This is a genomic window from Buchnera aphidicola (Melanaphis sacchari) (genome assembly GCF_003096055.1).
Classification (GTDB): Bacteria; Pseudomonadota; Gammaproteobacteria; order Enterobacterales; family Enterobacteriaceae; genus Buchnera; species Buchnera aphidicola_P.
Window position 1 is genome coordinate 1 of sequence record NZ_CP029161.1, and the last position, 115,343, is coordinate 115,343.

The 115,343-nt window shown below is 26.1% G+C and carries 119 protein-coding genes, 10 tRNA genes, 2 rRNA genes, 1 other RNA gene and 2 pseudogenes (1 of these 134 running past the window's edge); 91 read left to right on the top strand and 43 right to left on the bottom strand.

The features are described 5' to 3' along the window. The first annotated feature begins 355 nt into the window (after nt 1–355). Entirely contained in the window at nt 356–991 is a 636-nt protein-coding gene (locus tag DD681_RS00005; RefSeq protein WP_158340996.1) for a YfgM family protein, read from the top strand. A gap of 32 nt (nt 992–1,023) precedes the next feature. Continuing rightward, nucleotides 1,024–2,388: a ribosome biogenesis GTPase Der gene (gene der, locus DD681_RS00010; RefSeq protein WP_158340997.1), complete on the top strand. Its 1,365-nt coding sequence runs from the start codon at nt 1,024–1,026 to the stop codon at nt 2,386–2,388. Here der and fdx read toward each other — a convergent pair. The 5 genes from fdx to DD681_RS00035 all read right to left on the bottom strand — a co-directional run bounded on the left by fdx (nt 2,385) and on the right by DD681_RS00035 (nt 6,541). Continuing rightward, nucleotides 2,385–2,717 (bottom strand): ISC system 2Fe-2S type ferredoxin, encoded by a 333-nt coding sequence (fdx, locus tag DD681_RS00015; RefSeq protein ID WP_158341529.1) that lies wholly within the window; start codon nt 2,715–2,717, stop codon nt 2,385–2,387. The genes der and fdx overlap by 4 nt on opposite strands. 51 nt (nt 2,718–2,768) lie before the next feature. Further along, complete coding sequence (gene hscA / locus DD681_RS00020; RefSeq protein ID WP_158340998.1) at nt 2,769–4,262, bottom strand: Fe-S protein assembly chaperone HscA; 1,494 nt, start codon at nt 4,260–4,262, stop codon at nt 2,769–2,771. A gap of 15 nt (nt 4,263–4,277) precedes the next feature. Next, a complete protein-coding gene (hscB, locus tag DD681_RS00025; protein WP_158340999.1) occupies nt 4,278–4,793 on the bottom strand; it encodes a Fe-S protein assembly co-chaperone HscB in 516 nt (171 codons plus the stop codon). A 115-nt stretch (nt 4,794–4,908) separates the two neighbouring features. Further along, a complete protein-coding gene (gene iscU, locus DD681_RS00030) occupies nt 4,909–5,295 on the bottom strand; it encodes a Fe-S cluster assembly scaffold IscU (RefSeq protein WP_158341000.1) in 387 nt (128 codons plus the stop codon). A gap of 31 nt (nt 5,296–5,326) precedes the next feature. After that, the gene (locus DD681_RS00035; protein WP_158341001.1) at nt 5,327–6,541 is read right to left on the bottom strand and encodes an IscS subfamily cysteine desulfurase; all 1,215 of its coding nucleotides are present in this window, start codon (nt 6,539–6,541) and stop codon (nt 5,327–5,329) included. 149 nt (nt 6,542–6,690) lie between these two features. Here DD681_RS00035 and DD681_RS00040 point away from each other — a divergent pair. The 9 genes from DD681_RS00040 (at nt 6,691) to DD681_RS00080 (ending at nt 14,712) form a co-directional block, all read left to right on the top strand. Next, nucleotides 6,691–6,767: transfer RNA gene (locus DD681_RS00040), tRNA-Trp, on the top strand. A gap of 187 nt (nt 6,768–6,954) precedes the next feature. Next, nucleotides 6,955–8,805 carry a dihydroxy-acid dehydratase gene (gene ilvD / locus DD681_RS00045; protein ID WP_158341002.1) on the top strand — a complete coding sequence of 617 codons (1,851 nt, stop codon included), beginning with the start codon at nt 6,955–6,957 and terminating at the stop codon, nt 8,803–8,805. 44 nt (nt 8,806–8,849) lie between these two features. Beyond that, a complete protein-coding gene (gene ilvC, locus DD681_RS00050; RefSeq protein ID WP_158341003.1) occupies nt 8,850–10,322 on the top strand; it encodes a ketol-acid reductoisomerase in 1,473 nt (490 codons plus the stop codon). 11 nt (nt 10,323–10,333) lie between these two features. Further along, on the top strand, nt 10,334–12,364 hold the full coding sequence (locus tag DD681_RS00055) for a UvrD-helicase domain-containing protein (protein ID WP_261788354.1): 2,031 nt from the start codon (nt 10,334–10,336) through the stop codon (nt 12,362–12,364). 167 nt (nt 12,365–12,531) lie between these two features. After that, complete coding sequence (trxA, locus tag DD681_RS00060; protein WP_158341004.1) at nt 12,532–12,867, top strand: thioredoxin TrxA; 336 nt, start codon at nt 12,532–12,534, stop codon at nt 12,865–12,867. Between the two features lie 144 nt (nt 12,868–13,011). Beyond that, nucleotides 13,012–14,271: a transcription termination factor Rho gene (gene rho, locus DD681_RS00065; protein WP_158341005.1), complete on the top strand. Its 1,260-nt coding sequence runs from the start codon at nt 13,012–13,014 to the stop codon at nt 14,269–14,271. A gap of 160 nt (nt 14,272–14,431) precedes the next feature. Beyond that, nucleotides 14,432–14,505, top strand: a tRNA-Arg gene (locus DD681_RS00070). A 45-nt stretch (nt 14,506–14,550) separates the two neighbouring features. Continuing rightward, a tRNA-His gene (locus DD681_RS00075) sits at nt 14,551–14,626 on the top strand. Between the two features lie 9 nt (nt 14,627–14,635). Continuing rightward, a tRNA-Pro gene (locus DD681_RS00080) sits at nt 14,636–14,712 on the top strand. Between the two features lie 13 nt (nt 14,713–14,725). Here DD681_RS00080 and DD681_RS03195 read toward each other — a convergent pair. The 3 genes and pseudogenes from DD681_RS03195 to cyaY all read right to left on the bottom strand — a co-directional run bounded on the left by DD681_RS03195 (nt 14,726) and on the right by cyaY (nt 16,822). Next, nucleotides 14,726–15,474 (bottom strand): annotated as a pseudogene (locus DD681_RS03195) (uroporphyrinogen-III synthase). Next, nucleotides 15,471–16,415 carry a hydroxymethylbilane synthase gene (gene hemC / locus DD681_RS00095; RefSeq protein ID WP_158341008.1) on the bottom strand — a complete coding sequence of 315 codons (945 nt, stop codon included), beginning with the start codon at nt 16,413–16,415 and terminating at the stop codon, nt 15,471–15,473. The pseudogene DD681_RS03195 and the gene hemC overlap by 4 nt, the downstream one beginning before the upstream one ends. Nucleotides 16,416–16,471: 56 nt before the next feature. Next, nucleotides 16,472–16,822, bottom strand: a complete 351-nt coding sequence (gene cyaY / locus DD681_RS00100) for an iron donor protein CyaY (RefSeq protein WP_158341009.1) — start codon at nt 16,820–16,822, stop codon at nt 16,472–16,474. A gap of 127 nt (nt 16,823–16,949) precedes the next feature. On the opposite strand from cyaY, the gene dapF reads away from it, so the two are divergent. The 3 genes from dapF (at nt 16,950) to DD681_RS00115 (ending at nt 20,582) form a co-directional block, all read left to right on the top strand. Continuing rightward, on the top strand, nt 16,950–17,804 hold the full coding sequence (gene dapF, locus DD681_RS00105) for a diaminopimelate epimerase (protein ID WP_158341010.1): 855 nt from the start codon (nt 16,950–16,952) through the stop codon (nt 17,802–17,804). 90 nt (nt 17,805–17,894) lie between these two features. Continuing rightward, a complete protein-coding gene (locus DD681_RS00110) occupies nt 17,895–19,013 on the top strand; it encodes an MFS transporter (protein ID WP_261788355.1) in 1,119 nt (372 codons plus the stop codon). A 99-nt stretch (nt 19,014–19,112) separates the two neighbouring features. After that, nucleotides 19,113–20,582 carry an inorganic phosphate transporter gene (locus DD681_RS00115; protein ID WP_158341012.1) on the top strand — a complete coding sequence of 490 codons (1,470 nt, stop codon included), beginning with the start codon at nt 19,113–19,115 and terminating at the stop codon, nt 20,580–20,582. A gap of 62 nt (nt 20,583–20,644) precedes the next feature. Here DD681_RS00115 and DD681_RS00120 read toward each other — a convergent pair whose 3' ends face one another. Next, nucleotides 20,645–21,382 carry a class I SAM-dependent methyltransferase gene (locus DD681_RS00120; protein WP_158341013.1) on the bottom strand — a complete coding sequence of 246 codons (738 nt, stop codon included), beginning with the start codon at nt 21,380–21,382 and terminating at the stop codon, nt 20,645–20,647. A gap of 255 nt (nt 21,383–21,637) precedes the next feature. Between DD681_RS00120 and DD681_RS00125 the strand changes: the two genes are divergently transcribed. Together DD681_RS00125 and DD681_RS00130 are read left to right on the top strand one after the other, a co-directional pair. Then, nucleotides 21,638–21,940: a hypothetical protein gene (locus tag DD681_RS00125; protein WP_158341014.1), complete on the top strand. Its 303-nt coding sequence runs from the start codon at nt 21,638–21,640 to the stop codon at nt 21,938–21,940. Nucleotides 21,941–22,242: 302 nt separating this feature from the next. Then, the gene (locus DD681_RS00130; protein WP_158341015.1) at nt 22,243–23,037 is read left to right on the top strand and encodes a hypothetical protein; all 795 of its coding nucleotides are present in this window, start codon (nt 22,243–22,245) and stop codon (nt 23,035–23,037) included. Between the two features lie 69 nt (nt 23,038–23,106). Here DD681_RS00130 and coaD read toward each other — a convergent pair whose 3' ends face one another. After that, nucleotides 23,107–23,601 (bottom strand): pantetheine-phosphate adenylyltransferase, encoded by a 495-nt coding sequence (gene coaD / locus DD681_RS00135; protein WP_158341016.1) that lies wholly within the window; start codon nt 23,599–23,601, stop codon nt 23,107–23,109. Nucleotides 23,602–23,689: 88 nt separating this feature from the next. Between coaD and epmA the strand changes: the two genes are divergently transcribed. Beyond that, nucleotides 23,690–24,673: an elongation factor P--(R)-beta-lysine ligase gene (gene epmA / locus DD681_RS00140; protein ID WP_158341017.1), complete on the top strand. Its 984-nt coding sequence runs from the start codon at nt 23,690–23,692 to the stop codon at nt 24,671–24,673. A gap of 3 nt (nt 24,674–24,676) precedes the next feature. Here epmA and DD681_RS00145 read toward each other — a convergent pair whose 3' ends face one another. The 4 genes from DD681_RS00145 to hslV form a co-directional block, all read right to left on the bottom strand. Next, on the bottom strand, nt 24,677–25,429 hold the full coding sequence (locus DD681_RS00145) for an FAD-binding oxidoreductase (protein ID WP_158341531.1): 753 nt from the start codon (nt 25,427–25,429) through the stop codon (nt 24,677–24,679). A gap of 102 nt (nt 25,430–25,531) precedes the next feature. After that, nucleotides 25,532–26,014: an Hsp20 family protein gene (locus DD681_RS00150; RefSeq protein WP_158341018.1), complete on the bottom strand. Its 483-nt coding sequence runs from the start codon at nt 26,012–26,014 to the stop codon at nt 25,532–25,534. Between the two features lie 174 nt (nt 26,015–26,188). Beyond that, the gene (hslU, locus tag DD681_RS00155; RefSeq protein ID WP_158341019.1) at nt 26,189–27,520 is read right to left on the bottom strand and encodes an HslU--HslV peptidase ATPase subunit; all 1,332 of its coding nucleotides are present in this window, start codon (nt 27,518–27,520) and stop codon (nt 26,189–26,191) included. 14 nt (nt 27,521–27,534) lie between these two features. Continuing rightward, nucleotides 27,535–28,065 carry an ATP-dependent protease subunit HslV gene (hslV, locus tag DD681_RS00160; RefSeq protein WP_158341020.1) on the bottom strand — a complete coding sequence of 177 codons (531 nt, stop codon included), beginning with the start codon at nt 28,063–28,065 and terminating at the stop codon, nt 27,535–27,537. Between the two features lie 524 nt (nt 28,066–28,589). Here hslV and rpmE point away from each other — a divergent pair. After that, nucleotides 28,590–28,796: a 50S ribosomal protein L31 gene (gene rpmE / locus DD681_RS00165; RefSeq protein WP_158341021.1), complete on the top strand. Its 207-nt coding sequence runs from the start codon at nt 28,590–28,592 to the stop codon at nt 28,794–28,796. A gap of 47 nt (nt 28,797–28,843) precedes the next feature. Here rpmE and DD681_RS00170 read toward each other — a convergent pair whose 3' ends face one another. The 3 genes from DD681_RS00170 to orn all read right to left on the bottom strand — a co-directional run bounded on the left by DD681_RS00170 (nt 28,844) and on the right by orn (nt 30,580). Further along, a complete protein-coding gene (locus DD681_RS00170; RefSeq protein ID WP_158341022.1) occupies nt 28,844–29,569 on the bottom strand; it encodes an N-acetylmuramoyl-L-alanine amidase in 726 nt (241 codons plus the stop codon). Nucleotides 29,570–29,857: 288 nt separating this feature from the next. Further along, nucleotides 29,858–29,933: transfer RNA gene (locus DD681_RS00175), tRNA-Gly, on the bottom strand. Nucleotides 29,934–30,043: 110 nt separating this feature from the next. Next, nucleotides 30,044–30,580, bottom strand: a complete 537-nt coding sequence (gene orn, locus DD681_RS00180) for an oligoribonuclease (RefSeq protein ID WP_158341023.1) — start codon at nt 30,578–30,580, stop codon at nt 30,044–30,046. Between the two features lie 206 nt (nt 30,581–30,786). Between orn and pgi the strand changes: the two genes are divergently transcribed. The 13 genes from pgi (at nt 30,787) to dut (ending at nt 45,617) form a co-directional block, all read left to right on the top strand. After that, entirely contained in the window at nt 30,787–32,451 is a 1,665-nt protein-coding gene (pgi, locus tag DD681_RS00185) for a glucose-6-phosphate isomerase (protein WP_158341532.1), read from the top strand. 167 nt (nt 32,452–32,618) lie between these two features. Then, nucleotides 32,619–34,538 (top strand): PTS mannitol transporter subunit IICBA, encoded by a 1,920-nt coding sequence (locus DD681_RS00190; protein WP_158341024.1) that lies wholly within the window; start codon nt 32,619–32,621, stop codon nt 34,536–34,538. 18 nt (nt 34,539–34,556) lie between these two features. After that, nucleotides 34,557–35,735, top strand: a complete 1,179-nt coding sequence (locus tag DD681_RS00195; RefSeq protein WP_158341025.1) for a mannitol-1-phosphate 5-dehydrogenase — start codon at nt 34,557–34,559, stop codon at nt 35,733–35,735. A 400-nt stretch (nt 35,736–36,135) separates the two neighbouring features. Beyond that, on the top strand, nt 36,136–37,038 hold the full coding sequence (miaA, locus tag DD681_RS00200; protein WP_222702916.1) for a tRNA (adenosine(37)-N6)-dimethylallyltransferase MiaA: 903 nt from the start codon (nt 36,136–36,138) through the stop codon (nt 37,036–37,038). 211 nt (nt 37,039–37,249) lie between these two features. Beyond that, nucleotides 37,250–38,506, top strand: a complete 1,257-nt coding sequence (gene hflK / locus DD681_RS00205) for an FtsH protease activity modulator HflK (protein ID WP_158341027.1) — start codon at nt 37,250–37,252, stop codon at nt 38,504–38,506. A 4-nt stretch (nt 38,507–38,510) separates the two neighbouring features. After that, nucleotides 38,511–39,464, top strand: coding sequence for a protease modulator HflC (gene hflC / locus DD681_RS00210; protein WP_158341028.1), 954 nt, complete (start codon nt 38,511–38,513; stop codon nt 39,462–39,464). After that, nucleotides 39,461–40,759 (top strand): adenylosuccinate synthase, encoded by a 1,299-nt coding sequence (locus DD681_RS00215; RefSeq protein WP_158341029.1) that lies wholly within the window; start codon nt 39,461–39,463, stop codon nt 40,757–40,759. The genes hflC and DD681_RS00215 overlap by 4 nt, the downstream gene beginning before the upstream one ends. A gap of 99 nt (nt 40,760–40,858) precedes the next feature. After that, nucleotides 40,859–43,048: a ribonuclease R gene (gene rnr, locus DD681_RS00220; RefSeq protein ID WP_158341030.1), complete on the top strand. Its 2,190-nt coding sequence runs from the start codon at nt 40,859–40,861 to the stop codon at nt 43,046–43,048. A gap of 183 nt (nt 43,049–43,231) precedes the next feature. After that, nucleotides 43,232–43,573: a 30S ribosomal protein S6 gene (rpsF, locus tag DD681_RS00225; protein WP_158341031.1), complete on the top strand. Its 342-nt coding sequence runs from the start codon at nt 43,232–43,234 to the stop codon at nt 43,571–43,573. Nucleotides 43,574–43,643: 70 nt separating this feature from the next. Further along, nucleotides 43,644–43,871, top strand: coding sequence for a 30S ribosomal protein S18 (gene rpsR, locus DD681_RS00230; RefSeq protein WP_158341032.1), 228 nt, complete (start codon nt 43,644–43,646; stop codon nt 43,869–43,871). A gap of 37 nt (nt 43,872–43,908) precedes the next feature. Then, nucleotides 43,909–44,361 (top strand): 50S ribosomal protein L9, encoded by a 453-nt coding sequence (gene rplI, locus DD681_RS00235; RefSeq protein ID WP_158341033.1) that lies wholly within the window; start codon nt 43,909–43,911, stop codon nt 44,359–44,361. Nucleotides 44,362–44,401: 40 nt separating this feature from the next. Then, nucleotides 44,402–45,148, top strand: coding sequence for a 3'(2'),5'-bisphosphate nucleotidase CysQ (gene cysQ, locus DD681_RS00240; RefSeq protein ID WP_158341034.1), 747 nt, complete (start codon nt 44,402–44,404; stop codon nt 45,146–45,148). Between the two features lie 10 nt (nt 45,149–45,158). Beyond that, complete coding sequence (gene dut / locus DD681_RS00245) at nt 45,159–45,617, top strand: dUTP diphosphatase (protein ID WP_261788374.1); 459 nt, start codon at nt 45,159–45,161, stop codon at nt 45,615–45,617. A 16-nt stretch (nt 45,618–45,633) separates the two neighbouring features. Here the strand turns inward: dut and pyrE are convergent. Both pyrE and DD681_RS00255 read right to left on the bottom strand, forming a co-directional pair. Beyond that, a pseudogene (gene pyrE / locus DD681_RS00250) lies at nt 45,634–46,262 on the bottom strand (orotate phosphoribosyltransferase). Between the two features lie 72 nt (nt 46,263–46,334). Then, a tRNA-Ile gene (locus tag DD681_RS00255) sits at nt 46,335–46,407 on the bottom strand. Between the two features lie 134 nt (nt 46,408–46,541). Between DD681_RS00255 and DD681_RS00260 the strand changes: the two genes are divergently transcribed. Together DD681_RS00260 and sbcB are read left to right on the top strand one after the other, a co-directional pair. Then, a tRNA-Asn gene (locus tag DD681_RS00260) sits at nt 46,542–46,614 on the top strand. Between the two features lie 319 nt (nt 46,615–46,933). Beyond that, nucleotides 46,934–48,391: an exodeoxyribonuclease I gene (gene sbcB / locus DD681_RS00265; RefSeq protein ID WP_158341036.1), complete on the top strand. Its 1,458-nt coding sequence runs from the start codon at nt 46,934–46,936 to the stop codon at nt 48,389–48,391. On the opposite strand, the gene murI is transcribed toward sbcB, so the two are convergent. From murI to mutY, 3 genes are read right to left on the bottom strand one after another with little or no spacing between them, the layout of a single operon-like run. Beyond that, a complete protein-coding gene (gene murI / locus DD681_RS00270) occupies nt 48,383–49,168 on the bottom strand; it encodes a glutamate racemase (protein ID WP_158341037.1) in 786 nt (261 codons plus the stop codon). The two genes, sbcB and murI, sit on opposite strands and share 9 nt — an antisense overlap. 35 nt (nt 49,169–49,203) lie before the next feature. Continuing rightward, the gene (locus tag DD681_RS03110; protein ID WP_187151978.1) at nt 49,204–49,437 is read right to left on the bottom strand and encodes an oxidative damage protection protein; all 234 of its coding nucleotides are present in this window, start codon (nt 49,435–49,437) and stop codon (nt 49,204–49,206) included. A 21-nt stretch (nt 49,438–49,458) separates the two neighbouring features. Continuing rightward, entirely contained in the window at nt 49,459–50,499 is a 1,041-nt protein-coding gene (gene mutY, locus DD681_RS00275) for an A/G-specific adenine glycosylase (protein ID WP_187151979.1), read from the bottom strand. A 113-nt stretch (nt 50,500–50,612) separates the two neighbouring features. On the opposite strand from mutY, the gene trmB reads away from it, so the two are divergent. Beyond that, on the top strand, nt 50,613–51,332 hold the full coding sequence (gene trmB / locus DD681_RS00280) for a tRNA (guanosine(46)-N7)-methyltransferase TrmB (protein ID WP_158341038.1): 720 nt from the start codon (nt 50,613–50,615) through the stop codon (nt 51,330–51,332). A gap of 8 nt (nt 51,333–51,340) precedes the next feature. Here the strand turns inward: trmB and hemW are convergent, their stop codons facing one another. From hemW to dnaB, 5 genes are all read right to left on the bottom strand, one after another. Beyond that, the gene (hemW, locus tag DD681_RS00285; RefSeq protein ID WP_158341039.1) at nt 51,341–52,471 is read right to left on the bottom strand and encodes a radical SAM family heme chaperone HemW; all 1,131 of its coding nucleotides are present in this window, start codon (nt 52,469–52,471) and stop codon (nt 51,341–51,343) included. Nucleotides 52,472–52,483: 12 nt separating this feature from the next. Further along, the gene (locus DD681_RS00290; RefSeq protein ID WP_158341040.1) at nt 52,484–53,179 is read right to left on the bottom strand and encodes a YggS family pyridoxal phosphate-dependent enzyme; all 696 of its coding nucleotides are present in this window, start codon (nt 53,177–53,179) and stop codon (nt 52,484–52,486) included. Nucleotides 53,180–53,213: 34 nt separating this feature from the next. After that, nucleotides 53,214–53,624, bottom strand: coding sequence for a Holliday junction resolvase RuvX (gene ruvX / locus DD681_RS00295; protein WP_158341041.1), 411 nt, complete (start codon nt 53,622–53,624; stop codon nt 53,214–53,216). A 1-nt stretch (nt 53,625) separates the two neighbouring features. Next, nucleotides 53,626–54,600, bottom strand: coding sequence for a glutathione synthase (gene gshB / locus DD681_RS00300; RefSeq protein ID WP_158341042.1), 975 nt, complete (start codon nt 54,598–54,600; stop codon nt 53,626–53,628). Nucleotides 54,601–54,698: 98 nt separating this feature from the next. Then, nucleotides 54,699–56,096, bottom strand: a complete 1,398-nt coding sequence (dnaB, locus tag DD681_RS00305; RefSeq protein WP_158341043.1) for a replicative DNA helicase — start codon at nt 56,094–56,096, stop codon at nt 54,699–54,701. A gap of 724 nt (nt 56,097–56,820) precedes the next feature. Here dnaB and DD681_RS00310 point away from each other — a divergent pair. After that, nucleotides 56,821–57,327: a single-stranded DNA-binding protein gene (locus DD681_RS00310; protein ID WP_158341044.1), complete on the top strand. Its 507-nt coding sequence runs from the start codon at nt 56,821–56,823 to the stop codon at nt 57,325–57,327. A 61-nt stretch (nt 57,328–57,388) separates the two neighbouring features. Here the strand turns inward: DD681_RS00310 and bioH are convergent, their stop codons facing one another. Beyond that, nucleotides 57,389–58,165, bottom strand: a complete 777-nt coding sequence (gene bioH / locus DD681_RS00315) for a pimeloyl-ACP methyl ester esterase BioH (protein ID WP_158341045.1) — start codon at nt 58,163–58,165, stop codon at nt 57,389–57,391. Between the two features lie 109 nt (nt 58,166–58,274). On the opposite strand from bioH, the gene DD681_RS00320 reads away from it, so the two are divergent. The 4 genes from DD681_RS00320 to deoD all read left to right on the top strand — a co-directional run bounded on the left by DD681_RS00320 (nt 58,275) and on the right by deoD (nt 63,056). Then, the gene (locus DD681_RS00320; RefSeq protein WP_158341046.1) at nt 58,275–58,886 is read left to right on the top strand and encodes an NfuA family Fe-S biogenesis protein; all 612 of its coding nucleotides are present in this window, start codon (nt 58,275–58,277) and stop codon (nt 58,884–58,886) included. A gap of 547 nt (nt 58,887–59,433) precedes the next feature. After that, entirely contained in the window at nt 59,434–61,029 is a 1,596-nt protein-coding gene (locus tag DD681_RS00325; RefSeq protein ID WP_158341047.1) for a peptide chain release factor 3, read from the top strand. 57 nt (nt 61,030–61,086) lie between these two features. Further along, the gene (locus DD681_RS00330; RefSeq protein WP_158341048.1) at nt 61,087–62,319 is read left to right on the top strand and encodes a phosphopentomutase; all 1,233 of its coding nucleotides are present in this window, start codon (nt 61,087–61,089) and stop codon (nt 62,317–62,319) included. 80 nt (nt 62,320–62,399) lie between these two features. Continuing rightward, on the top strand, nt 62,400–63,056 hold the full coding sequence (gene deoD / locus DD681_RS00335) for a purine-nucleoside phosphorylase (protein ID WP_410002861.1): 657 nt from the start codon (nt 62,400–62,402) through the stop codon (nt 63,054–63,056). A gap of 52 nt (nt 63,057–63,108) precedes the next feature. Here the strand turns inward: deoD and DD681_RS00340 are convergent. Further along, a tRNA-Ser gene (locus tag DD681_RS00340) sits at nt 63,109–63,193 on the bottom strand. A gap of 453 nt (nt 63,194–63,646) precedes the next feature. Between DD681_RS00340 and aroK the strand changes: the two genes are divergently transcribed. From aroK to trpS, 4 genes are all read left to right on the top strand, one after another. Next, on the top strand, nt 63,647–64,168 hold the full coding sequence (aroK, locus tag DD681_RS00345; RefSeq protein ID WP_158341050.1) for a shikimate kinase AroK: 522 nt from the start codon (nt 63,647–63,649) through the stop codon (nt 64,166–64,168). 39 nt (nt 64,169–64,207) lie between these two features. Continuing rightward, a complete protein-coding gene (gene aroB / locus DD681_RS00350) occupies nt 64,208–65,290 on the top strand; it encodes a 3-dehydroquinate synthase (RefSeq protein ID WP_187151981.1) in 1,083 nt (360 codons plus the stop codon). A 406-nt stretch (nt 65,291–65,696) separates the two neighbouring features. After that, nucleotides 65,697–66,383 carry a ribulose-phosphate 3-epimerase gene (gene rpe / locus DD681_RS00355; RefSeq protein ID WP_158341052.1) on the top strand — a complete coding sequence of 229 codons (687 nt, stop codon included), beginning with the start codon at nt 65,697–65,699 and terminating at the stop codon, nt 66,381–66,383. A gap of 35 nt (nt 66,384–66,418) precedes the next feature. After that, complete coding sequence (trpS, locus tag DD681_RS00360; RefSeq protein ID WP_158341053.1) at nt 66,419–67,435, top strand: tryptophan--tRNA ligase; 1,017 nt, start codon at nt 66,419–66,421, stop codon at nt 67,433–67,435. Nucleotides 67,436–67,538: 103 nt separating this feature from the next. On the opposite strand, the gene tsgA is transcribed toward trpS, so the two are convergent. Further along, nucleotides 67,539–68,696 (bottom strand): MFS transporter TsgA, encoded by a 1,158-nt coding sequence (gene tsgA / locus DD681_RS00365; protein WP_158341054.1) that lies wholly within the window; start codon nt 68,694–68,696, stop codon nt 67,539–67,541. A 346-nt stretch (nt 68,697–69,042) separates the two neighbouring features. Here tsgA and DD681_RS00370 point away from each other — a divergent pair, with 346 nt between their 5' ends. The 37 genes from DD681_RS00370 (at nt 69,043) to rplQ (ending at nt 90,609) form a co-directional block, all read left to right on the top strand. Then, nucleotides 69,043–70,257 carry an aspartate aminotransferase family protein gene (locus DD681_RS00370; protein ID WP_158341055.1) on the top strand — a complete coding sequence of 405 codons (1,215 nt, stop codon included), beginning with the start codon at nt 69,043–69,045 and terminating at the stop codon, nt 70,255–70,257. A gap of 109 nt (nt 70,258–70,366) precedes the next feature. After that, entirely contained in the window at nt 70,367–71,116 is a 750-nt protein-coding gene (fkpA, locus tag DD681_RS00375) for an FKBP-type peptidyl-prolyl cis-trans isomerase (RefSeq protein ID WP_158341056.1), read from the top strand. A gap of 57 nt (nt 71,117–71,173) precedes the next feature. Beyond that, nucleotides 71,174–71,560 (top strand): sulfurtransferase complex subunit TusD, encoded by a 387-nt coding sequence (tusD, locus tag DD681_RS00380; protein WP_158341057.1) that lies wholly within the window; start codon nt 71,174–71,176, stop codon nt 71,558–71,560. A 20-nt stretch (nt 71,561–71,580) separates the two neighbouring features. Next, nucleotides 71,581–71,940: a sulfurtransferase complex subunit TusC gene (gene tusC / locus DD681_RS00385; protein WP_158341058.1), complete on the top strand. Its 360-nt coding sequence runs from the start codon at nt 71,581–71,583 to the stop codon at nt 71,938–71,940. Between the two features lie 117 nt (nt 71,941–72,057). Next, entirely contained in the window at nt 72,058–72,240 is a 183-nt protein-coding gene (gene tusB, locus DD681_RS03115; protein WP_261788375.1) for a sulfurtransferase complex subunit TusB, read from the top strand. Between the two features lie 103 nt (nt 72,241–72,343). Further along, nucleotides 72,344–72,718 (top strand): 30S ribosomal protein S12, encoded by a 375-nt coding sequence (gene rpsL, locus DD681_RS00395; RefSeq protein WP_158341059.1) that lies wholly within the window; start codon nt 72,344–72,346, stop codon nt 72,716–72,718. A gap of 54 nt (nt 72,719–72,772) precedes the next feature. Then, nucleotides 72,773–73,243, top strand: coding sequence for a 30S ribosomal protein S7 (rpsG, locus tag DD681_RS00400; protein ID WP_158341060.1), 471 nt, complete (start codon nt 72,773–72,775; stop codon nt 73,241–73,243). A 79-nt stretch (nt 73,244–73,322) separates the two neighbouring features. Further along, a complete protein-coding gene (fusA, locus tag DD681_RS00405) occupies nt 73,323–75,428 on the top strand; it encodes an elongation factor G (protein WP_158341061.1) in 2,106 nt (701 codons plus the stop codon). A gap of 60 nt (nt 75,429–75,488) precedes the next feature. Next, nucleotides 75,489–76,673 carry an elongation factor Tu gene (gene tuf / locus DD681_RS00410; RefSeq protein ID WP_158341062.1) on the top strand — a complete coding sequence of 395 codons (1,185 nt, stop codon included), beginning with the start codon at nt 75,489–75,491 and terminating at the stop codon, nt 76,671–76,673. Between the two features lie 313 nt (nt 76,674–76,986). Beyond that, nucleotides 76,987–77,304 (top strand): 30S ribosomal protein S10, encoded by a 318-nt coding sequence (gene rpsJ, locus DD681_RS00415; protein WP_158341063.1) that lies wholly within the window; start codon nt 76,987–76,989, stop codon nt 77,302–77,304. Between the two features lie 35 nt (nt 77,305–77,339). Then, nucleotides 77,340–77,969: a 50S ribosomal protein L3 gene (gene rplC, locus DD681_RS00420; RefSeq protein ID WP_158341064.1), complete on the top strand. Its 630-nt coding sequence runs from the start codon at nt 77,340–77,342 to the stop codon at nt 77,967–77,969. 17 nt (nt 77,970–77,986) lie between these two features. After that, a complete protein-coding gene (gene rplD / locus DD681_RS00425; protein WP_158341065.1) occupies nt 77,987–78,592 on the top strand; it encodes a 50S ribosomal protein L4 in 606 nt (201 codons plus the stop codon). Continuing rightward, the gene (rplW, locus tag DD681_RS00430) at nt 78,589–78,891 is read left to right on the top strand and encodes a 50S ribosomal protein L23 (protein ID WP_158341066.1); all 303 of its coding nucleotides are present in this window, start codon (nt 78,589–78,591) and stop codon (nt 78,889–78,891) included. The genes rplD and rplW overlap by 4 nt, the downstream gene beginning before the upstream one ends. 15 nt (nt 78,892–78,906) lie before the next feature. After that, nucleotides 78,907–79,728 carry a 50S ribosomal protein L2 gene (gene rplB / locus DD681_RS00435; protein WP_158341067.1) on the top strand — a complete coding sequence of 274 codons (822 nt, stop codon included), beginning with the start codon at nt 78,907–78,909 and terminating at the stop codon, nt 79,726–79,728. A 16-nt stretch (nt 79,729–79,744) separates the two neighbouring features. Beyond that, nucleotides 79,745–80,023, top strand: a complete 279-nt coding sequence (gene rpsS / locus DD681_RS00440) for a 30S ribosomal protein S19 (RefSeq protein WP_158341068.1) — start codon at nt 79,745–79,747, stop codon at nt 80,021–80,023. 15 nt (nt 80,024–80,038) lie between these two features. Beyond that, entirely contained in the window at nt 80,039–80,371 is a 333-nt protein-coding gene (rplV, locus tag DD681_RS00445) for a 50S ribosomal protein L22 (RefSeq protein ID WP_158341069.1), read from the top strand. Between the two features lie 16 nt (nt 80,372–80,387). Next, nucleotides 80,388–81,089 (top strand): 30S ribosomal protein S3, encoded by a 702-nt coding sequence (gene rpsC, locus DD681_RS00450; RefSeq protein WP_158341070.1) that lies wholly within the window; start codon nt 80,388–80,390, stop codon nt 81,087–81,089. A gap of 10 nt (nt 81,090–81,099) precedes the next feature. Beyond that, nucleotides 81,100–81,510, top strand: coding sequence for a 50S ribosomal protein L16 (rplP, locus tag DD681_RS00455; RefSeq protein ID WP_158341071.1), 411 nt, complete (start codon nt 81,100–81,102; stop codon nt 81,508–81,510). Then, nucleotides 81,510–81,701, top strand: coding sequence for a 50S ribosomal protein L29 (gene rpmC, locus DD681_RS00460; RefSeq protein WP_158341072.1), 192 nt, complete (start codon nt 81,510–81,512; stop codon nt 81,699–81,701). The genes rplP and rpmC overlap by 1 nt, the downstream gene beginning before the upstream one ends. Continuing rightward, nucleotides 81,702–81,956 (top strand): 30S ribosomal protein S17, encoded by a 255-nt coding sequence (gene rpsQ / locus DD681_RS00465; RefSeq protein WP_158341073.1) that lies wholly within the window; start codon nt 81,702–81,704, stop codon nt 81,954–81,956. It begins immediately after the preceding gene. A gap of 118 nt (nt 81,957–82,074) precedes the next feature. Continuing rightward, nucleotides 82,075–82,443 carry a 50S ribosomal protein L14 gene (gene rplN, locus DD681_RS00470; protein WP_158341074.1) on the top strand — a complete coding sequence of 123 codons (369 nt, stop codon included), beginning with the start codon at nt 82,075–82,077 and terminating at the stop codon, nt 82,441–82,443. A 24-nt stretch (nt 82,444–82,467) separates the two neighbouring features. Then, complete coding sequence (rplX, locus tag DD681_RS00475) at nt 82,468–82,782, top strand: 50S ribosomal protein L24 (protein WP_158341075.1); 315 nt, start codon at nt 82,468–82,470, stop codon at nt 82,780–82,782. A 14-nt stretch (nt 82,783–82,796) separates the two neighbouring features. Beyond that, a complete protein-coding gene (gene rplE / locus DD681_RS00480; protein WP_158341076.1) occupies nt 82,797–83,336 on the top strand; it encodes a 50S ribosomal protein L5 in 540 nt (179 codons plus the stop codon). Nucleotides 83,337–83,354: 18 nt separating this feature from the next. After that, nucleotides 83,355–83,660, top strand: coding sequence for a 30S ribosomal protein S14 (gene rpsN / locus DD681_RS00485; RefSeq protein ID WP_158341077.1), 306 nt, complete (start codon nt 83,355–83,357; stop codon nt 83,658–83,660). Between the two features lie 31 nt (nt 83,661–83,691). After that, nucleotides 83,692–84,084, top strand: a complete 393-nt coding sequence (gene rpsH / locus DD681_RS00490) for a 30S ribosomal protein S8 (RefSeq protein ID WP_158341078.1) — start codon at nt 83,692–83,694, stop codon at nt 84,082–84,084. A 10-nt stretch (nt 84,085–84,094) separates the two neighbouring features. Continuing rightward, a complete protein-coding gene (gene rplF, locus DD681_RS00495) occupies nt 84,095–84,631 on the top strand; it encodes a 50S ribosomal protein L6 (protein WP_158341079.1) in 537 nt (178 codons plus the stop codon). Nucleotides 84,632–84,635: 4 nt separating this feature from the next. Then, nucleotides 84,636–84,998, top strand: a complete 363-nt coding sequence (rplR, locus tag DD681_RS00500; RefSeq protein ID WP_158341534.1) for a 50S ribosomal protein L18 — start codon at nt 84,636–84,638, stop codon at nt 84,996–84,998. A 13-nt stretch (nt 84,999–85,011) separates the two neighbouring features. Next, nucleotides 85,012–85,515 carry a 30S ribosomal protein S5 gene (gene rpsE / locus DD681_RS00505; RefSeq protein WP_158341080.1) on the top strand — a complete coding sequence of 168 codons (504 nt, stop codon included), beginning with the start codon at nt 85,012–85,014 and terminating at the stop codon, nt 85,513–85,515. A gap of 10 nt (nt 85,516–85,525) precedes the next feature. Continuing rightward, a complete protein-coding gene (gene rpmD / locus DD681_RS00510; RefSeq protein WP_158341081.1) occupies nt 85,526–85,717 on the top strand; it encodes a 50S ribosomal protein L30 in 192 nt (63 codons plus the stop codon). Further along, complete coding sequence (gene rplO / locus DD681_RS00515) at nt 85,718–86,152, top strand: 50S ribosomal protein L15 (protein WP_158341082.1); 435 nt, start codon at nt 85,718–85,720, stop codon at nt 86,150–86,152. A 10-nt stretch (nt 86,153–86,162) separates the two neighbouring features. Further along, a complete protein-coding gene (secY, locus tag DD681_RS00520; protein WP_158341083.1) occupies nt 86,163–87,479 on the top strand; it encodes a preprotein translocase subunit SecY in 1,317 nt (438 codons plus the stop codon). A 39-nt stretch (nt 87,480–87,518) separates the two neighbouring features. Further along, nucleotides 87,519–87,635 (top strand): 50S ribosomal protein L36, encoded by a 117-nt coding sequence (gene rpmJ / locus DD681_RS00525; protein WP_158341084.1) that lies wholly within the window; start codon nt 87,519–87,521, stop codon nt 87,633–87,635. 103 nt (nt 87,636–87,738) lie between these two features. Beyond that, entirely contained in the window at nt 87,739–88,095 is a 357-nt protein-coding gene (gene rpsM / locus DD681_RS00530) for a 30S ribosomal protein S13 (protein ID WP_158341085.1), read from the top strand. A 16-nt stretch (nt 88,096–88,111) separates the two neighbouring features. Continuing rightward, nucleotides 88,112–88,504 carry a 30S ribosomal protein S11 gene (gene rpsK, locus DD681_RS00535; RefSeq protein WP_158341086.1) on the top strand — a complete coding sequence of 131 codons (393 nt, stop codon included), beginning with the start codon at nt 88,112–88,114 and terminating at the stop codon, nt 88,502–88,504. A gap of 27 nt (nt 88,505–88,531) precedes the next feature. Continuing rightward, complete coding sequence (rpsD, locus tag DD681_RS00540) at nt 88,532–89,152, top strand: 30S ribosomal protein S4 (protein WP_158341087.1); 621 nt, start codon at nt 88,532–88,534, stop codon at nt 89,150–89,152. Nucleotides 89,153–89,178: 26 nt separating this feature from the next. Continuing rightward, entirely contained in the window at nt 89,179–90,168 is a 990-nt protein-coding gene (locus tag DD681_RS00545; protein WP_158341088.1) for a DNA-directed RNA polymerase subunit alpha, read from the top strand. 54 nt (nt 90,169–90,222) lie between these two features. Continuing rightward, the gene (gene rplQ, locus DD681_RS00550; RefSeq protein ID WP_158341089.1) at nt 90,223–90,609 is read left to right on the top strand and encodes a 50S ribosomal protein L17; all 387 of its coding nucleotides are present in this window, start codon (nt 90,223–90,225) and stop codon (nt 90,607–90,609) included. Between the two features lie 92 nt (nt 90,610–90,701). Here the strand turns inward: rplQ and fmt are convergent, their stop codons facing one another. Both fmt and def read right to left on the bottom strand, forming a co-directional pair. Further along, complete coding sequence (gene fmt, locus DD681_RS00555) at nt 90,702–91,646, bottom strand: methionyl-tRNA formyltransferase (RefSeq protein ID WP_158341535.1); 945 nt, start codon at nt 91,644–91,646, stop codon at nt 90,702–90,704. Between the two features lie 14 nt (nt 91,647–91,660). Then, a complete protein-coding gene (gene def, locus DD681_RS00560; RefSeq protein ID WP_158341090.1) occupies nt 91,661–92,173 on the bottom strand; it encodes a peptide deformylase in 513 nt (170 codons plus the stop codon). A gap of 196 nt (nt 92,174–92,369) precedes the next feature. On the opposite strand from def, the gene DD681_RS00565 reads away from it, so the two are divergent. The 7 genes from DD681_RS00565 (at nt 92,370) to cspE (ending at nt 98,285) form a co-directional block, all read left to right on the top strand. Further along, complete coding sequence (locus DD681_RS00565; protein ID WP_158341091.1) at nt 92,370–92,843, top strand: DUF494 family protein; 474 nt, start codon at nt 92,370–92,372, stop codon at nt 92,841–92,843. A gap of 139 nt (nt 92,844–92,982) precedes the next feature. Beyond that, nucleotides 92,983–93,474, top strand: coding sequence for a Sua5/YciO/YrdC/YwlC family protein (locus DD681_RS00570; protein ID WP_261788376.1), 492 nt, complete (start codon nt 92,983–92,985; stop codon nt 93,472–93,474). Continuing rightward, complete coding sequence (gene aroE / locus DD681_RS00575; RefSeq protein WP_158341093.1) at nt 93,461–94,288, top strand: shikimate dehydrogenase; 828 nt, start codon at nt 93,461–93,463, stop codon at nt 94,286–94,288. The genes DD681_RS00570 and aroE overlap by 14 nt, the downstream gene beginning before the upstream one ends. A gap of 160 nt (nt 94,289–94,448) precedes the next feature. Continuing rightward, nucleotides 94,449–94,520 (top strand) — tRNA-Glu (locus tag DD681_RS00580). A gap of 179 nt (nt 94,521–94,699) precedes the next feature. Next, a 23S ribosomal RNA gene (locus tag DD681_RS00585) occupies nt 94,700–97,619 on the top strand. Between the two features lie 98 nt (nt 97,620–97,717). After that, nucleotides 97,718–97,832, top strand: a 5S ribosomal RNA gene (rrf, locus tag DD681_RS00590). Nucleotides 97,833–98,075: 243 nt separating this feature from the next. Further along, on the top strand, nt 98,076–98,285 hold the full coding sequence (gene cspE, locus DD681_RS00595) for a transcription antiterminator/RNA stability regulator CspE (protein WP_009874442.1): 210 nt from the start codon (nt 98,076–98,078) through the stop codon (nt 98,283–98,285). Nucleotides 98,286–98,417: 132 nt separating this feature from the next. On the opposite strand, the gene ybeD is transcribed toward cspE, so the two are convergent. Then, nucleotides 98,418–98,681, bottom strand: a complete 264-nt coding sequence (gene ybeD / locus DD681_RS00600) for a DUF493 family protein YbeD (RefSeq protein ID WP_158341094.1) — start codon at nt 98,679–98,681, stop codon at nt 98,418–98,420. 201 nt (nt 98,682–98,882) lie between these two features. Here ybeD and cysS point away from each other — a divergent pair, with 201 nt between their 5' ends. Next, nucleotides 98,883–100,274 (top strand): cysteine--tRNA ligase, encoded by a 1,392-nt coding sequence (cysS, locus tag DD681_RS00605; protein WP_158341095.1) that lies wholly within the window; start codon nt 98,883–98,885, stop codon nt 100,272–100,274. Between the two features lies 1 nt (nt 100,275). Here cysS and folD read toward each other — a convergent pair whose 3' ends face one another. Beyond that, nucleotides 100,276–101,133 (bottom strand): bifunctional methylenetetrahydrofolate dehydrogenase/methenyltetrahydrofolate cyclohydrolase FolD, encoded by an 858-nt coding sequence (folD, locus tag DD681_RS00610; RefSeq protein ID WP_158341096.1) that lies wholly within the window; start codon nt 101,131–101,133, stop codon nt 100,276–100,278. 110 nt (nt 101,134–101,243) lie between these two features. On the opposite strand from folD, the gene DD681_RS00615 reads away from it, so the two are divergent. Further along, a tRNA-Arg gene (locus DD681_RS00615) sits at nt 101,244–101,317 on the top strand. A 9-nt stretch (nt 101,318–101,326) separates the two neighbouring features. Here the strand turns inward: DD681_RS00615 and adk are convergent. The 4 genes from adk to dnaX all read right to left on the bottom strand — a co-directional run bounded on the left by adk (nt 101,327) and on the right by dnaX (nt 105,547). Then, complete coding sequence (gene adk, locus DD681_RS00620; protein ID WP_158341097.1) at nt 101,327–101,968, bottom strand: adenylate kinase; 642 nt, start codon at nt 101,966–101,968, stop codon at nt 101,327–101,329. Between the two features lie 74 nt (nt 101,969–102,042). After that, the gene (htpG, locus tag DD681_RS00625) at nt 102,043–103,917 is read right to left on the bottom strand and encodes a molecular chaperone HtpG (protein ID WP_158341098.1); all 1,875 of its coding nucleotides are present in this window, start codon (nt 103,915–103,917) and stop codon (nt 102,043–102,045) included. A 126-nt stretch (nt 103,918–104,043) separates the two neighbouring features. Next, nucleotides 104,044–104,373 (bottom strand): YbaB/EbfC family nucleoid-associated protein, encoded by a 330-nt coding sequence (locus DD681_RS00630; protein ID WP_158341099.1) that lies wholly within the window; start codon nt 104,371–104,373, stop codon nt 104,044–104,046. Nucleotides 104,374–104,437: 64 nt separating this feature from the next. Further along, on the bottom strand, nt 104,438–105,547 hold the full coding sequence (dnaX, locus tag DD681_RS00635) for a DNA polymerase III subunit gamma/tau (RefSeq protein ID WP_158341100.1): 1,110 nt from the start codon (nt 105,545–105,547) through the stop codon (nt 104,438–104,440). Nucleotides 105,548–105,696: 149 nt separating this feature from the next. Between dnaX and ffs the strand changes: the two genes are divergently transcribed. Next, nucleotides 105,697–105,794, top strand: an RNA gene (gene ffs / locus DD681_RS00640) — signal recognition particle sRNA small type. Nucleotides 105,795–105,798: 4 nt separating this feature from the next. Here the strand turns inward: ffs and DD681_RS00645 are convergent. Further along, nucleotides 105,799–107,550, bottom strand: coding sequence for a SmdB family multidrug efflux ABC transporter permease/ATP-binding protein (locus tag DD681_RS00645; protein ID WP_158341536.1), 1,752 nt, complete (start codon nt 107,548–107,550; stop codon nt 105,799–105,801). A 22-nt stretch (nt 107,551–107,572) separates the two neighbouring features. Further along, complete coding sequence (locus DD681_RS00650; RefSeq protein WP_158341101.1) at nt 107,573–109,324, bottom strand: SmdA family multidrug ABC transporter permease/ATP-binding protein; 1,752 nt, start codon at nt 109,322–109,324, stop codon at nt 107,573–107,575. A 171-nt stretch (nt 109,325–109,495) separates the two neighbouring features. On the opposite strand from DD681_RS00650, the gene queC reads away from it, so the two are divergent. Continuing rightward, nucleotides 109,496–110,194: a 7-cyano-7-deazaguanine synthase QueC gene (queC, locus tag DD681_RS00655; RefSeq protein ID WP_158341102.1), complete on the top strand. Its 699-nt coding sequence runs from the start codon at nt 109,496–109,498 to the stop codon at nt 110,192–110,194. A gap of 21 nt (nt 110,195–110,215) precedes the next feature. Here the strand turns inward: queC and ppiD are convergent, their stop codons facing one another. The 3 genes from ppiD to clpX all read right to left on the bottom strand — a co-directional run. Then, nucleotides 110,216–112,075, bottom strand: coding sequence for a peptidylprolyl isomerase (gene ppiD / locus DD681_RS00660; RefSeq protein WP_158341103.1), 1,860 nt, complete (start codon nt 112,073–112,075; stop codon nt 110,216–110,218). Nucleotides 112,076–112,185: 110 nt separating this feature from the next. After that, nucleotides 112,186–114,522 (bottom strand): endopeptidase La, encoded by a 2,337-nt coding sequence (gene lon / locus DD681_RS00665; protein ID WP_158341104.1) that lies wholly within the window; start codon nt 114,520–114,522, stop codon nt 112,186–112,188. A gap of 181 nt (nt 114,523–114,703) precedes the next feature. Continuing rightward, nucleotides 114,704–115,343: the 3' portion of an ATP-dependent Clp protease ATP-binding subunit ClpX gene (gene clpX / locus DD681_RS00670; protein ID WP_158341105.1), read on the bottom strand. Its footprint extends 632 nt past the window's final position; only the last 640 of its 1,272 coding nucleotides appear in the window; its start codon lies off the right edge, out of view; its stop codon occupies nt 114,704–114,706.

Sequence of the window (115,343 nt, forward strand, 5' to 3'; positions counted from 1 at the left end):
ATAAAAGATAAAAGATAAAAGATAAAAGATAAAAGATAAAAGATAAAAGATAAAAGATAAAAGATAAAAGATAAAAGATAAAAGATAATAATAATTATTATTATTATTAGGAAACATAAAATCTGTGGATAACTCACATTTAATGTTGATAATTCAAGTACTTATTAAATTAATTAACTGTGCACAATTCATGTTTTTTATATTAATAACTTTTATATATGTTATTATTTTTTTAAAATAAACAAAAAAAAATAAAAAATATTGCTTTCAATGCAACAAAAAATTAAATTTATAATAATATTTAAGTTAAATTTATACAATAAAACTAAAAATTTAAACAAAAGGACTATTTAAGATGCATTTAATTCAATCTAACCAAATAAAAAAAAATATTTCAATTAAAAAAATTATTTTCCTCATTATATTATTTTTAATAATATTTTGTTTCTTTTGGTTTAAAAACCATATTAATAAAAATAGTTTAAATATAGAAAAAAAAATTGATATGAAATATTTAAAATACGAAGAAATACAACAAAAAATAAATCAGAAAAATATTAAAAATTTTAATGAAGCAGAACAATTTATATTAGATAACAAAAATATTTATGGCACTTTAGCATCATTTTCTTTAGCTAAAAAATACATTTTAAATAATAACTTAGATAAAGCTTTAGACCAATTAAATAACAGTTTAAAATACACTAAAGAAGAAAACTTAAAAAACATTTTAAACTTAAGAATTGCTAAAATTCAGATTCAAAAAAAACAAAATAAAGATGCAATAAAAACTTTGGAAAAAATTAATAATAAAAATTGGATAAGTATAGTAGAAAATTTAAAAGGAGATATTTTTATAGAAAAAAAAGACATACAGAAAGCTATAAAATCATGGGAAAAAAGTAAAAAATTTGAAAAGTCTGATGCATTTAAAGAATTAGTTAAAATGAAAATTAATCATGCAAAGCAAATAAATGCAAATGCATCTTAATTAAAATAATACAATCAAAAGAGTTAAAATAAATGCTACCTATCATCGCTTTAATAGGACGTACTAATGTTGGAAAATCCACTTTATTTAACGTCTTAACGCAAAAAAGAAACGCATTAGTAAACAATCAACCTAATCTTACTAGAGATCGAAATTACAGTTCATTTTATCTAAAAAAAAATAAAATAACTATAATTGATACTGCAGGATTTGATTTTGAATTAGAAAAGATAAAAAAAGAAACATACAAACAAACATTAATTGCAATTAAAGAATGTGATTTAATTTTATTTCTTGTAAGTGCACGTGATGGGGTTATGGCGCAAGAATATGAAATATCAAAAGAAATTAGAAAATATGAAAAAAAAATTATCCTAATTATTAATAAAATAGACGGAGTAAAAGATATATCTAAAATAAATGAATTTTACTCCTTAGGATTTATAGAAAACGCAAAAATTTCTGCAAGTAATAACCAAGGAATTAATACTCTTATTAAAAAATACTTAACTCCTTGGATTCAATCAAAATTTGATCCTAAAAAATTAAAAAAAAATAGTCAAATACATCCAAAAATCCCAAAAAAAATAATAAAAATTTCATGTATAGGAAAACCGAATGTTGGCAAATCTACTTTAATTAATTCTATTTTAAAACAAGAAAGATTAATTACCTCTCATATTCCTGGTACAACATTGGATAGTATACCAATATCTATTGATCATAATAAAAAAAACTATACTTTTATAGATACTGCTGGAATTTCTAAAAAAAGACATTCTAAAAATAAAATAGAGAAAATTTCTATAATTAAAACACTAAAAAATATTGAAAAAACCAATATCTCTCTATTAATAATAGATGCAACATTAAAAATATCTAATCAAGATTTAACATTAGCAAATATAATAGAAAAATGTGGAAAACCTGTAATCATAGTAATAAACAAATGGGATTTAATAAATAAATTAGAAAAAAAAATATTAAAAAAATTAATAAGAAAACAGTTAGAAAATCATATTTTTTCTGAAATACATTTTATATCAGCATTGCATAAAATAGGATTATCAAAAATATTTAAATCTATAAATAAAATTTTCCAAAAATCTCAAAAAAAAATTGCTACTTCATTACTTGTAAAAACTATGTATTCAGCAATTCAAAGGCATCGACCTCCCATTATACATGGACGCCGAATAAAACTAAAATATGCCCATTTAGGAAGCTCTAATCCATTTAAGATTATTGTACATGGAAACCAAGTAAAATATTTATCATTATCTTATAAAAAATATTTAAAAAAATATTTTTATAACGCACTTAATATGAATGGAATACCTATACAAATAGAATTTAAAGAAACAAAAAATCCCTATATTTTTAAAAAAAATAATTAATTTCCAGTATAATTTGCATTATATAAAGGTATCTCTACTTCAATGTCATCATCGCCAATAATAGCTTGGCAACTTAATCGACTTGTAGATTCTAAGCCCCAAGCTTTATCTAAAACATCATCTTCTTTTTCAGACCAGCCTGAAAGAGAATGAAAACCTTTTCTAATAACGCAATGGCAAGTACTGCAAGCACAAGATTTTTCACATGCATGTTCTAATAAAATATTATTATTTAATGCAACATTTAAAATTGTTTCACCTTTTTTACATTCACAAATTGCACCTTTAGGCAAAATAAGTTTATGCGGTAAAAATAAAATTTTAGGCATCATTTAATCTCAGTTAATTTTATAAGTTTTAATATAAAGATATATAGTATTTTATATACTAAAAATATTGTTATCAATTTGAATTTTTTTTTCTTTTTGAGTATACTTTTCTGAAGCTGTTATATTAATTAATCCGTCTGTATCAATTTCAAATGTAACTAAAATACGAATTTTTCCAGCTTTTTGAGGTGGAATACCTTTTAATACAAAACGTGATAAAGAAATACAATCCTGAACAAGTTCTTGCTCTCCTTGCAATACATGAATTAAAATAGCAGTTTGATTATCTTTAAAAGTTGTAAATTCTTTTGTTTTCGAAATTGGTATAGATGTATTTTTAAAAATAATTTTTTCTACTACACCGCCCATAACTTCAATACCTAATGATAAAGGAACAACATCTAATAATAACGTTTTTTTATAATAACTATTTTGCATAAGCATATTAGCGTGAATAGCAGCGCCTATTGCAACTACTTGATCTGGATTAATAGTTGTTAATAAAGGTTTATTAAAAAATTTTTGAACTTCTTCGTAAACTATAGGAATACGCGTAGATCCTCCGACCATAATAACTTCTTGAATACTTTCTTTTTTTAAATCAATTTCTTTTAAAATATTAGAACAAATAAGCAATGTTTTTTGAACTAAATGTAGGGTAATTGCATTAAATTCATCACGATGAATTGTTTCATGATAATCAAAAAAATCTATTTTTACTTTCTCGCATTGACTTAGTTTTATTTTAATTTCTTTTGATTTTTGAAGTAATAACGATTGAAAAAATTTATCATTTTCATTAGACAAATTTAATTTCTTAGAAATGTATTTTAATAAACATAAATCAAAATCATCGCCTCCTAAATTTGCATCCCCACTCGTTGCTAAAACTTCAAAAACACCTTGATTTAATTTTAATATAGATACATCGAAAGTCCCTCCTCCTAAATCATATACAATTATTATCCCCTGTTTTTTCTCCTGTAGACCATATGCAATAGCAGCAGATGTAGGTTCGTTTAATAATCTAATCAATTTCATTTGCGCTAATATTGCGGCTTTTTTAATTGATTCTCTTTGGATATTATTAAAATATGCAGGTACTGTAATAACAGTTGATCGAATTTCTTGATCATATGCATAACATGCTCTCCTTCTTAAATATTCTAATATTTTACTCACAATATCAATAGGAGTGAAAATACCAGCATTAGTATGAAAAAAAATACCTCCATCTTCACTTCTATGTATAATATAAGGTAAATTAGGAAATTGTTTTTCAATAAAATTAATAGAACGTCCAATTAAACGTTTTACTGAAATAATTGTATTTGTTGGATCTTCAATAATTTTTTTTTCAGCTTCTGCTCCAATCAAAAATTTATCTTTATTAAAGTATATAACTGAAGGCAATAAATAACATTTATTTTCATCTTTTAATAAAGTTATACGTCTATTTCTTATTGAAGATACAAGGGAATATGTTGTTCCAAAATCAATACCTAAAACTAATTTATTATCAAATTTTTCTTTCAAAGAAATCATTTAGAAAATCCTAATTTATCTGTATAAAATAATATTGTTAGTTTTTAAACGAGTTTGCATATTTTTAAAAAAACGCAATTTAATAACTGCTTGAATAAATTTGTCCCAATTTTTTTTATTAAATTCTACCTCAATAATATCTTCGTAACTTTTTATTTTTTTTTGTATTTTTTTTAAATAAATTTTAATTTTTTCTTTATCTACGGTATTTTTAGTTAAAAAATCTAATTCTTCATAAAAAGAAAAATATTTTTTTAAAAAATCTTGATTATAAAATGATATTTTTTCTTGGCTAATCTTTAAACCATTTAAAGAAAGAAGATACAATGCTCTACTTAATGAATCTTTTAAAGTTGTATAACCTTGATTAATTTTTATAGATTTTTTAAGAACTATTTTTTTTTCGTGTTCAGATTTACTGATAAATAAATCAGGATGAAATTTTAATTGTAATTTGTAAAAGTTTTGAGTAAGCAATTCTTTATCAATTTTAAATTTTTTTTTTAAATTAAATAATGAAAAGTAATCCATAAATCACCTAAATCTTAAATCATATAAATCTAATTAAATTTAATCTTATAAAGTTTAAGTAAAAAAAGTATTAAATGTTGAAAGAAATTATTCTTTCAACATAATTTTAAAAAAATTAACTATTATTTTTTTTATTTTTATAATTCTCTACTGCTGCTTTAATTGCATCCTCTGCTAAGATGGAACAATGAATTTTTACTGGTGGTAATTCTAATTCCTCTGCTATGCTAGTATTTTTAATTTCTTGTGCTTCTGTAATAGATTTTCCTTTTATCCATTCTGTTACCAGTGAACTAGAAGCTATTGCAGAACCGCAACCATAAGTTTTAAAACACGCATCTTCAATAATTCCTTCATCATTAACTTTAATTTGTAATTTCATTACATCACCACACGCTGGCGCACCTACTAATCCACTACCTACATTTGTATCAGAATTAGAAAAAGAACCAACGTTCCGAGGATTTTCATAATGATCCATAACTTTTTTACTATATGCCATTTTAATTACCTATATAAAATTTTGTTACATTTTAATTATGATCCCACTCTATACTATTTAAATCAACTCCTGATTTAAACATTTCCCATAATGGTGAAAGTTCGCGCAATTTATGAATAGATTTATGAACTAAAGAAATAGTATGATTGATTTCTTCTTCAGTAGTAAATCTTCCAATAGAAAATCGAATGGAACTATGCGCTAGTTCGTCTTTGATACCAAGAGCTCTTAAAACATAAGAAGGTTCTAAACTAGAAGATGTACAAGCTGAACCAGAAGAAATTGCTAAATCCTTTAATGCCATAATTAAAGATTCGCCTTCGACGTAATTAAAGCTCACATTTAAAATATGAGGTGCACCTTGTTGTAAATCACTATTTAAATAAACTTCTTCAATATTTTTAATTCCATTCCAAAGAATATTTTTTAAATGATTTAAATAAATAAAATCATCCTTTATTTTTTTCTTAGCTATTTTACATGATTCTCCCATACCGACAATTTGATGAACAGGCAAAGTGCCCGAACGCATACCTCTTTCGTGTCCACCGCCGTGTAACAAGGCTGATAAACGAACGCGTGGTTTTCTACGAACATATAAACCACCAATACCTTTAGGTCCATATATTTTATGAGCTGAAAATGACATCAAATCTATGGAAGAATGTTTTAAATTAATAGGAATTTTTCCGACACTTTGCGTAGCGTCTACGTGAAAAAAAATATCATTAGATCGACAAATTTTAGATATATTGTTAATATCTTGTATAATTCCAGTCTCATTATTTACATGCATGATAGAAATTAAGATAGTATTTTTTTTTATATTTTTCTTTAAATCGCTTAAATCAATAATTCCATTATTTTTAGGTGTAAGATAAGTAATTGAAAAACCTACACTTTCTAAATATCTACAAGTATCTAATACAGATTTGTGTTCTGTTTTACTTGTGATGATATGATTACCCTTTTTTTTATGAAAATAAGCAATACCTTTAATTGCTAAATTATTCGCTTCAGTAGCACCAGATGTGAATACAATTTCACGAGAATCTGCACCAATTAATTCGGATATTTCATTTCGTGCAATATCAACCGCTTCTTCAGCTTCCCAACCAAATTTATGGGATCGAGAAGCTGAATTTCCAAAAATTCCATCTATTGTTAAATAATTCATCATTTTTTTTGCAACTTTTAATTCTACCGGAGTTGTTGCGGCATAATCTAAATAAATTGGAGTTTTCATACATTATTACCTTAAAAATTATAAAATTTTTTTTTGGCACAAATATTCTGATCTTTAGAAAAAATTTATTAAAAAATCAAAAAAAATATATAAAATACAAACTAGACTTTTTGTTTAATTAAGAATATAATTATTTTTAAAAATTCAATAGGGGTGTAGTTCAATTTGGTAGAGCATCGGTCTCCAAAACCGAAAGTTGTAGGTTCAAGTCCTTCCACCCCTGCCAATTAATTTCTTTCATTATATTTTTTTTAAAAATAATTATTTCAAAAAAATTGTTTTTTTAATAAACAATATCAATCGATTATTATATATTACACATTACACATATAAATCCTAGAATAAAAAATATAAAATTTCTATAAAATATTATAGCAATAAAGCTAATATTAATATTTTTTTGGAGCCAGAAAATGCCAAAGTATCGTTCTTTTACAACGACTCATGGAAGAAATATGTCAGGAGCTAGATCTTTATGGCGTGCTACAGGAATGAATGACGAAGATTTTAAAAAACCTATTATTGCCGTAGTTAATTCTTTTTCTCAGTTTGTACCAGGCCATATTCATTTGCAAGAAGTTGGAAAAATAATTTCAAAAACAATAAAAAAATCAGGTGGAGTTCCAAAAGAATTTAATACTATTGCAATAGATGATGGAATAGCAATGGGGCACTCAGGAATGCTTTATTCTTTGCCTTCGCGTGAATTAATTGCTGACTCAATAGAATATGTAGTCAATGCTCATTGCGCCGATGCGATGATTTGTATTTCTAATTGTGATAAAATAACTCCAGCTATGTTAATGGCATCATTGCGCTTAAATATACCATCGGTTTTCGTATCAGGAGGACCAATGGAAGCTGGAAAAATTCAAGGTCAAAAAAAATTAAAAAAATTAGATTTAGTAGATGCAATTATTTATTCAGGAAATCCAAATAAATCAGATGCTTTTGTAAAAGAAATTGAAATGTCTGCGTGTCCTACGTGTGGTTCTTGCTCTGGAATGTTCACTGCTAATTCTATGAATTGCTTAGTAGAAGCAATGGGATTGGCTCTACCAGGAAACGGTACATTGCTTGCTACACATATTGATCGTAAAAAATTATTTGAAAAATCCGGAAAAATTATAGTAAAAATTACAAAAAATTACTATGAAAAAAACAATAAACAAGTGTTACCTCGATCTATAGCTAATAAAAAATCTTTTGAAAATGCAATGTCTTTAGATATTTCTATGGGAGGTTCTACCAATACTATTTTGCATCTATTAGCAGCAGCGCAAGAAGGAAATGTTCACTTTACAATGTCTGATATTAATAGTCTTTCTAAAAAAATTCCTCATATCTGCAGTGTGGCGCCAAGTAGTACTGTGTATCACGTTGAGGATGTACATCGTGCAGGTGGTGTAATGAGAATATTAGGCGAGTTAAATCGTTTTAATCTGCTCCATAAAACAACAAAAAATGTACTAGAATTAACTTTAGAGGAAACATTAAATAAATATGACATTCTAAGTACAAATGATCAAAATATAATAAAAATGTTTCATGCAGGACCAGGAGGTATACGTACAACTAAACCGTATTCTCAAGATTTTAGATGGAAAGAATTGGATAAAGATCGCGTTAACGGATGTATCAGATCTTGTAACAATGCGTACAATAAAAATGGTGGTTTATCTGTGCTATATGGAAATTTAGCAAAAAACGGTTGTATAATTAAAACAGCAAGTGTAAATCAAGAAAATTATATTTTTTCTGGTACTGCTAAAGTATATGAAAGTCAAGAAGAAGCGGTAACAGCTATCTTATCAAAAAAAATAATACCTGGAGATGTTGTAGTAATTCGATATGAAGGCCCAAAAGGGGGGCCAGGAATGCAAGAAATGTTATATCCTACAACATATTTAAAATCTATGAATTTAGATAAAAAATGCGCATTAATTACAGACGGTCGATTTTCCGGTGGAACTTCAGGGTTATCTATCGGTCATATTTCACCGGAAGCAGCAAATAAAGGTGTAATAGCTTTAGTTAAAAACGGTGATAATATTAAAATTGATCTTTATCAAAAAACTATTCACCTAAACATTACTGAAGAAGAATTAAATAACCGCATTTTAAATGAAAATTCAAAAGGTTTAAAAGCATATAAACCTAAAAATCGAAAAAGATATATTTCTTCAGCATTAAAATTTTACGCACATTTTGCTACTAGTGCTGATACAGGCGCAATAAGAAACAAAAAAAAACTTAATGTTTAAGAAAATTATTTCTTAAAATAATTTCAAAAATTAAGGATATCTAAATGAATTACTTTAATAGATTGTGTTTTCGTAAAAAAATTAATGAAATTAGACAATGTCGTTTTATGAAAAGAGATGAATTTAAAGATAAAAATAAAATCCTAAAAAATAAAAAAATAGTTATTATAGGATGTGGATCACAAGGTCTAAATCAAGGATTAAATATGAGAGATTCTGGATTAGATATCTCTTATGCTTTAAAAAAAAGTAGTATTTTAAAAAAAAATAAATCCTGGTCGAATGCTGTTGAAAACAATTTTGAAGTAAATGATTACGAATCATTGATACCAAAAGCTGATTTAGTAATTAATTTAACTCCAGATAAACAGCATGAAAATGTTGTAAAAGAATTGCAAAAATTAATGAAAAAAAACTCGTGTTTAGGTTATTCACATGGTTTTAACATTGTAGAATCTGGTGAAATTATACGAAAAGATATAACAGTAATAATGGTAGCACCGAAATGTCCGGGTACAGAAGTAAGAGAAGAATTTAAAAGAGGTTTTGGCGTTCCTACATTAATCGCTGTACATTCTGAAAATAATCCAAATAAAATAGGTTTAGAAATAGCAAAAGCTTGGGCTTATTCAACAGGAGGACATCGTGCAGGTGTATTAGAGTCTTCATTTGTAGCAGAAGTAAAATCAGATTTAATGGGCGAACAAACTATTTTATGCGGTATGTTACAAACAGCATCATTAATATGTTATGAAAAATTAATTGATGATAAAAATAATCCTTCTTATTCTTCTAAGTTAATACAATATGGTTGGGAAACTATAACAGAATCTATGAAACACGGAGGTATCACTTTAATGATGGATAGGCTTTCTAATACATCGAAAATACGAGCCTTTAAAATTTGCAATGAGGTCAAAAAAATATTAAAACCATTATTTAAAAAACATATGGATGATATTATTTCGGGTTATTTTTCCGAACAAATGATGAAAGATTGGTCTAATAATGATAAAAATTTATTAAACTGGCGTGAAGAAATAAAAAATACGGCTTTTGAAAAATCTTCTCATCATTCTGAAAAAATATCTGAACAAGAATATTACGATCATGGAACACTTATGGTAGCCTTATTAAAAGCTGGTGTTGAATTAGCTTTTGAAACTATGATAGAAGCAGGCATTATGCATGAATCAGCTTATTATGAATCATTACATGAATTACCGTTAATCGCTAATACAATTGCAAGAAAAAAATTATACGAAATGAATATGGTTATTTCTGATACTGCTGAATATGGTAGCTATCTTTTTACAAAATCTGCGTATCCTATTTTAAAGAAATTTATTACAACTATTGAAAAAAATAGTTTAGGTTCTTCGTTGTCTAAAAAATCATTAAATAATCTCGAATTATATCAAATCAACGAAAGTATCCGTAATCATCCTGTTGAAATTATTGGTCGTAAATTAAGAAATTATATGAAAGAAATGAAAGAAATTGCAGTAGCAAAATAATATACATATATATGCATATATATGTATCATCTGAAAAAATTAATTATTTCACTCATATCAAATCATTAAATTTAATTATGATGTCTCTTAACTTTGTACAGAAAAATGCTGTAAAATTTACTAGTGGCCCCTGTTTAATATTAGCAGGGGCTGGATCTGGAAAAACAAAAGTTATTATTAAAAAAATTATTTATTTAATACAAAAATGTCATTACAAACCTAAGAATATTATTGCAGTTACATTCACTAATAAAGCTGCTCATGAAATAAGAATGCGTCTTTTAAAACATTTGAATTCCTTGCAGATTAGAGATATTATTATTTCAACATTTCATTCTTTAGGATTAGAAATCATAAAAAAAGAAATTATCTATTTAAATTTTAATTTAAATTTTTCTATTTTTGATGAACAAGATCAAATAAATTTAATTAAAAAACTAATTAAAAAAAATATAAAAAATGATATATTTTTTTTAAAAAAATTAATTTTTATGATTTCATATTGGAAAAATAAATTTCTTACCCCACTGAAAGCTAGATCGTTAGCAAATTCTCATGAAGAAAAAAATTTTGCGGATTTGTATAAAAAATATACTACATATTTAAATGAATCGAATATATTAGATTTTGATGATTTAATTTGTATACCAACTCAATTATTAAAAAAAAATAAAACAATAAGAAATCGTTGGCAAAATAAAATTTTATATTTATTAGTAGACGAATATCAGGATACAAATAATAGCCAATACGAATTAATTAAAATACTGACTAATATGAATTCTAATTTTACATTAGTAGGAGATGATGATCAGTCAATATACTCATGGCGAGGAGCAAAGCCTCAAAACATATTTTTTTTGAAAAAAGATTTTCCTGCTTTAACAGTTATAAAAATGGAGCAAAACTATCGTTCTTATGGAAGGATACTTAAGGCTGCAAATAAATTAATCTCTAATAATTCACATTATTTTAAAAAAAATTTATTTTCTACTTTAAAATACGGCAATAAAATAAAAATTATTATCGCAGAAAATGAAGAAATGGAAGCAGAAAAAATAGCAAAAAAAATAATATATCAAAATTTTTTTAAAAAAATACCATATGAAGATCATGCTATATTATATCGAGGAAAACATCAATCTCAAATTCTTGAAAAAATATTTTTAAAAAAAAATATTCCGTATGTAATTTCTAATTATACATCATTTTTTTCTCGTCCTGAAATTAGAATTTTATTAAATTACTTGCGCGTAATTACTAATCCAAATGATAATTATGCATTTTTAAAAATTATTAATACTCCACATCGCGGTATAGGATTAGTAACATTAAATAAATTAGAACAATGGTCCATTCAAAACAAAAAAAATCTTTTTGAAGCTAGTAAAAATATAAAAATAAAAGAAATATTTTCAATCAAAACTTTTAAAAAAATAGAAACTTTTATTTCTTGGATACAAAAAAAAATTGAAACTTCATATTTAAATCCATCTATTTTATTAAGTGAAATTATTACAGATACTAAGTACATATCATGGTTATCTAAAACGTTAAAAGAACCCAAAAGAATTCAATTAAGCGTTGATAATATTAAAATATTATCAAATTGGTTAAAAGAAATGTTGAAAGGAAACGATTGTGATAAACCTTTAACTTTATTGCAAATTATGAAAAAAATAAAATTACAAAATATTGCAGATCATAAAATAAAAAATAATAACTTAAATCAAGTTAAGCTAATGACTTTGCATGCATCTAAAGGATTAGAGTTTCCTTCAGTGTTTATCATTGGAATGAATGAAGGTATATTACCTAATATAAAAAGTATTAATAATAATGATATCGAAGAAGAAAGAAGATTAACTTACGTTGGAATGACAAGGGCAAAAAAACAATTGTTTTTTACACTATGTCAAAAAAGAATTCAATATGGACAAATAATTAATACAGTACCTAGCAGATTTTTATTTGAGTTACCTGAAGAAGATATTGAATGGGATCAAAAATACATTCAAGATAAAAATTCCTACTTTTTTTAAAAAAATATAAAAAATAAAATTTTTTTAAAAACATTAAATATTTAACCTATTAAAATTATTTAATTTTAGTTTAAATAAATTCTTAAAAATGATATTATAATGTTTTAATTTAAATAAATCTAAATTTTGTTTATTTCAATTTCTTTTCACGTGAGTAAAATAATAAAATGAATAAAATAATTGAACTAACTGATCAAAATTTTGAAGAGAAAGTCTTGAAATCAAAAGGTTTTATATTAGTTGATTTTTGGGCAGAATGGTGTAATCCATGTAAAATATTAGCTCCTATTTTAGAGGAAATAGCAGATGAATATTGCGATAAAATAGTTATTGGAAAAATAAATATTGAAAAATATCCGAAAACAGCTCCCAAATATTCTGTAAGAGGTATTCCTACGTTATTACTATTTCATGATAGTGAAGTTCTTGCTACTAAAGTTGGGGCTTTATCTAAATTACAGCTTAAAGAGTTTTTAGATGAAAGCATGCAATTTATTTCATAAATTTACAAAATACTTAATTAATTTTTAAAAATAAATTAAATTTAATTTTATGAAAATTTTTTTTAACAAACATAAAAATTTTATAAATTATGTTTAACTATATCATTTCAAGATTTACCCCGATTTTACTAAGAACCCACCATTATGAATCTTACCGCACTTAAAAATATGACAGTTTCTGAATTAATTACTCTTGGTGAAAAAATGGGGTTGGAAAATTTAGCGCGTATGCGTAAACAAGATATTATTTTTGCCATCCTTAAACAGCATTCAAAAAGTGGAGAAGATATATTTGGAGATGGTGTATTAGAAATATTACAAGATGGATTTGGTTTTTTACGTTCTGCTGATAGTTCTTATTTAGCTGGTCCTGATGATATATATGTTTCTCCAAGTCAAATTCGTAGATTTAATTTGCGCACTGGAGATACTATTTCTGGAAAAATAAGACCCCCTAAAGAAGGTGAAAGATATTTCGCTCTACTAAAAGTTAATAAAGTTAATTATGACAAACCTGAAAATGCAAGAAGTAAAATTTTATTTGAGAACTTAACACCTTTGCATGCAAATTCTAGATTAAGAATGGAACGTGGTAATGGTTCTACTGAGGATTTAACAGCAAGAGTATTAGATTTAGCATCACCTATTGGACGAGGGCAAAGAGGTTTAATTGTAGCACCCCCTAAAGCTGGAAAAACTATATTACTCCAAAATATTGCACAAAGTATAGCATATAACCATCCAGACTGTGTATTGATGGTACTATTAATTGATGAAAGACCTGAAGAAGTAACAGAAATGCAAAGATTAGTAAAAGGAGAAGTGGTTGCTTCTACTTTTGATGAGCCCGCATCAAGACATGTTCAAGTTGCTGAAATGGTTATTGAAAAAGCAAAACGATTAGTAGAGCATAAAAAAGACGTAATTATATTATTAGATTCTATCACTCGTTTGGCACGTGCTTATAACACTGTAGTTCCTGCTTCTGGAAAGGTTTTAACAGGAGGTGTAGATGCAAATGCATTACATAGGCCTAAAAGATTTTTCGGGGCAGCTCGCAATGTTGAAGAAGGAGGTAGTTTAACAATTATTGCTACCGCGTTAGTAGATACTGGCTCAAAAATGGATGAAGTAATTTATGAAGAATTTAAAGGAACAGGTAATATGGAGCTTCCTTTATCAAGAAAGATAGCAGAAAAACGTGTTTTTCCAGCTATCGATTATAATAGATCAGGAACGAGAAAAGAAGAATTATTAACTCTTCCAGATGAACTTCAAAAAATGTGGATTTTAAGAAAAATTATTCATCCTATGAGTGAAATAGATGCTATGGAATTTTTGTTAAATAAATTGTCTATGACTAAAACTAATGATGAATTTTTTGATATGATGAAACGTTCATAAAATATGAAAATTTTTATATTAAATAATGACTATTTTAATATTTAATTAAAAAAATATTGACTAAAATTTAATATAAATAAATTTTTACTCTTTAAAATATAAAAAAAGCTGGACAATACAAATTATTAATCATAAAATTTAAATTGTTTTTTATTATAAAGCGCTCGTAGCTCATTTGGATAGAGCACTACTTTCCGAAAGTAGAGGTATCAGGTTCAAATCCTGTCGAGCGCAATATTTGAAAACATAAAATTTTTTTAAATATAAAAAATAATTTTGGTGGCTATAGCTCAGTTGGTAGAGTGCTGGATTGTGATTCCAGTGGTCATGGGTTCAAATCCCATTAGCCACCCCAAATAAAAAACGGCGAATAGCGCAGCTTGGTAGCGCAACTGGTTTGGGACCAGTAGGTCAGAGGTTCAAATCCTCTTTCGCCGACCAAAAATTAATTTATTTATGTTTTTTGGCAAATTTTTTTTAAAATAGATTGATTATTAGCATAGTTACAAGTAACTATATCTTTCCATCCTATTTTTTCAGCGATGTTTCTTAATCTTTTTCCCACAACAAAAATTTTACATTTAAACAACCATACATTTTTATCAATGTCAGAAATATTGTTGCTTAATTTTTTTAAAATTTCCGCACTAGTTACTATCAATGTATTAATTTTATAAGAGCGCCATTTTTTAATCTCATTATTTTGATTAAAATCTTTAAAAATTTTTTTATAGCATTCAATTACAGATATATTAAAACCTTTTTTTTTAGGCTATTCCTTACTAGTTGCCTACCTTTTTCTCCTTGTAATAAAGTAATTTTAGAATTATTAAGATCAATGTTTTCTAAAAGTTTTAAAAGATTTTCACTATTCTCTATATTTAAAGGAGTAAAAATTTTTTTTTTAATGTATTTATATAAAAATAATGCTGTGCTATTTCCAATAGCATAATATTCTGGATAAGAAGGCCATTGCAAGTTATTCTTTTTAAGAAATAAATTAGTATAATAAATAGATTTTTTAGAAAATACTATAATTACATCCGATGTGTATAATTCGTAAAATTTTTTTGACAAACTTTTTTTACTGATACTTGGAAAAAATTCAAATAAAGAAAAATGCCATGCCGGTATACCTATATTATTGAGGCTATATGTTAACTTTTCTCCTTCAGGCGAAGGTCTTGTAATTAGTATTTTCATATATAAAATGATTTTTTTACATTAATGTTATTGAGAATTTTTTTTGCTCCATAACGAATTAATTCATTTGCAAGAGAATATCCCATTTGCTTGGCAGTACTATAACAACCAAATCTTTCTCCTCTTAATATTATTTTTCCGTCAGGTGATCCAATTAAACCTCTTAACCAAATTCTATTTTTTCTAAGAATAGCATAACTTCCTACAGGAATTTGACATCCTGATTCTATTTTTTTACAAAAAGCTCTTTCTGCATTGATTTCTATAAAAGTATTAATATCATTTAAATGTGATAAAAAAAATATTATTTTTTTATCATGCAGCCTCGACTGTATTCCAATAGCTCCTTGTCCAGATGAGGGTAATGATAATTCTGCAGGTATGATTTGAGAAATTCTATGTTTTAATCGCAATCTATTTAATCCTTCTGTTGCTAAAATAATTGCGTCATATTTTCCTTCATCTAGTTTGGCGATTCTTGTTTCTACATTACCTCTTAAAGGCAAAATTACTAAATCTGGTCGATGAGTAATTAATTGACATTGTCTTCTAAGGCTAGATGTACCAATTATTGCTCCTTTTGGTAAATGATTAATTGATTCGTAGTTATTAGAAACTAATGAATCTAAAGCATTGCCTCTTTTACATATACTAATTAAACGTAGTTCTTTCGTAATACGCACCGGGAGATCTTTCATCGAATGAACAGCAATATCTGCTTTATTATCAAGAAGAGCAAACTCTAATTCTTTTATAAATAATCCCTTCCCTCCTATTTTAGATAGCGATTTATTTAAAATATTATCACCGTGTGTCACAATAGGTACTAATATTATTTTTAAATTTGGATATAACGATAATATTTTTTTTTGTACATATTTAGTTTGAGCTAGAGCTAATGGACTTCTTCTTGTGGCAATTCTTAATGTATTATTTAACATATTATATTTGTTATTAATATAGAAATATTTTTATATAAAAATAATTATTGTATATTTTAAGCATTATAAAAAATTAAATTTTTTTCTAATTGCATAGAGCAAGAATTTTGAAATACTTTCCAAAAATTTTCGTTACTGCGATTGCAAATCCATTCATTATTTTTATAACTAAAATGATATGCGTTTATTTTAGTAGCTAACCAGACTTGTTGTAAAAATTCTTGTTTGTTAACTATAATTATACTTTTGTTAGGAAAAGTAATAGTTATAACATAATCTTGTATTTCATAATCAATATCAAACTTATCAAGATATAAATTTAAATTATTTTCTATTTTTAGAAATAGTTCATTTATTAAGTTATAAAAGTTATTATTTTTTTTGTTTAAATTTATTTTTTTTGTCATAATAATATTCCTTGAATAAAAAATTAAAGTATTCATAATCAATTTTGTAAAATACTAAAAATATCATAAAAAATTTCATTTTTTATTTAAAAAGGTTTTCTCAAATAAAAAAATAATAGGAAAAGCAATGTTTTTAAGAAATAAAAATAAAAAAAAAATAAAGTTTTCTAAAATGCATGGTTTAGGTAATGATTTTATGGTTGTTGAATTAATTAATCAAGATTTCATTTTTTCTCCAGATATAATTAAAAAATTATCGCATCGAAATACTGGTATAGGTTTTGATCAACTATTATTAGTTGAAAAATCGTATAATATTGAATTTGATTTTCATTATCGTATTTTTAATTCTAATGGTAGTGAAGTAGAACAGTGTGGTAATGGTGCACGTTGCATAGGTTTGTTTCTTTTATTAAAAGGATTAACAAATAAAAAAAAAGTTATTGTTTCCACTAAAAAAAATAATATAATCATTAATTTTTTATCTAATAATTTAATTCAAGTAAATATGGGTCAACCAAATTTTAAAATAGATCAAATATCTACTTTAAATAAAAAAACATGCAATGATTTTTCAACTAAACTTCTTAATAAAAGTTTATTATGTAATTTGGTATCTATAGGAAATCCGCATTGTATTATTCAAGTACAATCTATAAAATATGCTCCAGTAAAAAAGATAGCTCGAAAAATAGAAAAAAGTTTAATTTTTCCTAAAGGAATAAATGTAAGTTTTATGGAAATTATAAATAAAAATCATATAAAACTACGTGTTCATGAACGTGATGTTGGCGAAACGCAATCTTGTGGTAGCGGAGCATGTGCAGCAGTTGCAGTAGGTATTGCGAAAAATTTACTTTCTAATAACGTAAAAGTTAATTTATTAGGTGGAAGTTTGACTATTAATTGGAAAGGTTTTCAAAAACCGCTCTATATGACTGGATCAGCTAATCATGTTTTTGATGGTTATATATATATCTAATAAATAATTTTTTATTAAAACATATTTAGTATTGGAAAAAAAAATGTTATTAAAAAAAAAAATATAAACAAAATTATTTTATCTCTTTTTTTGGGCGGTTTTTCTAGTTTTTCTATTTTATACTGCGTTCAATCTATTTTGCCAATTTTTTCTAAAGAATTTTTATTGAGTGCTACAGAAAGTAGTTTATCTTTATCCGCTACAACAGCAACTATGGCGATCGGAGCATTATTTACTGGTTCATTATCAGACGTTATTGGTAGAAAATTAATTATGTCTCTATCTTTAATAGTTGCGGCTATTCTTACAATTATATGCTCTATGCTACATAGTTGGACAACTATTATTATAATTCGCTCTTTTATAGGACTGGCATTAAGTGGTGTAGTAGCAGTTGGTATGACTTATATTGTTGAGGAAGTAGAAAAAAAATATTTATCTTTTTGTATTGGGTTATACATCAGTGGAAATACTATAGGTGGCTTTGTTGGGAGATTATTAAGTAGTATTTTATCAGAATATTTTTCTTGGAATGTGTCTCTTGCAATAATTGGATTTTTTTCTTTGTTTTCATCTTTTTTATTTTGTTATTTTTTACCATCATCAAAAAATTTTTATCCTATATCAATAAATTATAAAAAATTTTTTAAAAGTTTTTATATCCATTTAAAAAATCCAATATTATACACTCTTTTTATAATAGGATTTTTATTGATGGGTAGTTTTATTACTGTATTTAATTATATTAGTTATCGATTAATATTAGATCCCTTTTTTTTATCACAGTCTACAATAGGATTATTATCTGCCATTTATTTAACTGGAGTATATAGTTCACCTAAGGCTGGTGCATTAGCAAATAAATTTAATCGTAGTAATATCTTAATAATATCATTATTAATAATGATTTTTGGAATATTATTAACTCAATACGATTATTTTTTAATAATTGTTTTAGGTTTAATGTTATTTTCTAGTAGTTTTTTTGCAGCACATTCAATTGCAAGCAGTTGGGTAAGTTCTTGTGTAAAAACTGATAAAGTACAAGCTACTTCATTGTATTTATTTTTTTATTATTTAGGATCTAGTATATTTGGTACACTTGGTGGTTTCTTTTGGTTTTATTCAAGATGGTTTGGAATTTCTATTTTTATTATAGTTGTTCTATGTTTTGGAATATTATTATCCTTAAAATTAAAAAGGTTTTAAATTGAATATTTATAAATAAATTTTATATTTTTCTTTCCTCAAACATAGTTTCTCACAGATAATAAGCTTAGTTCAATTCATCAAAATGGCTTAAAGATTATGCTATATTTACTTTTTTATTCTGATTTGAATCATAGTTTATTTATTTTATTAGCATTATTTTTTGTTATACTTTATGAAGCTATTAATGGTTTTCATGATACCGCAAATGCTGTTTCGACTTTAATTTATACTCGTGCAATGTCTGCAAATCATGCGGTTATAATGTCTGGTATATTTAATTTTTTAGGGGTTTTTTTAGGAGGATTAACAGTTGCGTATGCTATCGTTCACTTGCTGCCAAATGATTTACTATTAAATTCTAATTCAAAAAATGCATTAGCCATGGTTTTCTCGATGTTATTCGCAGCAATACTATGGAATTTATCTACTTGGTATTTTTGTTTACCTGCGTCAAGCTCACATTCTTTAATTGGTGCGATTATTGGTATCGGTCTAACTAATTCCATGATTACTGGTACTTCTTGGGTTAACGCATTAAATATACCTAAAATGACAAATGTTTTATTATCTCTTATTTGCTCTCCAATTGTTGGATTAATAACATCTGGAATTTTAATTTTTTTACTGCGATTTTTTTTAAAAAACTCCAATCGATTTTATCAAATTCATATGACTCCATTAGAAAGAGAAAAAAGGGATGAAAAAAAACGCCCCCCGCTTTTAATTAGAATTTCCTTAATTTTGTCATCTATTGGAGTGAGCTATGCACATGGTGCAAACGATGGTCAAAAAGGCATTGGTTTAATTATGCTTGTATTAATCGGAATTGCACCATCTAGTTTTTTAATCAATCTAAATGCTTCTAAAGAACAAATTGTTTGCACTAGAAATACAATAAACATATTGCATAAATATTTTTCTAAAAATTATATAACAATCAACCATAGTAGTTATCAAAATAAATTTAAAAAATTAACAGTTAATTATTATTTTGATAATACAATCAAAAATATTCAAAGTGCTAAATTTTTATTAAAAAATGTATATAATTATAATAATTTAAATATACAAAATAGAAATAGTTTACGTCACCTTTTACTGTTTATTTCAGATGATATTGATAAAATAATAACTTCTACAAATATCACTGATCAAGAAAGATTTTTTTTAGAAAAAAATAAAAAAAATTTACTTAAAACAGTTGAATACGCCCCTACATGGATAATATTAATTATTGCGCTGTCTTTATCTTTAGGTACTATGATTGGTTGGAAACGTATAGTTATAACTATTGGTGAAAAAATTGGAAAAAAAAGAATGACGTATGCTCAAGCTATGTCTGCTCAAATAACTGCTTCTTTTTCTATTGGAATCGCGAGTTACACAGGTATTCCTGTATCTACAACACATATTTTATCATCATCTGTAGCTGGAAGTATGTTAGCTGATGGTTCTGGAATTCAAATAAGTACTATAAAAAATATTATGTTGGCTTGGTTATTGACTCTTCCTGTTTCAATGTTATTATCTAGTTCTTTATATTGGATTTCTTTAAAATTAATATAAAATTTTTATAATATTAACCTAATTTTTTTATAGGAGTACTTTTAAAAACGTACTCCTATTTTTTATAATGGAAAATATATATCAAAGCGATAATTTTTATTTTTAATAATAAAATCAACTTTATCATTAGATAATGATTTTGCATAACGCGGTCTTTTAACAATTACTCTTTTTTTAGCTAATTTTCTAGAAATTTTTAATAAAAATTCAGGTTGATTATCAAACGTTACTATTTTTCTTAAAAATTGCATATTTTTTTTCGGAAGACATTTTTTTTGATTAACAGGATACATGGGATCTAAATAAATGACATCTGGTTGAGGAATAGAAAAATTTAACATATTTAAACTATTACCGAAAATTAAATTTAATCTTTTTTTAATCCAAAATCCATTTTTTTTATCTTGATAAGCTCTTTCTAGAGCATCTTCTAATAAAATAGACACAATAGGATTGCATTCTATCATAATTACTTTACATCCTAAAAAAGATAAAAAAAACGCGTCCTTACCCCATCCAGCTGTTGCATCTAAAATGAACGGAAAATAATTTTTTTTTATTCCTATAGCTTTATATAACAAATCACTTTTTTTTGAATGCATGCATCTATAATTATATTTTTTTGAAATAAAGTCAATTTTAATTGATTTTTCTTTAGGCATAGAACGATCATATAATTCTAAATAACGAGAATTAATTATTAATGCTATAGAAGTATTTTGATCATGCTCTAAATGATATTTATTAATTAATTTCCTTATTCTTTCATTTTTTTCTTTAAAAATTAAATATATTTTCATAATATTTTTATTTTTTTAATATTAATAATTGACTTTTTGAAAAATCTAATTAATATACAAATTAAGACAATGTAATTTATTTTTTTAAATATATTTATTTATATTAATTAATAAACAAATTATTGTTGAATAAATAAAATTTTTTTAAAGCAAAATAAACCAAAAAATTATTTTTTTATTTGTTTTTTAAAGTTTAATTTATATTTTTTAAAATTTTTTTACTAAAATAATAAATTAAAAAAAGGAAAAAAAATTATGTCATCTAATATTACTCTAGTTGATAAATTAAATCCAACACGTTTTTATGAAACACTAAATAAAAAAAATATCAATTCTAAAGTGTTAAAAGATACAAAAAATAAGACACAGAATGATCAAAATCCTATTTTTTATTTAAAGGAAAAAGATTTATATTTATTAAATGCAAGCGATGTAAACAAAAAAAATGATTATGAAGATGTTGAAATAAAATTAATAAATAAAATAAATGAAGATCTTAATAATTTAAATATTATTGAAGATATTATGAAAAAAAAACTTTTTCTGAATCCTCTCTAAATAAAGACTCCATTCGATCTTTTTATCAATCTTTTCTTAATTATTCACTCAATATATTTAAATCTATTTATAGTACAATTACAGATACGTTAAAAAAATTAGATTTAAAAAAACAAATTATCTCCCTCTTTAATAAAATAAAAAGTAACATTTTTAATGTTTTTGAGAAAATTAAAAATGAAGCCGTAAGTCTTTTTAATTCTAGTTGTGATTTTATTTCAAACATATTCTATTCGATAATAAAAAAATCAACACCACCTGCACCACCAAAAAAATCAGACAATGATATTATTAATGATTTAATGCAACGCGTTAAAGAACTTAAAGAAACTATTAAATCTTCAAAAATTTTTATACATACTATAATTGAAAAAATTAGAGATACAGGAAAAATTAAAATAGTTAATAAACTAAATAATAATCCGTTGCATCCTGAATATCAAAGTACTTTTCCTGATTTACATTTAGCCTCTAATAAAATAGATAATTCAAATCAATCGTATTTATCAAGTTTAAATGAACAATTTGATTTAGAAAATAAAAATAATATAATTAATAGATATTTAATAAATAAAATAGATAATAATTTTAAAAAATCTTCTATTCCTATTGACATACCTGAAAAGATTAAAGAAAAAATAAAACTTTTTTTTGAAAAAAGTAAACCAGTAAATGAAATAAATCAAGATTTTATGGAAGATTTTCACTCTTCTCTTTTTATTGTTGATGGAAATTTGATTTATTCTACGAACAAAGAAGATATGATAAGAGAATTTAAAAAAATAGTTCCAAATATTGAAGACCGAAAATTTATTTCTACATATGCTCGTCCGAAACTTTTAAATAAATCTTATTTTGAACTAATATCTGAACATCCCGAATTAAATGAATATAGAATTACTAACTCAAGAAATATTTATGAAATTAATCATTTAAAAGATGGAACGCTTCAGCTGATTGTTACTAATTTATCTGACATTTCTCCTACAGATGATAATTCTATTAAAAGATATTGTGCATTTGGAGTTCGTGCTAGTGCAATTCTTTCTCCGGAAAGTAATTCACCAATAATGGAATATTCACATTTCCTTAATTAAATTAATATAAGTATTCTTTTATAAACTAATAGGGTATGTTACATACCCTATTAGTTTAATATTAAATTTTTAATTATAAATATTATTAAATTTTTCTAATAAAGCAAAATGTATCTCTTTAGGTAAATAAGGTTTAACGTTTCCTTTATATTTAGCTATTTCTTTGACGAAAGAAGAAGATATGAAAGAAACTTCTTTTGAAGATAATAAAAAAATACTATCTAAATCTGGGTAGATTTGCTTATTAATTGCGGCTAATTTAATTTCATAATCAAAATCAAATATTGTACGTACTCCTCTAATTAAAACGTTAGTTTTTTCTTTTTTTGCTAAATTTGCAAGTAAATCATTAAAACCAATTATTTTTTTAATGTTTTTTAGGTTTAACGTAGCTAATTTTGTTAATTCTATTCTTTCTTTTAAACTAAAAATAGTTTTTTTATTTAAATTATTAGAAATAGCAATAATGATATTATCAAAAATTTTAGTTGCACGTATTATAATATCTAAATGGCCGTATGTAATTGGATCAAATGTACCTGGATATATTGCGATTTTTTTCATTTTTTTATAAGATTTAATGTATGTATAAAGTTTATTAAAATGTTAATAAATGCATAATAAATTAATTTTTTAAAAAATTTTAAGGTGTATTATGAAAAAAACATGGAAACCTAGTGCTTCTATTAAAGATTTAGTTCAACGCGCAAAAATTATTGAAAATATTCGATTATTTTTTAAAAAAAATAAAATTCTAGAAGTAGAAACACCAATTTTATCTCAATTTACTACAACAGATGCAAATTTAACTCCTTTTAGTACCAGTTATTATTCTCCATATAATGATAATAATTCTATTAAAAAAAAATTATGGCTTTCCACTAGCCCAGAATACCATATGAAACGTTTACTAGCAGCACAAAGTGGATCTATATATCAAATTTGTCATAGTTTTAGAAATAAAGAGTTTGGGCGCTATCATAATCCAGAATTTACCATGTTGGAATGGTATCAAATTGATTGCAAAATGAAGGTTTTTATGAAAGAAGTAGATCGTTTTTTTCAAAAAATATTAAATTTTAATAAATCAGATCAGATTTCTTATCAAGAAATATTTATAAAGTATTTGAATATAGATCCGTTATCTGCTAATTCTATTGATATTTTAAAAATTTTTAAATTATTAGATTTAGAGCATTTAATTTCTGATGAAATAGATAAAAATAAATTAATAGAAACTTTATTTACAGTAAAGATACAACCATTTTTAGGAGAAAAAAATCCATTATTCGTATATCATTTTCCTGCAGAACAAGCTTCTCTTGCTTTTGTTAACGAAAATGATTCCCGAGTAACAGAAAGATTTGAAATATTTTTTAAAGGAATTGAATTAGGAAATGGTTTTTATGAACTTACAGATTATTCTGAACATAAAAAAAGATTTAAAAAAGATAATAAAAATCGTTTTAAAGAAAATTTATCTCCAAGAAAAATAGATAATTATTTTTTAAACGCTATACGTTATGGTTTGCCTTCATGTTCAGGAATAGCAATAGGTTTAGATCGCATTATTATGATAGCATTAAAAAAAAAGAGTATTGATCAAGTTATTTCTTTTTCATTTAATCGATCTTAAATATTACCAATAATTTTCCATTGTGATTTGACCTTTTTGGCGTCTTAAATTTTTTTTCATAAATCTACTTTTCTGTAAATATAAGCATGTATCTTTAACCATTTCAGGATTTCCACATAGCATAACATGTGAGTTTTCAGCATCAATCTTTAAACCAATTTTTTTCTCTAAAATATTATTTTTCAGTAAAAATGGAATTCTACCGAATAAAGAATTATTGTCTTTTTCTCTACTAGTTATAGTTTGAATTTTTAATTTTCCATTATACTTTTTATGTATTTTTTTTAACAAAGAAAGATAAGTTAATTCATTTTTTTTTCTTACAGCATGTACTAAAATAATATTTTCATATTTTTCAGTATTTTTATGTTCTTCTAAAATAGAACAGTAGGGACCAATAGCTGTACCAGTTGCAAACATCCATAATTTTTTACAAGGCGGTATTTCATCTAATATAAAAAAACCAGATGCATTTTCTTTGATAAGAATTGTATCTCCAGAATTTAATTTATATAAAAGATTACTTAATTTTCCATTTTTAACGCGAACAATATAAATTTCTATTTTTTTATCGCTAGGTGCGTTAACAAAAGAATATGCTCTCTGTATTTTTTTTTCTTGTTGTTCATCATATAAAGCTAATTTTGTGAATTGACCTGCTTTAAAAGGAGATATAGATGCATTTAAGATGAGACTAAATAAATTGTTAGTCCATTTTCGATTTTCTAAAACAGTAGCATTAATCCATGGATTCATGGTATTTTTTAACTCCTTTATTAAAAATATAATCATTGTACTTAAATAAAAAAGTACAATGATTAGGAAAAATATTCATGTGTCTTTAAAAATTAGTTAAATTTATTTTTTAGAAATTTTAGCATCGTTATTAGGAATATTAATAAATATTTTTTTAGGTTTTTCTTTTTCTGGAATTTGATATTCAAAATTTATTTTCAATAATCCTAAACTCAGTTCTGCTTTTTTGACGTGAATTTTATGATCAAAGTTAAAACTTAAAGAAAAATTATTTAAAAAAATATTTCTATGCAGCCATTTTTTTATTTTTTTATGATTGTCATCGTTTTGTTTTTCTTTTTTTCCTCGTATTAAAAGCTGATTATCGTGAACCGATATATCTAATTCTTTTTCTTTATATCCAGGAATACTTAATATTAATTCGTATTGATTTTCATTAACTTCAGAAAGATTATATAACGGATTTTCTGATAATGGTTTTTCTCCTGTTAATGTACTAAACATTTTATCAATTTGATTAAATCTATCTGAAAAAACACTGTGATTATTAATGCTAGGTAAAAATGAAAAAGGATTATAAGACATAAAAAACTCCTATATATGTTATAAATATTTTTTTTAAATAATTTTGAACCTAAACAATGTTTTTATTTCATATAAGGTCTTGTTTTTTATTTTTCAAGAGTAATTAAATAAATTTTTTAAAAAATATTTATATATTTAAGTTATTTGTATTATAGATAAATATTTTAAATAAAATTATAAAATAAAACGGCTAAGATCTTCATTGCAAGTTAATTTTTCTAAATGTTTTTCAACGTATTCTGAATTAATTTCAATCGTTTTTCCTTGATTTTTATCAGCATAATAAGAAACATCTTCCATCAATTTTTCTAGTACTGTATGCAATCGACGCGCTCCAATATTTTCTACTGATTCATTAACTTTCCAAGCAGTTTCTGCAATATTTCGTATACCTTCTTTTGTAAAGTTTATACAAACTCCTTCTGTTTTCATTAACGCTTGATATTGCGCGGTAATTGATGCGGTTGGTTCGGTTAAAATTTTTTCAAAATCATCAATTGTTAAGGCTTGCAATTCTACCTTAATTGGTAGTCGTCCTTGAAGTTCGGGAATTAAATCAGAAGGTGTAGAAGTTTGAAATGCACCTGAAGCAATAAATAAAATATGGTCTGTTTTAACCATTCCATATTTTGTTGAAACAGTACAACCTTCAACTAATGGTAATAAATCTCTTTGGACACCTTCTCTAGAAATATCTGGACCAGAAGAATCACTTCGTTTACATATTTTGTCGATTTCGTCAATAAATACTATACCATTTTGTTCTACAGCATGAATTGCTTCTTTTTTAATTTCTTCATGATTAATTAGTTTAGCCGCTTCTTCTTCCTTTAATAATAAAATTGCATCTTTTATTTTTAATCGTCTGACATTTTTTTTATGCCCTCCTAAGTTTTGAAATAAAGATTGTAATTGACTTGTCAATTCTTCCATTCCAGGGGGAGCCATGATTTCTACACCCATAGTAGTGGCTAGTACATTAATTTCAATTTCTTTTTCGTCAAGATCACCTTCTCTTAATTTTTTTCGAAATATTTGCAAAGTTTTCATTAGACTTTGATTATTTTCATTTTCTGTCCAGTTATTTTTTGGTCTTGGAACAAGAACGTCTAATATTCTTTCTTCGACAATTTCTTTGACTTTGTTTTTATTATTTTCAATATTTTTCACGCGAATCATTTTAACGGCAGCGTCAGTTAAATCGCGAATAATTGAATCTACTTCTTTTCCAACATATCCCACTTCTGTGAATTTAGTTGCTTCTACTTTTATAAATGGAGAGTTTGCTAGTTTAGCTAATCTTCGGGCGATTTCTGTTTTTCCTACTCCTGTCGGACCAATCATTAAAATATTTTTTGGAGTAATTTCATTTCGTAGTTCGCTATTCAATTGCATTCTGCGCCAGCGATTTCTTAATGCAATAGAAACAGCTTTTTTTGCTTTTTTTTGACCAATAATAAATTTGTCAAGTTCAGAAACAATTTGGGGTGGAGTCATGTTAGACATAAAGATAATCCTCATTATTTTTCTGAAAGTAATTCTTTTATAATAAAAGAGTGATTTGTATATATACAAATATTAGCTGCGATATTTAATGATTTTTCTACAATTTCATTTGCACTAAAATCAGTGTTTTCTATTAATGCTCTTGCTGCAGATTGTGCGTAGCAACCACCTGATCCTATTGCTATTAAATCATCCTCTGGTTGTATTACATCTCCGTTTCCAGTTATAATTAATGAAACATTTTTATCAGCTACTGCTAGTAAAGCTTCTAGTTTACGTAGCATTCTGTCGGATCTCCAGTCTTTTGCTAACTCAATAGCAGAACGTTTTAATTGTCCTTGATACATAGCTAATTTTTTTTCAAACATTTCAAATAAAGTAAAAGCATCTGCAGTTCCACCGGCAAATCCAGCAATAACTTTATTATGATAAAGCGTTCTAATTTTTTTGACATTGCTTTTCATAATAGTATTACCTAAAGTTGCTTGTCCATCACCTCCAATTACTACTTTGTTTTTTAATCTTACACTTAATATTGTGGTCACAAGTAAACCTCTTGAAATAAATTTTATTTTTATGCATGTGAGATGTTTAAGAATATTATTATAAAAAATGAAATTTATTAAATCATTAATAATATAAACATTTTTTCACTGAATATTTATTGTAATTATAGATATTTTTATATTGTATTGATTTTTAATAATATTTAAAACTCTAATGATTATAAATTTTCTAATTTTTTAATATATTTCCACTTTTCTTTTGGCTCCGGAGGCAATGAGTTTTCACAATTTATTTTTTTTTCGATAATTGTTTTTTTTGTTATATTGGGTTTTTTAAAAAATATATTTAAAAAATAAAAAAAAAGAATAATTATGCTTATAATAAAAAAGAAGTTGTATTTGTTAAATTTTATACTTTTTTTTTATTTCTTTTTTTATTTATATTTTTAAAATAAATTGAATTAATTTTATTTTGATCGTTGTACATTTTTATATTTCAATGTTAAAAAATATTAATAAATAATCGTATAATAAACATTAACGATACGTTTAGGAAAAATATCATGAAAAAAAAAATACACCCTGATTATTTTCAAATAAAAGCTACTTGTTCATGCGGAAATGCACTTGAAATTTTTTCAACAATTAACTGTAATCTAAATTTAGATATATGTTCAAAATGCCATCCATTTTATACTGGGAAGCAAAGAATTATTGATACTGGAGGTCGTGTTGAAAGATTTAAAAAGCGTTTTAAGATAATTAAGTAAAAATTTTTTTAAGCATCTTAAATGGTATTTTGATGCTTAAATTTATTTTAATTAAAATGTTTTTTTAGTTTTTTTTCAAAATTAGATATACATCTTTTTTGAAAGAAATTTTTTAAACCAATATAAATAGCGTGAGCGATTTTATTTTGATATTGAATTGTTTTTAGTTTTTTTTCTTCTTTAATATTCGTAATAAATCCCGTTTCTATTAATATAGAAGGTCTATTTATAGAGCTTAATATTTCTAAACTAGCATAATTTGGTTGTGTTTTATTGATTTTTGTGATTTTTTTAAATTGTTGAAATATATAATTTGATAAACTAATTTCCATTTCTTGAAAATTATTTAATTGTAGATTAAGAGCAGTTTTCTTCAAAGAAATACTTTTTTTATATTTAAGTATGTATTGAATTTTTTTTGGAAAATACATTTTTTCTTTTTTATTTTTTATAAAATTATTAATTTCTCGATTTATTCTATTTTTTGAAATAATCCATATTGATGGACCTGATACATATTTTTTTTTAGATGAATCTGCATGGATGGAAATTAATAAGTTTGTATGATAATTTTTTAAAAAATTTTTTCTTTTTTTTAAAGAAACATAGGTATCATTATTACGAGTCAATATGCCGTAAAAAAATTTATCTGAATTTAATAATTTTTTTAATTTTTTTGCTATTTTTAATGTAATTTTTTTTTCTTGCAGACCTTGATTACTGATTGCTCCTGGATCTTGTCCGCCATGTCCTGGATCTATTACAATAATAATTTTTTTTAAATTTTTTCTTTTTTCTTTGTTAAAAAAAAATTATCTTTTTTTTGTCCTATAAAGTTTTTTTCTTTGTAATTCGTTTCAGAATGAATTTCTAAAGAAATAAGCAAAAAAAAATTGTTATTATCTTGTAATAAGACTTATTTTTTTTAATTTTTTGATGTATATTTTTTATACATTTTAACATTTATTTAATTTTTTTAATAGTTATCAAAATATGATTTTTAATTTAAGCTTTATTTTTTGTATTTAAAATATTTTAAATATAAATTTTTTATAAAAAATTGGAGCGGGAAACGAGATTTGAACTCGCGACCCCAACCTTGGCAAGGTTGTGCTCTACCAACTGAGCTATTCCCGCAAAGTATTGTAATTTTTAATTAGATATATATTTTATATATATAAAATATATTTATCAAGCTTTCTTTAAAAATATTTTTTGATTTATTCAAATAATTATATTTTAAAAATTTATTTCTTGAATTCAAAAAATTTTTTTTTATAAAATTTTAGTTCCATTATAGATTCATAAATGTCTTCTCTCGCTGTATGATTTTTTTTTTTTTTTTTTAAAGCAGGATGCCAGCGAGATACTAATTCTTTAATTGTGCTAACATCTATGCATCGATAATGAAAATAATCTTCTAAAATTGGCATGTATTTACGTAAAAATATTCGATCCTGATAAATACTATTACCACACATTGGAGATGAATGAATAGGAACTGTTTTTTTTAAAAAAGATACTATTTTAGATTCAGCTTTTATTTCATCATATTTACTTTTTTGAACTCTTTCTATTAATCCAGTTTGGGTGTGAATATTGTTATTCCATGTATCCATTGATGTAATATGTTTCTTTTTCTGGTGAATTGCAACGACAGGTCCTTCTAAGATAATGTTTAGCTGAGAATCTGTAATTAATATCGCAATTTCAATAATACGATGTATTTCTGGGTTTAATCCGGTCATTTCCAAATCAATCCAAATAAGATTTTTTTTATTCATTTTTTGATCTTTAAAAGTTTATTTTTTAAATTATATTTCATTTAATTAAAATTTTTTAATTTTTAACTAATTTTTATGAGTTTTTATAAAAATTCTATTTTTTATTGAATTACGAATATTAAAAATTAATGTTGTAATTATTAAAAAACAAATCATTATAGTATAATATGTTTAAAAATCTTGATACAAGAGAGATTGATTATTTCATGAAAAATATTAGTTGTGTTGAAACTAAATCCTGGAAAAAACTCAAAAAAAATTTCGAGAATATAAAAAATATTCATTTAAAACATTTTTTTTTAGAAGATCCTAACCGATTTAAAAATTTTTCTATTTTATTTAAAAATGATATTTTAATTGATTTTTCTAAGAATAGAATTAATAAAGAAACTTTAAAAAACTTATTAAACTTAGCGAAAGAAACTGATCTAAAATCTGCAATTCACAACATGTTTATCGGAGCAAAAATTAATAAAACAGAAAATCGTTCTGTCTTACATATTGCATTACGTAATAGAAAAAATTTCCCAATATTTGTTAATAATCATAATGTTATGTTAGATGTAAACGATACTTTGAAGAAAATGAAAGAATTTTCAAATTTAGTTATTAGTGGTCAATGGAAAGGTTATACTGGAAAATCTATTTCTGATGTTGTTAACATAGGAATAGGAGGATCTGATTTAGGTCCATATATGGTTACTGAAGCGTTACGTCCATATAAAAATCATTTAAACATACACTATGTTTCTAATATAGATGGTAATCATCTTTTGGAAGTATTAAAAAAAATTAATCCTGAAACTACAATATTCTTAGTAGCTTCAAAAACATTTACTACAGAAGAAACAATAATTAATGCTCATAGTGCTAAATTATGGTTTTTAAAAAAATCAAAAAATGTAAATTTTTTAAATAAACATTTTTTTGCTTTATCTGCTAATGTTAATAATGTATTAAATTTTGGAATTAGAATTGAGAATATTTTTAAATTTTGGGATTGGGTAGGAGGTCGTTTTTCACTATGGTCTTCGGTAGGTTTATCTATTATTTTATCAATTGGTTTTGATAATTTCGAAAAATTTTTGAGCGGTGCGTATGATATGGATAATCATTTTTATTATTCTGAACATGATAAAAATATTCCTATATTATTAGCTCTTATTAGTATTTGGTACACTAATTTTTTTGGTGTTGAAACTGAAGCAGTATTACCGTACGACCAATATATGCATAGATTTGCTGCATATCTTCAACAATCTAATATGGAATCTAATGGAAAATCTATTGATAGAAATGGAAAAAAAATATCTTATCATACTGGTCCTATTATTTGGGGAGAGCCAGGAACTAATGGTCAGCATGCTTTTTTTCAATTAATACACCAGGGTACTAAATTAATCCCTTGTGATTTTATTGCTCCTGTTATTTCTCATAATGATTTAAAACATCATCATATTAAATTAATATCTAATTTTTTTGCTCAAACTCAAGCTTTGGCATTTGGAAAATCGAAAGAGGATTTATTAAAAAACATAATAAATTCTAATAATAAAAATATAAAATTAAAAGAAATTTTACCATATAAAGTTTGTGACGGAAACCAACCAAGTAATTCTATTTTACTGCGCAAAATTACACCTTATACTTTAGGAGCTTTAATTGCTTTATATGAGCATAAAATATTTGTTCAAGGTCATATATTAAATATTTTTAGTTTTGATCAATGGGGTGTAGAAATAGGAAAAGAACTGACTAAAAACATTTATACTTGTCTTTCTAAAAAAAATAAAAATAATGTTAATTTTGATACTTCTACGGAGGGTCTTATAAATTTTTATAAATCTTTTAAAAAAAATATTAAAAAGTAAATTTTATTTAGAATTTTTCTATTAGAAATTATTTTTTCAAAAAAAACACTTCATTATTATTTAATATGCAAATCATTTTCAGGCTCATTTTTAAAACAGATTTTTTATTTTACTAAGAATTTAAAAATTATCTTATCAAAGCTATTCTTCGGGAATGAGTGGTCTTTATGTTAACTAAATCAAAAATACAGAATTTTGGTAGTTTTTTAAGTAGTATGATTATTCCCAATATAAGCATCTTTATTACATGGGGTATTATGACTTCTTTATTTATACCTTTAGGTTGGCAACCTAATGAGATGTTAGCTCAATTAATACCGCCTATAATTTTTTATCTTTTACCAATTCTTATTGGATATACAGGAGGTCGGTTAATTGCAGGCGAGAGAGGAGGGGTAATTGGAAGTATAACTACTATAGGAATGATAGTTAGTACTCATACACCAATGTTATTGGGAGCGATGGTAGCAGGTCCATTTGGTGCATGGGTAATTAAAAAATTTGATGAAATAGTGAAAAATAAAATAAAAAATGGTTTTGAAATGCTAGTGAATAATTTTTCAATTGCCATTATTGGAATTTTTTTGATTATCATTTCTTTTTTTTTAATCGGCCCATCAATTGAATGGAGTTCCAACGTTTTAAAATCTTTAGTAAAAATAATTATAGAACATAATTTACTTCCTTTAATCGCAATTATTGTTGAACCAGCTAAAGTATTTTTTCTGAATAATATAATTAATCATGGAATATTCTCTCCATTAGGAATTCAAGAAATATCAGAAAATAAAAGTTCTTTATTTTTTTTAATAGAATCAAATCCCGGACCAGGACTAGGTATATTGATGGCGTGTTTTTATTTTGGCAAGGGAAAATTATATCAGTCATCGGGAGCTGCAGCTATCATTCAATTTTTAGGTGGAGTACATGAAATTTATTTTCCTTATGTCCTGATTAAACCAGAGTTAATGATATCTCTAATTTTAGGTAGTATGACAAACATTTTTATGCTTGTTTTTTTTAAGGGTGGTTTAATTTCTGCTATATCTCCAGGATCTATTTTATCTATTTTAGCCATGACTCAAAAAAATTTATATTTCGCTAATATTTTTTCCATCTTATCTTCTTTTATAGTTTCATTCATCAGTGCTTTTTTATTTTTCCGATTTCCCTTAAATAAAATAAAGGAAACAAATGGTTTAGTTAATAAATTATCTAAGGATATATTTAACGGATTAGATAAAAATCAAAAAAATAAAATAGATAATCAAGAAAAACATATTTTTTTAAAAAATGTTAAAAAAATTATAGTAGCTTGTGATGCTGGTATGGGATCTAGTGCAATAGGAGCTAGTATTTTACAAAAAAAAATAAAAGATGCAAATTTAGAAAATATTTGTGTATCTAATTGTTCTATTCATTCTTTACCTAAGGATGCTGATTTAATTATTACACATCAAAAATTAACTTATCGTGCTAAAAAGTATGCTCCTAATATTTACCATATATCATTAAATAATTTCATTGATAATGACTTTTACGATTCTTTAATAAAAAAATTAATTAAAGATATTAGTTGTAAAAATGATATTAATTATAAGAATAGTAAAATTGTTAATAATGTTGATTCATCGCAAGAGTTAAATAATTTATTTCAATTAACTGAGAAAAATATTTTTTTAAATCAAAATGCTAAAAATAAAGAAGAAGCAATTAGTATTGTTGGACAACATTTAGTGAATCAAGGTTATGTAAAAAATAGTTATGTTGAAGCAATGTTAGAACGAGAAAAAATAAGCTCTACTTGGATAGGAGAATCAATAGCACTACCACATGGCACTATTCAAGCAAAAGACAACATCTTAAAAACCGGTATAATTTTTTGTCAATTTCCTAAAGGAGTTCGTTTTGGAGAAAATGTTGATGATATTGCTTATTTAGTCATTGGTATTGCAGCAAAAAATAATGAGCATATCATGGTAGTTAGTAGCATTACTAATGCGTTAGATAATAAGGATGTTATTTTAAAATTATCTAATACAAAAAATATACAAGAAGTATTATTTTATTTAAATGAAAAAAAATAATTTTAATTGGAATTTTTTATGAAAGCTTTACATTTTGGCGCAGGAAATATTGGACGTGGTTTCGTTGGAAAGACAATATTAGATTCTGGATTTAATTTAATTTTTTCTGATATTAATAAGAATTTAATAGATATTATTAATCATTATCAAGAATATAATATTAAATTAGTTGGAAATAATTATGAAGAAATTATTACAGTAAAAAACGTGAGCGCTGTGCATTCCTACGACTCAAACATTGCTAATCTTATTTCTCATGCAGATTTAATTACAACATCTGTCGGAGTTTCTTCTTTAGATGAAATCTCTAAAATTCTTGCTCGAGGAATTGTTTTAAAAATTTATTCTCAAAATAATAAGCCATTAAATATAATTGCATGTGAAAATAAAATGATGGCAAGTTCTTATTTAAAGAAAAAGGTTTTAGAAAAAATTTCCTCAATCCATTATCCTTATTTTAAAAAATATATTGGTTTTGTAAATTGCAGTATTGATGTGATTATACCAACAAGTTTTTCTATTGGAAAAAATAAATTATGTTTAGTTTCTGAAAACTTTAAAGAATGGATTGTAGATTCCACTCAATTTAAAGGTGAACCTCCTAAAATTATTAATATGACATTGAGTAGTAATTTAAAATATTTTATAGATAGAAAATTTTTAACATTAAATACGGGACATGCTATTGCTGCATATTTAGGTTGGACAAAAAAGTATAAAACTATATATGAAACAATTTTAGATAGAGAAATATTTCAAATTGTAAAAAATTCTATGCAAGAAAGCGGTCTTACTCTAATAAAGTGTTACAATGTAGATGAAAATAAACATTTATCTTATATTAATAAAATTCTTGCTCGTTTTAAAAATCCTTATTTATTAGACAAAATTGAAAGAATTGCAAGAAATCCATTGCAAAAATTAAAAAAAGATGAACGATTAATATATCCTCTTTTAAAAGCTATAAAATATAATCTACCATATTCTAATTTAGTCAAAGGTATTTCTGCAGCATTTTTTTATAAAAATAAAAATGATATAGAATCCATAAAAATATTTTCTTTAATAAAAAAATATGGTATTGAGCAAACTATCATTAAAATATGTGATTTAAATTTAAATACAAAAGAAGTTTATTCTATTATTTTAGAATATATTTTTCTTTTAAAGAAATACTCTCATGGTTTTTTAAAATAAAATGTTATATTTTTACTTTTTAATGAAATGCGTCAATTATTCGAGAAATATTTAATGAGGCAAAAGTAAAAATTATTTAAATAAGATCTATTTTAATTAATAATTTTTAAAGGTTAATTTAATAAAATTAAAATTTAAAAAAATTCTTTAGTAGAATATATAAATATTTAAAATTCTTATTTTTTTAAAAATTAAAAAAAAGAAAATTGATTAAAAATTTTTAAATTTCTCAGAATTAAATTAGATATTTTTAAATTAAAAATATTTTTTTATAATTATAAAAATTCAATTTTATTAAATTTAAAAGATGCATTATAGTATATTTTCTATTTATTAATAAATAAAAATTAGTGAATTTATGCATATTAATAAATTTTTCAAAAAAAAATGTCTTTTTCTAATGGGTCCCACCGCATGTGGAAAAAGTAAATTTGTCATCTATCTTAGAAAATATTTACCAATAGAAATTATTAGTGTAGATTCCGCGTTAATTTATCGTGATATGAATATTGGAACAGACAAACCAAATGATTTTTATTTATTGCATCATCCGCATAGTTTATTAAATATTAAAGATCCTAGCGAAAGTTATTCAGCAGCAGAATTTAGAAAAGATGCTTTAAATGAAATTAAAAAAATTATAAAAATCGGGAAAATACCTTGCCTCGTTGGTGGTACAATGTTTTATTATCAAGTATTGCTATATGGGCTGTCTAATTTGCCAGCTTCAAATATTAAAATTCGTCAAATTTTATTAGATAAAAATAGAAATAAAAAAAATTTTTTACATGAACAACTATCTTTTATAGATCCTATATCTGCTTCTCGAATTCATAAAAATGATCACCAAAGATTATTGCGCGCATTAGAAGTTTTCTACATTTCTGGAAAAACTTTAACAGATTTAAAAAAAAATATTTTTTCTAAATTTCCATATGGTGTTATTCAATTCTGTATGATGCCTCCTAGTCAAATATGGTTATATGAAAAAATTGAGGAACGTATAAAGAATATGTTTTTTTTGGGTTTTCAAAAAGAAGTAGAAAATTTATTTTTTAGAGGAGATTTACATAAGAATTTACCTTCTATAAAATCTATTGGATATCGTCAGATGTGGGAATATTTAGAATATAAAACTACTTATAACGAAATGTTTTATAAAATTATTTTTGCTACTCGTAAATTAGTCAAACATCAATTAACATGGTTAAAAAAATGGAAAAATATTCATTATTTAAATAGTTCTTTATCGCATCATATTCTTTTAAAAAAAATCTTAAATTTATTAAATCAAAAATATTAAATTAACATTTCTAATTAGATTTAATTAAAATTTTTTAAATATTTATTTAATTTTCGTTAAATTTTTTTAATTTAATTAATTTATTGAATAAATTTTAATAAAAATATTTTAAAAAATTTTATCCCGTTAAAATAAAAAAGTATTTTTTTACTCAGAATATTATAATTTTTAAAAATTTTTAGAATTTATTTTTCATAGAATGAGGCATAAAATGGCCTGGAATAAATTAAACAAAAAAGAGTCTGAAAGTGATCTGTGGGGAAAAAAAGATAATCAAAAAAAAGATTGCTCAAGTAACTTAAATGAAAAAAATATTAGTACAAAAAAAAATATATCTGATTTTAAGAAATTTATATTAGACTTTACCAAATTAGTTACTAAAAAAACTTATTCGTCTAATTCGTCTAAATCACCGAATTCATTAAATAAATTAAAAAATAATATAAATCCTTTTTTAATAATTTTTTTTATAATTTTTTTTATTTGGTGCGTTAGTGGTTTTTATACAATTAAAGAAGCAGAACGTGGTGTAGTAACTAATTTTGGAAAATTTAGTCATGTAGTTGGACCAGGTCTTAATTGGAGGCCAGTTTTTATTAATGAAGTCAAATCTGTAAATGTTGAAACTGTTCGTGAATTAGCAACTTCAGGTACCATGTTAACTTCTGACGAAAATGTAGTACGAGTCGAAATGAATGTACAATATAAAATTACAAATCCTTCAGATTATTTATTTTCTGTTAATTATCCTGACGATAGCTTGCGTCAAGCTACTGATAGTGCATTGCGTGGAGTTATTGGGCATTTAACTATGGATAGAATATTAACTGAAGGTCGTACTTTAGTAAGAAATAATACTCAAAAAGAAATTGAAGAAACTATTAAGCCCTATAATATGGGAATTACTATATTAGATGTAAATTTTCAAACAGCAAGACCTCCAGAAGAAGTTAAATCTGCTTTTGATGACGCAATTGCTGCTCGTGAAAATCGCGAACAATATATACGAGAAGCTGAAGCATATGCAAACGAAGTCGAACCAAAAGCAAAGGGAAGGGCGCAAAGAATTTTAGAAGAAGCTAAATCGTATTCTTCAAAAATAATTCTAGAAGCGCAGGGAGAAGTAGTTCGTTTTTTAAAAATTTTACCAGAATATAAAAAAGCTAAAAATATTACACTTCAGCGACTTTATATAGAGTCAATGGAAAGATTGTTGCTAAAAAATAAAAAAATTTTTATTGATAACAAAAATAAATCAGGATTATTTTTATCTTTAGGAAACATTTTTGATTCTTTAAAAGAAAATAAAAAAATTTTTACTAGTTCAGTAGAGACATTGAAAAATCATGCTAATTTTAAACAAAAAAAAGATGTTAACAGACTTTCTTTATCATCTTTTCATGATTTTTCAAAACAAAATCGTCTTAATTTAGTTGATCAGAATACTCAAAATACACATAGGAAGTAAATTTATGAGTAAAATATTTATTTGTTTATCAAGTATTTTTCTTCTTTTTCTTTCCTCTTCGTTTTTTATTATAAAAGAAGGAAATCGTGGTATTGTTCTCCAATTCGGAAAAGTTGTACGTAATAATAATCAAAAAGCATTAGTTTATACTCCAGGATTGCATTTTAAAATTCCTTTTTTGCAAACTGTTAAAATATTAGACGCGCGTATCCATACTATGGATAATCAAGCTGATCGTTTCATTACGAAAGAGAAAAAAGATCTAATTGTTGATTCGTATATAAAATGGCGGATCAATGATTTTGGTTTATATTACTTAGCTACTGGAGGAGGAGATTCTTTTCAAGCTGAAGTATTATTAAAAAGAAAATTTAGTGACCGGTTACGTTCTGAAATGGGTTGTTTAAATGTCAAGGAAGTTGTTATGGACTCGCGGGGACGATTAACTACAGATGTTTTAAAAGCTTTAAATCAAGGCACAGTTCATTTAGATAATAAATCATCAATTAATGTAAATAGTATGAATGCTTTAGGTATTGAAGTAGTAGATGTAAGAATTAAACAAATTAATTTACCAATAGAAGTATCTGATGCTATATATAATAGAATGAGGGCTGAAAGAGGAGCTGTGGCTAGAAGTCAGCGATCTCAAGGTCAAGAAAAAGCAGAAAAATTACGCGCAGCAGCTGATTATAAAGTATCATTAATATTATCAGAAGCACAAAAACAAGCTTTGATAATAAAAGGTCAAGGAGAAGCTAAAGTAGCGAAATTATTTTCAGAAAACTTTAAAAAAGAGTCATTTTTTTATCTTTTTATTCGCAGTATACATGCTTATGAAAATAGTTTTAAAAATGGTAATAATATTATTTTAATTAATTCAGATAATGAATTTTTTCATTATATTAATCAATTAAACTCAAATATAAAAAAAGTTCAAAGGATCTTAAAAAGATGAATAATAATATTGTAATTTTAGGAACACAGTGGGGCGATGAAGGAAAGGGTAAAATAGTTGATTTTTTATCTTTAGATAGTGCTTATGTTGTGAGATATCATGGAGGACATAATGCAGGTCATACTTTAGTAGTAGATGGAAAAAAAATTGTTCTTCATTTAATACCATCTGGATTATTACATCCTAATGTAATTGGAATTATTGCTAATGGTGTAGTTATTTCACCTTTTGAATTAATTAAAGAAATAAAAATGTTAAAAAAAAATTATATTTCGATTAAAAATCGTCTTTTTATTTCTGATTCTGCGCCCTTAATACTCCCATATCATATTGAAATGGATATAGCTCGTGAAAAAAAGTTAGGTGTAAATGCAATTGGTACTACAGGGCGTGGCATTGGTCCTGCGTATGAAGATAAAATTGCACGTCGAGCATTACGTATGAATGATTTAAAAGATGAGAATAAGTTATCTCTTCGATTAGAAGAAATAGTTGACTATTATAATAGTCAATTGGTATCTTTTTATAAACATAAATCAATAAATTATAAAACTATTTTAAATAATTTAATTAAAGTAAAAGATTTGATTTGCGATATGATTCAAGATACTACTTCTATTTTATTTAAAGCAATTGAAAATAATAAAAAAATAATTTTTGAAGGTGCTCAAGGTAGTTTTTTAGATATTGATCATGGTACATACCCATATGTTACCTCTTCAAATACTACTGTTGGTAGTGCAATTACTGGTACAGGTATAGGACCTAAAAATTTGAATTATATATTAGGTGTGACTAAAGCATATTCTACACGTGTTGGAAATGGTCCATTTTGCACTGAAACATTTGGTAAGATAGATGATTATTTGTCTAAAAGAGGACAGGAATTTGGCGCTACTACTGGTCGAAAAAGACGTACTGGATGGTTAGATGGTGTTTTATTGCGAAAAGCAGTTAAAATGAATTCTTTATCTGGTCTTTGTTTAACAAAATTAGATATTTTAGATAATTTAAAAGAAATAAAAATTTGTACGTCTTATAAAAATATTGGTGTTAATAATAAAAACTATCCTAGTTTTTATGGATTTGAAAATGTAGAACCAGTTTATGAAGTTTATCCAGGATGGATGAAGAGTACGTTAGGTATAAGAAAAATACAGGATTTACCTAAAGAAGCTCGTAATTATATAAATTGCATTGAAAGAATAGCTAGAATTTCTGTTGATATGATCTCTACAGGTCCAGATCGCTTTGATACTATTATAGTAAATAATCCATTTTTAAAAATTGATTAAATAATGTTTTTATTTAATTTTTTCAAAATGTTTTAACTAAGAATATTATTTTCATAATTTAATGTCAATTAATAATTAATTTAATTGGAGAAAGAAAATATGGTAGTAGATATCTACCAAAAAAAAGTAATAAAAAAATATAAAAATTCTGTTCCTAGTAGGAAATATATTTTACTTCTTTTAAAAAAGTATAATAATTTAATTAGTAAAAAAATTTTAGAAAAAAAACTTCATATTAATTGTCGAAAAGAAAAACAAATATTACGTCAACGATTGAAAAGAATGGAGAAAGATAATCAAATTATATATACCTCTAATCGTCGCTATATATCTTTAGAAAATCTTAATTTGGTTAAAGGAAAAGTTATAGGTCATAGAGATGGTTATGGATTTCTCAGAACAGAAACATTAAAAGAGGATGTTTGGATTTCTAAGGATGAAATGAAATCATGTATTCATGGAGATCTTGTTTTAGCCCATATTATACAGTTAAATAAAAAAAGAAATATCGCTAAAATATTAAAAGTATTTCAATCAACTAATATATTAATTGTAGGTCGATATTATTTAGATAAAAAAATAGAATTTGTGATTCCTAATGACAGTCGTTTTAATTTTAAAATTTTTATTTTGCCTTCAATTATTAATAATAAAATTACGATAGGATCAATTGTTTTAGTTAAATTAAAAAAGGGCTTTTTTAAAAATAAAATACAAGGAAAAATAATAGAAGTATTAGGTAAAAAAATGGGAATTGATTTATCAATTAACGTTGCTTTAAGAACACATAATATTCCTTATTCATGGTCAAGAGAAGTAAAAAATCAATTGTGTCGAATCAGTAATAAAATTAGTCAAAAAGATTTAGATAATCGCGTGGATTTAAGACACTTCCCTTTTTTTACTATTGATGAAAAAGATGCTCGTGATTTTGATGATGCTATTTTTTGTAAAAAAAAGAAAGATTTAGAAGAAGGATGGAATTTATGGGTAGCAATTGCAGATGTAAGTTATTACATTAAACCCAATACTGCTTTAGATAAAGCAGCTTTTAACAGAGGAAACTCTGTATATTTTCCCTCTCTAGTGGTACCAATGTTACCAGAAAAAATATCCACAGACTTATGTTCTTTAAATCCTTCCGTAGATCGTTTATGCTTAATATGCGAAATGAGTTTGTCAAGTGAAGGAAAATTAGTTCAATATAAACACTATGAAGCAGTTATTCGTTCTCATGGACGTTTTACATATGATGAAATATTTGATATTTGGAATGGTAACGTTGAATTACAATTAAAATATAAAAAATTATTAAAATATATTCAAAATATGTTTTTTTTATACAAATTTTTAAACAAAAAAAGATTTTTAAAAAAAGGTATTTCTTTTGAAAATGCAGAAGCTAAATTTATTTTAGATGATCATTTTCGTATTAATAAAATTTATCAAAAAATTCGTAATGACGCTCATAAGTTTATTGAAACTTGCATGATATTAGCCAATATAGCATCTGCTCGATTTATTGAAAAATATAATTATCCTATATTATTCAGAAATCATGCTCAGCCAAGCAAAGAAAGTGTGAGTAGTTTTCGTTTGTTATTAAAAGAATTAGGACTTTCTTTATTAGGTGGAGACAATCCAAAGGCTTGTCATTATTCAATTTTACTAAAAAAAATATTAAATCGTCCTGATTATGAAATGATTCAAACTTTATTGTTACGTTCTATGAAGCAAGCTGTGTATTCTCCTATTAATTGTGGTCATTTTGGACTTGCTTTATCTAGTTATGTGCACTTTACTTCTCCTATTAGACGTTATCCTGATCTTATATTACATAGAATCATTAAAAAATTAATTTTAAAAAATAAGAGAGAAGCTTCTTTTAAAAAAGAATCTTGTAATTATAAGAAATTTTTTTTATACAATATAAATGAAATGAAAAAAATAGGCGCTCACTGCTCTATTACCGAAAGACGAGCAGATGATGCGACGAGAGATGTTGTTGATTGGTTAAAATGCGAATTTATGAAAAATAAAATTGGTTATATTCTGACAGGAGTGATTTCAAATGTTACCTCTTTTGGTTTTTTCGTGCGTTTAGACAAATTTTTTATCGATGGATTAGTTCATATAGAAAAATTAAGTGATGATTATTATTATTTTGATTCTATGGGTTTAAAATTAATTGGCAAATCAACTAAAAATATTTATCGATTGGGCGATACTTTAAAGGTAAAAGTTATTTCAGTTAATTTAAATCAAAGAAAAATTGAATTATCTTTATAAATATATTTTTTTAAAAAAATTTATAATTAATTAAAATAAATTAAATTTATTGATTTTTTAAGTAATTTAAAATAGTATGTAAAAATAATCAAAGTTTTTACAAAAGTTCCTTGCATCTTTTAAAAAATAAAGTTTAATCTTATTTTTTAAGAAGCTAAAAAACCAAAAGGATCGTTCTCTCAAATGCGTCATTATGAAATTGTACTTATGATTCATCCTGATTATAGTGATAAAGTAAACTTAATTATTGAAAAATATAAAAAAATTATTTCTAATCATTCAGGTGTAATACATCGTTTAGAAGATTGGGGAAGACGCCAATTATCATATCCAATTAAAAAACTTCATAAAGCTCATTACATCCTCATGAACATAGAAGCTGATTCTAAAATCGTTAATTTACTAGAAACAGATTTTCGTTTTAATAACGCAGTTATTAGAAATATGATTATGTCTGTGAAGAAACCAATTTCTGAATTGTCACCTATAATGAAATTAAAAGAAGAAAAAAAAGAAAAAAAGTAAATTTTTAAGTATTAATTTTTATTTCTTAAAAATCTTTTTAAAACAAGAAAATAATATTAGAGGTATCTAAATGGCACGCTACTTTCGTCGTCGTAAATTTTGTCGTTTTACTGCGGAAGGTATTCAAGATATAGATTATAAAGATATTATAATGTTAAAAAATTATATTACAGAAAATGGAAAGATCGTTCCCAGTCGAATTACCGGAACACGTGCTAAATATCAGCGTCAATTATCTCGTTGTATTAAAAAAGCACGATATCTTGCTTTGCTTCCATATACTGATCAACACCGCTAAAATTTTTCTAATAACACATTCTAAGAGAGAATAAAAAATGGAAGTCATTCTTTTGTTAAAAATTAATAAATTAGGTAATTCAGGGGCTATTATTCGTGTAAAACCTGGTTATGCTAGAAATTTTTTAATTCCTACAGGAAAAGCAATTTTAGCTAATAAAATAAATATTGAGTCTTTTGAAGCTCAGCGTATTGAATTAGAAAAAGAAGACACAAATAAATTTCTTATTGCTCAATCACGAGCTGAAAAAATAAAAAAAATAAAATCTATAACAATTTTATCTAAAGTTGGCAAAGAAGGAAAAATATTCGGTTCTGTAGGTATTAGGAACATTATTAAAGAAATTTCTTTATTAGGTATCAAAATAAACAAAAAAGAAATACGTTTACCAAACGGAGTATTGCGTCATACAGGAGAGCACACAGTCGTTTTTCAGCCTCATCCTAAAATACATCAATATTTTATTGTTAATATAATTTCAAAGAAATAATTATAGATTAAATGTATTTAATTATTAATACAGGTATACAATGCTAAAAAAAGTATGTAAATTGGCACGCGTTGCTGGAAGTGCTATTATGGATATATATTCTTCTCAAGAAAATTTTATTAAGATATCTTATAAATTAAATAATACACCAATAACTAATGCCGATTATATATCAAATAATATTATTACGACAGGATTAACTTCTTTTTTTCCAAATATTCCTATATTATCTGAAGAACAAAAACATCATTTAAAAAATTACAAATCTTGGAACATATATTGGTTAATTGATCCATTAGATGGAACGAAAGAATTTTTAAAAAAAAATGGAGAATTTACAGTAAATATTAGTTTAATTCAAAAGGGTATTCCAATATTAGGTGTTTTATATGCTCCTTTTTTTGACATTTTATATTTTTCTTTTAATAAAAAAGCCTGGAAAGAAACATCAAAAGGTTGTGAAAGAATTTACGTTGCTCAATCTGATGTACCATTATTAATAACTAGTAGATCACATATAGATGATCAGCTAGAATATTATTTGAGTACGTTAAAAAATTATAAAATAAAAAAATTAGGTTCATCATTAAAATTCGGCTATATAGCTGAAGGAACAGCTCAAATTTATCCGAGATTTGGAAGTACATATATTTGGGATACTGCTGCAGGTCATGCTATTGTAATTGCTTCTGGTGGAAAAATGCAAGCATTGAATGGAAGGAAACTAGATTATTTATTGTCTTCTCAATCTTCTTTAATTAATCCAGGATTTTTTGCTACTTCGTAAAGTTAAGTGTATTATGTATAAAATTAAAATTAAAATATTAAATTCATGTATTAATAAAAAAAATTTTTTATTACCTAAGTATGCTACTTCTGGTTCATCAGGTTTAGATTTAAGAGCTTCTATAAAAGAAAAAATTTTATTGATTGCTAACGATGTAATTTTAATTCCAACAGGAATTGCAATATACATCGAAAATCCTTATATTACCGCTTTAATTTTACCTCGTTCAGGATTAGGCCACAAAAATGGAATTATCTTGGGAAATTCAGTTGGTTTAATTGATTCAGATTATCAAGGTGAATTAATGATATCTTTGTGGAATCGAAGTAAAAAAAATTTTTACATTAATCCAAATGATAGAATTGCTCAATTAGTTTTTGTTCCGATTATTAGACCTAATTTTTATATAGTAAATAATTTCAAAAAAACATTACGTTCAAAAAAAGGTTTCGGACATTCTGGCATGTAAAATTTTAAATTATTTTTTAATAAAAATTATATTTTTCTTGGTATTCAATTATTTTTTTTCCATATTTTTTTAATTCTTCGATTTTTAAAACGTATGAAATAAATTCATTAATTTTAATAATTGAATTTATTTTGTATTTTTCTTTTTCGTGCCTATTAATACTTATTTTTTTTTCTTCTCTGTCTAATAATACAAAAATTGAAACTATTTTAGATTTTTCATTTTTAATTATTTCAATAGCTTGTTTTATTGACGCCCCTGATGTAACAACATCATCTAAAATAATAATTTTTTTATTTTTTATTTTTTCGCCTATTAAAAATCCTTTTTCTCCATGTTTTTTTTGTTCTTTTCTATTGAAACAATATGGAATATTTACATTATATTTATTTTTTAGAGCGATGGAAGTAGCTACGACAATGGGAATTCCTTTATATGCAGAACCGAATAATACATCAAATTGAATATTTGAATTTATTATAGCTTTTGCGTAAATTAAACCAATTTCAAATATATCTTTTCCTGCACATAAAATTCCAGAATTGAAAAAATAAGGACTGATGCGTTTAGATTTTAAAACAAATTTTCCGAAAGTTAAAACTTTTTTTTTATAAGAAATTTAATAAATGTTTCTTTATAATTCACTCAATTGAGCTCCAATTAATTATTAAATTTTAGATTTATTTTTTAGTAATAAAAAATAATTTAAATATTTTATGGCCCTTGCTGGATTTGAACCAGCGACCAAGCGATTATGAGTCGCTTGCTCTGACCACTGAGCTAAAGGGCCATAATTTTTTTATTCCTTTACTATAAATCAATTTTTATTAATAATCTAGATTTCTTTTATTTTTTTTTAATTTATTTTTTATTTTATATATATATTTGACAGATATATAAAATTTTGATATAAATACTCTTTATTCCTCTGTAGTTCAGTTGGCAGAACGGCGGACTGTTAATCCGTATGTCACTGGTTCGAATCCAGTCAGGGGAGAAAAAATTTTTTTAAAATCTTTTTAAATTTAATAGTTTCATTTCTTACAATATTTTTCCTTTCTTAAAATATTTCATCAAATTTTTTTAATCATGATTTTTTAAAATAGTTTAAGTTTTATATGAGAATAAATTAAAATTTAAGCTTTTTTAAAGCGGAAGTATATTTTTTTAAATCATTTAAATTCTTTAATATTACATTTTATAAAAGATAAAAGTATAAAAAAATTTAAAACGATTAATAAAATATTTAGTCTTAAATTACATCTAATTTGTCATATTTTAAAAAAATTTGTAAATTCCTTTTAAAATCCTTTAATATGAAAAAAATTATAGAAACATATAAAAAAAATAATTCTGATTTTTTGTTTTATGATTATGAAACTTTTGGAACTCATACATCTTTAGATAGACCTGCTCAATTTGCATCTATTAGAACCGATCAAAATTTAAATATTATTGAAGAGCCTCAATGTTTTTACTGTTTTCCATCCGATGATTATTTACCTGACCCCAATGCAGTTTTAATAACTGGTATTACTCCGCAATATACAGAAAAATACGGTAGTAATGAATATAAATTTGCTAAAAAAATACATAATATTTTAATAACTCCTAATACTTGTATAGTTGGTTATAACAATATTATTTTTGATGACGAAATTACAAGGAATATATTTTATCGTAATTTTTTTGATCCTTATGAATGGAGTTGGAAAAACAATAATTCTCGTTGGGATTTGTTAAATATTGTTCGAGCATGTCATGCTTTAAGACCTGATGGTATAAAATGGCCTAAGAATGAATTTGGTGTTCCTATATTCAAATTATCAGAATTGACTAAAATAAATCATATATTACACAATAATGTTCATGATGCTACGTCAGATGTTTATGCTACTATTAAAATAGCAAAATTAATAAAAAAAAAGCATCCAAAATTATTTAATTTTTTTTACAAACATCGAAAAAAAGATATTTTATATAAATCAGTAAAAATAGAAAGTTTTAAACCAGTAATTTATATTTCTAGTTATTTCGGGGCTATAAGAAATAATAGTAGTTGTATATTACCTATAACCTGGGATTTAAATAATAAAAATGTATTAATTGCTATTGATTTATTTAAGGATGTTAAAAAATTAATTGCCTTCTTAAAAAAGAAGCCTTTAAGTAATATTTTTTTTGAAAATATATTTGACTTGGGAGTGATACTAGTGCATCTTAATCGTTGTCCTATTTTAGCGCCTATTCAATCTTTGCGTATAAAAGATATAAAACGATTAAATTTTGATATAGACCTATATAAAAACAGAGTTAATTTAATTAAGGAAAATTTATTTTTGATTAGAAAGGTAAATAAACTTTTATTTCGTCGTAATTCATATTCTGTTTCTTCAAATGTAGATTTACAATTGTATAATAGTTTTTTTAATATTCATGATAAAAAATTAGTTAATTTGATTAATCAAACTAAACCGCATCATTTAAAGAATATTCAACCAAATTTTTATGATATTCGTTTAAACTGTTTATTTTTTCGCTATAAAGCTCGTAATTTTTTTGATGTACTTAATAAAAATGAAAAAAAAATTTGGCTTGAATATTGTTTGAATATCTTTAATGCTTCTTATTTAAGAAAATATTTTTATGATATTAAAATACTATTAAATAAACATTCTAATGACATTAAAAATATCAATTTGTTGTATGACTTATTAAAATACTTATGTAAAAAATATAAAAGTTTATTTCATAAAAAAAATAAATTAATATAAACTTATCTTTTTTAATTTAGAAAAATTATATTTTTTTAATAAAAATAATAGTTGTTCAATATTTTTATCATTCTTAGAATATAAAAAAATATTCTCTTTGATATTTTGGTTATCTAAATATCGACAAATTTTTTTTTTAACTTTACTAATAATTAAATCTTGTGGATTTATAAGGATAGTAGATTTTTTTTTAAAAATTTTTTTAATTTCTTTTTCAATAAATGAAAAATGAGTACATCCTAGTATAATTGTATCAGGAAAAGTCAGACAATCACTCCATGGTTTAAAAATATTTTTTATTTCTGTATTAGAAATCGATAAATTTCTAATTTTATTTTCAGATATTCTAGCTAATTTATTAGTAGCTATAATTTTTATATTATTTAAATAAGAATATTTACTTATTATTTTTTTAACGTATGCACTATTTATTGTTGCATGTGTTGCTATTAATCCGATATGTTTATTTTTTGTTATATTTGAAGCGTGTTTAAGAGAGGGTAAAATTCCTATTATTGGTATATGAAAAATATTTTTTAAAATTTCTAAAGATGTTGTAGATACTGTATTACAACCTATAATTACTATTTTAATAGGGTATTTTTCTTTTATTTTTTTTATAATTTTTATACTTCTTTTTATAAGAAACTGTTTCTTTTTTTTTCCATACGGAAAAGCTTCGTTATCGAAAACGTAAATATAATTTATTTCTGGAATTTCTTTTTTTATAATATTAAGTATAGATAAACCGCCTATACCGGAATCAAAAATAAGCATTTTTTGAATGAAATAAATTTTTATAAAATTAATATTTATTTTTTGAATAAAAATAATTGCATATAATTTTCTATTTTTTTTCTATCTTCTTTTTTTATCATATTCAGTTTTTGTTCATTAATAATTTTAGTTTGTTCTATAATCCATTTTTCCCAAGCTATTTTAGATATTTCTTTATATATTTTTTTTCCTAATATACCTGGATAAGGTGGATACTTATGACCTTCAGATTTTTTTTTTAAAAATGTACAAAAAATTATACGACTCATTTGTACTCCTGTTTTAAAAATTTATTTTAATATGTTTAATATTTTCTTGACTGGTTTAGGAAATCCTATTTTTTGAGGATTTTTGGAATTATACCAAATTCCTGTATTATTTAAACTAATAAATTTTTTAGTAGAATACAGCTCAATTAATATAGGATTGATGCATAATTTAACATGACTTAGTGTATGATTAAAAGATGCTAATTTACTTTTTTGATTTAAATCTATTTCATTTTTTTGAAACCATTGAGTCAAATTTTTTATGCTTTCAAAATATGGAAAGCAAAATAAATTATTCCAAATTGTTTTTTGTTGGTTTTTTTTTATCCAAAATTTGTCTTTATATTTAATAATAACAAACCAATATTTTTTTTTTAATTTTATTTTTTTATTTTTTTTAGTAGGATATTTTTCCCATTCTTTATTTTTATAAGCAATACAATTTTGTTTTAAGGGACAATCATTACATTTTGGATTAATAGTAGTACAAATAAGAGCCCCTACATCCATAATTCCTTGATTAAATTTTCCAGTATTGTTTATTGGAATAAGACGTTCTATTAAATGCCATAATTTTTTTTCTACTTTTGTTTCTTTTACGTGCCCTTTAATACCATAGTATCGAGTGAGAATTCTTTTTACATTACCTTCTAATATCGGAAAGGAATAGTTTAAAGTTAAAGATAGAATTGCTCCTGCTGTTGACCTACCAATACCTGGAAATTTAATAATATTTGAAAAATTTTTTGGAAATTTTCCTTTATAGTCCTTTTGGATGATTTTTGCCGTTTTATAAATGTTTTCAGCTCTTTTGTAATATCCAAGGCCGCTCCATAAATAAAGTATATCATCTGGTTTACTTTTATTTAAAGAATTTATATTTGGAAATTTTTTTATAAACTTTTCAAAATATGGAATGACAGTTTTTACTGTTGTTTGTTGTAACATTATTTCTGAAATCCAAACTTTATATAATGTTTTTTCACGTTGCCATGGAAGATTTTTTCTTCCACATGTATGATACCAATTGAGGATTAATTGGGAAAAATTATGTGTCGTCATTATTTATAAGATTTATTTTAAGAGAATAATTTAATATATTTTTTTAAAAAAAAGTTATAATATAGGTATATTTAGTTAAATTTTTTTGAGATTAATAGAATCTTTAATTTAAAATGAAAAATAATATTATAACACCGATATATGATAAAAATGGAATTTTTTTAAGAAAAAATCATAGTTTTATTTGTCGTTCAGGCCGCATAACCAAGTCTCAATTAAAATCGATTAAGAAGTATTGGCCATTATTTGGTATTGATTTTCAATTAATCCCATTAAATTTTACATCTATTTTTTGTTCTTCTTCTCCAGTTATTTTAGAAATTGGTTTTGGATCAGGAGAATCTTTAATAAATAATGCAATTAATTTTCCTAATAAAAACTTTTTAGGCATTGAAGTATATAAATCAGGAATAGGTTCTTGTCTAAATTATATTAAATCTTATAAAATTAATAATTTAAAAATTATTTGTTATGATGCAGTTGAAGTAATTGATAAAATGATTTTAAATAATAGTTTGTCAAAAATACAAATTTTTTTTCCGGATCCTTGGCCTAAATATAGACACCATAAAAGAAGAATGATACAAGCTTCTTTTTTAAAAAAAGTATTAAAAAAATTAATTATAGGTGGTATTTTGCATATTGCAACAGATTCAGGGAATTATTCCGATTATATATTACAAACGATTAAATATATTAAAAATTATATAAAATTACCAAAAAATAAATTTTTTTCCGAATTAGTAATGCTGCGAAAAGCAACAAAATTTGAAAAAAAAGCACATTCTTTAGGAAATAAAATTTTTGATTTAATTTTTATATCTCAAAAATAAATATTTACTCAGTCCAAAAAAATTTTTAATAATGAATTAAGAAAAAGTTTCCCCTTTTTCGTTGTTTTCCAGAAATCTTTGGTTTCTTTTATATATCCCTTTGTAAGGGCCTTATTGATATTTTTTTTAATATCAATTAAATTAATATTTGTTCTTTCTTTAAATTTTTTTTTAAAAATAGGTTTATACAACCTAAAAGAGTTCATGAAATATTCAAAAGGAATATCTTTTTTAGCAATATTTTTTTTAATATTTAAATAATTTCCATTTATGAAATCATTTATATTTTTATTCTTAACTAGTCTAATAATATCTCCGTTTTTTTGCGTTATTTTTCCATGAGCATTGCATCCTATTCCTAAATAATCACCAAAATTCCAATAATTAAGATTATGCTTACATTTGTATTTTGATTTTGAATAGGAAGATATTTCGTATTTTTTATATCCTGATTTTTTTAGAAATTTATCTCCTTGATTAAATATTTGAAAAATAATTTTTTCATTAGGTAAAGTTGGTTTTTTAAAATAAAAAACAGTATTTGGTTCAATAGTTAATTGATACCATGATATATGCGGTGCTTTATATTTTATAGCAAGCATTAGATCTGATAGAGCGTTTTCTAATGATTGATTTGGTAATCCATACATAATATCTAGATTAAAATTATTATTTATTTTTTTTATTTTTTCTACAGTTTTAATTGCTTCATATTTATCATATGTACGTTCTATTTTTTTTAATAAATCGGAATTAAATGTTTGAATTCCTAAGGAAAATCGGTTAATACCAGCTTTTTTATAACCTTCGAAGCGTTGATATTCTATTTTTTTAGGATTAGCTTCTATAGTAATTTCTGCTATTTTAGAAACTTTAACTCTTTTTTTAATTCCATTAATTAAATTTTTTATAGAAGATACTTTTAGTAAACTAGGCGTTCCACCGCCAATAAAAATATTTTTTATTGTTCTTTGATTAATTAAAGATAAATCACTTTCTAAATCTTTTAGTAGATTTTTAATATAATTATTTTCTGGAATTGAACCTTTATGAACATATGAATAAAAATCACAATATCCGCATTTTTTCAAACACCAAGGAATATGAATATATAAACTAATAGGAGGTAATTTGAGCATAATTTTCTAAATTCATAATACTTTCATATTATTTTGATTAAAAATACAATGTCCAATTCTTATCATATTGCTTCCATGAAGTAAAGCAACATCTTTATCAAAACTAGTTCCTAATGATAGTGTATCTACTGATTTATATTTTTTTTTAAGTTCATTAAATATTATTTTTGCTTGTTTATAGTAATTATTATTGATAATTTGGTTTTCTACCGGAGGCATAATCATTATTCCGCGAAAATTTAAATTAGGCATTATAGAAACAACTTTTGCTAATTTTTTGTAATTTTTTACGCAAATACCATTTTTATTTAAATTTTTAGAAATATTAATTTGTATTAAAACATTCATTGGAAAATTTTTTTTTATTCTATACTTATTAAGTAGAATAGCAATTTTTTCACGATCAATTGTTTGGCACCAATCAAAATATTTTGCAATAATTTTGCTTTTTTTAGATTGAACTTTTCCAATAAAATGCCAAACTATGTTTTTATATTTTTTTAATTTTTTAATTTTAATAATACCTTCTTGAAGATAATTTTCTCCAAATTCATAAAGTCCAGACGAAATTGCTAATTTTATTTTTTTTGTTGTTTGATTTTTGGTAACAGCGACAATTCTTAAATTAGTTAAAGAGATATTTTTTTTTCTTGACATTTCTTTTATTTTTTTTTTAATATTTTTAATATTAATATTAATATTATTCATTGTATAAATAGATTTATTAAGTTTAGTAGCATTATTATGCGTATTGCATAAACCAACTTTCTAGTATAATTACAGCAGAAGTAGAATGTATTTTATTTTTTCGAAAAGCTTTAAAACCACCTTTAGAAAATATTATTGATCTAGCTTCTTTAGTACTTAATCGTTCATCATGTAATTTTACAAAAATATTAAATTTTTGGTTTAATAAAAAAGCAAATCTTTCTGCTTTTTTTGTTATATTTTGCTTTGTCCCATCTAGGTTTAATGGTAATCCTACAATTAAAAATTTAGGTTTCCAAATATTTAACAAACATTTAATGTCTTTCCAATTTGGATTTCCATTTCGAGCAGGCAACTCATTTAAAGCTTTACCAGTATTAAGAAAATTTTCTCCTACAGCAACACCTATTTTTTTCATACCGAAATCAAATGCTATTACTATCATTTTATAAGCTCTTTTTATATATTTTCTTTTCAATACCATCTATTAATATTCCAGTAATAGAAATATTTTTCTTTGATTCAATTTCACATATACATGTAGGACTGGTAACGTTTATTTCTGTTAATTTATCACCTATTATATCAATTCCTACTATCAATAGGCCTTTTTCTTTTAAAATTGGAGACAGATATTTTGCTATTTCCCAATCTTTATTATTAAGTTTTTGTACATTTCCTATTCCTCCAACTGCTAAGTTAGCTCTAATTTCTCCTTTTTGAGGAATTCGAGATAAACACCACGGTATCACTTTTCCATTGATGATTAAAATTCTTTTATCTCCATGTTTTTTTATACTTGGCAAATAATTTTGTACCATGCAATATTTTTTTTCTTGATTCGTCATAATGTCAGCAATAACTTTAAAATTGGAATCATTTTCTTTTATTCGAAAAACTTGCGATCCTCCCATTGCATCTAATGGTTTTATTATAATATCTTTATTATTTTTCCAAAATTTATATATTTTTGATAATTTTCTGGTAACTAGCGTATCAGTTATAAATTTAGGAAATTCTGAAGCAAATATTTTTTCATTACAATCTCGTAGGCTTTCTGGTTTATTAATAATTAATACTCCCTTTTTTTGTGCACGTTCAAGGATGTATGTCGCATAAATAAATTCCATATCAAATGGCGGATCTTTACGCATAAGGATAACATCTAATTTTTCCAGTTTAGAATCTATTTCTTTAATGAATTCAAAATGTTTATTTTTATTTTTTTCTACTTTCATTAATCGTATTTTAGCACAAGGATTATTGCCATTTAGATAAAGATCATTCATTTCCATGTAATAAATTTTGTGTCCTCGTTTTTGAGCTTCTAACAAAATAGCAAAGCTAGAATCTTTTTCGATTTTAATTGAACAAATTGGATCCATAACTATACCTATTTTTAAAATTTTATTTTTATTCATTTTCAACCCTTATATACATCTTAGTTATTAAATAGTTTATATTAATAAATATTATAAAAATATTTATAAATATAAATTTTTATACAAATATATTAGTATTAATCATACTTAGATCCGCAGTGATTATCAAATCGAGACCAGTGACCATTGAAAGTCAAGCATATTGTTCCAATTGGACCATTTCTTTGTTTCCCTATTATAATTTCTGCAACTCCTTTAAAATCGCTGTTTTCATGATATATTTCATCACGATATATAAACATAATTAAATCCGCATCTTGTTCTAATGAACCAGATTCTCGTAAGTCTGAATTTACTGGTCTTTTATCTGAACGTTGTTCTAAAGAGCGATTTAGTTGTGATAAGGCTATTACGGGTACTTGAAGTTCTTTTGCTAATGCTTTTAAAGTTCGAGAAATTTCAGCAATTTCTAGAGTTCGATTTTCAGAAAGAGATGGTACTCTCATTAATTGTAAATAGTCAACCATAATTAAAGTTAATCCTTTATTTTCACGATAAATACGACGCGCTCTTGAACGCACTTCACTTGGAGTTAAAGCAGAAGAATCATCTATATAAATATTCTTTTTTTTAAGTAATACGTTGATTGTTCCAGACATGCGTGACCAATCCTCATCGTTTAGTTGTCCAGTACGAATGCGTGCTTGGTTTACTCTAGATAGAGAAGCTAACATACGCATCATAATTTGTTCTCTAGGCATTTCTAAACTAAAAATTAAAACTGGTTTATCATACAACATTGCAGCATTTTCACATAAGTTCATTGCAAATGTTGTTTTTCCCATTGAAGGTCTCGCTGCAATAATAATGAGTTCAGAACGTTGCAAACCTGATGTTTTTTTATTTAAATCTTGATATCCTGTATTAATTCCTGTAACGCCATCGTTAGGTGATAAAAATAATTTTTCGATACTTGTTACTGTTTCATCTAAAATCTGTTCTATATTTTTAGGTCCAGAATCTTTTCTAAAACGTTTTTCTGCTATTTTAAAAACACTTGATTCGGCATAATCTAATAATTCTTCACTTTTTCGACCTTGTGTATCATATCCAGCATTTGCTATTTTATTAGCTACTAATATCATCTCTCTAACTATAGCCCGTTCTCTTACTATATCAGCATATGCAGTAATATTTGCTGTACTAGGAGTATTTTTTGATAATTCTGCTAAGTATGAGAATCTACCTACACTTTCTAGTTTGCCTTTTTGTTCTAATGATTCTGATAAAGTAATTAAATCAATAGGATGACCTAAATCCAACAGCTGTTGCATTTCTTGGAAAATTAATCGGTGTGGCTTACTAAAAAAATCATCTGCTACTACATGTTCTGAAATATTATCCCATTGTTCGTTATCTAGCATTAACCCTCCCAGTACTGACTGTTCGGCTTCTAGTGAATGCGGTGGAATTTTTAATCGATTAATTTGGTGTAAATATAATTTATTTTTAGACATATGTATTGCATGTACCATGTATTTAGTAAATTATTTCGAAGATATATTATATAAACAATAGATTATTTACTAATTAATCCAGTTTAATATTTTTTATATTTTTTTAAAATTTTAATTGATTCTCTTTCTTAAAAAAATATATAAAAATATACTTTGTATGTTTAACTTGTATGTTTGATTTATATTTTAATTTTGAAAATTATATTTTTATATATGAGGAATATATTTAGGAGGTATTTTTTTGATATATTCAATAGCATTAAAATATTAATTTTAGTTTTTAAAATGGATGATTTAATTTATGTCATTAAATATAATATTTTGGTTTTTCCCTTTGATGAATACATTGTTTTGATTATAATTTTAAAATTTTTTATAAAATACTTTTTAATCTAATTTATTAAAGTAAAATAATTTAAATAATATATAAAAATTAATTAATTATAAATTTTATTTATTTTTTGTATAAAAGAAAATATTTATTTAGGATTAAAATTATAAGCAAATTAAATAAAAATTTTAATAAAATAAATACAATTGTATTATTTTTTAATTAAATATTTAGAAATTATTAAAATAGTTTTATTTTTTAACTCTAACTAATAAATTATTATCATAGTATAATCTTGAAAATGACATTATATGTAATTAAATTTTTAATTCAAAATAATATATTTTATTACAAATAATTTAAAAATCTACTTAAAGTATATTTTTTTAAAATGAAAAAAATGGAGTTTTTATGGCAAGTAGAGGTATTAATAAAGTAATTTTAATTGGTCATTTAGGTCAAGATCCTGAAGTTCGTTATATGCCCAATGGTAATGCAGTAGTGAATATGACCCTTGCGACTTCAGAGAATTGGAAAGATAAAAATACTGGTGAAAATAAAGAAAAAACTGAATGGCATAGAATAGTATTATTTGGAAAATTAGCAGAAATTGCAGGAGAATATCTTCGTAAAGGCTCTCAGGTATATATTGAAGGATCTCTTCAGACAAGAAAATGGCAAGACCAAAACGGCCTTGAAAGATACACGACTGAAGTGATAGTTAATATTGGTGGAACCATGCAAATGCTAGGTAATCGCCATTCTAATTCAAATAATATTTCTGTTAATGAAAATAATGCTAATCTTTCAAAAAAAATAGATTCAGATCAATCATTGAAAAATATAGACAATTTTAAATCAGAAAAAGAAAAAAATCATTCTTCTGATATTGATTTTGATGATGAAATACCCTTTTAAGGTATTCTTTAAATTAAACATTATAGCCCCAATTTTTTTGGGGTCTATATTTTTCTGCCTATCATATATTAAAATTTTTTATAAATTTCAATAATATTATAAAAAATTCTTCTTTATGCGAAACAAAAGGTATGTGTCTTGCTTTTTTTATAATTTCAGATTTGCTATTAGGCCATTGTATATCTAGTATTTGCGATATTTTTTGAGGAACTAAATGATCTAATTCACCATATATTCTTAATAATGGAGTTTTTAAATGCATACCTTCATAACGTAAATCTATATTTTCAAGAATTTTTCGTCCAACCTTTAATATTTTTTCATTTGGTTTTTTTTCGCATAAAAAAATTTTCTTTAATTTTATTACATCTTGGATGTATTTTTCTGATCCAATTGTTTGTAAACACAAAAAATTATTTATAGTTTTATAGTAGTTATTTTTTAATTGATAATAAAAGTGATGTATTGTATTTTTTTCCATTCCAGGCCATTTCTTTTTTTTTAGAAAACAAGGAGATGAACATACGTTAATTATTCCCAAAATATTTTTTGGATAAAATATTGTTAGATAAATCGCAATTAAACCACCTATAGACCATCCTATTAAGATGGATTTTTTTGGTATATTTTTTTTCAAAATATTTATCATTTTTTGAAAATTTATATAATTTAGCTGCTGATTTATTCCGATTCCAGGAAGGTCAATTAAATAACATTTATATAGGAGATGAATTTTTTTAATTATAAAAAACCATATTTTTGAACTAAATCCCCACCCACTTAAAAAAATGAGATTAATTTCTCCATGACCAATAGTATTACAGTAAAATTTTTTCATTTTTAATCATTTTAATATTTTAATCAATTAGAATGTTCTTGTATTTATTAAAATAAACCAGTAAAATTAACTAAATTTTTAGCTGATAATATTTTATCTCATTTATAATATGATCAATATTTCAAAAAACGCGCAAAATTATTTTTTATCTCTTTTATCAAAAGAGCCGAAAGGAACTCAGATAAGAGTTTTTATTCTCAATCCTGGGATGCATAACGCCGAATGTGGAGTAGCATACTGTGCAATAGATGAAGTAGAAAAATCTGACGTATGTTTTAAATATACTGGTTTTTATGTTTATATTAATAAATTTATTCTCGATTATTTAAAAGATTCTGTAATTGATCTTATCATTGATAATCTTAGTTCTCAATTAACTTTTAAGGCGCCATATGCCAAAAAAAATATTTTTTTAAAAAAAAATTTTAAAAAATCTTCCTTACAAATTCTAGAAGAAACTTCTTTACAAATAAGAATAAAAGAATTTTTAGATAAAGAAATTAATCCTCAACTATTTCTTCATGGGGGTCAAGTAAACTTGACTAATATTTCTAAAGAAGGATTTATTTTTATAAAATTCTCTGGAGGGTGTAATGGGTGCTCAATGATTAATTTTACCTTGCGAGATACAGTAGAAAAAAAAATATTATCTTCTTTTCCTGAAGTAAAAAAAGTTATTGACGAGACTGAGCATAAATATGGAAATCATTCTTTTTACTAAAATAATATTTTAAATTAAATAAAACTAAGATATGTTAATCAAAATTAATTAAAAATTATAATAATAAAATTTTCTCAGTATCTCTGTTAATTTTATACATTTATTAGCTTTAAAAAAGTACTTTTAAAATGTAAAAAAAATTAATATTTTTTAAAAATATAAATAAAATTTATACTTTATAAAAGTAATAAATTTATATAATGTTTTCTTATTTTCAGTTTTATCTTCAATATTTTAGTATATTTTCACATCCATATCAGATCAAATTATAAATTAATAATATCATATTATCCTAATAGAAAAAATTAAATTTTTTTGATTTATTTTGTTATTCAATAATTATTTTAGCAAACAATTGCAATCATAGAATTTATTTTTTATATTTTGATATTTTTTAATAATTTTTTATAGAAAATTATAAATTTTTTTATTATTAAATAATATATTTTTAGAATTTTTAAGTAATTAGTATTTATTAAAATAATTTAATCTTTTTTATATAAAAATATAATTTTTACTAATGAAAATAACTTGTACGGAGTTTTATGTGCTTAATTTGAACGATCAAAAAGAATTAAGAAAACGTCGCACTTTTGCAATTATTTCTCATCCTGATGCCGGAAAAACAACATTGACAGAAAAAATGTTATTATTTAGTAAAGTCATTCATACTTCCGGAACAATCAAAGGTAGAGGAAATGGTAAATATGTCAAATCAGATTGGATGAGTATTGAAAAAAAAAGAGGTATTTCTGTTACTACCTCTATTATAAAATTTTCATATAAAAATACTTTAATGAATTTATTAGATACTCCAGGTCATCAAGATTTTTCAGAAGACACATATCGTATTCTTACTGCAGTTGATTCTTGTTTATTAGTTATTGATGCAGCTAAAGGAATAGAAGATAGAACTAAAAAGTTAATGAATGTTAGTCGTATAAATAACACTCCTGTTATTACTTTTATTAATAAACTAGATCGTGATAGTCTTGATCCTATTGAACTTTTAGATCAAATTGAAAAACATTTAAAGTTAAACTGCGTTCCAATTACATGGCCTATTAGTTGTGGAAAGAATTTTCGTGGTGTTTATCATTTTTATGATGATATGGTTTATTTATTTCAAAAAAATAATAATAAAAAAAATAATATTCTTAATTCAAAAGTGCTTTTTTTTAAATTTAATGAATTTTTATTAAAAAAATATATTGATCAAGATTTATTTTTTCAATTTAGTGAAGAATTAAAATTAATTACTGCTATATATTCTAAATATAATAAGAAAAATTTTTTAAAAAGTATTACTACACCTGTTTTTTTTGGTAGTGCGCTGAGTAATTTTGGAATTGATCATATCTTAGATAGTTTAATAAATTGGGCTCCTTCTCCGATTTATCGTATTTCTAATTTACGAAAAGTAGATCCTAAAGAAAAAAAATTTACAGGATTTGTATTTAAAATACAGGCAAATATGGATTTAAGACATAGAGATCGAATAGCTTTTATGAGAATTGTTTCAGGTAAGTATATAAAAGGCATGAAGTTAAGACATGTTCGTATAAAAAAAGATATTATTATTTCTGATGCTTTTTCTTTTTTAGCTGGAGAGAGATTTGTTATTAATGAAGCATATGCGGGAGATGTAATAGGAATTCATAATCATGGAACAATTAAAATTGGTGATACGTTCACAGAAGGAGAAGAAATAAATTTTATCAATATGCCGAGTTTTTCTCCGGAAATATTTCGTTGTGTTTTTTTAAAAAATCCTTTTCAAAAAAAACAATTAAAAAAAGGATTATTGCAATTATCTGAGGAAGGTGCAATACAAGTTTTTTATCCAATTAATAATAATGATATAATTTTAGGTGCTATTGGAATTTTGCAGTTTGATGTCGTAATTGAGCGTTTAAAAATGGAATATAAAATAAATGCAATTTATGAAAAAACAAATATAATGTTAGCGCGATGGATCACATCTGCTAATAAAGAAATTTTGCATGAATTTAAAAGTAAAAATAAATCTTTTTTAGCTTTTGATAACTTCAATCATTTAATATATTTAGCTCCAAACCAAATTCACTTAAATTTAATAATGACTCGTTATACTGGTATATCTTTTGAAAAGATAAGAAGATAATTAATATTTAATCAATATTACAACGAGATTATTTTAATTAATTTTTAGGTATTTAAAATGAAACGTGTTTTTTTAATGGTATTAGATTCATTTGGCATAGGTTCTAGTTTTGATGCTCATAAATTTAATGATACTGGTTCGGATACTTTTGGTCATATAGTAGAAAAATGTTTCTTGGGAGAAGCTAATATCGGTCGAAGTGGTCCTTTATTTATTCCTAATTTAATAAAACTAGGAATAATGAACGCATATAAGGCATCTACTGGAAAATATCCTATAGGATTTTCCTCGTGTAAACAAAAAAATAACATTATTGCTAGTTATGGTTTTTCTAGTGAAGTTTCATCTGGAAAAGACACTACCTCTGGGCATTGGGAGATAGCTGGAGTGCCTGTTTTTGAAGATTGGTATTATTTTAAAAAAAAAAATGATACTTTTCCTAAATTTTTACTTGATGAAATAACGAGTACATTAAAATTACCTGGTATATTAGGGAATTGTCATGCTTCAGGAACAGATATTATAAAGAATTTTGGAGAAGAACATATAAAAACAAAAAAACCTATTTTATATACTTCGTCAGATTCAGTTTTTCAAGTTGCATGTCATGAAATAAAATTTGGTTTATCCGGGTTATATGAGATTTGCGATGCTATTCGCGCATTATTAGACAAGTATAAATATAAAGTAGCTAGAGTGATTGCTAGACCATTTCTTGGTACTAATAAACTAAATTTTCAGAGAACAGGCAACAGACGTGATTTATCATTAAAACCATTTTCTACTACTGTTATGGAAAAATTGATAAATGAAAAAAAAGGTAATGTTATCGCAATAGGTAAAGTTTCCGATATTTATGCTGGTGTTGGAATTACGAAGAATATTAAATCTTTTGGTTTAAAAAAATTATGCAATGATACTATTAATCAAATACAATTATCTAGTAATAATACTCTTGTATTTACTAATTTTGTTGATTTTGATGCATTGTGGGGTCATCGTCGTGATGTTTCTGGATATGCTAGAGGTTTAGAATTTTTTGATTTTAAGTTAGCTGAGATGCTTAATTTAGTTCAAGAGAAAGATTTGTTTATTATTACAGCTGATCATGGATGTGATCCAACATGGATAGGAACTGATCATACTCGAGAAAATGTACCTGTATTAATTTATTCTCCATATAAAAAGATAAATTTTTTAGGCCATCGTAAAACTTTTTCTGATATAAGTCAAACTATTGCAAAATATTTTGGATTATCTCATATGAAGTATGGTACAAGTATATTTTAAAATATAAAAAAATAAGGAAAAGATTAGTGCCTATATTACATATTAATAGCAAAAAAAATAATTTTTCAGATATAGTTCTTATGCCTGGTGATCCCTTGAGAGCTAAATATATTGCTGAAAATTATTTGGATAACTTTATTGAAATTAATAATACTCGATTAATGTTAGGATATACAGGATATTATAAAGATAAAAAAATTTCTATAATGAGTCATGGTATAGGTATTCCATCTGCGTTAATTTATACAAGGGAATTAATAAAAGAATATAACGTAAAGAAAATTATACGTATAGGAACTTGTGGTACTGTACAGAAAGATATACAATTGCGTGATATTGTTATAAGTATGGGAGCTTCTACAGATTCTAAAATAAATCGAATACGTTTTAATAATCATGATTTTTCTGCTATTGCAGATTTTAATATGATTTTTCATGTCTTTTTGACAGCAAAAAAAATGAATTTAAAAGTTCGTATTGGTAATTTCTTTACTACAGATACATTTTATGACGATGATTCCAATATATTAAAAATTTTAGAAAAATATAATATTATTGGAATAGATATGGAGACAACAGCAATATATTCTATTGCATCTGAATTTAAGGTGCAGGCTTTATCTATTTGCACTGTTTCAGATCATTTAATTAAAAAAGAAGCCATTTCAGCAAAAGATAGAGAATCTAGTTTTAATGAAATGATTAAATTATCTTTAGAAACAGCTTTATTAGTTTAGAAGTATTTTTTATATAAAAAACGAATTTTTAAACATTTTTTTTATTTTTTTTTGGTGAGAAAGGGATTCGAACCCTTGATACGTTACCATATACACGCTTTCCAAGCGTGCTCCTTAAGCCTCTCGGACACCTCACCTTAATAAAAAAATAATGTATTTATATAAAAAATCAAATAATTAGTTACAAATAAAAAAATATACTTTTCAAAAGTATATTTATTTAAAATAATATTTTATATATTTAATTTCGTCAAGCATTTAATATAAAATAAAATTTTTTCTTTAATTTTAATTAAAGCATTTATTTTTTAAAAAACAGATGTTTTAAAGACGTTAAAATACTTTGTTAAAAAATATTAAATATAGAAATAATAAAATTACTTCTGATACAATAATAAATATATCTTTATAAAAAATTTCTGATAAACAATTAATAATCCATCTTTGATAAAAACTATATGTAAAATCTAAATGTACTTTTAAATTAAATTGTTAAACATATCACTTTTTTTAAAAGTGAGTATTTATTGTCTCGCCAACGAAATTGTTGAGCATTGGTATCATTAACAAATTATTTTATTAAAAAAAATATGGCAGAAAAACGAAATATCTTTTTAATAGGTCCCATGGGAGCTGGTAAGAGTACTATTGGTCGTCAGTTATCACGTCAACTTAATATGGATTTTTTTGATTCTGATCAAGAAATTGAAAAACGCACAGGAGCTAGTATAAGTTGGGTTTTTGATGTTGAAGGTGAGAATGGTTTTCGAGCAAGAGAAATTAAGATAATTGATGAAATTACAAAGAAGCAAGGGATTGTCCTCGCTACTGGCGGAGGATCAGTTACGTTTAAAAAAAATAGAAATATTTTATCATCACGTGGCATTGTAATATATTTAGAAGCCACAATTGAAAAACAGTTGTCTCGTACAAAACGGGATAAAAAACGACCTTTATTACAATCTAATAATTCAAATCGTGATGTATTAGAACGTTTATCATTGGAAAGAAATCCGTTATATGAGGAAATAGCAGATTTTAAAATTCAAACAGATAATCAAAGTCCTAAGTCTGTGACAAATAGCATAATTTGTTTTTTAGATAAAATGTAATTTCACAATTAAGTTAAAAAATTATAGAGTATAAAGATTATGGAACAATTAAAAGTAGTTTTAGAAAAAAGTAGTTACCCTATTAACATAGGTTCTGGAATTATTCAGGAGGATAATATTTTTTGGCCTTTAAGGCCAGGAAATCAAGCTATGTTAGTTACTAATAAAACATTAGCTAATCTTCTAAAAGATAATGTTTTTTTTCATTTGAGAAAATCTGGAATTAAAGTAGATCAAGTGATTCTTTCTGATGGAGAACAATTTAAAACATTAAATGAAATGGAAGTAATTATTTCTGCATTATTAGAAAAAAAACATTCTCGAGATACAACTTTAATTGCTTTAGGGGGCGGAGTTATAGGTGATCTAACTGGATTTTCAGCTTCTATCTATCAAAGAGGTGTGAGATTTATTCAAATTCCTACAACTTTATTATCTCAAGTAGATGCTTCTATCGGCGGTAAAACAGCAGTAAATCATTTATTAGGAAAAAATATGGTTGGTTCTTTTTGGCAACCGGCTTCAGTTATTATTGACATTGATTTTTTAAAAACATTACCGCGCAATGAATTAATTTCTGGTATGGCTGAAGTTATTAAATATGCTGTTATTTTTGATGAATATTTTTTTTCTTGGTTAGAAGAGAATATCGAAAAAATATTATCACTTGATAAAAGTGTAATGTTGTATTGCATAAAAAAATGTTGTGATCTTAAATCAAAAATTATTATTCTTGATGAAAGAGAAAAAAAATTTAGAGCCCTTTTAAATTTTGGTCATACATATGGTCATGCTATTGAAGCACATGCAGGTTATGGAAGTTGGTTGCATGGAGAAGCTATATCAGTTGGAATGATAATGGCATCTCGAACATCAGAATTACTAGGATATCTAAAGAAATCAGATTATCAAAGAATTTTATCGTTATTAAAGAGAGCTGGTTTACCTGTTAAAGGTCCTAAAAATATGTCAGCTGCTTCCTATTTACCATATATGATGAGAGATAAAAAGGTTGTTCTTGGGGAAATGAGATTGGTTCTTCCTATTAAAATTGGACAAGCAGAAATTTATTCTGGAATTGATAAAAATATTATTTTAAATGCTATTAAAGATTCTCAATAATATTTGCGTTATTAAAGTTTAATTTCTCAAATTTTTTTATTTTTTTAAATAATATTTTGGTTTATTATTAAAAATTAGTTTTTATTAAAAAATAAAATATATCTTAAATTTTATTTCTAGAATTTTTATTGTTTCTAGAAATAATCTTTCTAAAAAGTATTTCAAAGTATTTTAAAAAATATTTTTGACATTTTTTTTTTGATAAGGTAGTTTAATATTGACTTTTTATAAAAAATTTTAGTTTTTTTAAACAAACTTTTAATAAAATTTTTATTTAAAAAAATATTTTTTTATTTAGTTCAAATTTTTAGTTCTTATTAATTAAATTTTAAAAATCAATAAAAATATTAACTGTTTTTTATTTAAAATAAAGTTTTTTATCTAAATAAATACAGGATGATAAAAAATGAAAAATTTTTTTTTAGCTCCATCTATTTTATCTGCAAACTTTTCATGCTTAGGGGAAGATATAAAAAAAGTTATAAAAGCTGGTGGAGATTGGATACATTTTGATGTAATGGACAATCATTATGTTCCTAATTTGACAATGGGTCCTATGATTTTAAAGTCCTTGAGAGATTATAATATTACCGTGCCCATTGATGTTCATTTAATGACAAAACCTGTAGATAATCTTATTCCTCAATTTGCTGAAGCGGGAGCTAATTTTATTACTTTTCATCCAGAATCAACTAATCATATTGATCGGACATTAAATTTAATAAAAGATAATGGATGCAAAGCAGGTTTAGTTTTTAATCCTGCTACTCCTCTCAATTTTCTTGATTATGTAATAGAAAAATTAGATTTAATTGTTTTAATGTCTGTAAATCCAGGATTTGGAAATCAACAATTTTTGCCGTCTACATTAAGTAAATTAAGAAAAGTACGTAAGTTAATTGAAGCGACTTCATTAGATATTTTGTTGGAAGTTGATGGAGGCGTTAAATTAGAAAACATTGCTGAAATAGCTTTTTCTGGAGCAAATGTATTTGTTATTGGTTCTGGATTATTTAACTATTCTAATTATGATATTATCGTACAAAAAATACGTCAAGAATTAAAATATGCTTATTTAAAATCTGTGCATTAATTTTTTATAAAATAAAAAAGGTATTGTAAAATTTAATGATTAAATTAAAACCAGTTTTATTTAGCGCTGTGCAGCCATCTGGTGATTTAACTATCGGGAATTATATAGGTGCTATGCGTCACTGGTCTAAAATGCAAAATGATTATGAATGTTTTTATTGTATTGCCGATTTACATGCATTAACTACACAAAATAAAAATATGTTTTTGCAAAAAACAATATTAGATACGCTAGCTTTATACTTAGCATGCGGAATAGATCCGAATAAAAATATTATTTTTGTTCAATCGCATGTTTATCAACATAGTCAATTAAATTGGATTTTAAGTTGTTTTAGTCGATTTAATGAATTATCTAGAATGACTCAGTTTAAATATAAAAAAACTATGTTCAAAAATGATTATAAAGGCATTAATGTTGGTTTATTTAATTATCCTATACTAATGGCATCAGATATTTTGTTATATCAAACAGATTTAGTTCCTGTAGGTAAAGATCAAAAACAACATTTAGAATTAACACGTGATATAGCTAATCGCTTTAATGCGTTATATGGTAATGTATTTACCTTGCCCGAAGCACTAATTTCAACGCATGGTTGTAAAATTATGTCTTTGTTAGATCCCACTAAAAAAATGTCTAAATCAGATTCTAATAAAAATAATATAATTTTTTTGTTAGAAAGCATATCCTCTGTTGCATTAAAAATTCAAAATTCTGTTACTGATTCTGATTTGCCGCCAAAAATTTATTACGACACAAGAAAAAAAAGGGGTATTTCAAATTTATTGGAAATTCTTTCTGCTGTTACTTATAAAGATATTGATATTTTATCAAAAGAACTTAATGGTATTATGTATAGTGAATTTAAAAAAATTGTTTCTGAAAATGTATGCAATTTTTTATCTATTTTGCAAAAATCTTATTTTAATTATCGAAATGATGAAAATTATTTAAAAAAAGTAGCACAAGATGGAGCTATTAAAGCAAGTTTACAGTCTAAAAAAGTTTTAAAAAGAGTGCATTCTGTTTTAGGGATGAATTGGATTTAAATAAACTAGAAATAAATTTGTTATTCCAGTTTATTTAAAATATCATATATAATCAGTTAATTTTGGAGAATTTATATTTATTAATTTTAAAAAAATTTTCTTTTTAAGAAAGTTTCTTATGATTACTGTAAACTAATAAAGATAGTATAAATACTATTCCATATAATATATTAGAGAAAGTTAAAGTTTCATATAATCCTCCTTTTTCAACAATAGGACTAGTGATAATAAACGTTAATAAAGTTCCTAATGTACCAAAAAATAAAATTAAATTTATTATTTTTGAAGAAGGTTTTTGTATTTCTAAGGACGCTAATGTAATTATAATTGTATAAATAGCACTAGAAAAAAATCCTAAACTAATAATAATATATTCTAATGATAAATAGCTTTTGGTATGTATGAAAAAATACATTAATATCGTAGATATACCAGTTAAAAATATTAAAATATGTTTTAGATTAAAAAATTTAATTACTATACTAAAAAACCACATTCCAATCATATATGACATCCAAAAGCTACTTACTAAAGTTCCCGTTTGTTTTATTTTAATTTTTATAATTTCTGTCGTGTATTGAGGAACCCATGAAATAAAGCTCAATTGTCCTAAAATATATAATAATGCAGCTAAAGAAAGAAAAATTATATTTGCGTTCCATTTGTTTTTTTCTTTAAAATTATTTTCTTTTTCTCTTAATTTTGGAAAATCTAAAATTATTGTTAATATAAAAATACTAAAATAAATTATTTCTATACTCAGATATATCCAATACCATAAAATTTTTTTTTCCAATAAATAAGCGGTAATAATTGGAAATACCATCCCGGACATGCTAAAAAAAGAATCAGTAATTAATAATCGAGAACCTCTTTTTGAGCCTTCATATAAATGAGTGATAATAAATGTTCCAATAGACATTGTAATTCCGCTAACTAATCCTAATATAAAAATATTTATAGAAAAATAGAAAATATTTTTAGATAAAATAATCCCTAATGTTGCGACTATAGATAGTATAAAACCAAATATTAATTGTTTTTTTAATGATACTGTATAACTTAACCAAGAGTTTAAAAAAATAGATATTAAAATTCCTGTATTTAAAAAAGTAAAAATATTGCTTATTTGAGGTATTGATAAACTAAAATAATTAGCAATATCTCCCATTATCATCCCAGTAACGACAATCAATGCACCGGTGAAGGCATATGAAAAAAAACTAATCCATGTAAGTCCTATTTGGTTAATATTTTTCAATTTTTTTTACCTGTTCATGAAATTAGATATTTTCTTATATAACTTATATTATTATTCGTATATCGTTCTTTTTATAAAATCTGTATTACCTTAAAGGTATAATATTTAATATAATTAATAACAATTATTAATGCTTTTCAAAAAATAATATTTTTTAAAAAAAGTTTAATAATTTTTTAGATTTTTTAAGAAAAATAAATTTATTTTTAATTAATATAATATATATTATAATTTTTAAAATTTAATTTTTTTATTAAAATCTTATAAATAATATTTGTTAGAATTTTTTTTAGAAATTAATTTCTAAAAAATTTTTATATTTAATAAATATGTTTTGGGAAATTTCATGATATCAAAAAAAATATTAATTACACGAGATAGTTTTAATCAATTGATTCTACCTATTTATAATCCTGCTGATTTTATTCCAATTAAAGGAAAAGGTAGTAGAATTTGGGATCAAAAAGGAAAAGAGTATATCGATTTTTCTGGTGGCATTGCTGTTACGTCATTGGGGCACGCTCATCCTATATTAAATAAAACTTTAAGTCAACAAAGTAAAAAATTATGGCATATTAGTAATATTTTTACAAATGAACCAGCTTTACGATTAGCCAATAAATTAATTTCTTATAGTTTTGCTTCTCGTGTATTTTTTGCAAATTCAGGCGCTGAAGCTAATGAAGCTGCATTTAAATTAGCTCGATATTACTCATCTAAAAAATATCATATTAAAAAAAATAAAATTATTTCTTTTTATAATTCGTTTCATGGAAGAACGTTTTTTACAGTTTCTGTTGGTGGACAGTCTAAATATTCAGACTTTTTTGGTCCGAAACCCGCAGGTATTATGCATGCTGTTTTTAATGATATCAATAGTGTAAAAAAAATTATTGATGAAAATACTTGTGCAATAGTTATAGAATTGATCCAAGGAGAAGGAGGTATAGTACCTGCTACTGTTTCTTTTATAAAAGAATTAAGAGAATTGTGCAATAAATATAATGCATTATTAATTTTTGATGAAGTTCAAACAGGAATAGGAAGAACAGGTAAATTGTTCTTATATGAGCATTATAAAGTAAAACCTGATATTTTAACTCTCGCAAAATCTTTGGGTGGGGGTTTTCCAATTAGTGCTATGTTAACTACTAAAAAAATTGCATCTATAATGAATGTAGGAATCCATGGAACAACATATGGAGGAAATCCGCTAGCTTGCGCCATTTCTGAAAAAGTTATTGATATTATTAATACTAAAAAAGTTCTATCTGGTGTGGAAAAAAAATTAAAAATAATTATTTTTGAACTAAATATTATTAATAAACGTTTTAATTTATTTAAAGAAATAAGAGGTAAGGGTTTACTTATTGGCATTGTACTAAAAACCCAATATATTAAAAAAATATCTAACATATTAAATGCATCATTTTTAGAGGGTGTTATTTTTTTAACTGCTGGAAATGGTGTAATTCGTTTAGCTCCTTCATTAATTATGCGAAAGATTGATATAATCGAAGGTATGCGTCGTTTTTATCGCGCTTTAGAAAAAATTTTATAGAATTGTATTCTAATAGATTGATATTCGTATATTTTTTTCAAGTATTTTAGATATGTGATTTAACACAATAAAAATAAAACCATATTATTCTTTTTTGAAGGAGTAGTAAATGATTTTTTTTATATTTAGAAGAATTGTATTACTATATTATTTATGTTTTATTCCAAGTTCTTTTGCAGATGTACCTATATTTCATAACATAAGTTTTCATTCAAGTAATCAAAATTTTTTTCAAAATGAAAAAGAAAAAATTGGTTATGCATTGGGAGTCTCTTTAGGAAATTATGTAAATCAATCTTTTGAAAAACAAAAACAAATAGGTATTAATTTAAATAAAAAAAGTCTTTTATTGGGAATTCAAGACGCTATTTCAGGAAATTTAAAATTATCAGGTAAAGAAATTTCTATTATTCTTCAAAAATTAGAAGAAAAGCTAAGATATGAAACACAAATTCAATCTGAAAAAAGTGAAAAAGAAAATTTAATTCAAGGAAAATTGTATATGAAAAAATTATCTAAAATAGATGGATCAAGGAAAACTAAAAGTGGACTTTTATATTTTATAAAAAATATTGGAGCAGGAAAAGAAGTAAACAACAATAGCAAGATAACAGTTCATTATAGAGGTTCATTAATTGATGGCACAGAATTTGATAGTTCATATAAAAGAGGAAAACCAATAACATTAATGTTAAAAGATGTTATATTAGGTTGGCAGGAAGGATTAAAATATATTAAAAAAAGTGGTAAAATTAAATTAGTTATACCTCCCCATTTAGGATATGGGACTAATAAAGTTAATGGAATTCCAGGAAATTCTACTTTAATTTTTGATATAGAATTACTCGATATAAACTAATCTATAGTAGATTATAATTAATTTTTATTAAAATAATTTTATTAAAAGACATCAAAAATGAACTATACAGTTTTAGTCACAGGTGCAGCATATGGAACACAAAATGCGAGCACAGCCTTCCTATTTTGCCAATCATTAATTAAAATGAATCATAATTTAAACAGTGTTTTTTTTTATTCTGATGGGGTTCTTAACTCTAGCAGTGTAAGTCAATTTTCTGCTGATGAATTTAATTTAATTGAAGGATGGCAAAAACTAAGTAGTGAACATTGTATTAAGTTATATGTTTGTGCAAGTTCTGCTGTAAGACGAGGAATTGTAGAAGATGAAATTTTTTTAAAAGAAAAAATTAAAAAAGGGAATTTATCTCAATATTTTCAGCTGAGTGGATTAATGGAATTAGCTAATTCAATAAAATACTCTGATCGTATAATACAATTTTAACTTAGAGTGTATTTATTCTAATGAAAAAGATAGGTTTTATTTTTTCACATGCTCCACATGGTACAACTTTTGGCAGGGAAGGATTAGATTTAATTTTAGGAATTTCTTTACTTATTCAGGACATACGTTTATTTTTTATTGGAGATGGTACCTTGCAATTATTAAAGAGTTATAAACCAGAAAATATTTTAGCACGTGATTATATACCTGCTTTTTCTATATTATCTTTATATGATATCAAAAAATATTATTGCTGCGAATTATCATTGTTTGAAAGGGGATTAAATCGTAATATCGATTTTTTATTACCAGTAAATATATTAAATTTACGTTTATTACGTTTAAAATTAGATGATTGTGATACGATTATTAATTTTTAGGGAGATTAAAAATATGTTACATACTTTAATGAGATCTCCTTTTGAAGCAAATGTTTTATTTTATTTAAAAATATTAAAAAAAAAGATGATTTTTTAGCTCTTCAAGATGGTGTATTAATTGCCTTAGTAGATAATTTTTTTTTAGATAATATAATTTTTTCTTCAGCGAATTTATATATTATAAAAAAAGATGTTTATGCTAGAGGTATTCAAAAAAATATTTCTGATAAATTTATTTTAATTGATTATATTCATTTTGTTGAATTAACTGTAAAAAATAAAAAGCAAATCATTTGGTAGATTACAAATAATTTTTAATTTATATATCTAATCAAATCACCCCCCATGATATAATATTTTATTTTAAATATTTTATTATTATTGATAATAATTGGAGATTATTATGGCTACAGTAAATCAGTTAGTGCGAAAACCTCGTTTGCGTAAATCAATTAAGACCAGTGTTCCTGCTTTATCAGGATGTCCCCAAAAAAGGGGTGTGTGCACAAGAGTGTATACCACAACACCTAAAAAACCTAATTCTGCGTTACGTAAAGTATGCCGTGTTAGATTGACAAATGGTTTTGAAGTTACTGCATATATTGGCGGAGAAGGTCATAATTTACAAGAACATTCAGTAATTTTAATACGTGGTGGTCGTGTAAAAGATCTACCTGGAGTACGATATCATGTTGTTAGAGGATCGTTAGATTGTGCTGGTGTAAAAGAACGAAAAAAAGGTCGCTCTAAATATGGTGTGAAAAGAACTAAAGTATAAAAATACAAACAATCTTAAAAAATAATTTTTAATTAAATTTATGGAGTATTAAATATGCCACGTCGTCGTATTATTGGTGCTCGAAAAATTTTATCAGATCCAAAATTTTCCTCAGAATTACTAGCAAAGTTTATTAATATTTTAATGATTGATGGCAAAAAATCTATTGCAGAAGTGATTGTATATACTGCATTAAAAAATTTATCAAAAAGAACGAAAAAAAATGAATTAGAGGTTTTTGAAAATGCTTTGGAGAATGTACGTCCAACAGTAGAAGTAAAATCTCGTCGAGTAGGAGGTTCAACATATCAAGTTCCTGTCGAAGTTCGACCAGTTCGCCGTAATGCATTAGCCATGCGATGGATTGTTGACTCTGCTCGCAAAAGAGGAGATAAATCAATGGCTTTACGTTTATCAAATGAACTTTATGATGCTCTTGAAAATAAAGGCGCCGCCGTTAAGAAAAGAGAAGAAGTGCACCGAATGGCTGAAGCTAATAAAGCTTTTGCTCATTACAGATGGTAATTCTTTTCATCCAATATAATTAAATCAATTTTTTATTTTTTCTAACAAAGATTAAAAATATGAATATAAGAATATTAATATGTCTCGTATAACACCGATTTTTCGATATCGCAACATTGGAATTAGTGCTCATATAGATGCAGGAAAAACAACTACTACCGAAAGAATTTTATTTTATACTGGAATTAATCATAAAATTGGGGAAGTACATGATGGCGCTGCAACTATGGATTGGATGGAACAAGAGCAAGAAAGAGGTATTACTATAACATCAGCCGCCACTACTGCTTTTTGGAGTGGAATGGCTAAACAATTTGATTCTCATAGAATTAATATTATTGATACTCCTGGGCATGTTGATTTTACTATAGAAGTAGAACGTTCTATGCGTGTTTTAGATGGCGCTGTAATGGTTTATTGTGCAGTTGGAGGCGTACAGCCTCAATCAGAAACTGTTTGGAGGCAAGCCAATAAATATAATGTTCCTCGCATAGCATTTATAAATAAAATGGATCGTATAGGGGCAAATTTTTTTAATGTAGTAAATCAAATTAAAAAACGTTTAGGAGCAAACCCTATACCACTACAACTAGCAATTGGATCAGAAGAAAATTTTACAGGTGTGATAGATTTAATTAAGATGAAAGCCATTAAATGGGACGATTCTGACCAAGGAATAACATTTACTTATAATGAAATTCCTAAAAATATGTTAAAAATATCAGAAAAATGGCATCAAAACGTTATTGAAGCTGCTGCTGAATCTAGCGAAGAATTAATGGAAAAATATTTAAATGGAATGACATTATCTGAAAAGGAGATAAAATTAGCATTACGTAAAAGATCTTTAAATAATGAAATTATACTTATTACTTGCGGTTCAGCTTTTAAAAATAAAGGAGTACAAGCATTATTAGATGCAATTATTGAATATTTACCTGCGCCTAATGATATTCGAGACGTAAAAGGTATTTGTAATCAAAAAAATACTATTACTATTCGATCTTCTGATGATAAATCTTCTTTTTCAGCATTAGCATTTAAAATCGCTAATGATCCTTTTGTAGGTAATTTAACTTTTTTCCGAGTATATTCAGGTATGGTAAAATCTGGAGATACTGTTTTTAATTCTGTTAAATCTAAACGTGAACGATTTGGAAGAATTGTGCAAATGCACGCAAACAAAAGAGAAGAAATAAAAGAAGTATATGCAGGTGACATAGCAGCAGCTATTGGTTTAAAAGATGTTACTACTGGTGACACGTTATGCGATTTGAATAAACCAATTATATTAGAACGTATGGAATTCCCGGAACCAGTAATATCTATTTCAGTAGAGCCAAAAACAAAGGCTGATCAAGAAAAAATGGGTTTAGCATTGAATCGATTAGCTAAAGAAGATCCTTCTTTTCGAGTAAAAACTGATCAAGAATCTAATCAAACAATTATTTCTGGAATGGGTGAATTACATTTAGAAATTATTGTTGATCGTATGAAAAGAGAATTTAGCGTTGATGCGAATATTGGTCAACCGCAAGTTGCGTATCGTGAAACAATTTTAAATAAAGTAACTAATATTGAAGGAAAATATATTAAACAATCAGGTGGACGTGGTCAGTATGGTCATGTTGTTATAGAATTATTTCCATTAGATCCAGGTGGAAAGGGATATTTATTTGTTAACGATATTAAGGGAGGTGTAATACCTACTGAATATATTTCAGCAATTGATAAAGGAATTCAGGAGCAATTAAAATATGGACCTTTAGCTGGTTATCCAGTTGTAGATATTGGTGTTCGACTTTATTTTGGTTCGTATCACGATGTAGATTCATCAGAATTAGCATTCAAACTAGCTGCTTCTTTGGCTTTTAAGGAAGGTTTTAAAAGGGCTCAACCTATTTTGTTAGAACCAATTATGAAAGTAGAAGTAGAAACGCCAGATGATTACATGGGAGATGTTATTGGCGATTTAAATCGCCGTAGAGGAATAATTGAAGGCATGAAAGATCTAGTTATTGGAAAAATTATTAATGCATGCGTTCCTTTATCTGAAATGTTTGGTTATGCCACTGATTTGCGTTCTCAAACGCAAGGGCGAGCTTCTTATTCTATGGAATTTTTAAAATATACTGAAGCTCCATCTAATATTTCAGAATTAATTATTCAAAAAAAAGAAAAATAAAATTTTAAATATAAATCTAAATTTTTCTATAAATTTTAAAAATAAATAAGGTATAAAATTATGTCAAAAGAAAGATTTCAACGTTTAAAACCTCATATAAATGTAGGTACTATTGGACATGTTGATCATGGAAAAACAACTTTGACTGCCGCGATTACCACAGTTTTATCAAAAAAATATGGTGGTTCTGCACGTGCTTTCGATCAAATAGATAATGCTCCAGAGGAAAAAGAAAGAGGTATTACAATAAATACTTCTCATGTAGAATATGATACCGAATTAAGACATTATGCTCATGTAGATTGCCCTGGTCATGCTGATTATATAAAAAATATGATTACTGGAGCAGCTCAAATGGATGGAGCAATCTTAGTAGTAGCTGCTACGGATGGTCCAATGCCTCAAACTCGTGAACATATTCTTCTTGGAAGACAAGTTGGAGTGCCTTATATTATTGTTTTCTTAAACAAATGTGATATGGTAGACGATGAAGAGCTATTAGAATTAGTAGAAATGGAAGTACGTGATTTATTAACACAGTACGATTTTCCAGGAGATGATACTCCTATTATTCGCGGATCAGCTTTGAAAGCATTAGAGGGTGATCCTAAGTGGGAAGAAAAAATACTCGATTTGTCTAAGTCTTTAGATAATTATATTCCGGAACCTAAAAGAGCCATCGATCAACCGTTTTTATTGCCCATTGAAGATGTTTTTTCTATATCAGGCAGAGGAACTGTAGTTACAGGAAGAGTAGAAAAAGGCATTATTAAGGTCGGAGAAGAAGTAGAAATTGTAGGAATTAAAAAAACAACTAAAACGACCTGTACAGGCGTTGAAATGTTTAGAAAATTATTAGATGAAGGTCGTGCTGGAGAAAATGTGGGTGTTTTATTACGCGGTACAAAACGTGACGAAATTGAAAGAGGTCAAGTTTTAGCTAAACCAGGTAGTATTCATCCGCATACAACATTTGAATCTGAAGTATATGTTTTATCTAAAGAAGAAGGTGGACGTCATACTCCTTTTTTTAAAGGATATCGTCCTCAATTTTATTTTCGAACTACTGATGTAACAGGTTCTATTAAGCTTCCTGAAGGTGTAGAAATGGTTATGCCCGGTGATAATATTAAAGTTACAGTTACTTTAATTCATCCTATTGCAATGGCAGATGGATTGCATTTTGCGATACGTGAAGGTGGCCGCACTGTTGGGGCTGGAGTAGTATCTAAAGTTTTAGCTTAATTGAATATTTATGCTGCATTTATTTGAATTTGTTGAGAAAAGAGTATAAAATGCTCTTTTCTTGATTTTTTAATACTTTTGTAGTATTAATTGTAGATTTTGTTTAGTAATAGGAAAATGCTTATAAAAGAATATAAATACTATTTTTTAAAATATAAATTTATTAAATAATTTTTATAGTTTAAAAATTAAACAATACTCCTAATTTAGGAGTTATATAGTACCAATTATTAATTACATATAATCTTTAAAATTTTTTTTAGAGAGAAGATGAAATTTTTATTTTTTATAATAAAATCGGAGTTTTGGTCTGATGCAGAACCAAAGTCAAAGAATTCGTATTCGCTTAAAAGCTTTTGATCATAGGTTAATTGATCAGTCAACTACAGAAATTGTTGATACAGCCAAAAGAACTGGTGCGCAAGTAAGAGGCCCAATTCCACTTCCAACACGAAAAGAACGTTTCACTATTTTAATTTCTCCGCATGTGAACAAAGATGCACGTGATCAATATGAAATACGGACACACAAGCGCCTAATTGATATAGTAGAACCTACAGAAAAAACTGTTGATGCACTGATGCGCTTAGATCTTGCTGCCGGTGTAGATGTTCAAATTAGTTTAGGTTGATTGTGCAAACATGCAAAGTTAAAAGGTTTAAAAATATGATTGGTTTAGTTGGAAAAAAAATTGGAATGACTCGAATTTTTACTAAAGAAGGTAATTCAATTCCTGTTACTGTAATTGAAGTAAAAAATAATAGAATTACACAAATAAAAAATATAAATACTGACAAATATTGTGCTATTCAAGTAACAACTGGTGAGAAAAAAATTAGAAAAATTAAAAAACCACAATCTGGACATTTTTTAAAAGCTGGAGTAGTGCCTGGTCGTGGTTTATGGGAATTTAGAGTTCAAAGTAGTAAAAATTTTAAAATAGGTCAAGAGATTGAAATTGGTATTTTAGAAAATGTAAAAAAAGTAGATATTATAGGTATTTCTAAAGGAAAAGGTTTTTCTGGGACTGTAAAACGATGGAATTTTCGCACTCAAGATGCAACACATGGTAATTCTTTATCTCATAGAGTGCCAGGTTCTATTGGTCAAAATCAAACTCCTGGCAGAGTTTTTAAAGGAAAAAAAATGGCAGGTCATCTAGGTAACCATCGTGTTACAATACAAAATTTAAATGTAATACACATTGATAAAAATCGTAACTTGCTTTTAGTAAAAGGTGCTGTTCCAGGCCCTACCGGTCGCGATCTTATCGTTAAACCAGCTATTAAGGTTTGAGAAATAAGGAGTTAAGCATGGAATTAGTAGTTAAAGACGTGCAAAGTCTTCTTAGTGTTTCTGAAGCTATTTTTGGTCGCGATTTTAATGAAGCTTTAATCCATCAAGTAGTTGTTGCTTATTCTGCATGTCGTCGTCAAGGTACAAGAGCACAAAAGAGTCGTGCTGATGTTTCTGGGTCAGGCAAAAAACCATGGCGTCAAAAAGGTACTGGTCGTGCACGAGCAGGTTCTTTAAGAAGTCCAATTTGGCGCTCAGGAGGCGTTACATTTGCAGCAAAACCACAAGAACATTCTCAAAAAATTAATAAAAAAATGTATCGTGGAGCGCTAAAAAGTATTTTTTCTGAATTGATACGTCAAAAAAGATTATTTGTATTTAAAATATTTTCATTAGATTTTCCAAAAACAAAGCTTTTAGTTGAGAAATTGAAAAAAATTAATTTAAGAAATGTTCTTATCATTACTTATCAAAAAGATAATAATTTGACTCTTGCGTCAAGAAATTTATATTGTGTTGATGCAAAAGATGTGTTTTCTATAGATCCGGTTAGTTTGATTTCTTTTGATAATGTTATTATTACTATTGAAGCGCTAAAAAAAATTGAGGAGATGCTTTTATGATTCCTGAAGAACGTTTATTAAAAATATTACTTTCTCCTCATATTTCTGAAAAATCATCTATATCTATGGAAAAATTTAGCACAGTGGTATTAAAGGTAGCTAAAAATTCTACTAAATATGAAATTAAATGCGCAGTACGTAAATTATTTAACGTGGAAGTAGATAGTGTAAAAACTGTTCATGTACAAGGCAAAAAAAAGCGTCAATCTAATCGCTTTATTTGTCGAAATAGTTGGAAAAAAGCTTATATTAAAGTAAAAAAAGGACAAAAATTAGATTTTATTGGAAATATAGAGTAGTTAGAGGATTAATTAATGGCAATTGTTAAATGCAAGCCGACATCGCCAGGGCGTCGTCATGTTATTAAGGTTATAAATAAGCAGTTATATAAAGGAAAACCACATTCTTTACTAGTTGTAAAAAATAGTAAAAGTGGCGGACGAAATAATAATGGTAGAATTACAACTCGCCATATTGGTGGAGGTCATAAAAGAGCTTATCGTATTATAGATTTTAAAAGAAAGAAAGATAATATTAATGCAATTATAGAAAGATTAGAATACGATCCTAATCGTTCTGCTAATATTGCTTTGATTTTATATAAAGATGGTACAAGAAATTATATTTTAGCTCCAAAAAATATAAAAATAGGAGATACAATAATTTCAGGCATTAATGTTCCTATTAAAATAGGTAATGCTTCTTTAATTAAAAATATTCCTGTTGGAACGTTCATTCATAATGTAGAAATAAAACCAGGCAAAGGCGGACAAATAGCTCGTTCAGCAGGAAGCTATGTTCAATTAGTAGCTTTTGATAAAGGTTATGCAACTTTAAGATTACGTTCTGGAGAAATGAGAAAAGTTGAATCTAATTGCAGAGCTACTATTGGAGAAGTAGGAAATTCTGAACATATGTTAAAGGTATTAGGAAAAGCAGGTGCTTCGCGCTGGATTGGTATTCGTCCTACTGTTCGCGGTACTGCTATGAATCCTGTAGATCACCCCCATGGAGGTGGTGAAGGTAGAAATTTTGGAAAACATCCAGTAACCCCGTGGGGGATACAAACTAAGGGTAAAAAAACCCGTAATAATAAACGCACTGAAAAATTTATTTTACGTCATCGTCATAAATAACTATAGAGAATTATGTATGCCGCGTTCGTTAAAAAAAGGTCCTTTTATTGATGCAAATTTATTAAAAAAAATAAAAAAATCAGTAAGTTTAAATGATAAAAAACCCTTAAAAACTTGGTCAAGACGTTCAACAATCTTTCCTGATATGGTAGGTTTGACAATATCTGTGCATAATGGGCGTCATCATATACCCGTTTTTATTACTGAAGAAATGGTTGGTCATAAATTAGGTGAGTTTTCTTTAACTCGTACTTATAGAGGACATACTGCTGATAAAAAAGTCAAAAAAAAATAATTTTAAGAGGGATAAATGGAAATTCTAGCTCATCATCGACAAGCAAAATCTTCTGCTCAGAAAATTCGTTTAATTACAAATTTAATTCGTGGCAGAAAAGTATCAAAAGCGTTAAATATTTTAAGTTTTAATCAAAAAAAAGCTTCTATTTTAGTTAGAAAAGTACTTGAATCTGCTATAGCTAATGCAGAGCATAACGATGGAGTGGATGTAGATTGCTTAATAATAAAAAATATCTTTGTTAATGAAGGTTCTACATTAAAGAGAATGATGCCGCGTGCTAAGGGCAGAGCAGATCGTATTTTAAAGCGTACTAGTCACATTACTGTAATTGTGTCTGATCGTTAATTTTGGAGAATCGGTAATGGGTCAAAAAGTTCACCCTAATGGTATGCGTTTAGGCATAATTAAAAAATGGAATTCTATATGGTTTTCCAATACTAAAGATTTTGCTAATCAATTAGATAGCGATTATAAAGTTCGTCAATTTTTAATGAAAGAATTGATTAAAGCATCGGTTGCAAGAATTGTTATTGAGAGACCTGCTAAAAGTATTCGCGTTACTATTTATACATCTAGACCAGGCATTGTTATTGGTAAAAAAGGAGAGGATGTAGAAAAGTTAAGAAATATAATTGCCAAAATAACTGGTGTTCCAGCACAAATAAATATTTCTGAAGTGCGTAAGCCAGAATTAAATGCAAAATTAGTTTCTGACAGTATTTGTGCTCAATTAGAAAGACGTGTTATGTTTCGTAGAGCGATGAAAAGGTCTGTCCAAAATGCTATGAGACAAGGGGCGAAAGGTATAAAAATTGAAGTAAGTGGTCGTTTAGGTGGCGCTGAAATTGCTCGTAGAGAATGGTATAGAGAAGGCAGAGTGCCATTGCATACTCTTCGTGCAGACATTGATTATAGCATTTCAGAAGCACATACAACATACGGAGTAATAGGTGTAAAAGTATGGATTTTTAAAGGTGAAATATTAGGTGGTATGTCAGCTATCGAAAAATTAGAAAAACCTTCTCTTCAAGTCAAAAGATATAATCGTAAAAATCGTAAGTAAGGTGAGTAAAATGTTACAGCCAAAACGTACTAAATTTCGTAAAATGCATAAAGGTCGCAATCGTGGAATTTCTGTTGGTCATCACGTAAGTTTTGGTACTTTTGGATTACAAGCTATTGATCGAGGACGTTTAACTGCTCGGCAAATTGAATCTGCTCGTAGAGCTATAACAAGGTGCATCAAGAGACAAGGAAAGATGTGGATACGTATTTTCCCCGATAAACCTATAACTCAAAAACCATTAGAAGTTAGAATGGGAAAAGGAAAAGGAAACGTAGAATATTGGGTTGCTTTAGTTCAGCCAGGAAAGATTCTTTACGAATTAGATGGAGTTTCTGAAGAAGAATCGCGTCAGGCATTTAGATTAGCATCAGCAAAGTTGCCTATTAAAACGATGTTTATAAAAAAAACGGTGATTTAATGAAGGAAATATTAGTATTTCGTAAAAAAAGTTTGAAAGATCTTAAGACAGAGCTTTCTCATTTATTACGTGAGCAATTTAATCTACGTATGCAGTCTGCTTCTGGAAAATTAAAACAATCTCATTTGCTGCGTAAGGTTAAAAAAAACATTGCGCAAGTAAAGATGTTATTAACAGAAAAGAGTATATAAATAATGTCAAAAATTCGTACTTTACAAGGTCGCGTGACCAGTAATAAAATGAAAAAATCTGCAGTTGTCTCAATTGAGCGTTTTGTAAAGCATGCAATTTATGGAAAGTTTGTTAAAAAAACTACTAAACTTCATATTCATGATGAAAAAAATGAGTGTTCCATCGGTGATTTAATAGAAATTCGCGAATCTAGGCCCATTTCTAAAACAAAATCTTGGGTTTTAGTTAGAATTGTTGAAAAAACAATTTTTTAAAAAATTTTAAAAAACATGAACAAACTTAGGTCTGCTCATGTTTTATGTTAATTTATGGTGAATTTAATATTAAAGTTATTAAATTTATAATTTTTATAATTTAGGATTATATAAATATATGATTCAAGAACAAACGATTTTAAATGTAGCTGATAATTCCGGCGCTCGTTCTGCGATGTGCATTAAAGTATTAGGTGGTTCGCGAAGACGATACGCTAATATTGGTGATGTCATTAAAATTACTATTAAAGAGGCTATACCAAAAGGAAAAGTAAAAAAAGGAGAAGTATTAAAAGCTGTAGTTGTTCGAACTAAAAAGGGTGTGAGACGAACCGATGGTTCTGTTATTCGCTTTGATAGTAACGCTTGCGTTATTTTAAATAATAATGAACAGCCAGTTGGGACACGTATTTTTGGACCTGTCACTCGTGAGCTAAGAAACGAAAAATTTATGAAAATTATTTCATTAGCTCCTGAAGTTTTATAATATTAAAGTTTTAGAGGATTAAAAATGGCAGCAAAGTTGCGTCGAAATGATAAAATTATTATTTTAATTGGAAAACATAAAGGAAAAAAAGGTACAATTAAAAATGTTTTACCTTCAAATAAGGTAATTATTGATGGTGTAAATTTAATTAAAAAACATCAAAAACCAATTCCATCTCAAAATAAAAGCGGTGGTATTATTGAAAAAGAAGCACCTATTCAAATATCAAATGTTGCTATTTTCAATTCAGAATCTAATAAAGCTGATCGAGTTGGTTTTAGATTCGAAGAAGGTAAAAAAGTACGATTTTTTAAATCCAACGGAAAGATTATTAAATAATTTGGAGTCTTTAAATGGCAACTTTATATGATTATTACAAGTGTACAGTAATTAAAAATCTTATGAAAGAGTTGAATTATACCTCCATAATGCAAGTTCCTAAGATTGACAAGATAATTTTAAACATGGGAGTTGGCGCTGCAGCATCAGATAAAAAAATTTTATCTAATGCCGTATCAGATTTAACGCTAATATCTGGTCAAAAACCATTTATTACTAAAGCAAGAAAATCTGTTTCTAGTTTTAAAATTCGACAAGGTTATCCAATTGGTTGCAAGGTAACATTACGTGGTCAAAGAAAATGGGACTTTTTAGAACGTTTGATTACAATTGCTATTCCACGTATTCGAGATTTTAGAGGATTATCAATTAAATCTTTTGATGGAAGAGGAAATTATAGTTTAGGAATACGAGAACAAATTATTTTTCCTGAAATTGATTATGATAAAATTGATCGTATTCGTGGTTTAGATGTTACTATTACTACTACTGCAAAATCTAATGAAGAAGGTCGAATATTATTATCTTCTTTTAATTTTCCATTTCGTAAGTAAATTATTATAAGGTATTTTATGGCAAAACAATCAATGAAAGAACGTGAAAAAAAACGTTTAAAATTAGCTAATAAATTTTATGTACAACGTACTGAATTAAAAAATATTATAGGCAACATCAAATTTTCTGAAGAAGATCGTTGGAATGCTGTTCTTAAACTACAAAAATTTCCTCGTGATTCCAGTCCTTCACGTCAAAGAAATAGATGTCGTCAAACTGGTCGTCCTCATGCTTTTTTACGAAAATTTGGATTAAGTCGTATCAAGGTTAGAGAAGCTGCTATGAAGGGTGAAATTCCAGGTTTAAAAAAAGCTAGTTGGTAAAATATATTGTATAATTTTTTTGGAGTTCAAAATGAGTATGCAAGATCCCGTAGCAGATATGCTCACTCGTATTCGGAATGGACAATCAGCTAATAAAAATTCCGTTAAAATGCCTTTTTCAAATTTAAAAAATGCTATTTTAGTATTATTAAAAAAAGAAGGTTATATTCAGGATTTTAATGTTCAAGGTCATAAAAAGTTAGAATTGGAAATATTTTTAAAATATTTTAAAGGAAAAGCCGTTATTGAAAAAATTCAACGCGTAAGTTGCCCTAGTTTACGAATATATAAGAAAAGAAATGATTTACCTAAGATAATGGCAGGTTTGGGAATTGCAGTTATATCTACATCTCAAGGTGTTATGACAGATAGTATGGCGCGTCGGCTTGGTCTTGGTGGTGAAGTTATATGCTACGTAGCTTAATGGAGGAAAAATGTCTCGTATTGCGAAGCGTCCAATTCATGTTCCTGAAAATATTCAAGTTCAGTTAAATCAACAATTAATATCTGTCAAGGGAAAATATGGTCATCTTAAGCGGATTATTCATGATGCAGTTGAAGTAAAATATTCAAATTATACAATAGTTTTTTCCGCACGTCCTGGATTTTCTGATGGTTGGGCTCAAGCGGGTACTTCAAGAGCACTTGTTAGTTCAATGGTTACAGGAGTATCAGAAAAATTTTTTAAGAAATTACAGTTTTCTGGAGTAGGATATCGTGTATCTATAGTAAAGGAAAATATTGTTCATATGGTTTTGGGTTATTCTCATCCTATTTTATATACTTTGCCTCCTGATATTAACGTAGAGGTTATATCTCCTACAGAGATTATCATTAAAGGAATAGATAAACAATTAGTTGGTCAAATCGCTGCTAATTTAAGGTCTTATAGAAAGCCAGAGCCTTATAAAGGAAAAGGCATACGTTATTCAGACGAAACTATACATATAAAAGAGGCTAAGAAAAAGTAAAATGATGTTTTTTAAAAATAAAAAAACAAATTCTCGTATACGTCGATCTTTTAAAACGCGTTGTAAAATTAAATCGTTAAATGCAGTACGTTTAGTTGTTCATCGTACCTCTCGTCATATGTATGCTCAGGTAATTTCTCCTGATTCTAAGGTGTTAGTTTGTGCTTCTACTTTAGAAAAAAATATCAAATTAAATTTGAAATATACTGGAAATAAAGAAGCTTCAGAAGTTATTGGTAAGGTTATTGCTCAGCGATCTTTGTCAAAAGGTATTCTTAAAGTTTCTTTTGATCGGTCAGGTTTTAAGTACCATGGACGTATAAAAACACTAGCAGATTCTGCTCGTAATTTTGGATTAAAGTTTTAAGGTAAAATATAGAATGGTTAATACAGAAAAAAAAAATAATAATGAACTACAAGAAAAATTAATTACTGTTAACCGAGTTTCAAAAACAGTTAAAGGTGGGCGAATATTTTCATTTACAGCATTAACAGTAGTTGGAAATGGAGAGGGTCGTGTAGGTTTTGGTTATGGAAAGGCACGCGAAGTACCAGCAGCTATTCAAAAAGCTATGGAAAAAGCACGACGTAGTATGATTAGTATACCATTGGTAAATAAAACTTTACAGCATTCTTTAAAAGGGTCTCATACAGGATCTAATATTTTTATGAAACCTGCATCAGACGGAACTGGAATTATAGCAGGTGGAGCTATGCGTGCTGTATTAGAAGTTGCTGGCATACATAATGTATTAGCTAAAACCTATGGATCAACAAATCCTATTAATGTTGTTCGTGCGACAATGAATGGTTTAATTAATATGAAATCTCCAGAAATGATAGCTGCTAAAAGAAATAAATCTATTAAAGAAATATTAGGATAAGTATTAATTCATGAAAAATATTAAAATAACTCAAATTAAAAGTAAAATAGGTCGCATACCTAAACATAAAAAAATTTTGTTTGGACTTGGGTTAAAACGTATTGGACATAGCGTAATACGTCAAGACAACCCTGCAATTCGAGGCATGATTAAAAAAATATCATATATTTTAAAAGTACAAGAACAAGAGGAGTCATTGTAAATGCATTTAAATACTATTTCTCCCGCATATAAATCTCGCCAAAATCGAAAAAGATTAGGTCGCGGAATTGGTTCAGGTTTTGGAAAAACTGCAGGACGGGGACATAAAGGTCAAAAATCTAGATCCGGAGGTCATGTTAATCGTGGGTTTGAAGGGGGTCAAATGCCTTTGTATAGAAGACTGCCTAAATTTGGATTTAAATCTCGCAAGAAAGCTGTTACAGAAGAAGTTCGTTTGTCAGATATATCTAATTTATCTACTAATTTGATTGATTTGAATGTTTTAAAAAAAGAAAGAATTATTAATAAAAATATTAAATATGTAAAAATTATTTATTCTGGAGAACTAAAAACGTCATTAATATTAAAAGGATTACGCGTGACAAAGTCTGTTCGCGCTACAATTGAAAATCATGGTGGAAAAATTGAAGGATAATCGGTAAATAATGATTAAGACATTGGGATTAAATCTTAAAAATTCTCAAAAAAGTATTATTGAATTAAAAAAAAGAATTATTTTCGTAATCATTGCGCTAATTATTTTTCGTATTGGATCTTTTATTCCTATTCCAGGAATTGATACCACGATTTTATCTAAAATTTTAAATGATCATAAAGGCACTATTGTTGAAATGTTTAATATGTTTTCTGGTGGTGCTTTAAGTCGTGCTTCTATTTTTGCTTTAGGTATTATGCCTTATATATCAGCTTCTATTATAATGCAATTACTAACTTTAGTAATACCTTTTTTAAGTGAACTAAAAAAAGAAGGAGAATCTGGACGTCATAAAATTAATCAGTATACAAGATATGCTACTTTGATCTTGGCATTATTTCAGTCTATAGGAGTTGTTACAGGTTTATCGAGTGTATCAAGTATGCATCATATTGTAATACATTCTGATTTTTATTTTTATTTTACTGCTGTTATTATTTTGGTTACTGGAACTATGTTTTTAATGTGGTTAGGTGAACTTATTACAGAATGTGGTATTGGAAATGGTATCTCTATTATCATTTTCATAGGTATAATAGCAGGATTGCCTTCTGCAATTATTCATACTATTGAACAAACTAGACAAGGTAATTTAAATTTTATAATTTTCTTTTTTATTTTGTTTTTAATTTTTTCAGTAATTTTTTTTGTAGTTTTCATTGAAAGAAGTCAAAGAAAAATAATTGTTAATTATGCTCAACGTCAACGAGGTCGTCGTATTTATTCAACTCCGAGTACACATTTGCCTTTAAAAATTAATATGTCTGGTGTTATTCCGGCAATATTTGCTTCAAGTGTAGTGCTTTTCCCTGCTACTATTATATCTTGGTTTAATATAGATGATAAATGGCACATAATAAAAATTATTGCCTTTTATTTTCAACCTAATCAACCTTTATATTTAGTATTATATGTTGTTTCTATAATATTTTTTTGCTTTTTTTATACTGGATTAATGTTTAATCCTCGTGAAACTGCAGATAATTTAAAAAAGTCAGGTGCTTTCATTTCAGGTATTCGTCCTGGTGAGCAAACTGCTAAATATATTAATGTAATAATGATGAGATTAACTTTTTTTGGCTCTTTATATATTTCTTTTATTTGTTTAATACCAGAATTTATGAGAAGTGCTATGAATGTACCTTTTTATTTTGGAGGTACGTCTTTATTAATTGTAGTTGTAGTGATCATGGAATTTATTGTCCAAATTCAAACTTTGATTATGTCTAGTAAATACGATGCAATGTTAAAAAAAGCTAATTTTTAAGTAAATTTCAATGATTTTTAAGAATTCCGGAGAAATCTAATGAAAGTCAAAGCATCTGTTAAAACTTTATGTCGTGATTGTAAAATAGTACGAAGAAACAATGTTGTACGTGTTATTTGCAGTAATGATCCGAAGCATAAACAGCGTCAAGGCTAGAAGCACATGAATTAAAATTTTTTTAAAAAATTTATTATTGAAATAATATATATTAAGTACTTACTATATTTTTAATTTTAGTAAATAAAAAAAGGATTTATAAATGGCTCGTATTGCTGGCATTAATATTCCTGAAAATAAACATGCTGTAATTGCGTTAACAGCTATATATGGAATAGGCAGAAAATTATCTAAAAAGATTTGTCATGATTCCAAAATTTCTGAGAAAATTAAAATAATAGATTTAAAGGAATCTCAAATAGATGTGTTAAGAGAAAATGTTGCAAAGTATGTTGTTGAAGGTGATTTAAGAAGAGAAAAAACTTTAAATATTAAACGTTTGATTGATTTGAATTGTTATCGGGGTTTACGTCATCGTAGAGGACTTCCAGTCCGCGGACAAAGAACTAAAACCAATGCACGTACTTGCAAGGGTCCGCGAAAGGCGATAAAAAAATAATTAGGTAATTTCACATATGGTTAAGAATTCAACTGTTCGAACACGAAAACGTATTAAAAAACAAATTACAGATGGGATAGCTCATATTCACGCATCTTTTAACAATACTATTGTTACTATTACTGATAGACAAGGTAATACTTTAGGCTGGGCTACTTCTGGAGGTTCTGGATTTAGGGGTTCACGCAAGTCTACCCCATTTGCTGCGCAAATTGCAGCAGAAAAATGTTCTGAAATAGTTAAAGATTACGGAATAAAAAATTTAGAGGTTATGGTAAAAGGTCCTGGTCCCGGAAGAGAATCTACTATTAGAGCTTTAAATTCTGCGGGCTTTCGCATCACAAATATCACTGATGTAACGCCTATTCCGCATAATGGTTGCCGTCCTCCTAAAAAGCGTCGTGTTTAAATTCTAAGGAATATTTGGAGAAAAAAAATGGCAAAATATTTAGGTCCTAAATTAAAGCTAAGTCGACGTGAAGGTACTGATTTATTCTTAAAATCTGGATTTCGCCCCATAGATTCAAAATGCAAGTTAGAGCATCCACCTGGACAGCATGGTGTTAGAAAACCTAGATTATCTGATTATGCAATACAATTGCGTGAAAAACAGAAAGTTCGTCGACTTTATGGTATTTTAGAGCGTCAATTTAGAATATATTATAAAAAAGCTTCTCGTTTAAAAGGTAATACTGGAGAGAATTTATTAAAATTACTGGAAAGACGTCTTGATAATGTAGTTTATCGTATGGGATTTGGGTGCACTCGTTCTGAATCAAGACAGTTAATTAATCATAAATCTATTCAAGTTAACAGTCGTATTGTAAATATTGCTTCATATCAAGTTTCTCCTCAAGATCAAATTTCTATAAGAAATAAATCTAAAAATCAATCTCGCATAAAAGCATCTTTAGATCTTTATGAACAGAGAGAAAAGCCGATTTGGATAGAAGTAGATAGCAAAAAAATGGAAGGTATATTTAAAAGATTTCCTGAACGTTCTGATTTATCTGCAGAAATTAACGAACATTTAATTGTAGAACTTTATTCTAAATAGAATTTTCTACTTATCGAGAGGACGTTATGCAGAGTTCTATTATGGGTTTTTTAAAACCTCGTTTAGTAGAAATTGAACAAATTACTCCTACTCATGCTAAGGTTACGTTAGAGCCTTTAGAAAGAGGATTTGGTCATACACTTGGAAACGCTCTTCGTAGAATTCTTCTTTCTTCTATGCCTGGATGTGCAGTAACAGAAGTAGAGATTGATGGAGTATTGCATGAGTACAGTACGAAAGAAGGTGTTCAAGAAGATATTTTAGAAATTTTATTAAATTTAAAAGAATTGTCTGTTCGAGTACATGGAAAAGATGAAGTTTTTTTATTTTTAAAGAAATCAGGCATTGGTTCTGTTGTTGCTGCTGACATTCAGCATGATGGAGATGTTGAAATTATTAAGCCAGATCATATAATTTGTCATTTAACTAATGATAATTCTTCTATTCAAATGAGAATTAAAGTTCAACGTGGAAGAGGTTATATTCCTGCTGCTTCTCGAATTCATATAGAAGATGATACAAGATCTATAGGGTGTTTATTAGTAGATGCATGTTTTAGTCCGATAGAACGCATTTCTTATAACGTACAAGCAGCTCGCGTAGAGCAAAGAACCGATTTAGATAAATTAATTATTGAAATGCAAACTAATGGAACTATTGATCCTGAAGAAGCCATTCGTAGAGCTGCTACTATTTTGTCTGAACAATTAGAAGCATTTGTAGATTTAAGGCATGTTAGAGAGCCAGAAATTAAAGAAGAGAAACCGGAATTTGATCCAATTTTATTACGTCCTGTTGATGATTTAGAATTGACAGTTCGCTCTGCAAATTGCCTTAAAGCAGAAGCAATACACTATATTGGAGATTTGGTACAAAAAACTGAAGTAGAACTTTTAAAAACTCCTAATTTAGGGAAAAAATCATTAACAGAAATTAAAGATATATTAGCTTCTCGAAATTTATCATTAGGAATGAAATTGGAAAAATGGCCTCCGTCATCTCTTTTAGATGAATAATATATTGAATAAAAAGTTTAAAAAAATATAACTTTTTTAAGAGGAGTATAGTGTATGCGACATCGAAAAATTGGTCGAAAATTAAATTGTAATAGTGATCACCGAAAATCTATTTTTAAAAATATGGCGTGTTCTTTATTTTTAAATGAAATTATTAAAACAACGTTAGCAAAAGCAAAAGAATTACGCAGAGTCGTCGAGCCGATTATTACTATGTCTAAAATTGATACTATAGCTCATAGAAGATTAATTTTTTCTAGAATTCGTAATAATGAAGTAGTAACAAAATTATTTAAAAATTTAGGACCTCTTTTTAATGATCGACCTGGTGGTTATACTCGAATTTTAAAATGCGGATTTCGATCTGGAGATAAAGCTCCCATGGCTTATATTGAATTAGTTGATCGAGTAAAAAACACAAAATTAATTAAAAAAAGTTAATAAAAATTAATTTTTTAAAAAGATAAAATTTAAAGCAAACGGAAATATACCGTTTGCTCATTTTTTAGAAATAATTAAAAATTTTTTTATATTTATATAATTTTTTTAAGACAAAAAAAATTTTTTTTAGAATCTAGCATTGTTTTAACATGAGCAATTTTTTTTCCTGGGAACTGTATTTTTTGGATGTTTAATATATTCTTAGCTGTTTGTATTTGAATACCATATTTGTTATAACAAAGGATTTCTCCTATATTAACATTTGATTGGATATTAGTTATAACTGTTGCTTCCCAAACTCGTACAACTATTGTATCAACGATAAAATAACATATTGGCCAAGGATTAAAAGCGCGTATTAATCTTTCTAAAAAATGAGCTTCTTTATTCCAATCTAATAAAGCATTTTTTTTAAAAATTTTTTTTGAAAAAGTAACATATTTTTCATTTTGTTTTATTTCAAAAATATCATTATTATTAATTTTTTCTAAAGTTTTTAATAGACCTTGAATTCCTATTTTTGCTAATTTGAAAGATAATGTTTCTGTAGTATCCTTAGATGATATTTGACAATTTGATGAATATATTATATTTCCGTCATCAATTTTTTCGTTCATTTTAATAATACTTATACCTGTTTCCTTGTCATTAAATAAAATAGATGATTGAATAGGTGTTGGACCTCTCCATCTAGGAAGTAATGATGGATGTAAATTAATACAACCTTTTAAAAACATAGTTAATATTTCTTTAGGTATGATTTGACCGTATGAAACTACTATCATAATATCTGCATTAAAATTTGATATTTTTTTTTGAATTTTTTTATTGTTCAATGTTATTGGTTGAATGATAGGAATTTTATTTTTTATAGAAAGCATTTTTACCGGAGAAAAAACTTTTTTTAGCCCTCTTCCAAGAAAACGATCTGGCTGAGAAATTACTGCTATTATTTTATATTTTTTTTGAATTAGTGCGTTTAAATGTTGTTCTGAAAAATGATCAGTTCCAGCAAAAATAATTTTTAATGTTTTCAAATTTTTTCTCATTTTTAAAAAATTTTATTTTTTCTTTTGTTTATTTTTTTAATTTTCTTTTGAATTCTAGATTTCTTCAGCTCAGAAAGATAATCAATAAATAATTTCCCTTGTAAATGATCAACTTCATGTTGTATACAAATAGAAAGCAGTGAATTAGCTTCTATTTCGATATTATTTCCATGGGAATTAAGAGCTTGAACTTTAATATAGTTAGAACGAGGCACAAAAGCACGATATTCTGGAATTGATAAACAACCTTCTTCAATGCTAATATTTCCCTTTTTTTCAATTATTTTAGGATTTATAAGTACCAAATTATCTTTTTTCTCATCAAGTTTACTAATGACTACAATTTGTAATTGAATATCTACCTGAGTTGCTGCTAAACCAATTCCTTCTTCTTGATGCATTGTTTCAATCATGTTATCAATGATATTATGTACCTTAGAATTAATTTTAATTACTGGTTCGGCTATCAATCTTAATCGTTGATTAGGATAGCGCAATATTTTTAAAACAGACATATATTTGAATTTACAATAATTTAATTTTGTATATTAGTATAAACTTTTTTTTTATAATTAAAAGTATACTTTTAAAAGGTTTTTTATTAAATTTATTATTGGTTCAATATATCATATTTATAGGTAAATTTTAAAAAAATAACATATAAGCTTGTATTACTAAAAATCTAAATTTTAATGTATAATTGAGGATATAATGTTTGAGATATTAATATATTTGTTTGAAACTTATATTCATAATGAGTCAGAAGTTTCTATTGATTATGAAAGTGTTACTAATGATTTATCGGATATAGGTTTTAAAAAACAAGATATTTATAACGCTTTGCGTTGGCTTAAAAATTTATCTTGTTGTAAAAAAAATATTATTTCTGCTTTTGATACAAATTTAAATTATATATCAACTCGTGTTTATACTACAGAAGAACTTTTTAAGATTAACGTAGATTGTCGTGGTTTTATATTTTTTTTAGAGCAATTAGAAATTTTGACGTTGGATACACGTGAAATAATTATTGAAAAAATTATGGCGCTTGATATTACTGAATTAGATCTTGAAGATTTTAAATGGATTGTATTAATTATATTATTTAATATTCCCGGGTGTGAATTAGTTTATAAAAAACTTGAAAATGTATTATTTAATTTTAAAATTAACAGTGTTCATTAATTTTTTAAAAATAAATTGTTTTTATTTTATAAATTTTGATGCGAGGTTTTAAGTGAATAAAAATATCTTTTTAACTTCGTTAATTTATTGCATACAAGAGTTATACAATAGTAATGTTATTGCTTATCCTACAGAAGCTATGTTTGGTTTAGGATGCGATCCAGATAATAAAAAAGCTGTTAAAAAGTTGTTAAAATTAAAAAAAAGGAGTATTAAAAAAGGACTTATATTAGTTGCTTCTCATTATAATCAAATAAAAAATTATATTAATGAGAATAGTTTATCGATTAAGAAAAAGAAAGATATGCTCATGCAGTGGCCTGGTCCGGTAACATTTTTAGTTCCTGCCAGTATTTCTGCACCTCATTGGTTAACAGGTCATTTTAATACTGTCGCGGTGCGAATTAGTAATCATTTTAGTATAATTAAATTATGTAATATTTTTGGAAAAGCTTTAATTTCAACTAGTGCTAATTTCTCTAATATGCCTCCATGTCTTACTACAGAAGATATTTGTAGAATTTTTGGAAAGAAATTTCCATTACTTAATGGAAAAATTGGTTCTGAAAAAAATCCTTCTACAATAATTAATATCATCAACGGCAAATTTATTCGTCATGCAAACATTTAAAAACTTTAATTATGCTTTATTTGGAAATCCTATTAATCACAGTAAATCTCCTTTAATTCATAAGTTATTCAAAAAACAAACACATATTCTTCACATTTATAAAGCTGTAAATATTCCGTTGAATCAGTTCTCTTTGCTTGTTTATAATTTTTTTAAAAACAATCTTAAGGGAGCTAATGTTACAGCTCCATTTAAAGAAGAAGCATACTTTTTTTCTAACAAGTTAACTGAACGTGCTAAAATAGCTCATTCTGTAAATACTCTAAAAAAAATTGATAATACAACTATTTTAGGAGATAATACTGATGGTATAGGTTTATTATCTGATTTACAAAGGATAAATTTTATAAAAAAAGGTTTTTCTATATTAATTATTGGTGCAGGTGGGGCAGTCAAGGGAATTTTATTTTCAATTTTATCTTTAAATTGTACAGTGTATATTTTAAATCGAACTCTCTCAAATGCTAAACGTTTGGTAGAACAATTTAGTAAATATGGAAACATTTATATTTTTGAAAAAAATAATTTTAAAGAGAATTATTTTAATTTAGTTATTAATGCTGTATCAAGAAATGTCGTAAAAGAAGATTTTGTACCTCTATCTGTTCTCAGTGATCAAACTTTTTTCTATGATATGAATTATGATGTTGTTGATACACCATTCATCAGTTGGTCGGCTAAAATAGGTTCTAAATTAATTTCTAACGGAATAGGTATGTTAGTTTTTCAAGCAGCTTATTCTTTTTTAGAATGGCACAATATATTTCCTAAAACTGATTATATTATAGATATTTTGAATAAAAAACAATCATAAATTAAATAATTTTTTATAACTATTTTTTATACTAAATTTGTTAATAAAACTACTTAAAGTATTTAACTTTATATTTAATGTATATTAATTTAATTTAAAAAAATACTTGACTCTTTTTTTGCTATCTGTATTATTTATTATAATGTTTTAAACATTTGAAGTCCCTTTCGTCTAGAGGTCAGGACATCGCCCTTTCACGGCGGCAACAGGGGTTCAAATCCCCTAAGGGACAAAAATAAAATTATTTTAAAAAATAATATGTACTAATTTAAATTATTGTGTTACTCTTAACGCAAGAAATAAAAAATAAATAATTAAAATATAAATCTTTAATAAATGCTCTTTAAAAATTCGGAAAACAAGCATATAAATTAATTTTATATACAAAAAAAAGACACCTGTGGGTTGTAAGGTTAAGCAAATAAGCGTATATGGTGAATGCCTTGGCAGTCAGAGGCGAAGAAGGACGTGCTAATCTGCGAAAAGCGTCGGTAAGCTGATATGAAGCGTTATAACCGTCGATTTCCGAATGGGGAAACCCGATACATTTTTGTATCATTATTAATTGAATTAAATAAATTAATAAAGCTAACCAAGGGAACTGAAACATCTAAGTACCTTGAGGAAAAGAAATCAACCGAGATTCCCTAAGTAGTGGCGAGCGAAAAGGGAAAAGCCTAGAACTATAATCAAAATACGTTATAATAGAATGTTTTGGAAAACTCAGCGATACATGGTGATAGCCCAGTATATGAAATAACTTATTTTGTGGGTTCAAGAAGTAGAGCGGGACACGAGAAATCCTGTTTGAATATGGGGGGACCATCCTCCAAGGCTAAATACTCCTGACTGACCGATAGTGAACTAGTACCGTAAGGGAAAGGCGAAAAGAACCCCGGCGAGGGGAGTGAAATAGAACCTGAAACCATATACGTACAAGCAGTGGAAGCATTAAAGAATTTTGTAATGTGACTGCGTACCTTTTGTATAATGGGTCAGCGACTTGTACTCTGTAGCAAGGTTAACCATATAGGGGAGCCGAAGGGAAACCGAGTCCTAAATAGGCGTTAAGTTTCAGGGTACAGACCCGAAACCCGGTGATCTAGCCATGAGCAGGTTGAAGGTTGGGTAAAACCAACTGGAGGACCGAACCGACTGATGTTGAAAAATCAGCGGATGACTTGTGGCTAGGGGTGAAAGGCCAATCAAACCGGGAGATAGCTGGTTCTCCCCGAAAGCTATTTAGGTAGCGCCTCGTGAATTCATCTTCGGGGGTAGAGCACTGTTTCGGTTAGGGGGCCATCCCGGCTTACCAATCCGATGCAAACTCCGAATACCGTAGAATGTTATCACGGGAGACACACAGCGGGTGCTAACGTTCGTTGTGGAGAGGGAAACAACCCAGACCGCCAGCTAAGGTCCCAAAGTCATAGTTAAGTGGGAAACGATGTGGGAAGGCATAAACAGCCAGGATGTTGGCTTAGAAGCAGCCATCATTTAAAGAAAGCGTAATAGCTCACTGGTCAAGTCGGCCTGCGCGGAAGATGTAACGGGGCTCAAACTATGCACCGAAGCTGCGGCAGCAAACTTTAAAAGTGTTGCTGGGTAGGGGAGCGTTCTGTAAGCCAATGAAGATGTATTGTAAAGTATGTTGGAGGTATCAGAAGTGCGAATGCTGACATGAGTAACGATAAAGCAGGTGAAAAACCTGCTCGCCGAAAAACTAAGGTTTCCTGTCCAACGTTAATCGGGGCAGGGTAAGCCGACCCCTAAGGCGAGGCTGAAAAGCGTAGTCGATGGAAAACAGGTTAATATTCCTGTGCTTAGTTTTATTGCGAAGGGGGGACGAAGAAGGTTAGGTTATCCGAGTGACGGATATCTCGGTTTAAATGTGTAGGTATGATAATTAGGCAAATCCGATTATCTTTAATCTGAGGCATGATGACGAATCATTAAATTGATGAAGTAACTAATACCACGCTTCCAAGAAAAGCCTCTAAGCATCAGATAAAATTAAATCGTACCTCAAACCGACACAGGTAGTTAGGTAGAGAATACTAAGGCGCTTGAGAGAACCCAGGTGAAGGAACTAGGCAAAATAGTGCCGTAACTTCGGGAGAAGGCACGCTAGTTTTAAGTGATAGGATTTACTCCTTTAGCTGAATCTAGTCGAAGATACCAGCTGGCTGCAACTGTTTATTAAAAACACAGCACTGTGCAAACACGAAAGTGGAAGTATACGGTGTGACGCCTGCCCGGTGCCGGAAGGTTAATCGAAGGAGTTAAAGTGTAAACTTAAAGCTCTGAACTGAAGCCCCGGTAAACGGCGGCCGTAACTATAACGGTCCTAAGGTAGCGAAATTCCTTGTCGGGTAAGTTCCGACCTGCACGAATGGCGTAATGATGGCCAGGCTGTCTCCACCTGGGACTCAGTGAAATTGAAATTGCTGTGAAGATGCAGTATATCCGCGGCAAGACGGAAAGACCCCGTGAACCTTTACTATAGCTTGACACTGAATTCTGAATTTTAATGTGTAGGATAGGTGGGAGACTTTGAAGTTAAAACGCTAGTTTTAATGGAGTCAATCTTGAAATACCACCCTTTAAAATTCGAAATTCTAACCTAGCGCCGTTATCCGGTGCAGAGACAGTGTCTGGTAGGTAGTTTGACTGGGGCGGTCTCCTCCCAAAGAGTAACGGAGGAGTACGAAGATTGGCTAATCACGGTTGGACATCGTGAGGTTAGTGCAAAGGCATAAGCCAGTTTGACTGTGAGCGTGATGACGCGAGCAGATGCGAAAGCAGGTCTTAGTGATCCGGTGGTTCTGTATGGAAGGGCCATCGCTCAACAGATAAAAGGTACTCCGGGGATAACAGGCTGATACCGCCCAAGAGTTCATATCGACGGCGGTGTTTGGCACCTCGATGTCGGCTCATCACATCCTGGGGCTGAAGCAGGTCCCAAGGGTATGGCTGTTCGCCATTTAAAGTGGTACGCGAGCTGGGTTTAGAACGTCGTGAGACAGTTCGGTCCCTATCTGCCGTGGACGTTGGAAGATTGAGGGGGGCTGCTTCTAGTACGAGAGGACCGAAGTGGACGCATCACTGGTGTTCGGGTTGTCATGCCAATGGCATTGCCCGGTAGCTAAATGCGGAAAAGATAAGTGCTGAACGCATATAAGTACGAAACTTGCTCCAAGATAAATCTTCCCTGAAACATTTTGTGTGTTTACTGAAGGGACGTTGAAGACTACAACGTAGATAGGCTAGATGTGTAAGCATAGCAATGTGTTGAGCTAACTAGTACTAATGACCCGAGAGGCTTAACCTTACAACACCAGAGGTGTTTTAAATAAATTTAATAAAAGCTTGTTTTACTGAATTTATTGTTGTATTAATATATATATATTATAATAGCACTAAAAAATTTCTGGTCAAAATAGTGTAAGGGTACCACCTGAATCCATTCCGAACTCAGAAGTGAAACGTTACAACGCCAATGGTAGTACGGGGTCTCCCCGTGTGAGAGTAGGTAAAGCCAGAAAAATACAAAAAAACCCGAAAATTTTCGGGTTTTTTTGTATTTAAAATAAATCGTAGTAATCGTTTTATTGAATTTATTTTAAATATTTTTTTAAATTTGTTTGTTATCTAGCTAACAATAGATTTACATGTTAATCTATTAAAAATTTTATATTATTTTTGATTTTTTGCAGTATAAAAATCATTTATAATTATTTAGTTCTTTTTTTAATTTAGTATATTTTTATGTGAAGGTATAATATAGATGTCCAAGATCAAAGGTAATGTTAAGTGGTTTAATGAGTCTAAGGGATTTGGTTTTATTACTCCAGAAGATGGAAGTAAGGATGTATTTGTTCACTTTTCGGCTATACAAAGTAATGGATTTAAAACTTTAGCAGAAGGTCAAAGTGTTGAATTTGAGATTACTGAAGGAGCAAAAGGACCATCTGCTGCTAATGTTATTAGTTTGTAAATCAAAAATTTATTTTATATTAAAAAAAATATAAGATAAAAGTATTATTTTAGTACGGCTCTTTATGGAGCTGTACTATTTATTTAAAGTATATTAAAATTTTATTATTATTTATATTTTAAAGATATACCATTATAGTACTATTCTTACTGCATTTATTTTGCTAATATTATAATATAAATTTTCAATTTGTGCGAAGTTTTCGGCATGCACTGTAATAGAAATAGAGATATAATTACCCTTATTACTTGATTTTACTTGAGGTATATAATCTCCAGGTATTTGAATTTGTATCACTTTTATTATTTGATCTAATAATTCAGGGTTTGCTAAACCGATAATTTTATAAGTAAAAAAACAAGGGAATTTTAATATTTCTCGTAATTTAGTCTGCATTAATTAATCCCGGTTAATTTTTATAAGCATATTTTTAATTTTTTTAATTAAAAATATTTTTTTCATTATGATAATAAGTTATAAATTTAAATTTTTAGAAAATTCAAATAAGTATTAATGATATTGTTAGTGTAACATACTGATAATATAGAAAATAATATATTTTTGTTATTTTTAAAAAAAGTTTCTTATGAGAAAATTATGTTAAAGATTTTTAATACATCCACTCGTAGAAAAGAAATTTTTAAACCCATTAATAATGGAAAAATTAATTTATACGTATGCGGTGTTACTGTTTATGATCTTTGTCACATTGGTCATGCACGTACTTTTGTAGTTTTTGATATGATAGTGAATTATTTAAGATCTATTGGTTTTTCAGTTCAATATGTTCGAAATATTACTGATATTGATGATAAAATTTTAGAAAAATCTTTAGAAAAAAAAATTGATTTTCGTATTTTTACGGATACTATGATTCATTCAATGAACCAAGATTTTTCTTTATTAGGAATTATTCCACCTAATGAAGAGCCTCGTGTTACAGAATATATTGATCATATTATTGCAATTATTATTAAATTAATTAAAAATAAAAATGCATATGTCAATGATCATGGTGATGTAATGTTTTCAATAAATAGTTATAAAGAATACGGAAATTTATCTCGTCAGCCCTTAAATAATTTAATTTCTGGCACTCGAAAAATTCAAAGTAAAACTAAAAAGAATCCATTAGATTTTGTTCTTTGGAAAAAATCCAAAAAAAAAGATAAAATTTTTTGGAAATCTCCTTGGGGGGATGGTCGTCCCGGATGGCATATTGAATGCACAGCAATTACTAACTTTTTTTTTAAAAATTCGCTAGATATTCACGGAGGAGGTTCAGATTTATTATTTCCTCACCATGAAAATGAAATATCTCAATCCAGATGTTTAAGTCATAAATTTAAAATAAATTTTTGGATGCATTCTGGTATGGTAATTGTTAAAAATCAAAAAATGTCTAAATCTTTAGGAAATTCATATTTTTTAAAAGATATCTTATCAATTTATGATTCTGAAGTTTTACGTTATTTTTTCTTATCTACGCACTATAGACATCCAATTTATTATTCTGAAGAAAATCTAAAAAAATCACAATTATCATTAGAATATCTTTATAAATCTATAAACGATGCTCATCCTATTCCAAATAGAAAAGAAGGTTTAAGTTTTGAAAGCGAATTCTATTCTGCTATGAATAATGATTTTAATACTCCGCGAGCTTGTTCGATTTTATCAAAAATAGCACGTAAGATTAATTTTTTTAAAAAAATTAATCTATCTAAATCAAACTTTTTAGCTTTTCGATTAAAAAAACTAGCAGAATTTTTAGGTCTTTTAAAAAAAGAGCCAAAAATTTTTCTTCAAAGACAACAATTTTTTGATAAAAAAATGATAAAAAAAATTGAATTTTTGATTGAAAAAAGAAATATTGCTAGAAAATTAAAGTTATGGGAAGAAGCTGATAAATTACGTAATGAATTAAAAAATTTAGATATAATTTTAGAAGATTTGCCGAAAGAAACATTATGGCGTCATAAAAAATAATTTATTTATCATGATATTTTTCACAAGCTTCTAACGTATTTTCTAGTAATGTTGCTACTGTCATTGGACCTACTCCACCTGGAACTGGTGTAATATAAGAGGCTTTTAAAGATGCTGATTTAAAATCTACATCTCCTACAATGTCTCCATTTTTTAATTTATTAATTCCCACGTCTATTACTATGGAGCCGTTTTTAATCCACTGTCCTTTTAAAAAATTTGGTTTTCCTATGGCTACAATTAATAAATCTGCTATATTTACATGACTTTTTAAATTTTTAGTAAATCTATGTGTTACAGTAGTAGTGCATCCAGCTAGTAATAATTCCATACTCATCGGTCTTCCTACTGTATTAGAAGCCCCTACGATAACAGCATGTAACCCATGCGTATGAATTTTTTTATACTTTAACATAGTAATAATACCTTTGGGTGTACAAGCTCTTAGTGTAGGATTTCTTTGACATAGGGAGCCTGTATTATAAGGATGAAAACCATCAACATCTTTATCAGGTCTAATAGCACTGAAAATTTTAGTATAATTTATTGTTTCAGGTATAGGTAATTGCACTAAAATTCCATCTATTTTTAAATCATTATTTAGTTTTTGAATTAAATTTAATATTTTTTTTTCATCTACATTTTCTGGAAAATGCCAATATTGAGATAAGAAATTAACTTTTTTACAAGCTATTATTTTTCTTTTTACATAAATTTGAGATGCCGAATTATTTCCAATTAAAATCATCGCTAATCCAGGCATCCTTTTTTTGTTTTCTTTTCTTTTTATAATTTTTTTTAAAATTTTAATTTCTATATTTTGTGCTATTTTACTACCGTTAATTATTATTGCAGTCATTATTTAATTACTCTATTAATATGATAAAAACAATTATTTAATTTTTTTTAATTAAAATAAAATGTTAATTTAGTTGCATATATATTATTTTAGTGTTAAATTTCGTCTATGCGTTCTTAGCTCAGATGGATAGAGCAACGGCCTTCTAAGCCGTAGGTCACAGGTTCGAATCCTGTAGAACGCAAAAAATTTATTACTTTTTATTTAAAATAGACTCTATTTTTTTAAAAATGTTAGATAATTTTTCTGCTCCATCAATTTTAAAATATTTCAGTTCTGGCTTTTCCAAATAGTATTTTCTCAAAGGAATTATTTTTTCTTCATATTCTTTTAATCTTTTTTTTACACTGCTAATTTTATCGTCTTCTCTTATACTTAATTGTTCTTTAGTAATATCATCTTTATTTTTTTCTTTTGGTGGATTAAAATTAATGTGGTAAATTCTTCCTGATGAAAAATGTATTCTTCTTCCAGATACTCTTTGAAGGATTATTTCATATGGAACTATAAATTCTAATATATAATCTATTTTTACATTAATTTTAGATAGATATATTGCTTGTTTTTTTGTTCTTGGAAAACCATCTAATATAAATCCATTTTTACAATCTGATTTATTCAGCCTTTCATTTAGTAAATTACAAACAATTTTGTCTGAGACTAATTTTCCGTTTTTTAATATTTCATTGATTTTTTTGCTGATCTGATGATTTTCTTCTATTTTTTTTCGTAATATATCTCCTGTAGAGATTTTCGGAATATTATATTTTTTTTCAATAAACTTTCCCTGCGTCCCCTTTCCTGTTCCAGGAGCTCCTAATAAAATAATACGCATATAATTAGTTTTCGTTTTAAATAATGTATTTTAAGTTTACGATTACTACTATAGCAAAGTAGTAATCACATTTTTTATTCTTCTATAAGAAGTTTATTAATTGTTGCAATAAATTTGTGTGGATTTTCTAAATTTCCTTTTTCTGCAAATAGTGCTTGATCTAATAATAAATTAATCCATTCATCAAATTTTTTATCATCATTTATTTTGCATATTTTCTTTATTAATGGGTGCTGTGGATTAATTTCAAATATATACTTTAATTCTGGAACTGTTTGTCCTGCTGCGCTAAACAGTTTTGCCATTTGAGTGCTCATTTCATTTGCATCACTAAGAACAACGCATGGAGTTTCTGTTAATCTATAAGTAGTTCTCACTAATTTAATTTTATTTCCAAGTACTTTTTTTGCTCTTTTTAAAAAATTAGAAATATCTGTTGAAATCTTCTCGTTTTTTATTTTTTCTTTAGTTAACTTATTTAATGATATATCTTCTTTACTAATAGATTGAAATTTTTTTCCTTCAAATTCAACAAGATAATTCATCATCCATTCGTCAATTCTATCTGATAGCAGTAAAACATCAATATTTTTCTTATTAAATAATTCTAAATGAGGACTATTTTTTGCTGAGGTGTAACTATCTGAAGTAATGTAATATATTTTTTCTTGTTCTTTATGCATATTAGATACGTATTCCTTTAAAGACATTGTTTGCTCTGCAGTATTGTTTTTGAAGGATGTAAATCGTAATAAGTTAGCAATTAAATTTAAATTTTTACTATCTTCTGCAGGTCCTTCTTTTAGAACTAATCCAAATTGATTCCAAAAAATTTGATATTTATTATTGTTTTTTGATAATTTTTCGAGCATTTTTAATGATTTTTTTATCAATGCTGATTTTAAATTTTGAGTAATAGAATTATCTTGTAGTATTTCTCGAGAAACATTCAGAGGCAAGTTATTTGAATCTATTATACCCTTAATAAATCTTAAATAATTTGGAAGAAATGCTTGTGAATTATCCATAATATAAACACGTTTTACATATAATTTTAAACCATGTTTACTATCTTTATTCCAAATATCCCATGAAGCTTTTTCTGGAACATACAGTAAACTAATGTATTCATGAACACCTTCTACATGGCTATGATTCCAAATAATTGGGTTATTTTGATCATTAGTAAGGTGTTTATAAAATTCTTGATATTCAACTTCAGAGATTGACGATTTTTGTTTTGTCCATAATGCTTTTGCTTTATTTGTTTGTTCCCAGAAATAAATTTTCTTTTTTTCATCATACATCTGTATTTCTATTGGAACTGTAATATGATCAGAATATTTATTAATTATGCTTTGAATTCTCCATGTTTCTAAAAATTCATTTTCTTCTTTTTTTAAAAATAAAGTAATTTCAGTCCCCTTAGTTTTTTTAACAATATTTGTAATATTGTATTCTCCCTTTCCGAATGATTCCCATAATGTTCCTTGATCATTATTATTTCCAGCAAATCTTGTTCTAACTAAAACTTTTTCAGAAACAATAAAGGAAGAATAAAATCCTACACCAAATTCTCCGATTAGTTCATTTTTTACATTATTTTTTTGATTTTCTAAGGATTTTAAAAATGATTTAGTACCCGATTTAGCAATAGTACCTAAATTATTAATAACATCTTGCCGAGTCATTCCAATCCCATTGTCATTGATAATTAATGTTCCTTGAGATTTATTTACAGATATTTGAATTTTAGTATTACTCTCATTTTCGTATAATTCTGGTTTAGATATTCCTAAAAATCTTAGTTTGTCTATTGCGTCTGATGCATTAGATATAAGTTCCCTTAAAAATATTTCTTTATTTGAATATAAAGAATGAATCATTAGATGTAATAATTGTTTTACCTCTGATTGAAAACTATGTGTTTCTTTTTTTAGTTTATTCATAAAAATCTCTATTTTGAAAATGTGTGTATAAATTTTATTAAAGTATTCTTAAAATATTATATAATTAGTATTAATGATATATTAATAATATTAAATATATTTTTAAATTATTTTTTTAAACATTCATTATATTGGAATATTAAATCCTGTAGGTAATTGCATTCCTGTAGATATAGAAGACATTTTTTTCTTTTGAGCTTCAGAGATACGTCTTGTAGCATCATTAAATGCTGCAGCTGCTAAATCTTCTAGCATATCTTTATCATCTTTTAATAAACTTGGATCAAATTCTACTTTTCTACAATTATGCGCTCCATTAATAGTTACTTTTACTAATCCTGCTCCGGCTTCTCCTGTTACTTCCATTTGAGCTATTTCTTCTTGTATTTTTGCCATTTTTTCTTGCATTTGCTGAGCTTGTTTCATTAAATTACCTAAATTGCCTTTAGTAAACATATTTTTCTCTTTTAAATATTTAGTAGATAAAATTATTTAAAATAAATTATTTTTCAGTAATATTTTAAAAAATATTTTTATTTTTAATTTTTTCAATTGCTTCAAGAAAAGTCATTTCTACACCTATTTTATAACTAGGTGAAAAAATTAATTTTTTTCTTCCATTTAATAAAATTTGATAACATATTTGAATATTTTTAATATCATTATTTTCTGCTATTTTTTTTATTTCCTGTTCTTTCTCCGTATTTTGAAAAAATTTATTATTCCACGTTTTTGGGTATAATTTAATCATAGCAATATGATGCAAAAATCGTAAAACTTCTGTTAAAATATTTTCCCAATCGACTCCTATGCTACTAATTTTATTTAATAGAAATATTATTTTCCTTGAATCTTTTTTAAATAAAAATTTAGTTAATAAAAAAATATTTTTTTTGTTTGGAAGACCTAGCATTTCATTGATATTTTTTAATTTTATATAATTATAGCTTGAGTTGATAGCGTTTTCTAATAAGTTTAATGCATCTCTCATACTTCCTTGTGAATGATAAGATATTGTTTGAATAGCTTCTTTTTCATATTTAATACATTCTTCTTTTAAAATTAATACTAAAGTATGAAAAATATTGTCTTCGGAAAGTATATTTAATTGAAAGTATAAGCAACGAGATATAATTGTATCAGGTACTTTTTCAATATTTGTTGTGGCTAAAATGAACTTAATATGCTTAGGAGGTTCTTCTAAAGTTTTTAAAAGAGCATTAAAGCTATGTCGAGATAGCATGTGTACTTCGTCAATTAAATATATTTTAAATCGACTTTTAATGGGTGGGTAGTGTACGTTATCTAAAATTTCTCGCATTTCCTCTACTTTTGTACGCGAAGCGGCATCTATTTCGATAAAATCAAGACTTTTACCCTTTTCTATTTCTTGACAATTGTTACATTTTCTACATGCATTTGATGTAACTCCCATTTGACAGTTTAAACTTTTAGCGAGAATACGCGCAATTGTAGTTTTTCCTATACCTCTAGTGCCAGATAATATCCATGCATGATGAATTCTTCCAAGAGAAAATCCATTAGATATAGATTGAACAATATGTTTTTGACCGATAATATCATCAAATGATTGAGGGCGCCATTTTCTTGCTAATATTTGATAAATCATATTTTTTTCTTTTTCTGTGACTATATTATTAATATTTATAAGCTACAAATTATTTTACTTTTTTTAAATAAATTAGTTGTAAAATGCACATATAATAGATAATATATATGTATATTTTTTTTATATAAAAAAATTTAAAATGGAGCTTCTGTTAGATACCCTATTGCTGTTAAGTTGAACAACTAGTCAGGTCTGGAAAGAAGCAGCTAAATCAATCTATGCAGGCTTTTGGACATAGCTAACAGAATCTCCTAAATTATATCATTTGAAGATAATTGCATTTTATACATTTTCCAATAAAATCCTTTATTTTTTAACAAATCTTCATGTTTTCCACATTCAATGATTTTCCCTTTTTCCAAAACAACAATAAAATCTGCTGTGACTATTGTTGAAAGTCTATGAGCTATCACTACTAATGTAGATTTTTTTCTGATTTCTGATAAAGTATTTTGAATAAGTTGTTCAGTTTCTGAATCAATATTAGCTGTGGCTTCGTCTAAGATTAATATCTTAGGTTTTTGTACTAATATTCTTGCAATAGCTAATAATTGTTTTTGTCCAACAGATAAATTATTTCCTTCTTCTCCTAAAGTAGAATATATTCCATGAGGCATAGATTTTACCAAAGAATAAAGACGTACAGTTTTTAGTATTTGCCATATTTTTTTTTCAGATATTTTTCTACCCAGTGTAATATTATAAAAAAAAGTATCTGCAAGAACTATTGGATCTTGTTGTACTATTGAAATATCTTTTCGAAAAGTATTGCGACTAATAGAATCAATAGATTTATTATCTAAATATATATTTCCAGATTTTATAGAATAAAATCCCATTAAAAGGTGTGCTAATGTGCTTTTTCCACTCCCAGTGCGACCTACGAATGCAACAAAATTTTTAGATGGAATTTCTATATTAATGTTGCTAAGCGTGTTCTTTTTAGCATTTTTATAGTTAAAACTAAGGTTTTGAATATTTATTTTCCCGCTTTTTAAATTTTCTGTATTTTTCCCGTATTTTTGTTTTGGAGAATCTATTAAAGAAAATATTCTTTCTCCTGCTACAACAGCTTGTTGTAGTATAGATTGTTGGATTGTAATAGAAATTAAAGGTTCATTAAGACGACCTAAATATGTAATAAATGCATACAATATACCTACTTCGAATACACTAATAGAAAAATAATTAAATAGAAATATAAAACTACATAACATTATAGTTGATATTAAACTAAGTAATGGTCTCAATAAAAAACCATCTAATTTTAATATTTTCATGCGCGCTATATAATGTAACTCGCTACTTTGTTTTATATTTTTTTTAAATCTATTTTGTTGATTAAATTGTTGAATTACAGTTATTCCATTGATTATCTCATTAAATTTATTATTAATTTCAGCTAAATAATGCCTTACATTTCTTAATAATGGAGTACTGTAGTATTGATATACAGACATTATTAAAATGGTTATGGGTACAATAAAAATTGATATTATTGCCATGTGCCATTCAAGAGTAAACATAGCAAATAATATAATTAAAATTAATGTTATGCTACGGAAAAAAGTAGGACCAACAGTATCATATAGTTCTTTAATAACTTCAGTATCATTAGTTACTTTTGAAATTGTTTGTCCAACTGGTTGAAAATCAAATTGATTCATAGGTTGATTAAGAGCTGATTGCATAACATCGTTGCGCAATTGGTTAATGATATTAACTGCTATTTTATTAAATAAAATATTTTGAAAGTAATTAAAAAAAACAGCTATTATTTGCAATAAAATAAATGTTATTATGATAATAAATATTAACTTAATCTGCAATTGGCGCTTATATAAAATATTTTTAATAAAATAACTCATTAAAATCGGCCCTAAAACTTCAGCAATTGAAGCACCTAAAAGTAAAAAAAATGCTATTATTATTTTTTTTTTCCATTTTGCTGCATAAATAGTTAAGCGTTTTAAAATCGGCCAAAATTCTATTAAATGATCCATTCTATAAATTTCTCGCTTATTTTTAGATATCCTCAATTGATTTTTTTGATTGTTGATAACAGTACATAGATTGATACCAATTATTCTCATTAATTAATTTTTCATGATTACCTCGTTGAATAATTCTACCTTTGTGGATGACTACAATTTCATCTGCGTTTTTTAATGCAGATAGACGATGCGCTACAATTATTAAAGAATGTTGATGATTTTTTTTCCATATTTTTAAATTTTTTAAAATTTTATTTTCAGTATTTCCATCTACTGCAGATAAAGAATCATCTAGTATTAATATTTTTTTATTTAATAATAATGCTCGTGCGATAGAAATTCGTTGCTTTTGGCCGCCAGATAATATAACACCGCGTTCGCCTACTTGAGTATAATATCCTTCTGAAAAACTAATTATATCTTCATGCATATTAGCTAATTTAGCTGCTTTTTCAACGTCTTTTTGAGAAGCATTAGGATTTCCTAAACAAATATTATTATATATAGTATCTGAAAATAAAAATGTAGTTTGATTAACAATTGATATTGTATTTCTCCATTCGTCAATTTTTAGTTTTAGTAATGATAATGAATCATAAGATATTTCTCCTTTAGTGATTTTAAATTGCCTTTGAATCAATTTTAACAAGGTACTTTTACCAGATCCTGTTGGCCCGCAAATTCCTAGGGTTTGTCCTGGATAAATATTTAAATAAATGTTTTCTAGAGATGAATTTTTACTATTTGGATAGTTAAATTTATTTATATTAATAGTGATTTTTCCTAAAAGATTTTTTATTTTTTCAGTACCATCTTTTATATATAATTTTTTGTTGATAATTGAATAAATTCTATCCCATGCCGCACTGCCCCTCTCAACTATATTAAACATCCAGGCTAAAGCTAGCATTGGCCAAATCATTAATCCTAGATACATAATAAAACTTGTTAATTGGCCAATAGTAATTATATTTTTCCAAAATAACCATCCTCCTCCTGTAATAGCGAATAAATTTGAAAAAGCTACTGACAAATAAATTACTGGATCAAATCGAGCATCTATTTTAGCTACTTCCATGTTTTTCTTTCCAACTTCGTTAACTATATTATTAAATTTTTTTAATTGGTTTTTTTCTAATCCAAAAGAACGAATCATACGAATACTAGTTAATATTTCCTGTGTATGATTATTTAATAAAGAAAATGCACTTTGAGCATTTCGAAAAGTATCGTGTAATTCTTTTCCGTATTTTTTTATTAATATTGCCATAATAGGCATAGGTATAAGAGAAATGATTGTGAGTAACCAACTTATTTGTGTAATCATCACTATTAATACAGATAAACCCATAACAGTAGAATCAACTAATGTTAAAACACCTTCTCCTGCAGCAAATACAACGCGATCAACATCATTAGTGGCTCGGGATATTAAATCTCCAGTTCTATTTTTTAAAAAAAATATTTGACTTTGTTTACTTAGATAAGAATAAAATTTAACTCTTAATTCTGTAGCTAAATTATAAGATGCTCCAAATAAAAGAATTCGCCATAAACATCGCAATATGTATATAACAATAGCGATTGAAATAATTAATAAAATCCATAGTATTATTTCTGACATATCTCGTATTTTATTTTTTATAATTGAATCAATTAAGATTCCAATAATTTTAGGAGGCAATAATTGTAAAAAAGCTATTATCACTAATAATAATATTGATCCTAGATAACGTTTCCATTCTTGTATAAAATACCATTTTAATTGATTAAACAATCTCACAAAATTATCCTGAATGTAAATATTTAAATTTATTTATATATTAATATTACATGTTTTTTTTTATATTTTTAAAATTTTTTACTAAAGATATTTTTTAGTAATTATTATCTAGTATCATATAAATAGTTATTCTTAATAATTTTTAAAACTTAACAATCAAAAGAAAAAAAAATGAAAAAAGTATTGATAGTTTTTAGTGGCGGACAAGATTCGACTACTTGCTTAATACATTATTCTAATATATGTTCAGAAATTTATTGTATTACCTTTGATTATGATCAATTGCATAAATATGAGATTGATTCAGCATATTTTATATCAAAATATTTTCAAGTTAAGAAACATATATTGGTAGATACTAAATTTTTAAAAAGTATTTCTGAAAGTAGCTTAATAAATAAAAATTTATCTATTTATCACCGTCATCCTTTGAATAATACATTGCCAAGCACTTTTGTTCCTGGAAGAAATATTTTATTTTTAACATTGTCTTCTATTTATGCTTTTAATGAAAATATTGATACAGTTGTTTTAGGTGTTAATCAAGTCGATTTTTCTGGTTATCCTGATTGTAGAAATGACTTTATTAAGCATATGAATCATTCAATAGAGATAGGAATGCAGTATAAAATTACTTTTAAAACTCCTTTAATGAATTTAAACAAAGCAGAAATATGGGCTTTATCAGATTACTGGAATGCAATTCAATTTGTTCAAAAATATACAGTAACTTGCTACAAAGGCATTAAAGGAAAGGGATGTAATCAATGTCATTCGTGTATCCTAAGAAATAATGGTTTTAAAAAATGGAAATCAAATCCTTCTTATTATATGAAGCAATTAAAAGAAAAATTTAGTCTTATTGATTAAAATATTTAAATTTTAAAAAAATTAATTAAATGTTTTATTATATTTAATAATTGATTTTTCTCGGAGATCTTCAAGGATATAATGCAATGTCATGTCTGCATTATTTCTTTCTAAATATTCAAAAATAATATTTTTTTCTTCCGGAGAAAATTTTTCATCATAAACTTTTAATAGTTTAATAATTATAAAATTTTTATCTTGATCTTGATATGCAGTATAAACATTTTTTGTTTTTGTTGGATATGGCATTGAAAAGATCGTAGATACTATAGGAATAGTGTCATATCGAGATATTTTTTCGGGTTTTTTAAAATAAATTTTTTCTTGATTCAAAATGCTTTCATCTCCGTTGTTTAAATGAATCATAATTTTTTTGAGTTTTGTTTTTATTTGTTTTATGGCTTTATGTTTTTTTAATATTTTTGTAATTTTATTTTTAACATTTTCAAATTTTTGTGCTTTTTTTTCTTGGAAATCTTTAATACTTAATACAAAAGATTGATTATTTAATGTAATTAAACCAGAATGTGATTTTAGTTTTTTTGTTTTATCTAAAATATTTGAATTAAAAATAATTTTTTTTAAAATAGGATTGTTTAATTTTTTTGGTATAGAATTTTTATCGAACCAATCAGTTTCTATTGGAATAATATTAGATTGCTCAACAACTTGATTAAATTTATTAACATTTGAATTTGTAATATTAAAAACTTTTTTTTGGAGTTTATGATATATCTCTAAAGATTTTTTATATTTAATTTCATTTTTAATAATTTCAGCTACTTGATTTATTTTTTTAGGTTGTTGAGGGAATATTTCTGTTAATTTAATGATTAAAAAATTATTTTTAAACTTGATAATACCAGATACTTGATTTACTTTGTTTATATTTGCATTTTTAATTTCATCTGGCATTGAACTAATTTCTATCCATCCGATATTGCCATTTTTTTTAGAAGAAATAGGATCTATTGATTTTTCCTTAGCAATTTTCGAAAAACTTTTTCCGTTATTTAATTCTGATAATATTAATGTTGCTTCTTTTTTAGTTTTTGTTTGAATAATGCTGTACTTTCTTTTTTCTTCAATTAAATATTTATTTATATTTTTTTTATACCATTCATTAATTTCTTTAAAATCACATTTTATTTTTTTAATATCAGGTTGAAAATAAATATAGCTGATTTTAAATTTTTCGGGGACGTAAAATTTATCTTTATTTTTATTAAAATAATTATATGTTTCTGGATAACTTATTTTTTGTTGTTCGATCAAAGGATTAATTTTTAATATTGCTTTTTTGATAATTCTTTTTTGAGATAATAGTTGCATTATATTTTTTTGTTCTGCATCTAAAATAAAATTTGTTTCAGTTATGGAATGAATTAGTTTATTAGTTTTTATTTTTTTTTTGATTAAATGAATATATTCATAATTATTTAAATTTATAGATTTAAGATAGTTTAGATATTTTTTATTATTAAATTGGTGATTTTCTTGAAATTCAGGTGTTATTAATATTATTTTCTTGATCACATCGTCTGGTAAATCAAAATTAATTTTTTTTATATACTGCTCTAAAAGAACATTATCTATTATTTGAGATAATACATAATTATATGTCTTTTTTTTAAATTCGTTGTTATCACTTATTTTAAAAAAATTATCTCCTAATATTTTTTTTTGTCTCATTCTTTCTATGGAATACATATTTTTTAATGTTTCAAAACTAATTTTTTCTCCATTTACTTCTGCAACATATTCGTTTGTATTTTGATTAAGGTAATTATTTATAGTCCCAAATAATAACGATAATATAATTATTCCTAAAATAAATTTGACTACAATGTGATTTGATTGAAATTTTAAATTTTTGACCATAGCGCAATGATCCTAATTAATTTTGATGTTATTTAACATATTATTGATTTTTTAAATTATATGAAGGCTGACAATTTTTTGTCAGCCAAGTATTATTTTTTGAGTTTATATTAATTTACATAAGGCGTATTTTTTAAGGCTATATGCAAAACTTCTCTAATATGTTTGACTGGATGTATAGTTAATCCCGCAATAATATTTTTTGGTATTTCTTCTAAATTGCGTTTGTTTTCGTACGGTATTAAAACTGTTTTTATTCCGCCACGATGTGCTGCAAGTAATTTTTCTTTTAAGCCTCCAATAACCAAAACTTGTCCGCGTAATGTAATTTCTCCTGTCATAGCAAGATTAGATTTAACAGGATTTTTTGTTAAAGAGGAAACTATAGCGGTACACATTGCAATGCCTGCACTGGGGCCGTCTTTAGGAGTTGCTCCTTCAGGAACATGCACATGAATATCATGTTTTTCGTGAAAATCTTTTTTTATTCCTAATTTTTGAGCTTGAGAGCGAACTACAGTAAGTGCAGCATGAATTGATTCACGCATTACCTCTCCTAAAGAACCTGTATAGGTTAATTTTCCCTTTCCTGAAACACATGCAGTTTCAATAGTGAGTAATTCTCCTCCTACTTCTGTCCAAGCTAGTCCAATTACTTGTCCGATTTGATTTATATTATTAGTTTTTCCATAATCAAATCGTTTTATGCCTAAAAATTTTTTTAAATTGTTTCTACTTACTTCGATGTATTTTAAAGTTTTATTTAAAACTAATTTTTTTACTACTTTTCTACAGATTTTAGATATTTCCCTCTCTAAACTACGTACTCCTGCTTCTCGTGTATAATATTGAATTATATCAATGATAGCTTCGTCAGTAATTTTAAGCTCATTACTTTTTAAAGCATTTCTTTTTATTTGTTTAGGATATAAATAAGATTTAGCTATATTTAATTTTTCATTCTCTGTGTATCCAGAAAGACGAATTATTTCCATTCGATCTAACAAAGGCGCAGGAATATTCATTGAATTCGATGTTGCGACAAACATAACATCCGAAAGATCATAATCTACTTCTAGATAATGATCGTTAAAGTTTATATTTTGCTCGGGGTCTAATACCTCTAACAGAGCTGATGCAGGATCTACTCTTATATCGCAAGACATTTTGTCAATTTCGTCAAGTAAAAATAAAGGATTTTTTACTTTTATTTTTACCATTTTTTGCATTAATTTTCCAGGCATTGATCCTATATAAGTTCTTCGATGACCTCTAATTTCTGCTTCATCTCTTATTCCACCTAAAGCCATACGTATATATTTTCTACCTGTTGATCTAGCAATAGATTTTCCTAATGATGTTTTTCCAACGCCAGGTGGGCCGATCAAACATAAAATAGGACCTTTAATTTTTTTGGATCTACTTTGTACGGCTAGATATTCTAATATTCTTTCTTTGACTTTTTCTAATCCAAAATGATCAATATCAAGAATTTTTTTTGCTTTTTTTAAATCTTTTTTTATTTTTGTTTTTGTTGACCATGGAACTTGTATCATCCATTCGATATAGCTTCGAACTACTGTAGCTTCTGCTGACATTGGAGACATCATTTTTAATTTTTGCAATTCTGATTCAGTCTTTTCTCTTGCTTCTTTCGGCATTTTTGAAGATTTTATTTTATTTTTTAAAAGTTTATTTTCATCTGGAATTTCATCCATTTCTCCTAATTCTTTTTGAATTGCCTTTATTTGTTCATTTAAATAATACTCTCTTTGACTTTTTTCCATTTGTTTTTTAACGCGATTTCTAATTCTTTTTTCTACTTTTAACAAATCTATTTCTGTTTCCATGATAGTCATTAAAAACTCTAGTCTTTTATTAATATTGTTTATTTCAAGAACTGATTGTTTGTCATTTAATTTTAATGGCATATGGGCAGCAATAGTATCTGCTAATTTTTCCGGATTTTTTATATTATGGAGAGTATTTAATATTTCTAATGGAATTTTTTTATTAAATTTGATATAAGATTCGAATTGGTTTATTGTTGTTCGAATTAATACTTCTTGGTCTTTATTTAATACAGAAGGAGAAATCATTAATTCTACTTCTCCAAAAAAATGATCTCCACTGTTAGTAATGTTCTTAAGACAAGCGCGTTGCAAGCCTTCTACTAGAACTTTTACAGTTCCATCAGGCAATTTTAACATTTGTAAAATTAAGCTAATTGTTCCTATGTTAAATAAATCTTTTTCGTTTGGTTCGTCTTTTGACGCTTCTTTTTGTGCGATCAACATAATTTTTTTATCGTTATTCATAGATGTTTCAATGCACTTAATTGATTTTTTTCGACCTACAAATAACGGGATAACCATATGAGGATATACGACTACATCTCTTAATGGTAAAACGGGAATTTTAATGCGTTCAGAACGCTCAGAATTCATAGAGCTCTCTCTTAAGTTGAATTTCCGCTATCTAATATTTTTTTTAAAACTGTAATTTAAATATACAGTTATCTTTATAATCAAGACGAATGTATCAATTTCTTGACATTTAATGTTAAGTATTTAATAAATTTAAGGTGAATTCCTTTTGAAATTAATTGAAAATTTTTTTATTTACTCGTTAAATGCTTTTTGTAATTTTTTTTTCAAATATTATTTTTGGTAATGATTTTTCATGTATAACTGATTCATCAATAAATATTTTTTCTACGTTTTTCATAGACGGTAATTCGTACATAATATTTAATAAAACATCTTCTAAAACTGATCTTAATCCTCTAGCGCCTATTTTTTTGGATATTGCTTTTTTTGCAATAGCAACAATAGCATTTTTATTAAATTCTAATTCAATTTCTTTAAATTTAAAAAGAGTTTGATATTGTTTGATTAGAGCGTTTTTAGGTTCGCATAAAACTTTAATAAAAGCTTTTTCATTTAATTCATTTAGTATAGTTATTATAGGCAATCGGCTAATAAATTCAGGAATTAATCCAAATTTAATTAAATCTTTTGGCTCTACTTTTTTTAATAAAAATTTTTCTGATACTTTATTTTCATTATTTTTCATTTTAGCATTAAAACCAATTTCTGTTCCTGAATTAATTCTTTTAGAAATAATTCTTGATAATCCTGAAAATGCTCCTGCGCATATAAATAAAATGTTTGAGGTATCAACTTGTAAAAATTCTTGTTGTGGATGTTTTCTACCACCTTGAGGTGGTATTGAAGCAATAGTTCCTTCAATAAGTTTTAATAGTGCT

Excerpts from the sequence above, each read along its gene's own strand:
- DD681_RS00005 (WP_158340996.1), top strand. The coding sequence starts at position 356 with ATGCATTTAATTCAATCTAACCAAATAAAAAAAAATATTTCAATTAAA.
- der (WP_158340997.1), top strand. The coding sequence starts at position 1,024 with ATGCTACCTATCATCGCTTTAATAGGACGTACTAATGTTGGAAAATCC.
- fdx (WP_158341529.1), bottom strand. The coding sequence starts at position 2,717 with ATGCCTAAAATTTTATTTTTACCGCATAAACTTATTTTGCCTAAAGGT.
- hscA (WP_158340998.1), bottom strand. The coding sequence starts at position 4,262 with ATGATTTCTTTGAAAGAAAAATTTGATAATAAATTAGTTTTAGGTATT.
- hscB (WP_158340999.1), bottom strand. The coding sequence starts at position 4,793 with ATGGATTACTTTTCATTATTTAATTTAAAAAAAAAATTTAAAATTGAT.
- iscU (WP_158341000.1), bottom strand. The coding sequence starts at position 5,295 with ATGGCATATAGTAAAAAAGTTATGGATCATTATGAAAATCCTCGGAAC.
- DD681_RS00035 (WP_158341001.1), bottom strand. The coding sequence starts at position 6,541 with ATGAAAACTCCAATTTATTTAGATTATGCCGCAACAACTCCGGTAGAA.
- ilvD (WP_158341002.1), top strand. The coding sequence starts at position 6,955 with ATGCCAAAGTATCGTTCTTTTACAACGACTCATGGAAGAAATATGTCA.
- ilvC (WP_158341003.1), top strand. The coding sequence starts at position 8,850 with ATGAATTACTTTAATAGATTGTGTTTTCGTAAAAAAATTAATGAAATT.
- DD681_RS00055 (WP_261788354.1), top strand. The coding sequence starts at position 10,334 with ATGCATATATATGTATCATCTGAAAAAATTAATTATTTCACTCATATC.
- trxA (WP_158341004.1), top strand. The coding sequence starts at position 12,532 with ATGAATAAAATAATTGAACTAACTGATCAAAATTTTGAAGAGAAAGTC.
- rho (WP_158341005.1), top strand. The coding sequence starts at position 13,012 with ATGAATCTTACCGCACTTAAAAATATGACAGTTTCTGAATTAATTACT.
- hemC (WP_158341008.1), bottom strand. The coding sequence starts at position 16,415 with ATGTTAAATAATACATTAAGAATTGCCACAAGAAGAAGTCCATTAGCT.
- cyaY (WP_158341009.1), bottom strand. The coding sequence starts at position 16,822 with ATGACAAAAAAAATAAATTTAAACAAAAAAAATAATAACTTTTATAAC.
- dapF (WP_158341010.1), top strand. The coding sequence starts at position 16,950 with ATGTTTTTAAGAAATAAAAATAAAAAAAAAATAAAGTTTTCTAAAATG.
- DD681_RS00115 (WP_158341012.1), top strand. The coding sequence starts at position 19,113 with ATGCTATATTTACTTTTTTATTCTGATTTGAATCATAGTTTATTTATT.
- DD681_RS00120 (WP_158341013.1), bottom strand. The coding sequence starts at position 21,382 with ATGAAAATATATTTAATTTTTAAAGAAAAAAATGAAAGAATAAGGAAA.
- DD681_RS00125 (WP_158341014.1), top strand. The coding sequence starts at position 21,638 with ATGTCATCTAATATTACTCTAGTTGATAAATTAAATCCAACACGTTTT.
- DD681_RS00130 (WP_158341015.1), top strand. The coding sequence starts at position 22,243 with ATGCAACGCGTTAAAGAACTTAAAGAAACTATTAAATCTTCAAAAATT.
- coaD (WP_158341016.1), bottom strand. The coding sequence starts at position 23,601 with ATGAAAAAAATCGCAATATATCCAGGTACATTTGATCCAATTACATAC.
- DD681_RS00145 (WP_158341531.1), bottom strand. The coding sequence starts at position 25,429 with ATGAATCCATGGATTAATGCTACTGTTTTAGAAAATCGAAAATGGACT.
- DD681_RS00150 (WP_158341018.1), bottom strand. The coding sequence starts at position 26,014 with ATGTCTTATAATCCTTTTTCATTTTTACCTAGCATTAATAATCACAGT.
- hslU (WP_158341019.1), bottom strand. The coding sequence starts at position 27,520 with ATGTCTAACATGACTCCACCCCAAATTGTTTCTGAACTTGACAAATTT.
- rpmE (WP_158341021.1), top strand. The coding sequence starts at position 28,590 with ATGAAAAAAAAAATACACCCTGATTATTTTCAAATAAAAGCTACTTGT.
- orn (WP_158341023.1), bottom strand. The coding sequence starts at position 30,580 with ATGAATAAAAAAAATCTTATTTGGATTGATTTGGAAATGACCGGATTA.
- pgi (WP_158341532.1), top strand. The coding sequence starts at position 30,787 with ATGAAAAATATTAGTTGTGTTGAAACTAAATCCTGGAAAAAACTCAAA.
- DD681_RS00190 (WP_158341024.1), top strand. The coding sequence starts at position 32,619 with ATGTTAACTAAATCAAAAATACAGAATTTTGGTAGTTTTTTAAGTAGT.
- DD681_RS00195 (WP_158341025.1), top strand. The coding sequence starts at position 34,557 with ATGAAAGCTTTACATTTTGGCGCAGGAAATATTGGACGTGGTTTCGTT.
- miaA (WP_222702916.1), top strand. The coding sequence starts at position 36,136 with ATGGGTCCCACCGCATGTGGAAAAAGTAAATTTGTCATCTATCTTAGA.
- hflK (WP_158341027.1), top strand. The coding sequence starts at position 37,250 with ATGGCCTGGAATAAATTAAACAAAAAAGAGTCTGAAAGTGATCTGTGG.
- hflC (WP_158341028.1), top strand. The coding sequence starts at position 38,511 with ATGAGTAAAATATTTATTTGTTTATCAAGTATTTTTCTTCTTTTTCTT.
- DD681_RS00215 (WP_158341029.1), top strand. The coding sequence starts at position 39,461 with ATGAATAATAATATTGTAATTTTAGGAACACAGTGGGGCGATGAAGGA.
- rnr (WP_158341030.1), top strand. The coding sequence starts at position 40,859 with ATGGTAGTAGATATCTACCAAAAAAAAGTAATAAAAAAATATAAAAAT.
- rpsF (WP_158341031.1), top strand. The coding sequence starts at position 43,232 with ATGCGTCATTATGAAATTGTACTTATGATTCATCCTGATTATAGTGAT.
- rpsR (WP_158341032.1), top strand. The coding sequence starts at position 43,644 with ATGGCACGCTACTTTCGTCGTCGTAAATTTTGTCGTTTTACTGCGGAA.
- rplI (WP_158341033.1), top strand. The coding sequence starts at position 43,909 with ATGGAAGTCATTCTTTTGTTAAAAATTAATAAATTAGGTAATTCAGGG.
- cysQ (WP_158341034.1), top strand. The coding sequence starts at position 44,402 with ATGCTAAAAAAAGTATGTAAATTGGCACGCGTTGCTGGAAGTGCTATT.
- sbcB (WP_158341036.1), top strand. The coding sequence starts at position 46,934 with ATGAAAAAAATTATAGAAACATATAAAAAAAATAATTCTGATTTTTTG.
- murI (WP_158341037.1), bottom strand. The coding sequence starts at position 49,168 with ATGCTTATTTTTGATTCCGGTATAGGCGGTTTATCTATACTTAATATT.
- DD681_RS03110 (WP_187151978.1), bottom strand. The coding sequence starts at position 49,437 with ATGAGTCGTATAATTTTTTGTACATTTTTAAAAAAAAAATCTGAAGGT.
- mutY (WP_187151979.1), bottom strand. The coding sequence starts at position 50,499 with ATGACGACACATAATTTTTCCCAATTAATCCTCAATTGGTATCATACA.
- trmB (WP_158341038.1), top strand. The coding sequence starts at position 50,613 with ATGAAAAATAATATTATAACACCGATATATGATAAAAATGGAATTTTT.
- hemW (WP_158341039.1), bottom strand. The coding sequence starts at position 52,471 with ATGCTCAAATTACCTCCTATTAGTTTATATATTCATATTCCTTGGTGT.
- DD681_RS00290 (WP_158341040.1), bottom strand. The coding sequence starts at position 53,179 with ATGAATAATATTAATATTAATATTAAAAATATTAAAAAAAAAATAAAA.
- ruvX (WP_158341041.1), bottom strand. The coding sequence starts at position 53,624 with ATGATAGTAATAGCATTTGATTTCGGTATGAAAAAAATAGGTGTTGCT.
- gshB (WP_158341042.1), bottom strand. The coding sequence starts at position 54,600 with ATGAATAAAAATAAAATTTTAAAAATAGGTATAGTTATGGATCCAATT.
- dnaB (WP_158341043.1), bottom strand. The coding sequence starts at position 56,096 with ATGGTACATGCAATACATATGTCTAAAAATAAATTATATTTACACCAA.
- DD681_RS00310 (WP_158341044.1), top strand. The coding sequence starts at position 56,821 with ATGGCAAGTAGAGGTATTAATAAAGTAATTTTAATTGGTCATTTAGGT.
- bioH (WP_158341045.1), bottom strand. The coding sequence starts at position 58,165 with ATGAAAAAATTTTACTGTAATACTATTGGTCATGGAGAAATTAATCTC.
- DD681_RS00320 (WP_158341046.1), top strand. The coding sequence starts at position 58,275 with ATGATCAATATTTCAAAAAACGCGCAAAATTATTTTTTATCTCTTTTA.
- DD681_RS00330 (WP_158341048.1), top strand. The coding sequence starts at position 61,087 with ATGAAACGTGTTTTTTTAATGGTATTAGATTCATTTGGCATAGGTTCT.
- deoD (WP_410002861.1), top strand. The coding sequence starts at position 62,400 with ATGCCTGGTGATCCCTTGAGAGCTAAATATATTGCTGAAAATTATTTG.
- aroK (WP_158341050.1), top strand. The coding sequence starts at position 63,647 with ATGGCAGAAAAACGAAATATCTTTTTAATAGGTCCCATGGGAGCTGGT.
- aroB (WP_187151981.1), top strand. The coding sequence starts at position 64,208 with ATGGAACAATTAAAAGTAGTTTTAGAAAAAAGTAGTTACCCTATTAAC.
- rpe (WP_158341052.1), top strand. The coding sequence starts at position 65,697 with ATGAAAAATTTTTTTTTAGCTCCATCTATTTTATCTGCAAACTTTTCA.
- trpS (WP_158341053.1), top strand. The coding sequence starts at position 66,419 with ATGATTAAATTAAAACCAGTTTTATTTAGCGCTGTGCAGCCATCTGGT.
- DD681_RS00370 (WP_158341055.1), top strand. The coding sequence starts at position 69,043 with ATGATATCAAAAAAAATATTAATTACACGAGATAGTTTTAATCAATTG.
- fkpA (WP_158341056.1), top strand. The coding sequence starts at position 70,367 with ATGATTTTTTTTATATTTAGAAGAATTGTATTACTATATTATTTATGT.
- tusD (WP_158341057.1), top strand. The coding sequence starts at position 71,174 with ATGAACTATACAGTTTTAGTCACAGGTGCAGCATATGGAACACAAAAT.
- tusC (WP_158341058.1), top strand. The coding sequence starts at position 71,581 with ATGAAAAAGATAGGTTTTATTTTTTCACATGCTCCACATGGTACAACT.
- rpsL (WP_158341059.1), top strand. The coding sequence starts at position 72,344 with ATGGCTACAGTAAATCAGTTAGTGCGAAAACCTCGTTTGCGTAAATCA.
- rpsG (WP_158341060.1), top strand. The coding sequence starts at position 72,773 with ATGCCACGTCGTCGTATTATTGGTGCTCGAAAAATTTTATCAGATCCA.
- fusA (WP_158341061.1), top strand. The coding sequence starts at position 73,323 with ATGTCTCGTATAACACCGATTTTTCGATATCGCAACATTGGAATTAGT.
- tuf (WP_158341062.1), top strand. The coding sequence starts at position 75,489 with ATGTCAAAAGAAAGATTTCAACGTTTAAAACCTCATATAAATGTAGGT.
- rpsJ (WP_158341063.1), top strand. The coding sequence starts at position 76,987 with ATGCAGAACCAAAGTCAAAGAATTCGTATTCGCTTAAAAGCTTTTGAT.
- rplC (WP_158341064.1), top strand. The coding sequence starts at position 77,340 with ATGATTGGTTTAGTTGGAAAAAAAATTGGAATGACTCGAATTTTTACT.
- rplD (WP_158341065.1), top strand. The coding sequence starts at position 77,987 with ATGGAATTAGTAGTTAAAGACGTGCAAAGTCTTCTTAGTGTTTCTGAA.
- rplW (WP_158341066.1), top strand. The coding sequence starts at position 78,589 with ATGATTCCTGAAGAACGTTTATTAAAAATATTACTTTCTCCTCATATT.
- rplB (WP_158341067.1), top strand. The coding sequence starts at position 78,907 with ATGGCAATTGTTAAATGCAAGCCGACATCGCCAGGGCGTCGTCATGTT.
- rpsS (WP_158341068.1), top strand. The coding sequence starts at position 79,745 with ATGCCGCGTTCGTTAAAAAAAGGTCCTTTTATTGATGCAAATTTATTA.
- rplV (WP_158341069.1), top strand. The coding sequence starts at position 80,039 with ATGGAAATTCTAGCTCATCATCGACAAGCAAAATCTTCTGCTCAGAAA.
- rpsC (WP_158341070.1), top strand. The coding sequence starts at position 80,388 with ATGGGTCAAAAAGTTCACCCTAATGGTATGCGTTTAGGCATAATTAAA.
- rplP (WP_158341071.1), top strand. The coding sequence starts at position 81,100 with ATGTTACAGCCAAAACGTACTAAATTTCGTAAAATGCATAAAGGTCGC.
- rpmC (WP_158341072.1), top strand. The coding sequence starts at position 81,510 with ATGAAGGAAATATTAGTATTTCGTAAAAAAAGTTTGAAAGATCTTAAG.
- rplN (WP_158341074.1), top strand. The coding sequence starts at position 82,075 with ATGATTCAAGAACAAACGATTTTAAATGTAGCTGATAATTCCGGCGCT.
- rplX (WP_158341075.1), top strand. The coding sequence starts at position 82,468 with ATGGCAGCAAAGTTGCGTCGAAATGATAAAATTATTATTTTAATTGGA.
- rplE (WP_158341076.1), top strand. The coding sequence starts at position 82,797 with ATGGCAACTTTATATGATTATTACAAGTGTACAGTAATTAAAAATCTT.
- rpsN (WP_158341077.1), top strand. The coding sequence starts at position 83,355 with ATGGCAAAACAATCAATGAAAGAACGTGAAAAAAAACGTTTAAAATTA.
- rpsH (WP_158341078.1), top strand. The coding sequence starts at position 83,692 with ATGAGTATGCAAGATCCCGTAGCAGATATGCTCACTCGTATTCGGAAT.
- rplF (WP_158341079.1), top strand. The coding sequence starts at position 84,095 with ATGTCTCGTATTGCGAAGCGTCCAATTCATGTTCCTGAAAATATTCAA.
- rplR (WP_158341534.1), top strand. The coding sequence starts at position 84,636 with ATGTTTTTTAAAAATAAAAAAACAAATTCTCGTATACGTCGATCTTTT.
- rpsE (WP_158341080.1), top strand. The coding sequence starts at position 85,012 with ATGGTTAATACAGAAAAAAAAAATAATAATGAACTACAAGAAAAATTA.
- rpmD (WP_158341081.1), top strand. The coding sequence starts at position 85,526 with ATGAAAAATATTAAAATAACTCAAATTAAAAGTAAAATAGGTCGCATA.
- rplO (WP_158341082.1), top strand. The coding sequence starts at position 85,718 with ATGCATTTAAATACTATTTCTCCCGCATATAAATCTCGCCAAAATCGA.
- secY (WP_158341083.1), top strand. The coding sequence starts at position 86,163 with ATGATTAAGACATTGGGATTAAATCTTAAAAATTCTCAAAAAAGTATT.
- rpmJ (WP_158341084.1), top strand. The coding sequence starts at position 87,519 with ATGAAAGTCAAAGCATCTGTTAAAACTTTATGTCGTGATTGTAAAATA.
- rpsM (WP_158341085.1), top strand. The coding sequence starts at position 87,739 with ATGGCTCGTATTGCTGGCATTAATATTCCTGAAAATAAACATGCTGTA.
- rpsK (WP_158341086.1), top strand. The coding sequence starts at position 88,112 with ATGGTTAAGAATTCAACTGTTCGAACACGAAAACGTATTAAAAAACAA.
- rpsD (WP_158341087.1), top strand. The coding sequence starts at position 88,532 with ATGGCAAAATATTTAGGTCCTAAATTAAAGCTAAGTCGACGTGAAGGT.
- DD681_RS00545 (WP_158341088.1), top strand. The coding sequence starts at position 89,179 with ATGCAGAGTTCTATTATGGGTTTTTTAAAACCTCGTTTAGTAGAAATT.
- rplQ (WP_158341089.1), top strand. The coding sequence starts at position 90,223 with ATGCGACATCGAAAAATTGGTCGAAAATTAAATTGTAATAGTGATCAC.
- def (WP_158341090.1), bottom strand. The coding sequence starts at position 92,173 with ATGTCTGTTTTAAAAATATTGCGCTATCCTAATCAACGATTAAGATTG.
- DD681_RS00565 (WP_158341091.1), top strand. The coding sequence starts at position 92,370 with ATGTTTGAGATATTAATATATTTGTTTGAAACTTATATTCATAATGAG.
- DD681_RS00570 (WP_261788376.1), top strand. The coding sequence starts at position 92,983 with ATGTTTGGTTTAGGATGCGATCCAGATAATAAAAAAGCTGTTAAAAAG.
- aroE (WP_158341093.1), top strand. The coding sequence starts at position 93,461 with ATGCAAACATTTAAAAACTTTAATTATGCTTTATTTGGAAATCCTATT.
- cspE (WP_009874442.1), top strand. The coding sequence starts at position 98,076 with ATGTCCAAGATCAAAGGTAATGTTAAGTGGTTTAATGAGTCTAAGGGA.
- ybeD (WP_158341094.1), bottom strand. The coding sequence starts at position 98,681 with ATGCAGACTAAATTACGAGAAATATTAAAATTCCCTTGTTTTTTTACT.
- cysS (WP_158341095.1), top strand. The coding sequence starts at position 98,883 with ATGTTAAAGATTTTTAATACATCCACTCGTAGAAAAGAAATTTTTAAA.
- folD (WP_158341096.1), bottom strand. The coding sequence starts at position 101,133 with ATGACTGCAATAATAATTAACGGTAGTAAAATAGCACAAAATATAGAA.
- adk (WP_158341097.1), bottom strand. The coding sequence starts at position 101,968 with ATGCGTATTATTTTATTAGGAGCTCCTGGAACAGGAAAGGGGACGCAG.
- htpG (WP_158341098.1), bottom strand. The coding sequence starts at position 103,917 with ATGAATAAACTAAAAAAAGAAACACATAGTTTTCAATCAGAGGTAAAA.
- DD681_RS00630 (WP_158341099.1), bottom strand. The coding sequence starts at position 104,373 with ATGTTTACTAAAGGCAATTTAGGTAATTTAATGAAACAAGCTCAGCAA.
- dnaX (WP_158341100.1), bottom strand. The coding sequence starts at position 105,547 with ATGATTTATCAAATATTAGCAAGAAAATGGCGCCCTCAATCATTTGAT.
- DD681_RS00645 (WP_158341536.1), bottom strand. The coding sequence starts at position 107,550 with ATGGATCATTTAATAGAATTTTGGCCGATTTTAAAACGCTTAACTATT.
- queC (WP_158341102.1), top strand. The coding sequence starts at position 109,496 with ATGAAAAAAGTATTGATAGTTTTTAGTGGCGGACAAGATTCGACTACT.
- ppiD (WP_158341103.1), bottom strand. The coding sequence starts at position 112,075 with ATGGTCAAAAATTTAAAATTTCAATCAAATCACATTGTAGTCAAATTT.
- lon (WP_158341104.1), bottom strand. The coding sequence starts at position 114,522 with ATGAATTCTGAGCGTTCTGAACGCATTAAAATTCCCGTTTTACCATTA.